Origin of the sequence: Methylomicrobium agile (assembly GCF_000733855.1) — a bacterium.
Lineage (GTDB): Bacteria > Pseudomonadota > Gammaproteobacteria > Methylococcales > Methylomonadaceae > Methylomicrobium > Methylomicrobium agile.
Genome location: NZ_JPOJ01000001.1, coordinates 2,550,002 through 2,663,988, shown reverse-complemented (window position 1 = coordinate 2,663,988; position 113,987 = coordinate 2,550,002). Strand labels below are relative to the sequence as shown.

The window sequence follows — 113,987 nt, the reverse complement described above, 5'->3', positions numbered from 1 at the left end:
CGGCAGGGCGGTCGGGGTGATTCCGGAAGCCTTGATGCACAAGGAAGTCGCGCATTATCGATTAACGGAACTACATGTCACCCACTCGATGCACGAACGCAAGATGCGAATGGCGGAACTGGCCGACGGCTTTATCGCCCTACCCGGCGGCCTCGGCACCCTGGAGGAACTTTTCGAGATCTGGACCTGGGCCCAGCTCGGCTTTCACGGCAAACCGTGCGGCCTGCTCAATGCGGAAGGCTATTACGATCCGCTGATCGAATTTCTGGACCATGCCGTGACGGAACAATTCGTCCGTCCGTCGCACCGTTCGATGCTGATCGTGGAAAGCGAGCCCGAAAAGCTGCTGGACCGCTTTGCGGATTACCGGGTCCCGGCCGTAAAAATCTGGGTAGAGAAGGATGAAACATGAGGCAGCCTGGATACCCTTCTCATCTGCGCAAAAAAAACTCAGAGGATAAAATCCAAAGATAAGAGCTTTCATTTCGAGTAAACGGCCTTTTTAAAGAAAAACGCGTCATTCCGGCAGGGATTGCCGGAATCCCGAAGCCAGGGATGGCAAGCTCCAATACATTCCTGAACTCTGGATCTCGCCAATCCCTGCCGAGGCATCGATCCGACTGACCGCCGCCGACATGGCGGCCAATGAAGCCAGCAGCATCATCGGCCGATGCACTTCCGGCCGCCGCCGCTGCCATACGCCAATGCCCACGAAACCGGCGAAGATCAGAATGCTGACGATCGGGACGGCCATGAATTGTTTGGGAGACAATCCCCATATTCTCAATTCGGACGGACTGATCAGCGTCGCCTCGATCCCGAGCCGAAAGCCGAGGATCGCAATACAGGCCGCCAGCCCTGCCCCGATGCGCCCCAGCATCCGGTGAATACGGCGGTTGCCCGTCATGATCAACAGCGGCTGGACCAGGAACAACAGTATCCACGCCGACATACCGATGCCGTGCAGAATGAGTAAGGTACGTATCGGCGGCGCGAGTTCGCGGCCCGGATAAGCCTTACCTTGCAGATAAAAGTGCTGGAAACCGAGGAGCATCAGCACCAGCGGCAATGCTGCTGCGATGAAATAGAATAGGCGAGCGGGATTGCGCGAAACGGATTTTCCGAACGGCCAGCGGAAAACGAAATTTGACGGGAATTCATACCGGAACGGTTCCTTATTTAAATTTCGACGAGAGGCAATTGTGAAGCTTATGGCGCTTAACGTAAAGCTAATTCAGAGACTTGGAATAAAAACGATGTCATAAATGTAGGGCGGATGCCGGCAGGCGATCCGCCAGTTGGCAGTTGCCTATGGCGGAACCGCTATCGCGTTCCGCCTTACACGGATTAGCGTCAGCGCAATCGGAGGGGATGGGGAACGCTGCGGGCCGGCTGCAACGGCTGCTTTTTCTTATGCTCCCAATACAAATTAATAAAGTTACCCGCCAATATTAATCCCGAACCCAAAACCAAAAACTCATCGACACGCTCACTGTAAAGCGCATAGCCAACCAGCGCTATGAGCGGTAAGCGCAGGAAATCTAAGGGTACCACTACCGAAGCATCCGCCAGGGAAAATGCTCGCACCATGCAGTAGTGCGCGCTGAGCCCGGCAATGCCGACCACGATGAGCCAAGGCCAATGCGCCGCTGCCGGGGTAGCCCAATTAAACACCGCCGGCACCAAACCTAAAGGGAGCTGAACCAACATCATGTAAAAGAGAATGCACAGCGGCGTGTCCAACCCCGCCAGCCTCTTGGTCAATGTATGAGACAGTCCATACGCAAAGGCACCGGCCAACATTACAAGCGCTGCCGGATGCATGACCGACCAGCCGGGGCGAAGGATGACCAAAACACCCGAGATGCCTAGAACAACCGCCAGCCCCCGAGTCGCGGAGATACGCTCACCCAGCAGGAATGCCGCGAATACTACCGTCCAAAGCGGCACTGTGAACTCAATAGCAAACACAGCCCCCAGCGGAATAAGCGCAATGGCATAGAACCAACCGAACTGCCCGCAAAAGTGAACAAAGTTCCGCCCGAAATGCAGTCTAACGTTCCGAAACGAGACTTGCGCCCAACCCGCCCTTGTGAGTATGGCCGAGATAACAAGCAAGCCGATGAGACTGCGGATGGCAAGAAGCTGGAACGTGCCAAAGTTCGCGGAAAGTTCGCGCACCGCAACCGCCATTGCGGAAAAGGAGAGTAAAGCGCCCGTCATCCAGGCGGCAGCGACAACTAAGGGGTGACGCATAGGCGTAACGCCTCCTTTCCGGTTCTACCCACAATTGGCCATCCCAAATGACGCAAAACATTTCATCACAGGCATACTTCGCATTTTTGAAAAATAAGAAGAACAACTCGTAGGATGTGCCGACGAAGGAGGCGCATCAATCGCGAACGATGCGCTTCACTTTGTTCAGCACATCCTACGGCCCTATCGCGTTCCGCCTTACACGGGTTTATTACGTCTTGAATAATGACTCCCATGCATCCTCAGGCGGCTTATCCTATCACACCCCCATCCATTTACGGATCACGTCAACCTTCACCCGAATCTACGCTTTCTTCAATCATTTCCGGCTGAATCGCATGGATTTTTATTAGAGGCTCAGGGTTCCAGTTCCGAACGGCCCACTCCAGCATTTCCGAACAAGAAGCATCCCTCAGCCCAACCGGCGGCTCTTGCTTCAATAACTCCAGCAACCGAAACATCACGGCAGACGTATTCCGCATCGTCACCGCCTCGGCCAGCGTCTGCTTGCTGAGTTTGCAGCCGTGGCTGTCGATGATGATCGGCACGTGCAGGTAGGAAGGCCTCGGCAGGCCGAGCAATTGCTGCAGGTAAATCTGTTTCGGGGTCGAATCGACGAGGTCGAAGCCTCTGACGACATGGGTGACGCCTTGCAGGTGATCGTCAATCACGCAGGCGAACTGATAGGACATGATGCCTTCCTTGCGTTTCAGAATGAAGTCGCCATGCTCCTCGGCAAGGTTTTGGCGAATGCTTCCCTGCAAACGGTCATCGAAGCCGATGTCGCGGCCGTCGCTTTTGACGCGCAAAGCGTAAGGCCGATCGGTGGGAAAAACGGTCCGGTTTCGGCAAATACCGGGATAGATATCGTGCCTGCCGGGGCGTTCGGCGAGCGTTTTGCGGCTGCAGGTACAGGGATAGAGAAGGCCTGGCCGTTGCAGTTCTGAAAGCGCCTGTTCGTAGTCGGCCGGATGTTCGCTTTCGTAATAGACGGGACCGTCCCAATATAGGCCGTAGGCTTCCAGAGTGGTCAATATACTGTCGACCGAACCGGGCACATTGCGCGGAGTATCGATGTCGTCGATACGCAGCAGCCATCGGCCGCGATGGGCGCGCGCATCGAGATAGCTCGCAAGCGCCGTGTAGAGAGAACCGAGATGCAACGGGCCGGTCGGCGACGGCGCAAACCGGCCGACGTAGGGCTTACCGCCCGCCACGGCGCGGCGAAGGTTCAGCCCATTTGTTTTTCGCGGATCTCATCCAGAGTCTTGCAATCGATGCACAAGGTCGCGGTAGGACGCGCTTCCAAGCGACGGATGCCGATTTCGATGCCGCAGGATTCGCAGTAGCCGTAGCCGCCGGATTCGATTTCCTTCAACGCTTCGTCGATTTTCTTGATCAATCGGCGTTCGCGGTCGCGAGTCCTGAGTTCGAGGCTGAATTCGGATTCCTGTGTCGCCCGGTCGTTCGGATCGGGAAAATTGGCCGCGTCGTCCTGCATGTGGTGCACGGTGCGGTCCACTTCCCTCATCAATTCGGCTTTCCAGTTTCTCAGAATGGTCTCAAAATGCTTTAATTGAGCGTCACTCATGTATTCTTCGCCTTCTTTCTCGACATAGGGCGTAAAACTGAACGGTGATGCGCCAACTTTAGAACTTTCGATCATCCACTAACTCCCCAGGGATAGGCTAAATAAATCCTACATTTTTAGCAGAATCATTACGGATTGGCAAGATTTATTGGTATCATGCCGGATTTTGGAACGAGCGGCGACAGCATGAGCTTAAGGGTAGCGGAGCGGATTTCGGGCATACAACCTTTTTATGTGATGGAACTTTTGCGGCGGGCCAAGGAACTGGAAGCCGACGGCAAGGATATTATCCATATGGAGATCGGCGAGCCGGATTTTGCCACACCGCAAACGATTCTGAAGGCGGCGCTTGCGCATACCGCGACCGGCGACGTGAAATATACGCCGGCGGCCGGCCTGACCGAACTCCGGCAAAAGATCGCCGCGTTTTACCGGCGCCGTTACGGCGTGAACATTCCCGAACAGCGCGTCTTCGTGACGCCGGGCGCGACCGGCGCCTTCCTGCTGGCTTTGGGAGCCAGTTTGAATCCGGGCGAGGAAGTCCTGATGGCCGACCCATGCTATCCCTGCAACAGCAATTTCGTGCAGCTTTACGACGGCAAAACGCGCACCATCCCGGTCGATGCGGACAGCCATTACCAGTTGACCACCAAACTGATCGAACGCCACTGGTCGGCCGAAACGAAAGGCGTCCTGATCGCCTCGCCTTCCAACCCGACCGGCACGCTGATCCCGCGCGCCGAATTGCAAAAAACGATCGAGGCGACCCGCCGCCTCGGCGGCTGTTTTTATTCGGACGAGATTTACCACGGCCTGGTCTATGGCGAAAAGGCCGCGACCGCGCTCGAATTCAGCGACGACGTTTTCGTGATCAACAGCTTTTCGAAATATTTCGGAATGACCGGCTGGCGGATCGGCTGGCTGATCGTACCGGAGCTGTTTATCGAAGCGGCCGAAAAATTGTCGCAGAACATCTTCATTTCGACTTCGAGCGACGCCCAGCATGCCGCATTGGCCGCCTTCGACGAATCCACGCTCGCCGAGCTTGAAGACCGGCGCCGGGAATTCGAAAAACGGCGCGACTTCCTGTACGATGCGCTGGTGCGGCTCGGCTTCGACATCCCGATCAAACCGGCAGGCGCTTTTTATATCTACGCGCGCTGTGCGAAGTTTACCGACGACAGCTTCCAATTCGCGCTCGACCTGCTCGAAAACGAAGGCGTCGCGGTCACGCCCGGCAAGGATTTCGGGCTGCACGAAGCCCATCACGCCCTGCGCTTCGCCTACACGACCTCGCTGGACAGGCTGGCGGAAGCGGTGCGGCGCCTCGAACGATTTCTCGACGCAAGGTAATTTATGGCAATCACGACACTCTCGGCATCCGAACTGCACGAACGCCTGGTGCAAGGCGAAGACCTTTTTCTGCTCGATGTCAGGGAACCCCAGGAATACCGCTACGCCAACATCGCCGGCAGCACGCTGATTCCGCTGCGGCAGATTCCCGCCCGGATCGGCGAACTCGATCCGGAGCGGCATATCGTGGTGATCTGTCATCACGGCATGCGCAGTATGCAGGCCGCGACTTATCTGGCCCATCAAGGCTTTCAGAATATCGCGAATCTGACCGGCGGGATCGACGCCTGGTCGCTCCAATGCGACAGTGCGGTTCTCCGGTATTGAGATCAAGGCTCGGGGCGCCGTGCGCCGCTCCAAGCCTTCAAACAGCAGGATTGCAAGCCGCACCTCCTCAACCGGCTGCCGATAACCCGGTCCGTTCCTAGCCAAAGGCGGTGGCTCTTTGCGCATTTCCCAAACGATTGAAATCAAAGCTTTTCCTAAAGTTAAAAACCTAATATAATGGCCCGTTTTACCGGGGCTTTGCCTCATCCTTGCTTTACTGTCCCGCCCAAGCGGGGCGGAAGGCTTCAACCGTAAGGAAAAATCATGCGACATTATGAAATCGTCTTTTTAGTCCATCCTGACCAAAGCGCTCAGGTGCCGGCGATGATCGACCGCTACAAAGCGATCATCGAGGGCGCTTCCGGCGCGATTCACCGTCTGGAAGACTGGGGCCGCAGACACCTGGCCTACCCGATCAACAAAATTCACAAAGCGCATTACGTGCTGATGAACATCGAGTGCGACCAGCCGACGCTGGCGGAACTGGAAAGCAGCTTCCGTTTCAACGACGCGATCCTGCGCAGCATGACCCTGGTGCAAAAACAGGCGGTCACCACGCCTTCCCCGATCGCAACCCAGGCGGCTGAAGAGAGCAAGAACGCCGAAGCCAAAGCCAAAGAAGCCGCCGCACGCGCCGCTGCAGTTGAAGGAGCCGATACCGACGAGATCGAATCCGACTTCGAAGGCGACGAACCGGCTTCCGAATAACCCATCAACCTGACAGGATACGAGAATACCCATGGCACGTAACGCAAGACGTAAAGCAAAAGGCTTGGGCGCCGGCAACGGCGTTGAAATCGATTACAAAGACCTGAATCTGCTGGGCGACTATGTCACCGAAACCGGCAAAATCGTCCCCAGCCGCATCACCGGCGTCAGCGCCAAATACCAAAGACAGTTGTGCACCGCGATCAAGCGCGCGCGCTACATCGCGCTGCTGCCCTATTGCGACGCGCATAAATAATCGAGTCTGGGCGAGACAGTGAAAATTTTGGCGGATTACATCATGCGCGGACGGACGCAGGCCATTATCGTGGCCTCGACGCTGGCGCTGCTGTCGCTGAAGTTTCCACCGGTCAGCGTTCTCAGCTCGGCCTCCGTGGCCCTGGTCACATTGCGGCACGGCGCTCTCGAAGGGGTGTATATTCTGTTCGGCGCCGGCATCGCCGCCGCGCTGCTCGGCTTTTTCGCGATCGACAACTACCAGTTTGCCTTGTTCTATGCATTGCTGCTGTGGCTGCCGGTCTGGATGATCTCGATCATCCTCAGGGAAGGCCGCCGGTTGTCCCTCGCGGTCGAAATTGCGGTCTTTATCGGCATCCTGGGCGTTGCGGGTTTTTATCTGTACGAACCCGACCCCGCCGCCATGTGGGCCGGTCTGCTCGAACAGATGATCCAGCAAACCCAGGCGCCGATCAAGGACACCAAGATCTGGATCGACAACTTTGCCCATTACATGACCGGCCTGTTTGCCGCCGGCACCGTGTTCAGCCTGCTGTTCGGGCTGTTCCTGGGCCGCTGGTGGCAGTCGCTGCTGTTCAATCCGGGCGGGTTCAAACAGGAATATCTGGCGCTCGGCACCGGCCCGAAACTGGCAATCAGCAGCCTAGCCATACTGGCAGCCGCCTTCTTTACCACGGGAACGCTGTCGGAAATCGCCTGGAACATGACCATTTTACTGTTTACGCTCTATACCGTGATCGGCGCTTCGGTGCTGCATGTGGTATTTTCGCAAACCAAAATGAGCCGTTTTGCGGTGCCGCTGTTTTATGTAACGCTGATCCTGGTCCCCCAAGTCCTACCGCCGGTCGCGATCGTCGGACTGATCGACGCGTGGCTTGACATACGTAAAAAAAATTCGAATCAATCAGGCGCCTGAAGGCGCCATTTATCGGCTAAACGTCCGAATAAGAGGATTAAAAGATGGAAGTTATTTTGCTTGAAAAAATAGCGAACTTGGGCGGTCTGGGTGACAAAGTCACGATCAAGGCCGGCTACGGCAGAAATTACCTGATACCGACCGGCAAGGCGGTAGCGGCGACCCCGCAGAAAATTGCCGAGTTTGAAGCGCGCCGCGCCGAACTCGAAAAAACCGCCGCCGAAAAACTGGCTGCCGCAAAGGCCCGCGCCGAGGCGCTCGGCAAACTGCAAATCGTAATCGCCCATAAAGCGGGCGATGAAGGCAGATTGTTCGGTTCGGTCGGCACCCACAACATTGCGGAAGCGATCACTGCCGCAGGCGTCGCGGTCGAGAAATCCGAAGTTCGCCTGCCGCACGGCGCGATCCGCCACGTCGGCGAAGTTTCGATCGACATCAACCTGCATTCCGATGTCGTGGTGACGCTGCCGATCACAATCGCCGCGGAATAAAAAACGGTTTTACCGATTCTTTCCGGGCGCCGTTCGGCGCCCGGCTCCTGCCCAACCCTCCCTGGCAGGCTAGAGCATTTTCATATCGCTTATAGGGAGATAATGCCGTTAAGTCAAACCGTCATCTCGGCAGGGATTCATGCCAGGCTTTCCTGCCTGGCCCCCTTCGGGTCAATGCAAATCTGTTCCAGACAGATTTGTGCCGAGATCCAGACTGCAGGGATGCATTAAAGCTTGCCATCCCTGGCTTCTGGATTCGGCAACCGCTCCCTGCGTTGCCCTCGATCGCGTGTTCCCGACGCGATCTACCTCGCCCTTCCTTGGGCTCGTATCTCCTGCCTCCCTGCAGTCGTCCGGCAAATCCCTGCCGGAATGACGCGTTTCCCCTCACTTTGCGGCATAGCTTATGACCGTACACCCAAAACGAAAATGCTCTAGCGTCGATGTGCTTGCCTTTTCTTCGAGCGCAGATTCCGTCCGCGCCCGCTTTCCCTCTCCAGCCTTACGGGATGATGTTTAAACAAATTCCCGCGCTTTGGCAAATGCGTCCCTGAAGTCCAGATACCACGGCTGCTCGGCATCCAGCAATAATCTCAAGAGTTTGTTTTGCAGTTTGTATTTGACGTCGCCCACCGCCAGCGCGCCAATACCGACCGCGCCTTGCGCCCGCTCCGCATATACCAGCGGCTCACCCCTATGGCTACGCTTGATTCCCTCGATGCCGAGCGGCGGCACCGCATTGACATCGGCGGCGACTTTCAGGTTTTTCGCCGTTTTCAACACGCCGGCATTCAATACCTGCACGCCGGCTTTCGCCGTGCAGAAAATCACGTCGACATCGGCGATCAATTCGGCTTTTTCCGCATCGGAACTCGCAAACGCGCCTTTGATATGGCAGCCGAAGCGGCGGTTATAAGCCGCAGCGATTTCGTTCGCGGTATCGAGGGACAAATGATCGACGATCGCAACATCGAGCCCCGCCTGGGAAGCGATCACTGCGGTCGTAATGCCGATCGCGCCGGTGCCGCCGAAAACCAGCGCCTTGCACTCCTTGAACGATTTGCCGTGCTTAACGGCCAATTCTTTTTCGACGCAGGCAACCAGCGCGGCCGCGGTCGTAAAAGCGCCGCTCGGATCGGCCAGCACCGAAATTTCGAACGGCGGCACCATTGCGCGCCTGCAGGCGGCCAGCATGTCGATCGCCAATCCGATGTCGCGCCCGCCGATAAAGATTGCGGTGCGCTTGACGCCGGACGGCCCCCGCGAAAAAATCGCATCCTGAGCCAACCCATTGACATTGTCCAGCTTCACGTTGCTGTACGGTATCAGCACATCGAAACCGGCATCCACAGCCATGTTGATGTCGAACGGACTATTGTTAGGCATCGGGTCGAGCATGTGAAGTACGCTGCGTTTTTCCATCGGGTGATCCTTGTCTTGTTGCGGATAAGCTTAATATAGAGGGGAACGGTTAAAATATAAAGAGAGCATCTCGATCGGCAGGAAAAGCCGATGCAACAAGTTGCCCAGGCATGCGGCAATGCTGCGCCGGATCTCGCAGATCAATCCGGCCCGAACGCGCTGGAAACCGGACATTCTCCGAAACGGCCGGTTTCCAGCAAGAAAATCAAGGATTGGCCTTGATATATTCCCTCGCCACTTCGAAAGCATGTTCGAAATGCAGATAGACCGGCTTTTCGGAGTTGAGCATTTTTTTCAGCAGCAAATTCTGTGCCTGATATTTCACATTCCCGATCGCCAGCGCGCCGATACCGACCGCACCACTGATCGAACCGGCAATCGGCGTGCCGTTATGGAACGCATCGACGCCGGCAATACCGGCCGGAGGCACCGCATTCACGTCAGCCGCGACTTTCAGCTGCGGCGCCGAGGCGATCAATTGCGCGCTCAGCAGTTCGATGCCCGCCGCCCCGGTCGCGAACACCACATCGGCGGTCTTGATGTATTCGGCTTTATCCGCATCGGCGCCCGCGAAGATGGTGATTTTACCTTCGCCGAATTCATTGCTGCACAAATCGGCCACGCTTTGCGCTCTTTCGAGCTGGCGGCCGATAATTCTGACATGGGCGCCTGTGCGGGCCGCAATTACCGCTGCCGCCTGCCCGACCGGCCCGGTCCCGCCGAGCGCCAGAATGTTTTTACCTTCCAGCGTGGTATTGAATTTGGCGATCAATTCGCGCTCGACCGCTGCCACCATGCCCGCGGCAGTCGTGAAAGCGCCGCTCGGGTCAGCAAATACGGAGACTTCGAAAGGCGGAACCATCGACCGTTTGGCGATCTTGAGCATGTCCATCGCCTGTTTGGTGTCCCGTCCACCGATAAAAATTCCGGTGCGCTTCAGATTTTTCGCGCTTCGCGAGAAAATCGCGTCCTGAACCAGCCCCTGCACTTCGCTCGGCTCGACGTTGATATAAGGAACAGCCGAAACCCAGCCCGCATCCATCGCCATATTGACGTCGAACGGGCTCAAATTTTTGGCGGTCGTTAACATGTGTAGAATAAACGGTTTTTCCATGATATCCCCTTGGCTAAAATAACCGGAGAGTATAAAAGAATTTTGCCGGTAAAAACAGCGGAGGCCGCGATACGGTTCAAAATAGCCCCGAATTTGTGTATGATCGCCGGTTTTCGCAACGAAATGGTAGCTCATGCCTACCCGTAAAGCCCAACAGCGCCGCGCCGCCCATCAGGCCCGCGACCGGCAGACCGACAAGGATACGCTCAGCATCGAAATCTGCGCCCGCCTGATCGCTCGGCCCGAGTATCGGGCCGCTTCCACCGCGATGTGGTATATCGGCTGCAAATCCGAGGTCGGAACGCTGGCGGCCCTGCGTAGCGAACTGGCCGGCCGCAAACGCATCGTGACTCCCTATTGCACCGTGGACGAACACGGACGGCGCAAGCTCGGCCTATGGCATCTTGAAGACCTTTCCGAACTGACGCCCGGCACCTGGAACATTCCGGAGCCACCTCAGACACGCAGGGGTGAAACGGGAAAAGAAATGCCGCCTTCCGAACTCGATGTCATCGTCGTTCCGGGCGTCGCGTTCGACCGTAACGGCAGACGCCTCGGCAACGGAGCCGGTTATTACGACCGCCTACTGGCCGAGATCCGGGAAGATGCGGTTTCATTCGGCGTTTGCTTCGAGTCGCAGCTTCTGGACCGGATCGAAACGGAATCGCATGATGTCCCGATGGATTTCGTGGTTACCGAGAAAAACCTTTACACCGGCAAAAGCCGGAGAGCGGCGCGATGAACTTGAGCGCAATCAAAGCCGCACTGCCCTCCTCGCCCGCGTTCGTGATCGACAGGGACGCGCTGCTTGCAAATCTGCGAGCGCTGGAGGCGCTAAAAAAACACAGCGACGTCCGGGTGCTCTATTCGATCAAATCGCTGCCCCTGTCGCGGGTATTGCAGGAGGCAAAACCCTACGTCGACGGCTTTTCGGTCAGCTCGCTGTTCGAAGCCCGGCTCGCGCAGGAAGCGCTGTCGAAACCGGGCAGCGTACATTTGACGACGCCCGGTCTCCGGCCCGACCAGATAGACGCTCTCAGCACGCAGTGCAGCCATATCAGCTTCAATTCACTGGGTCAGTTTCGGCGTTTCGCGCCGGCGCTGGGAGACAAGGTTTCTTCCGGCCTGCGGATCAACCCGAAATTATCCGGGCTGAACGACGTCCGCTTCGATCCCTGCCGGCCGCATTCGAAACTCGGCGTTCCGATCGAGGATCTCGCCAGCCTCGAATCCTGGCAAGGTATTGCCGGCCTGCATCTGCATAACAGCTTTGCGGCGACCGGCTATACGACGCTGACCGAAACCCTGCAAAAAGTCGAGGACTGCCTGAGCGATAGACTGAAGCAGTTGGAGTGGATCAATCTCGGCGGCGGCTATTTATACGGCGGCATCGCCGACCAGCGGCCGTTCATCGATGCCGTCCGAAGGCTCCGCAGCCGCTACGGCGTACAGGCTTATATCGAACCGGGCAAAGCGGTGGTCGGAAATGCGGGCCACCTGATTTCGACGGTGCTGGATGTTTTCGAAAGCGACGGCAAAACCGTCGCGGTCCTGGACACCAGCGTCAACCATCATCCGGAAGTATTCGAATACCAGCGCCGGCCCGACCTGGCCGAAGCAGCGCCGGACGGAAGCTACCCGGCGATTTTGGCGGGCTGCACCTGCCTGGCCGGCGATCTTTTCGGCGAATACCGGTTCGCCGCACCGCTCGCGATCGGCGACAAAGTCGTCTTCAAGCATGTCGGCGCCTACAGCCTGATCAAGGCAAACCGCTTCAACGGCTGCAATCTGCCCGATATCTATATCGCCGCCGGCGGCGGACTGGAATGCGTGAAGCAATTCAGCTATGAAGAATTCCGCAATCAATGGAGCTGCGACCGGGATTTGCCCGAAAACGCGAAAGAAAACGCCGCCATCACGGTCTAACATCATTCACTTATCCGGAGGAACAGCCATGAAAGCCATCCTGATGACCGCCGTCGGCGGCCCCGAAGTTTTGTCCCTGCAAGAAATCGACGAACCGCAGATCACCTCGCCGACCGAAATCAAGGTCAAACTGCATGCGGCCGGCGTCAATCCGATCGACACCAAAGTCCGCCGCCGGGGCGTATTCTTTCCGAACCCGCTGCCGGCGGTGTTGGGCTGCGACGGTGCCGGCAAAGTGGTCGCGGTCGGTTCGGCGGCGGACCGTTTCAAACCCGGCGACAAGGTCTGGTTCTGCCACGGCGGACTCGGCCGCGAGCAAGGCAATTACGCCGAATATACGGTGCTGGACCAACGCTGGGCCGCCCCGATGCCGGTTTCCCTGTCGTATGCCGAAGCGGCCGCCGCCCCGCTGGTGTTGATCACCGCCTGGGGCGCGCTCTTTGACCGCGGCGGCCTCGAAGCGGGCCAGACCGTGCTGGTCCATGCCGGCGCGGGCGGCGTAGGCCATGTCGCGATTCAATTGGCGAAACTGAAAGGCGCGCGCGTAATCACCACGGTCAGTTCGGCGCAAAAAGCCGAGTTTGTCAAAGCGCTGGGAGCGGACCATACGGTCGATTACAAAACCGAAGGCGGCTTTGCCGAAGCGGTCAACCGCCTGACCGACGGCAAAGGCTGCGACCTGGTCTTCGATACGGTAGGCCCGTCCGTTTTTGAAGAAAGCATCCCGGTCACCGCGCATTTCGGGCGTCTCGTCACGATTCTCGAACCCGGCGCACTCAATTGGGGCGAAGCCAGAATCCGAAATCTGCTGATCGGTTTCGAACTGATGCTGACGCCGATGCTGCGGGATTTGGATGCGGCCCGGGACAAACAGATCGCCATGCTGAATCAATGCGCCGAATGGATCGATCAAGGGCGGTTAAAGATCCATCTCAGCAACCGAATGGCGCTCGAAGACGCCGCCGAGGCGCATGAACTCATCGAAGCAGGCCACACGCAAGGGAAAATCGTATTGACAATGTGACGTAAACCGGCAGCCGGTCCCGATAAAAAAAGGCGCTTAACCTGGTCGATTAAGCGCCCATATCCATAACAACATTGGAGAGAGGAGGAGAAAATAATCACGCTGTCCATAGAGTACGTAGTCTATCAAGCATTTTTAATGCCAATCCCTTTACTATCTCCCTTAACCGCCCAAAAATCAGCGTCCGGAAGACGAACCCCTCGCCTGCCATAGCGGTACAGAGCGGACAACGTCAACCCGATCGGGGCTTCGGCTTAAACCCATGACGGCATCGAGCTTGAATCCACATACCGAATCATTGACGAAAAGCCCCCAAACCCACCGGTTTCCGCGATTTACCTGTCGATTTTGCCCAATTGTAGTGCGTATGTCACATCTTTGAGGCAAATTTAACATACGGCCCGCCCAGATCCCTGCAAAGAATTACCGGCCAGTCCGCCCGCTCCTGGGCTACCGGATGCCGCAGAATTTTTGAACTGTTGTAAAACTCGGTTGTTTATTTAAAATGAAAGAGCCTTTACGAAATCGTAATCGGTTGAATCAGGAGCGAGAATATGAAAACGAAAATGATCCGTTTTTTCCAGGTCGTGGCGCTGTTACCGATATTCGCAATAGGCTTGCCCCGGACCGAAGCGGCGGCCGTTCTCCCTTTGGCGAATAATCCCTTGCCTGAGATGCTCAAAAAAGTCGTTCCCGGCGTGGTGAACATCTCGACCCGGACGCGCATCCGCTTCGAAGAAAATCCGCTGTTCAGAGATCCGTTTTTCCGCCAGTTTTTCGACATTCCGAACATGCCCCTGGAACGGGAGCAGCAAAGCCTGGGCTCGGGAGTGATTATCGACGCCGGCAAAGGTTATATCCTTACCAACAACCACGTGATCGACAAAGCCGACAAGATCACCGTCACCCTGCAGGACGGCCAGAACGTGGACGCGAAGCTGGTCGGCAGCGACCCGACGACCGACATTGCTCTGATCCAGATCAAAAACGGCCATCTGGTCGAATTGCCCAAAGGCAATTCCGACCAGTTGCGGGTAGGCGATTTCGTGGTCGCCATCGGCAGCCCTTTCGGGCTGGGTCAGACCGTCACGTCCGGCATCGTCAGTGCGCTGGGCCGTACCAGCCTGGGTATCGAGGGCTACGAAGACTTCATTCAAACCGACGCCTCGATCAATCCCGGCAACTCAGGAGGCGCTCTGGTCAACCTGAACGGCGAACTGGTCGGAATCAATACCGCGATCGTCGGCCCCAGCGGCGGCAACGTCGGCATCGGCTTCGCGATTCCGATCAATCTGGCCAATCAGGTGGCCAATCAGATCATCCATTTCGGCAAGATTCAACGCGGACAACTGGGCGTCCAGATCCAGGACCTGACGCCGGCCCTGGCCAACGCATTCGGGATCCGCCAGCAGCACGGCGCGGTGATCGCCGGCATCGTTTCCGGCTCGGCGGCCGAGAAAGCGGGACTGGAGCGCGGCGACGTAGTCATCGCCGTCAACGGCCAGCCGGTGGAATCGGCCACCAAGCTGCACAATCAAATCGCCTTGATGCAGGTCGGCGACCAGGTCAATATGGATATCCTGCGCAACGGCGAGGAACTGAACATCAAGGCGCGAATCGGCAAGACGGTCGAGGCGAAGCGGTTACAACCTTATTGATTCCAGCCGGAGCCCGCTGCCGGAAGATTCACTGCTGCCTTGTTACATCGGGCTCCCCTTACCCATTGGATAATCGACGGAGTAAAGCCATGACTGAACACCTTATTTCCTGCGACCTTCACGACTATATCGAAGTGGCCTGCATGCACAACTACCGGGTCGAACTCGTCTTGAAGGGAGGCGAAGTGATCGAAGGCAAGGCGCTCGATGTGCTGACCTCTCCCGAAAAACGGGAGTTTTTGGTGATCGACAACGGCGGGCAAAAGCAGCAGGTTGAACTGACCCAGTTGCACAAAATGATCGCATTGACGCCGAATGCATCTTTCAACGAAGTCGAGTTCAAAACCCGTGCGTAAGACGGTTGATGCAGTTGAAGAGAAAATACCCGGTATCGCGTGGCTGAAAATGCATGATTGAACGATTTGTTACTCGAAGCAAAGCCCGTGTTTCGATAGGGCTAAATCGACGGGGCTGCGCATTCGCGCCTAAGCTTTGGTAAAATATTGCCGTTTTTTCATACCGTTTTTAAACCATTCATGTCTAACACTATTCGCATCGAAAGATTTAGCGGCAAAGCCATCGAGCCTTACATCAAGGAGCTAGCCCGCTTGAGAATCCAGGTATTCCGCGAATTTCCGTATTTGTACGACGGCACCTACGAATACGAAGAGAAATACCTGCAAACCTATCTGAACTGCCCGCAAAGCGTGATCGTGATTGCGTTCGACGGCGACAAGATCGTCGGCGCCTCGACTGCGATCCCGATGCAGTACGAAACTGAAGAAATGCAGCGACCGTTCATCGAAAACGGCTACGACCTAAGCGAAATCTTTTATTGCAGCGAATCGGTGCTGGACAAGCATTATCGCGGCCTCGGCATCGGTGTGCGCTTTTTCGAGGAGCGCGAGGCGCATGCGCAGGAACTGGGCGGTTTCAAGTACATCACCTTCTGCTGCGTCGAACGCCCGGCCGACCACCCGCGCCGGCCGGCCGATTACGTGCCGCTCGACAAATTCTGGAACAAGCGCGGCTACGTAAAACATCCCGAACTGAAGACGACCTATCTCTGGAAAGACTTGGACGACGCGGTCGAAACCCCGAAACCGATGACCTTCTGGCTGAAGCATGAAAGTTAAGATCGCCGCCGCCCAATACGACATCGGCTTCCTGGAAAACTGGGACGCCTACCGGCAAAAAATCGAGCGCTGGGTTAACGAAGCCGCCGCCGAGGGCGCGAAGATCCTGCTGTTTCCCGAATACGGCAGCATGGAGCTCGCCTCGCTGTTCGGCCGGGACATCTATGCGTCGCTGAGCAAACAGCTCACGGCGATGCAGTCGCTGCTGGACGGTTACATCGAGCTGCACCGCGGACTCGCTCATCAACATGGCTGCTATATCCAGTCCGGCACCTTTCCGGTCCGGATCGAAGGCGAGATTTACCGCAACCGCGCCTACCTGTTCATGCCGAACGGCGAGTTCGACTATCAGGACAAGATGATGATGACCCGCTTCGAGAACGAGCAGTGGCTGATCAATCGCGGCCTCGAACTGAAGTGTTTCGATACCGAATACGGCCGGATCGCGATCAATATCTGTTACGACAGCGAATTCCCGATGCTGGCGCGGAAACAAGTCGAGGCGGGTGCGAATCTGATCCTGGTGCCGAGCTGCACCGACACGCTGGCCGGCTATCATCGGGTCCGGATCGGCTGCCAGGCGCGCGCGCTCGAAAACCAGTGCTATGTGGTGCAGTCGCCGACGGTGGGACTGGCGCCCTGGTCCGAAGCGGTGGACGTGAATATCGGCGCGGCGGCAATCTATACACCGGTCGACCGCGGCTTTCCGGATAACGGCATTCTGGCGATCGGCGAACTGAACGCGGCGCAGTGGGTATTCGCGGAAATCGATCCGGACGAAATCGCGAAAGTGCGCGAAAACGGCCAGGTGTTCAATTATCGGGACTGGCCGCTGCAGCAGGCGGCAAGCCTTTAGTTGCGGCGCATCCGCAACCGGGAAATTCGCGGCCTAAGACCTGCCAGGTTTTTAAAACCTGGCAGGTCTCTCCGAGCCGCTGCCTTCACCTTTTTCATGCCCTAACCCAGATAATCCGCGGGGTTGAGAAAAAACATCAGCTTCCAGTCCTCCGCCTGGCCGGAATAGCGGCCGAAGCGGGGAATCAAGCTGATGAGCGAGTAATGCAGATGCGGCGGCCTGGCGCGGGCATTGCCGGTATTCCCGACCTTGCCGACGACGCTTCCCTGAGATACCCATTCCCCGGCTCTGACCGCGGCCGAATCCAGATGCGCATAATAGTGCAGCCGCCATTTCGGATCGAGTACCGCCAGCGCCTTACCCCCCAGTTTCAATTCGCCCTGGAACACGACCAGCCCGGAAACCGCCGCCAGCGCGTCCGTTCCGCGCGGGGTGAAAATATCGATCCCTTTATGGACGCCGGACGCACCCCAGACGGGGCTCCAGAAAGACGCCGGATTCCAATCCCTGGGAGCGGGGCCTTTGACCGGAATGATGATACCTTGCTCGAAAAAAAGGCCGATGCCGAACAAAAAGAAAATCGGGACCAGGACAGCGAGTCCGAACCCAAGTTTGCTTTTCTTGAAGCTGGCAGTCATTGGCGTATAGTCCTAACCGAATATAAGTGCACATTGAAGCAGTCGCCGACCGGAGTCAGCATGCGCCCTCCGGGCTTCAGCTGCTTGATCAGAGGCGGCGGAATATGGCTGGCGGCCGCGGTGACCAGCACCGCGTCGAACGGCGCCGCTTCGGGCCAGCCGTAGTAGCCGTCGCCGGTACGGGTATGGATGTTCGCAAGCCCGAGTCTGGCGATCCGCTCGCGGGCGGCCGCCAGAGGTTCGACAATTTCGATGGTGTACACTTCGGCGCCGACCGCGCCGAGCACCACCGCCTGGTAGGCCGAACCGGTGCCGATTTCGAGCACCTTGTCGCCGGGCTTCGCATCAAGCAACTCGGTCATCACCGCGACGATGTAAGGCTGCGAAATGGTCTGGCCGTGGCCGATCGGCAGGGGACGGTTCTGATAGGCATACGGCCGCATCTCCTCGCCGACGAACTGGTGCCTGGGTACTTTGCCCAATGCCGCCCTGACCTCGGAAGACAGCCCTTTCCGCCCCAAAAGCCCCGCCGTCTACGCCATATTCGCTTCGATCTCGGCCACCATCGCCGCGCGCTGCGGTACGTAGGCATCGGTTTCGGCGCGGGCGAAACCCGCGAAAAAGAGCAGCAATACCGCAGTCCGCATACAGGTTGGATAGATCATGGCGAAGTTCCTTCCTCCGAATTTAGCTATGCGACCTTTGCGCTTGCGATTAGTGCCATTTTTTCAAATGATCCTTATCCACCAAAGGCACAAAGGCAACATCGAGGATCTTGCCGAGCTTGTTGTCACCGTGCTCCTGTTTTTCCAGCACGATCAACTCCTGGTGCTCGAAAGGCCGGCCGACCGGAATCACCAGCCGGCCGCCCGCTTTCAGTTGCGCGATCAACGGCTCGGGAATATAAGGCGCGGCGGCGGTGACGATCACGCCGTCGTACGGGGCCTGTTCCGGCCAGCCTTCATAGCCGTTGCCGGTCTTCACGTGAATATTCCGATAGCCGAGCTTTTCGAAACGGGCTGCGGCTTCGACGCTCAAGTCCTCTATCACCTCGACCGTATAAACCTGCCCCGCCAGGAGCGACAGAATCGCGGACTGGTAACCCGAACCGGTGCCGATCTCCAGGATCCTGTCGGTCAGTTTGGCGCCGAGCAGATCGGTCATCAGCGCGACGATGAACGGCTGAGAGATGGTCTGCCCGTAACCGATCGGCAAGGGGCCGTTGTCGAACGCCATCGGTTCCATGCCGGGCGCGACAAACTGCTCGCGCGGCACCTTCCTCATCGCCGCCATCACCTCCGGCGAAAGCGCTTTGCGGCCGGTCAGAAAGGCGGTGGACTGCGTTTCCTGTTTGATGTCTTCCAGCATGCGATGAATATTTTTCATAGGACGTTGACCCGAAAAATCGACATAAATTTGGACTCCCGCGCCCCACAATATACTCGCTTCAGGATTACGGCCAATGAAATCTTCGCGCCGGGCTGCCGGCGGATTCCCGGCCGCGGTTTTGCAGGGGAGCGGATGCCGCAGCGCCGGCGTTTTCCCAGGCTTGGTAGAGAAAGCACGCATTTAGATGGTATGATGGGCAAAAAACGAACGTCTGGCGCAGGCTTGCGCAGCTTAAAGATTTTGTAAATGATCAGGAGAGGACGAGATGAGTGATTTGCCGAACAGTCTGAAATATGCCGCGACCCACGAATGGGCCAAACTGGAAAACGGCAACGTGGTGCGCGTCGGCATTACCGATTTCGCGCAGCAGGAGCTGGGCGATCTAGTATACGTCGAGCTGCCCGAGGTGGGCCGCCGGGTGAAGGCCAAGGAACAATGCGCGGTGGTCGAATCGGTCAAAACCGCCTCCGACTTGTACAGCCCGGTCTCGGGAGAAGTTGTCGAGGTCAACGAGTCCTTGTCCGACAGTCCCGAGCAAATCAATGACGCGCCCTACGATACCTGGATTTTTTGCGTAAAAACCGCAGAGGCTTCCGAACTGAGCAACTTAATGGACGCCGATGCCTATCAAGCGATGATCGAGGCCGAATAGGCGCCCGGACGCATCAATCCGTTTCAAAACAATTTTGTAGTAATGCATGGCATATCAAACTGAAAAAGGGTTTAAACGCATCCTCAATGCGTGCAGCTTTTCGGCGGCCGGCTTCAAAGCCGTCTGGACACATGAAGAAGCCTTCAGACAGGAAGTATTGATATTCCTGGTCACCACGCCGTTGGCGATCTGGCTGGGCCGGACGCCGATCGAAAAACTGCTGCTGATCGGCAGCGTGGTGCTGGTCTTGCTGGTCGAGCTGTTGAATTCGGCGATCGAGGCGACCGTCGACCGGGTCGGGCTGGAACGCCACGAGTTGTCGGGCCGGGCCAAAGACATCGGTTCCGCCGCCGTGATGCTGTCGCTGGTCTGGGCCGCCATCACTTGGACTTATATTTTAATAGGAGTTAAATCATGAGCGCATTGATCTGCGGTTCGATGGCCTACGACACGATCATGGTCTTCCATGACCGCTTCAAGAACCACATCCTGCCGGACAAGGTGCACATCCTGAACGTGTCGTTCCTGGTGCCGGTGATGCGCCGCGAGTTCGGCGGCTGCGCGGGCAACATCGCCTACAACCTGGGCCTGCTCGACGAAGATCCCTTGATCATGGCGACCGTCGGCCACGATTTTGAACCCTACATGCAATGGCTCTGCCAGAACGGCCTGTCGCGGGAATTCATCCGGATTCTCGACAACCATTACACCGGACAGGCTTATATCACCACCGACGAAGACGACAACCAGATCACCGCGTTCCATCCGGGCGCGATGAGCGAATCGCACCTGAATTCGGTACCGACCAACCGGGACGACATTACGATCGGCATCGTATCGCCGGACGGCAGGGACGGCATGCTGCTGCATGCGGCGCAGTTCAAGGAACTCGACATTCCGTTCATCTTCGATCCGGGCCAGGGCATTCCGATGTTCGACGGCGAAGAGCTCCTGACCTTCCTCGGCCAGGCTACCTGGGCGGTGGTCAACGATTACGAGTCCGAACTGCTGCAGCAGCGCACCGGCCTGTCGCTTCCGGAACTGGCCGGGCGCGTCGAGGCGTTGATCGTGACGCTCGGCGCACAAGGCTCGAAAATTTATACCCACGGCCGCTGCATCGAAATTCCTTCCGCCCAGCCGAAACAACTGCTCGACCCGACCGGCTGCGGCGATGCCTACCGCGCGGGCCTGCTGTACGGCCTGATGAACGAATTCGACTGGGAAGTGACCGGCCGGATCGCCTCCCTGATGGGCACGATCAAGATCGAGCATAACGGCACGCAGAACCACAGCTTCGACACGGAGGCTTTCAAACAGCGCTACCGTGAAAGCTTCGACGCCGAGTTCTGACCGACATGCTGAAAAATACCCAACACCTGCTGGACATCATGGCGCGCCTGCGCGATCCCGAACAAGGCTGCCCCTGGGACCTCAAGCAGGATTTCGCGACGCTGATCCCTTACCTGATCGAAGAGGCATACGAAGTCGTCGACGCGATCGAGCGCAACGACATGGACGATCTGCGCGCCGAACTCGGCGATCTGCTGCTGCAGGTGGTCTTTCATGCGCAGCTTGCGAAGGAGCACGGCCTGTTCGATTTCGAGCAGGTTTCCCAAAGCCTCTGCGACAAGCTGATCCGCCGGCATCCGCATGTGTTTGCGGACGCGGTCTTCGAAACCGACGCGGAGCGGCAGGCAGCCTGGGAACAGGCCAAGGACGAGGAACGCCAGGCGAAAGCGAAGCCGGAGGAGCCGGCCAGCGTGCTGGCGGGCGTCGCGGCCAGCCTCCCCGCCCTGCTCGAATGCGAAAAGATCCAGGACCGTGCCGCCCGGCACGGCTTCGACTGGCCCGATACGCCGCCGGTGTTCGACAAGGTGATGGAGGAACTCGAAGAAGTCAGGGAAGCCTGGAAGTCGGGCGATCCCCATCACATTCGCGAGGAAATCGGTGATCTGCTGCTGGTGGTCGTGAACCTGGCAAGGCATCTCGACGTGAATCCCGAACTGGCGCTGAAGGAAAGCACCAGAAAGTTCACGCGCCGCTTTCATTATATCGAACGGCAGGTCGCTTCCTCGGGGCGCAGTTTGACCGATTGCGACCTGTACGAACTCGACGCCTTCTGGCATCAGGCGAAACAGGCGCTCAAACGCAAGGCCGATTGACGGGCGATAGATCGGCAATATCCCTGCCGGACGGGACATACTTCCCCCGATGCCGTTAAGTTAAAAGGGAAGTACCCTGTAGGGTGGATAAGCGAAGCGCATCCGCCACACGGACGCCGGATACCCATAGAGCACAAAAGGGCGCTTCGCTTATCCGGTCTACCGAGTTCCTTAACTTAACGGCATTGTGCCGCTCCGTCCGCACCGTTTTCGCCGTTTCCGCATCTTCATAGGTTTTCATGAGACAAATCTTCTTCCTTTTAGCGCTGTCATTGCTGCTGATGACCTTCCGGCCCGCCGCGGCGCGCGAAAATCCGGGAGCACCCCAGACGCCGCCCCAATCGGAAGCGCTCCAGTGCGTCGCCTTCAGCCCCTACGTGAAAGGACTGAATCCCGATTACGGCCCGCATCCGTCGAAAGCCCGGATCGAGCAACTGCTCGACGTACTGGTCGAAAAGACGCCTTTCCGCTGCATCATGACCTACGGCGTCCTGAACGGCCTCGATGCGACCTTCGCGGCGGCCGAGGCCCGCGGAATCAAGGTGATCGCAATCCTCTGGCTCGACGACGATGTTGCCGTCAACTCGGCATCGATCTCGCACGGCATCGCGCTCGCCCGGACTTATCCGAACACGATCATCAAGCTCAGCTGCGGATCGGAAGTCCGGACCCGCCACGGTACTGCGCTGGACAGCGAGATCATCCGCTGCCTCGACGCGATGCGCGAAGCGAAGATTGCCCAGCCTATTACCACGATCGACACCTGGTGGGAATGGTGCAACCGCGCCACCCCGTGCCAGCAAACCGTTTTCGCCAACCGGGTCGACTGGATAGGGACCAATATCTTTCCCTGGTGGGAAAACAAGCACGCGGGCGTGCATTCGTGTACCCCCGCCGAAAAAGCCGCCGACTTCCATGTCCAGCGCCTGAATGAGATCAGGCGCACTTACCCCGACGTCGAGGTAATCCTGACCGAATTCGGCTGGCCTTATGCGCCCGAAGGCGGGACCGAAGTGAACGCACGCACCGGCGAGCATTGCGGTATCGCCGGGCGCCGGAACCAGGCGTTGGTGATCCGCTCCACGCTGGAAAAAATGGCCGAAAACCGATGGTCTTCGGTGATTTTCGAAGCCTTCTCGGAACCCTGGAAATCCCAAAAGGAGGGCTTATTCGGAGACTCCTGGGGAATCTGTGCGGGAGAGCCCCCCTACGAATGTCTGGACAATCTGGTTCCGCCGCCCGACCACGGCAAGCGGGATTGATTTCTATGGTTAACAAGTATCCTGAGTGGGATGTCAAAGCCGTTACAAATACATTTCTCCCCTTTTCAGTCTTTGCTAAAATAATAAAGACGGGTTTCTGCTTAAGTCGGATTTAGGGATCGAGCTGCCAGGATGAAAAACTTTTGTCTCCTTGCCGCGGAGTTTATGCGGCATACCGCTTAAATCGCCCTGATTTCTTCGGAGATCATTGCGGTCGACCTGCTTTACTCCAATCAGTCAGCCCCTCCTTGCACCCCGGCCTGTTTTGGATCGGTCAGAGTTTTCGAGATTTTTTCAATGCGTAAAGTAAAGTCGTTTGTTATTGTCCTGCTGACGTTCGGCGCGCTGCTGGCGGCCGGCGCCGCCCACGCGCGTCATGCCGCGATCCTGATCGATGCCGAAAACGGCAATGTCCTGCATGAAATCGACGCGACGCATCCCTGGTATCCCGCTTCGCTGACCAAGGTGATGACGCTGTACATGGCCTTTGAGGCGCTGGCCCAGGGGCGTATCGGACTGCATGACGGCATGACCGCTTCCTACCATGCTTCCCGGCAGCCGCAAAGCAAGCTGGGACTCCGCGCAGGCGAAATCCTGACCGTCGAAGAAGCCATCCTGGCGGTGATTACCCGCTCGGCGAACGATGCGGCGGTCGTGCTCGGCGAGCATTTGGGCGGCACCGAAGAGGCTTTCGCGGGGCAAATGACCGCCAAAGCGCGCCAACTGGGCATGTACAATACCCGCTTCATGAACGCGACCGGCCTGCCGAACGATCTGCAGGTCACCACATCCCGCGATCTGGCCGTCCTGGCCTGGAAAATCATGAAGCATTTTCCGAACTATTATCCCTATTTCGCCAGCCACGGCTTTTTCTTCAAAGGCCGTGAACTGCACGGCATCAACAAATTCACGGCCCGCTATCCCGGCGCGGAAGGGATGAAAACCGGCTTTACCTGCGGCTCGGGCTTCAACCTGATGAGTTCCGCATTGCAAAACGGCAAACGCTTGATCGGAATCATCCTGGGCGGCTCGACCAGCGCCGAACGTTACCAGTTGATGATGAACATGATGGATGCGGGCTTCTCCAACCGTTACGGCGACGGTTCCTACCGCAACATCGGCATGATGACCGCCAGCGCATCGGGCGAACCGCCCTATCAGCTCGACTGCGGCAAGCATCCTGGCATCCAGGCCGCTTCCGCGGCCGGCGACGGCAACTATCACCGCGTCGTAGACAGACAGCCCGCCGCCAAGCATTACCGCGCGCACAAGCCGCTTCGGACCGCTTCAGGCTATCATCGCCTTGCCGCCGGAAAGCAGGCCGCCCAAAAAGCCGCCGCCAAACGCAACGCTCCGGCCGTCCGAGCCAAGACCGCCCCAGGCAAACGCAGCGGCGTAACGCGGACCGCCCAGAAAACCGCCGTCACAAAGAAAAAGACCGTAAAGCCGGCCGCCAGCCAAAAAACGGTCAAGAAAACCAAAAAATCCAAGTAAATCATTTTTCGCAAAGCGCTCATCGCGATACACCCTTTCCAAGGGGCAAGTCGCTATAGAGTGCGCTGTGCGTACCTTTTCACCGCTGCTTGCAGGCAATGCGGCAGCGGGGGGCATCCTCATCGAGGCGATCATCCCGCAGAACGAACCCAGCAGCGACCTGTGTCTGGCGGCCGAAATAAGATTCATCATTCCAGCTCGACCTCGACGCGCCGGAAAAGGCCCAGCCGTAGCGACTCCGCCGCCCGGCCTTCCAGTTCCCGGCCCTCGATCGTCCGCTCGCTGCCGTCCCGGCCGTACAAACGGTAACGGCGCGGCATCGCCGCAGCGGAGCCGAAGGTATCCCTGCACTGGGGATTGCGATAAACCAGCAGAGTCGATCCGAATAAGGCGCAGGCCGCGCTGCCGGCCGGCAATTTCTCTTCCGTACCGAAAGGGTGAACGCATTGCGCATCCGCCATGAAAAACGACTTCGACAGCAGCGGCGCGGGACGGAAGCGCAGTTTTCCCCGCTCGGCGACGAAAGGCTCCGGCCCGAGGAAAAGGTAAAGCCACAGGTGCAAAAGCTCGACCGTCGAGCCCGACAGGCGCGCGACGCAGCCGCGCCCGTGCTGGCGCGGATCGACGGTGAAACCGCTGCTGACCAGAAAGCTGGAGCTTTCGGCCGGGTTGCGCCCGTATTCGGCGGGATCGTGAAAGGCCACCAGCAGTTGGTCGATCCGGCGGTAGAATTCATTGACCAGACCGGCCCGCACCATTTCCAGCACGAATTTGTAATGCAGGTGCAGGAAGATCGAGCCGTTCTCCAGCCAGCCGTAGTTGAAAATGCCGATCCTGCCCAGGTCCAGGGCATTTTCCCCGAGCGGAGCGTTCAGCAGGTACATGCCCAGCTTGTCATCGAACAATGCCGACTGATTTACCGCCTCATACAAGGCGCGGGCCTCTTGCGGTTCCGCGATGCGCAGCGCATGCACGAAACCCTCCAGAAACAGCGGCAGCGGTTTTTGGCGAAAGCGTATCACTTCCGCCCGGCCCGGCCCGATTTTCCGGTACTGCGCCGCTTCATAGGCAAAATAGGTAATGATCCCTTCCGGCCTGCGCGCTTTGACGATCGCCGCGTCCAGATGAGACGAAACCGTCTTCAAAAAGGCCCGCAAGCCGGCAATCGAACCCGGCCGTTCGGCGCCCGCAAAGCCCATGAAGGTCTTGTCCCGATAGGCTTCCTTCAAAGCCCCGCCGTCCCGCCAGAAGGAGTCATCCGTCAGGTTCGGGCGCTGCAGCAGCGCTTCCAGCCCGGCCATGAAATCGGCCAGTTCCGCCGGCAAGGAAAATTCGCCTTGCAGATCGGCCAGCGCTTGCGCAGTGAAGTCGACCAGGCGCTTGAGCTCGATCGTCTCGTTTACGGACGAACCGAACAGGCCGGGCAGGCCGTTCAACGCGTCGCACCAGCCCGGCCGGTCGGCCTCCATTTCGATCCCCACGCCGCCCGGGTCCAGGGAAGCCAGTTTATTCACCACGAGCGTCAGAATCTTGCCGAGCAGCGTGGTATAGACGATCTCGCCCTGCCCACCTTGGGCGCGGACCTGGTAGCGGCGCCGGGTTCGGGATTTGATCAAGGCCATCTTGTCGGAACGCGCCCGCACCGCGCCGAACTGGCGCACGCCTCGGGCGGTCATCACGTATTTTTCGGCGCGAGGCAAGACCGCATGGGTGGGATCGAAAAAGGTATAGGTTTTTTCCAGAAACAAACCCTGCAGGCGGTCCGGATAAACGGCCTGGTAATTGATCAGCAAATCCACCAGATAGGTCCAGTGATCGCTCCAATAGCCCCGGTCGAATTCCGCATCCTCGACTTCCTGCGCCTGCGCCAGAATGTCCTGCAAGATCGCCGGCCGCTCGGACGCGGCTTGTTCGAGCGCCGTCCAGAGCTCCGCGTATTTAAACTCGCGGTCGAACAACTTTTCCAGCGCCGGAAACCGGCCGGAATAAGACGCAAAGTTCTGAGGCGACTCGACAGCGAAACTTGAATTCCTGAGCGAACAAGGATTGTAGCCGTCCGGCTGGATCAGGTTGAAGAAATAGCGGATGTTTTTGGCATCCAGGGCCGGATCGAAAAAGAGGTCCAGTCGGCGGTTTTGCAGCACGTCGCGAAAATCGCCGTTGCCTTCCGAAAACGGCGTATCCCGGAGCAGAAAATCGTTGTAATCCCGCTCCAGATCGCCATGCTTGCGGCCGAACAGATACAGGCGCGCGCCGCCCGGCACGGCGGTCGGAAAACCGCCGCGCAGGCCGTTGTCCAGATAACACTGACGGACGTGCGCATCGAACAGCGGGCGGGCGGTTGCGGTAAAGGCAGGCCGAGTGATGCCCTCCGGCAAGCGGCGGTTGACCGCCCGTTTCGCCTCGAAAAAGCTCTCCGCATCGATCCCGGCCAGAAATGAGTCCAGGTCCGGCAGCGAAGGCGCATGGCCGTATAGGCCGTAAAATACCCGGCGCTCTCCCGGCCGGAGTTCGAGGGTCATTGCCTGGAAAGCCGAGGGCGTCCGGTTGGACGTCACTTGAGTGGAAAAATCCGGCCGATCTTCGGAGAAAAAGCGTTCCGGCCTGGATAAATCGCCCGCCAGGCCGAAAACCCGCTCGGCATCCACCACCGCACGGTTACGCTCGCCGTTCAAAAAACCCACGAAAAAATGGCCCGGTATCACCGGTTCGACCTCCGGGGTGTCGGACGGCCAAACCTTCAGTCGATAAAAAGGCCGGTTTTGCTCTACCCCTTCGACCCGCATGAAGGCTTCCGAGGTCCGGCTCATGAACTTGACGCCCCATTGATTGAGTCCGTAAGGCAAAACTTGCGGCAAACCGTCGACGATCTCGATGATGCGGGACTGCGCGGAGAGATTCACGATTTCGACCCGTCTGACCAGGCCCGCCACGAACGCTTCTTCCGGCAAGGTGAACATATCGGCCCGGATGCGGATCCCCACGCAGGGATTGATCTCATCGACCCCGACTTCGTGGGCTGTCACGTAGAGGCGCTGAATGACATCCGGCCCTGCCCGGCGCTGGAAAGGTTCGTGGGCGATCATCCGATCGCGATCGGCAAGCTTCAGAAAGGTCCGGAAGCCGCGGGATGGAGTGAGTTGATACGCCTTGTCGGCCGGATAAAACTCCAAAAAAGCCCCGTCCTTGTTGCGGATGCCGAAACTCGCGACGGCTTGGCCGCGATTGACGTAAAAAGCCCAGGCGGGGCGCCCCCGGATACCGGCAATCCCCGGCAAAAAACCGGCGAAAGGCGGCCGTTCGTTGTACTGCTCGATCACGAAACAGCGGTAATCGTCTCTGAAAGCGTAGGTCTGATTCATGATGCAGTTTCAGAATGTTTTGATTTCAGCGCAACCGGCGAAATCGTTCAAGGCGGGGATCCCGGCAAAGCGTTCCGGCGAGTTCATCGTCGATCGTCGAAAAGATAAGTCTTGATTCCGCGGGCGGGAATGGCGGTCTTGGCCTGTAATCCCGGAATCTTCAGATCAAAGTCGATCGCTTGGCTGGAGCGGTTCAACACCACGGCGGCCACCGTGCCGTCGGCGTTCAAAAACGCGGTCGATTCGAGCGCATCCGAGGTACTGGCGCAAACGACCCGGCGGGCGCCGGGACGAATGAAGCGCGAGAAATGCCCGATGTAATAGTAGGAACTTTGATAGCGAACCGCCCCGGCTTGCGTGTCGGCAATGATCGGCGCGCTGCAGAAATTATTCACGTGGTTCGGCCCGCCGTTCTCGTCCAGAACCAGGTTCCAGTCCACCCAGGCTGCCGTCCAACGGTTAAGGTCCTGGATGATCGAACGGGCATAGCGCTCGCCGGGCTCCCAGGCGCCGAGATGCGGCCAGCCTTCCTGGCAGCCCTCGGTAAAAATCAGGTGTTTGTCCGGGTAGGCATCGTGCGTCAATTGGACATTGTCGAAATGATCGCCGCAATACCAATGGAAGCCGATCCCCCAGACATAGCGCGCGGCGTCCGGATCGTCCAGGACGATTTTGGCCCGTTCAACCATCCGGTCGCGGTTGTGGTCCCAGATGATCAGTCTGACATCGGCGAGCCCGACGCGATGCAGGGCCGGGCCGAGATAATCCCTAACGAAATCGCGCTCTTCCTCGCCGGTATAGAGGCAGGAATCCCAGGTTTGCGAGGCTTCCGGCTCGTTCTGCACGGTCACTCCCCAGATCGGGATGCCCGCTTTCCCGTATTCCCGAACGTAGCGGACGTAATAATCGGCCCAGGCCTGACGGTACTCGGGTTTCAGCCGGCCGCCGCCGTTCATCCGCCGGTTCGTCTTCATCCAGGCCGGCGGGCTCCACGGCGAAGCGAACAGGCTGAGCTGCCCGCCGGCCAGTTCGATCGCGTCGCGTATCATCGGTATCAGGGTTCGCCTGTCCCGGTCGATGCTGAAGTGTTTCAGCTCGACATCGTCCTCGACCTCTGCGTAGGCATAGTTGCCGAGCGAGAAATCGCAGCTGTTGATAGGGGTCCGGCATACGGTGTAACCGTGGCCTTGCTGCGGCGAAAAATAGGCCGCCAGAATTTCCTGGCGCAACGAGGCGGGCATTCTGTCCAGCGTCGTTGCCCCCGCTTCGGTGAAAGCGCCGCCGAATCCCAGAAACGCCTGAAACTTGACCTGGGTGTCGATGAAAACCGCGGGGCCTCCAGGCTCAGAGGCCGGCACGAATTCGATCGGCGCCCGTTCCGCAAGCCGGTCGGCCGTGTCGCGGGCGGTACAGAATTGCCTTACAAGCCGCTGCGCTGTCATCCGGTTTTCTCCGAAGTCGTTTGATAATAAGCCGGCACCGGTGCTTTCAGCCCGGCAAAAATTCGGCTCGACGAAAGCCGAAAGGCGGCCCCGGAGCCCATTTCATTTGGAAAATGATAGCGAATCTTTGGCGCGGCTCATGAATTTTTTCAGCCATTATTTTTCAGGCGGGCGGCAGCCGTGACGGCAAAATACTGATAAAATTCCCGCGGTATTGCATTTGGCATGCATTCGCTATCTTAGCAATCCGTCCGATCCGGGCGGCGCCTGTTGAGCGTTGCGCATCCGGAAGGAAAATCACCGCCCCTGACTGCCCGCAGAAGCGGGCTATACGGCCCGGGCATGAACAAATACAACCCCCGTATCTCAAAGAGCACAATCCGTCATGACAACCCTCACGCCTTACGAGGCCATCGGAGGCGAACAGGCCATCCGCAGCCTGGTCGACCGGTTTTACTTCTATATGGACATCCTGCCCGAAGCGCAAGGCATTCGCGCAATGCATCAGCCCAGCCTGGCCTCCGCCAGGGACAAGCTGTTCAAGTTCATGTCCGGCTGGCTGGGAGGCCCCAATCTGTACATGGAAGAATTCGGCCACCCGATGCTGCGCGCCCGCCATTTTCCGTTCGCGATCGGCGAAGCGGAGCGCGACCAGTGGATGCTGTGCATGAATAAAGCCCTGGCGGAAATGATCATGGATCCGCAACTGAGAACCCATATGCAGGCAGCGCTGCAGCACCTTGCCACGCACATGATCAATCAGGAGACGGAGCGGCTGCCGTAACCCGCACGTCCCGGCAAGCCGATGATCTAAAAAACCTGAGTCGGGATAAGCCATGATGTCTGAGCGAGGCTGGGCGCTTACGGTCAGGCACGAAACAGCGTGTGCCCGACCTACCGGGCTAAATACCCTATTCATTAATTGATTTTTATCCCTGAATAGTTATGAGAAAATATCCGTTCATATAATTAATAAAAAGCTGGCGGGGTGTGCTTGTCGAAACGCGATAGTGAAGCGCCGAAGCGGAAACAGCGGCTCGTTGCAAAATACACTACATCACAATGAAAATCGCAACATTCACGTCTTCATCATGCCGCGTCATGGCCCTCTTACCAGTGCCGGCAAAATCCTCCGCAGGACGCATCGGAAATCTTCCCCTCCCCCGCGCCTAAACCGCTCATGCTTTAGTCATGTTCGATTATAGCGCTGCCTCCTTCATTATCTGCGCGTATATCCTGAGCGCGGGCATTCTGTTTTGGAATGGCGTACAATCGATCATGCTGGCCCGTACTGCCGGGAGCGATCGGCGCATATCCCTGAGCTTTGCGTGCTGCTGTTTGTGCGCGGCGGGGTATCAGATTTTTACCGCGCAATACAGTATCGCGCCGACACTGCGCGAGGCTGCCAATGCCTTGCGTTGGCAAACCGCCTGTGCTTTTGCTTTTTTCCCTGCCTTTATCGCTTATGTCGCAGCGCTTGCCGGACAGCCTTGCGGCAAGCGCTGCCTGATTGTCGCCGTCTCGGTTTTCGGGATGCTGCTGATTGCCAATCAGGCGTCCGAATACGGTTTGCGATACGATACGCCGGCGCGCTTCACGCCATCGATGAGTGTCTGGAACGCCGTCGGCTATCTGGCGATTGCCGGTACCCTGCTCTGGGCTTTGGCCCGCTCCCGGCGGATATACCGCCTCGGCGAACGGCGCATGGCTTTATCTCTGGCGTTTTCCGCAGGCTTGCTGATCGCAGCCGGAGGCTGGGATTTGCTGAGCGATTGGAGAGTGACCGCGCCTTATTATCTGACCGGATTCGGTTTTTTCGGTTTCGTGATATGGCACGGTACGCTGATGACGCTCGAGGTACGAAACCGCATCGACAGTCTGAAATCGGCCGACAGCCGATTGCGAACCGAAATCGAGCGCCGGATGCGGATTGAACGTATTCTGTCGGATCTGCGTAGCGGGATTTCGCGTCAATTCGGAACCGCCTTTCTCGAAGGGTTGGTACAACGCCTCACCCAGCATTTCGATGTCGATTATGCGCTGATCGGCCTGCTCGATGAACCCGGCAGGAACAGTATTACCACGCTGGCGGCCTGCGAGCGGGGCGCGTTGACTTCGAATCTGAGCTATCCTCTTACCGGTAGCCCGTGCGCCCAGGTTATCGGTCGTCACTGTACGCAGATATACGAAACCGACGTCCGCGCCAAATTTCCGGACGATGCGTTGATTCAGGCGTGGAATGTGGACAGTTATATCGGAACATCTTTTTTCGATTCCACGGGGCAGCCTCTCGGCATCGTCGTGATGGCGGGAACCCATCCGTTGAAAGATACCGAAATGATCATCGAGGCGCTCGACGTGTTCGCGGCCCGGATCGGCGCGGAAGTCGGCCGGTTAAAGGCGGAGATGGCGCTGCGGCATTCGCACGCGATATTGCAGACGCTTTCCGATGTGCAGCGCGATTTTCTGCTTAACCGGGATGTGGCCATCACCTTCGAACATATGCTGAATCCACTGCTGAATCTGAGCGAAAGCCAGTATGGCTTCATCGGCGAAGTGCTGATCGACGAGGCGGGCCGGCTCTACCTCAAGACGCATGTCTACAGCAATGTCGTCTGGGATGCGGACACGCGCCACCTCTATGAAAATACGCTGCAAAACGGTCTTGAGTTTCACAACCTGAATTCGCTGATCGGCGCGGTGCTAACCAGCGGCAAAGCCGTTTTGAGCAACGATGCGCCTCATGATCATCGGCGCGCCGGCCTTCCCTCTGGGCATCCGGCCATCGATTCGTTCCTGGGTTTGCCGATTTATCAGGGCGACGACATGATCGGCATGATCGGACTCGCCAATCGGCCGGGCGGTTATAATCTGGAGATCGCGGCTTCGCTCGATCCTTTTTTGAGCACCTGTGCGGCTCTGCTGACCGGTTACCACGCCGAACGCAAACGGCAGGCAATGAAAGCGAAAATGCTGGAGAGCGAGGAGCGCTTTCATGTGTTGGCCGACAGTCTGCCGATCAAAATCTGGATGGCGGATCTCGAAGGGCGTTGTTTATGGTTCAATCGAGCCTGGCTGGATTTTACGGGCCGTCCGATGGAAGAAGAACTGGGTTACGGCTGGCTGAATGATGTGCATCCCAGGGATCGGGACGTGTGCCTGAACGGCTATCAAAACGCGATGGCCGCCAAGGAGCCGGTGGTGCTGGAATACCGCCTGCGCCGGCATGACGGCCAATTTCGCACCGTTCTGGACACCATGGCGCCGAGATTGCTGCCCGATGGGGCGGTCGTGGGTTTCGTGGGCGCCTGCATCGACCTGACGGAACATCGGGCTCTGCAAGCCCGAGTCGAGCATCTGGCCTATCACGACGCATTGACCGGTCTTCCGAACCGGGCGCTGTTGTCGACCCGCATCGAACAAACGTTGAGCTTCGCCCGGATCAGCGGCCATCAGGCGGCGGTATTGTTCGTCGACCTCGATCGTTTCAAAACGATCAACGACTCGCTGGGGCACGCGCTCGGCGACCTGCTGTTGCGGGAAACCGGGCTGAGGCTCGGCCAGGTGCTCCGCAAAGGCGATACGGTGGCGCGCATGGGCGGCGACGAATTCGTCATTTTACTGCCCCGGATTTTCAGCGCGCGGGAAACGGCGTTGGTCGCGGAAAAAATACTGGCGGTTCTGGCGCTTCCGTTCGATCTGTCCGGCTATACGCTGCATGTCACGACCAGCATCGGCATCAGTCTGTTTCCGCAGGACGGCCAGGACGGCGACACCCTGATCAAACATGCCGATGTCGCGCTTTATCAGGCCAAGGCACGCGGCCGCAACAATTTTCAGTTTTTCGACCCGGTGATGACCGAAGCCGGCGAACAGCGGCTGATGCTCGAAAACGACCTGCGCAAGGCGCTGCTTCGCGATGAATTCATACTCTACTATCAGCCGCGCATCGATCTATCGACAGGCAGCGTCACCAGCGTGGAAGCCTTGATCCGTTGGCAGCATCCGCAACGGGGATTGTTGGCACCGAACGCATTCATCCATCTGGCCGAAGAGATCGGACTGATCGGCGAAATCGGCCACTGGGTGCTGAACACAGCCTGCCGGCAATTGCGTGATTGGCGAAGCGAAGGGCTGACCGATCTGCGCATGGCGGTCAATGTGTCGGCCCGGCAACTTCACGATTCCGCATTCCACTGCCTGGTCGAGAAGACCCTGCTCGATGCGATGCTGCCGGCCGCCTGCCTCGAATTGGAACTCACCGAATCCTGTGTCATGGACAATCCCGAAAAAGCCATCGTTGTGCTGAACACAATAAGCCGCCTCGGCGTTCGTATCGCCATCGACGATTTCGGCACCGGCTATTCCAGCCTGGCCTATCTCAAGCGGCTGCCGGTCACTTGCCTGAAAATCGATCGCGCCTTCGTCCAGGGGATTCCCGAGGATGCGGAGGATGTGGCGATCGCCGAAACCATTCTGAGCATGGCCAAACATTTGGGTCTGGTCGTTGTGGCGGAGGGTATCGAAACCGAAGCCCAATGCGATTTTCTGGCGCGTCGCCACTGCAAGGAAGGTCAGGGCTATTGGTTCAGCCGACCTTTGCCGGCCGGCGACCTGATCAACTTCATCAACTCAACCGTACCGACATGACAATCGGGATGATCGTTGAGCCCGTGCACCCGAGTTACAGCGTTGATGACTCAAAATGAAACAACATCATAATAATGAGCCGATTTACCGCGCGTTGGTCGAAGCGGCTCCGATCGCAATGGTCATGGTGGATAACCGGGGCCACATCGTTCTTGTCAACAACCAGGCCGAGCGCATGTTCGGCGCCGTCCGCACCGATCTGGCCGGGCAGCCGGTCGAAGTGCTGCTGCCGGAACGCTTTCGGGCCGGCCACCCCGCTTCGCGCCACGATTTTTTCGCCCATCCCAAGGCGCGCGCGATGGGCGCCGGCCGGGACCTATACGCCAGGCGGCGCGACGGCAGCGAGTTTCCGGTCGAAATCGGCCTCAATCCGATCGAAACCGCCGAAGGGCCGATGGTGCTCGCCGCGATCGTCGATATCAGCGAACGCAAACGTCTTGAAAACCGTTTTCAGCAGGTGGTCGAATCCGTGCCCAACGGCATCGTGATGGTCAATCGCAGCGGTTTGATCGAGCTGGTCAACCCCCAGGCCGAGCGCATGTTCGGCGCTGTCCGCACCGATCTGGTCGGGCAGCCGGTCGAAATGCTGCTGCCGGAACGCTTTCGGGCTGAGCATCCCGCTTCGCGCCACGAGTTTTTCGCCCATCCCAAGGCGCGCGCGATGGGCGCCGGCCGGGACCTGTACGCTAGGCGGCGCGACGGCAGCGAATTTCCGGTCGAAATCGGCCTCAATCCGATCGAAACCGCCGAAGGACCGATGGTGCTCGCCGCCATCGTCGATATCAGCGAACGCAAACGCCTTGAAAACCGTTTTCAACAGGTGGTCGAATCCGTGCCCAACGGCATCGTGATGGTCAATCGCAACGGTTTGATCGAACTGGTCAACGCGCAAGCCGAGCGCATGTTCGGCATCTTGCGCGCCGAGCTGATCGGACAGCCGGTCGAAGTGCTGCTGCCGGAACGCTTTCGGGCCGACCATCCCGTTTCGCGCCACGATTTTTTCGCCCACCCCAAGGCTCGTGCGATGGGGGCGGGCCGGGATCTGTATGCCAGGCGGCGCGACGGCAGCGAATTTCCGGTCGAAATCGGCCTCAATCCGATCGAAACCGCCGAAGGGCCGATGGTGCTGGCCGCTATCGTCGATATCACCGAACGTAAACACGCCGAACAGGCACTTCGCGAAAGCGAGGAAAGCTTTCGCCTTCTGGTCGATGGCGTCAAGGAATATGCGATTTACATGCTCGATGTGGATGGCCATGTCATGAGCTGGAACGTCGGCGCCCAAAACATCAAGGGTTACAGTGCCGATGAAGTCCTGGGCCGTTCACCGGACATCTTCTATACCGAAGACGAAGTACGGTCGGGCTTGCCCGGGAAACATCTGCGTCTGGCTCGTGACCAGGGCTATTTTGAAGGTGACGTCCTTCAGGTACGCAAGGACGGTTCGACTTTCTGGGCCAACATCCTGCTGACCGCGTTGTACGATGAAACGGGGCTACATCAAGGGTATTCCAAGGTGACCCGCGACATCACCGAACACAAACGAACCCAGGAAACGATCAGCCGCGCGCTCGATGAAAAAACCACGTTGCTGAACGAAGTGCATCATCGGGTCAAGAACAATCTGCAAGTCATTTCCAGCCTGTTCAATTTGCAGGCTTTGCATACCTCGGACCCCGACGTGAAACAGGTCCTCGCCGAAAGCCAGGGGCGGGTACGGGCCATGGCGCTCATTCATCAGCTTCTCTACGAATGCAACGATTTTACCCGCATTCATCTCGACGACTATCTGGAGCGGCTCGGGCAATTGCTGATCACGTTGAACGCGCCGGCATCCAGCCGCGCCTCGGTACGAACCGAATCGGAAGGCTTCCCGGTCTACCTGGATCTGCACCGCGCCATACCGTGCGGCCTGCTGGTCACCGAATTGATCACCAATGCCTTTAAGCATGCGTTTCCCGACGGACGCAGCGGCGAAGTCCGCATTACGCTGAGTTGGGACGGCCAAGGCGACGCGTGTTTGTCGATCCGCGACAACGGCGTCGGCTTGCCCGAAGGCTTCTGTTTCGAACAGACTCGATCCTTGGGACTCAAACTCGTGCAGCGGCTGGCGGGACAAATCGAAGGCCAGCTGGAAAGAGGGCGGAGCAAAGACACGTGTTTTATGCTGTATTTCACGCCGATGATGGAGGATAACAAAACATGAAGCCGACCCGGATTTTATTGGTAGAGGACGAAAGCGTCATCGCCTTCGATCTCGAAATGCAATTGACCCACCTGAATTATGAAGTGGTGGCGATCGTCGCGAGCGGCGAACTGGCGATTGAGCGGGCCGGCGAACTGAATCCGGACATCGTGCTGATGGATATCAATCTGGCGGGCGACATGGACGGTATCGAAGCGGCGCGCAAAGTACGCGAACACTTCAAGATCCCGGTGGTGTTTTTAACCGCTTATGCCGAGGACGACATCCTGCAACGGGCGGAGGCGAGCCGGCCTTACGGCTATCTGGTCAAGCCCTGCGAGGGCCGGGAATTGCACGCCACTTTACAAATGGCCTTGGTGCGCCGAATGGCCGAGGCCCAGGTCGAAGCCAGCGAAGAGCGTCTTCGCCTGGCGCTGGATGCCGCGGGCCTGGGTATTTGGGAGTTTGATGTCGGCAGCCGGCGCGTCATTACCGGAGGCCATTTTTATTGCGTGATGGAAACGCCCGAGCAAATCGGGGAACCACCGTTGGAAACGTTACTGAAAGGGGTACAGGCAAGCGACCGGCCGGATGTCGAAGCCGCCCTAACCGAGGCGCTGAGCCAGGAAAAGCAATTGCACCGGTTTTTTCGGCATGATCACGACGACGGCCGCATCGCCTGGGTCGAGATGCACGCGAAATCCTATCCGGGCACGCGCGGCAAGATCACCCGCATCATCGGCGTCGTTCGCGACATTACCGAACAGCACGACTCCGAGGATCGGCTGAGAGCCGCCGCGGCCGTGTTCGACACCACGACCGAGGGTATTTTCATCGCCGACGACAGCCTTCGGATCATTACGGTGAATCCGGCTTTTCTACTGATTACCGGCTTCGAAAAACAAGAAGCCATCGGTGCCGATGTCAACCAACTATTGCTCGAAGCGCCGTTGCTCCCGGATTTTTTCGGTCGCATCGGCTCGATTCCCGGCGGGTACTGGCAGGGCGAACTGCGCTGTCGACATTCCGATGGGCATGGCTTTCCGGCCTGGGCCAGCATCAGCGTGGTGCGCGACATGACCGGCGCGGTTCAGCGCTATGTCGGCGCGCTGTCCGATATGTCCTTATTGCGCCATGCCGAAAACAACCTGACGCAGTTGGCCTTTTACGACTCGTTGACGAAACTGCCGTCCCGCCAGCTTTTCAACGACCGCCTGGAACGGGCGCTGGCCGGAACCGACAGCGAACCGATAGCGGGGGGATTGCTGCTTATCGATCTGGATCGTTTCAAAGAACTCAATGCGCGCCTGGGCCGGGTATGCTGCGATGCGCTTTTGCAAGACATCGCCAAGCGTATCGGGAGCGTACTGCAAAAAGCCGATACCGTTGCCCGCTTCGATGGCGACGAGTTTTTCGTGCTGTTGCCGCGTATTCGTCACAGCGACGATGCCGAGCGGACCGCGGCGAACCTGCTCGCTGCGATCGCAAGCCCGCCGCTGGCAGCGGCCCCGGAAACCGCCGTTTCGGCAAGCATCGGCATCGCCATGTACCCCAAAGATGGCGACGATCCTCAATCGCTGATGCAAGCGGCCGATCGAGCGCTATGCCGGGCCAAGGAGCAAGGCCGTAACCGTTACTGTTTATATGCGGCGTAAGGAATATGGAAAATTTGCGGCGCCGCCCCTCCCCCTCGCTTTTGAAACGGTACGCCTCATCGAGCGGCCTGAAATTCTGCATTTTTCGAAAGGCAACCCTTTCACTTTTTTCAAGGTAACGGAAAAAATAAGTCCAGTAACCTGTAGGGCGTTTTCGCGGCAGCAAAACGCCAGCATGCCTCAAAGCTATGGCGGATTGCCTAGCGGCGAATCCGCCCTACGGCCCTACGTGGGCTTTTGGAAACCCTTTCACTTTTTTCAACGTAACGAAAAGAATAAGTCCAGTAACCTGTAGGGCGTTTTCGCGGCAGCAAAACGCCAGCATGCCTCAAAGTTATGGCGGATTGCCTAGCGGCGAATCCGCCCTACGGCCCTGATAAACCCGAGTTTGAGCCAATAGCCGGAGGCTTGGCGCAACGTGACGGATTGGGGCGGCCTCTCGGGCAAATCAGACGAATTCATCAGTCACTTTTCCGGCACTGAAATGGATAAAAAACAGCACGGGATTATAACCAAACTCCACTGTCAGGAAGCGCAGTTCGCACCGTTTTTTTTTATCAAAACTTTCAGGCAGCCTTAGCCTTATAAACGGAAGAGAGCGAGACGCGGATCATTTCGTGTCTAATGAGAGCAGTCTGGCGTATACGGCCAGATCGTCCGCCGAGAAACAGCAGAAAATGACTTCTTCTATCGAAATCGGGCGGACCACCGTAGCGGAGACGGTCCGATAAGCGACTTCAGCCGCCAGTTCGACCGGATAGCCGTAAATACCGGTAGCGATGCACGGAAACGCCAGAGTCCGGATACCATGCTCGGCCGCAATTTCCAGCGAGCGCCGGTAGCACGATGCCAGCCGCTCAGGTTCGTTTCGTACCCCGCCGCGCCAGACGGGACCGACCGTATGGATCACATATCGGGCCGGCAACCGATAACCCCCGGTCAGCTTCGCATCGCCGATCTCGCAGCCGCCCAGCGTCCGGCATTCCCGCAGCAATTCGGGCCCGGCCGCGCGATGGATCGCGCCGTCCACGCCGCCTCCGCCCAGGAGGCTGCCATTAGCGGCATTGACGATCGCATCGACCGCCAAAGCGGTGATATCGGCCTGTATCGCAGTCAGTTTTACGGCCATGTCTCAGCTCCTAAGATAAAAAGTTCCGCCCGACGCGCGCTCCCGCCAAGGGCGAGAAAGCCGGCTACCAGCCGCCGCCCAGGTCGTAGATCGCATCCATCACAATGCCGGTGCCGATCGCAACCAACAGAATATCCGAAGCCACGCGCACGAACCGGTAACCCGGCGGCGGATAGCCCAACCCCAAGACGACGGGCTGCGGCACGTCGTAAAAAATCACATTGCGCGGCAAGGGACGGCCGATCGCCCACCTTCTTGCCAAGCCGGGCGGCACGCAGCCGTTGCCTTTCTTCACTAATCCCGGCGGGCAGCGGCCGCCGCGGTATTGATCGTAATAATAATTGTGCACGATGGTGCGGTGATTATCGACGAAATACCGGCCGCCGCTGTAACGGGGACGATCCGCGTTCTTATAGCGCGACCCGTCATTCCGGTCCGCCTGTCTCCCGCGCCGGTAATCCCGGCCGCCATCCCCACCGTGGAATTCCCTTCCCGAATAACCGCCCTGGCCTTGCCAGCGTTCGGCTTGGCGACTCTGTCCTCCGCGGGGGCCGCCGGTCCAGCCCGGCTTGTCCGCAAACGCCGGGCCTGCCGTAAACAGCGACGCGACAGCCGCCAAAATAAGGCATTTAGCCCGAAAACCCGATCGAATCATGACTTGTCTCCTCACAATGAATTTGCAACACTGAACCGGCAAGCCGTCCGCAAAGCCCTGGACTCCTCTGCATCGACGGCCTTTTCTCTGGGTATCAGCATACACATCGCCGATGAACATCGGCTTAATGAAGACTTGCGTTTATTTTTGGTCGCCAAGCGGCGCGTTCAATCGTCCTCGTCGGGGATTTGCGCGCGAAACTCCTGCGACAGCAGCATTTGGCCGCCGACCGACACGATGTCTTCGCCCGCCTTCAACGCGTCCCGAACGAAATAGCCTTCGGGCGAAGGCCGATAATTTCCGATCAAGCGCCGGCTAAAGGCTTCCGGACCGGTTCTGACATACACGAACGGCTGATCCATCGACCAGACCAGCGCCGATCCGGGAATGGTAACGCCGTCTTCCTGCGCGTTGCCATCCGGCAGCCACACGCTGACCGTCATGCCGGGCCTGACCCTGCTGCCGGAGGTCCGGAAAAAATAACTGGTTCCCTGCACGGCCTGATCGATCTGGGGTGTGGGCGAGATATAGACGGCCGCCTCGGCATTGGCGCGATTGCCTTCGGGATCGGCGAACGCCGCCGCATTCGGCAGCGGCAACGCCTTGCCGGCCGGCAGGGTGACCAGCAGCAGAGTCTCTTTGCCGTTCACGAAATCGCTCAATCGGTCCTTGCCGGCCTGAAATGCCCAATCGGCCAGTTCCGAGCCCCACGTCACCCGCGCCTCTTCGAGCACTGCATCGCTCTGGGCGCGCCGGGCATCGAACTGCGCCTTGTCGGTCTGCCAGAACGACTGCCGCTCCTGCATGACCCGCTTGGCCGCGACCCCATGCCGGTATAATTCTTCGGTGCGGCGAATGCTCTGGCCGGACTGGGCGAGCCGCGCGCCGGCGCTTTTCTGCTCGGACAGCGCGACCCGGTATTGGCTCCTCAGCGCCAAGAGCGGCTGGACATTGACCGCTCTGCCGTAGGCGGTGAATTCCGGCCGATATGGACTCGGCCGGACTTTCACGATCTCCAGGCCGGCCAGTTGTTGTTTCCGCCGGTCGAGACTGACGACCGGCATGCCTCCCGAATCTTCCGCCAGGGCCGGTTCCGCACCGCCTTCCTCCCCGGCATCGGCAGCGGCCGTCAGCGGCCCGCCAAGCGCAAACAACGCGGCCATGAGAAGTAACGAACGGAAACGCATCGCGAACATCGAGTAAAATTTAAGATCAAGACGAAAAATCGATAGCATAGCCGGTATGTCACCGTCCGTAAACCTGCCTAAGCCTCCGGCAAACCGCTCGACGCTTGAACGGGCGCCGCGAATTCGGGTTACAATGCCCGGCAGATTTTACTTTACCGAAAATGGAGCGTTTCCCGTGTTTTATAACCCCGAACTCGTCGACGAACTGAATGTGCTGGTCCGTTATAACCTGACCACCACGCAGGAAGGCATCAAGGTACATAAAAATGCCGATCCCCAAGTGATCGAAGCGACCCGGCGCCTGTTTCGCAAAGGCCTGGTCACGCACGAAGACGGCGGCTACCTGACCGCGCTCGGCCGCGAGACCGCCGAGCAGGTCCAGACCGTACTGGACATCCTGACCGCGGAGTGAAAAAAGCCCGGAGCCATTCCTTCCCACAGCGCCAGGAGAACGCCGCCGATGACCGACCATACATCCCCCACACCGCCCAATCGAACCTCGATCGTTCCGGTCGATCCGGCGATCGAAAACTATCTGCGCGGCTTGCTCGGCCGCACCGATACCCCTGTATTGCAGGATATGGAGTCCTTGGCCGTACAGAGAAGTTTTCCGATCGTCGGGCGCCTGGTCGGGGTGTTTCTGGAATCGCTGGCCCGATCGATCGGTGCTGAGAGCGTGTTCGAGTTCGGCAGCGGCTACGGTTATTCGGCCTACTGGTTTGCCCGCGCAGTGGGCTCCGAAGGCCGGATCGTCTGCACCGACGGCGATCCGCTGAACCGGTTCCAGGCCGAGCATTTTCTGAAAGTGGCCGGTTTATGGGAAAGGATCGATTTCCATACCGGATTCGCACAGGATATTTTCACCGGCACCCACGAACCGTTCGATATTTGCTATAACGACGTCGATAAAGGCGATTATCCGGAAGTCTGGCGCCTCGCCAAAGACCGGATCCGCCCCGGCGGACTCTATATCGCCGACAACGTGCTCTGGCACGGGCGTGTCGCAATGGACGAATATACCGACGTCGTGCCCGGCTGGACCGAAGCGATACTCGAACACAACGCGCTGATTTTCGGCGATCCCGACTTCGACGCGTACATCAACCCGATCCGGGACGGGGTGCTCGTCGCGCGCAAAAAAACCGGCTGACTTCGCCATGACCAAACCCGTCACCCCGCTGCTTGCCGCCGACACGATCATCGAACTGATCGACCTGCCCGAACGGCCTTTTATCCTGATCGAGCGCGCGTTTCCGCCCTACGGCTGGGCGATACCGGGCGGCTTTGTGGATGTGGGCGAAACGGTCGAACGGGCGGCGATCCGCGAAGCGAAAGAAGAGGTCGGGCTCGACGTGCGCCTGACCGCGCTGCTCGGCATTTATTCGGACCCGAAGCGCGATGCCCGCGGCCATACGGCGACCGCCTGCTATGTGGCCGAGGCGCACGGCATGCCCGTCGCCGCCGACGATGCGAAGAACTGCGGCATTTTCACATTTGCGACACTGCCCGAATTGCTGGCGTTCGATCATGCCCAGGTACTGGCCGACTACCGGAATTTTTTGGCGACGGGCCAAGTCACACCATTACGTTTTTAGCTAGACACGGGTAGGAGCATCCGTTTAACACCTACCTGCATAATCAATAGGCGCAAGAACGCCGCAGACTATGGAATTCGGCCATTTGTCCGCTTATGGCTACAGGGGGAAAACCAGCATGACAACACAATACATCTTTTCTTTCCAACAAGGCGACGGCAAAAACAAGGCGCTGCTCGGCGGCAAGGGCGCCAATTTGTGCGAAATGACTCAGATTGGCCTGAACGTGCCGCCGGGCTTCGTGATCTCGACCGAGGCCTGCCTGGATTATCTGCAACATCACCGGCTGCCGGGCGGACTGATGGACAATGTCAGGCGCCACATGCAGGAAATCGAACGGACGACCGGCAAGGCTTTCGGCGGCAAAAGCCAACCCTTGCTGGTTTCGGTGCGTTCGGGCTCGGCCATTTCAATGCCGGGCATGATGGACACGATCCTGAACCTCGGACTGAACCGGGAAACCTTGCAGGGCCTGATCGAAGCGACCGGCGATCCCCGCTTCGGCTTCGACGCCTACCGCCGCTTCATTCAACTGTTCGGCAAGGTCGCGCTCGGCATTCCGGACGAAAAATTCGACGCGCATTTCGAAGAGGTCAAAAGACAGGCGGGCATCAAGGCCGATGTCGCGCTCGACGTGGATCATCTAAAGGAGATCAGCGAGTCGTTCCTGCAGGTAGTCAGGGAAGAAACCGGCCGTCCTTTTCCCGAAGACGTCTACGAACAACTGGAGCTGGCGATCAAGGCGGTGTTCGATTCCTGGATGGGCCGGCGCGCGGTGGACTACCGGCGCGAGTTTCGCGTAACCGAAAAGATGGCCAACGGCACCGCGGCGAACATCGTCACGATGGTGTTCGGCAACATGGGCAACGACTGCGCGACCGGGGTCGGTTTTACCCGAAACCCCGGCACCGGCGCAAACGAAATGTACGGCGAATATCTGGTCAATGCGCAGGGCGAGGACGTGGTCGCGGGCATCCGCACGCCGAAACCGGTGCAGGAACTGGCCAAGGAAATGCCCGACCTGTACCGCCAGCTGTCCGAACTGCGCGACAAGCTCGAACAGCATTACCGCGAGGCACAGGATTTCGAATACACGATCGAACGCGGGGTGCTGTACTGCCTGCAAACGCGCAACGCGAAAATGAACGCGGCCGCGATGGTCCGGACCTCGGTCGAGATGGTCAAAGAAGGCCTGATCAGCAAGGAACGGGCGCTGCTCAGGATCAATCCGGAACTGCTCGAACAACTGCTGCATCCCCAGCTCGACCCGAACAACAAGATTCCGCCGCTCGCCCAGGGCCTGCCGGCTTCCCCCGGCGCGGCCTGCGGCAAATGCGTTTTCGACGCGGATACCGCGGCGATGATGGGCAAGGCCGGCGAAGCGGTGATCCTGCTCCGCGAGGAAACCAAGCCGGAAGACATCCACGGCTTTTTCGCCGCGCAGGGCATCCTGACCAGCCGCGGCGGCAAGACATCGCACGCGGCGGTCGTGGCGCGCGGGATGGGCAAGGCCTGCGTCGCGGGCGCCGAGGACATCCGGGTCGACGTCAGATCACGGCGCGCGCAGGTCGGCGAGGTGCTGATCCACGAAGGCGACATCATTACGATCGACGGCGGCACCGGACTGATCTATCTGGGCGAAATTCCGACCGTGGCGCCGACCGTTTCGGAAGAATTGCAGACGCTGCTGGGATGGGCCGACGAATACGCGGAGCTGAAGGTGCATGCGAATGCGGATACGCCGGAAGGCGCGAAGAAGGCGCTCGCCTACGGGGCGGCCGGCATCGGCCTGTGCCGCACCGAACGGATGTTCAACGCAAAAGAGCGTCTGCCGCTGGTAATCGACATGATCCTGGCCGAAGACCCGGAAAGCCGTGCCGCGGCGCTCGAAAAACTGTTCCCGATCCAGCGCGAAGACTTCGTGAAATTGTTTACCGCGATGGCGCCTTTTCCTGTAACCGTCCGCCTGCTCGATCCGCCGATGCACGAATTTCTGCCCAGCGAACATCAGTTGGAAGACGAAATCCAGGCATTGAAAAAGTACGAAACGGTGATCAAGGGCCAGCGCGTCACGCTGGAAACGCTGGCCGGGCATCTGACGACGCTGCCCGCCCCGTTCGATCTGTTGAACGAGGAGGTGATCAGCAAGGCAATCGCGAAAAAAGAACTGATGCTGAAAAAAGTCCGCGACCTGTACGAGGTGAATCCGATGCTGGGGCACCGTGGCGTCCGCCTGGGCATGTCGTATCCGGAAATCTACAAGATGCAGATCCGCTCGGTGCTGGAAGCCGCCGCGCTCTGCGCGCAGCAGGGCCTGAAGATTGCGCCCGAAATCATGGTGCCGCAGGTAATCACCGCCGAGGAGCTCAAGCGGGTCAAGGAATATGTCGCCGAAGTCCGGCAGGAGACCGAAACCCGCTACGGTCTGACGCTGGACTTCAAATTCGGCACGATGATCGAAACGGTCCGCGCCTGTACCCGCGCCGACCAGTTGGCCGAACTGGCCGAGTTTTTCTCGTTCGGCACCAACGATCTGACACAGGCAACTTTCTCGTTCTCGCGCGAAGACGCGGAAAACAAGTTTCTGCCATTGTATAACGAGGTCGGCCTGCTCGAAGACAATCCGTTCGAAGTGCTCGACGTCAAGGGCGTCGGGCAACTGATGAAGATGACCGCAGAATTCGGCCGCCACACCCGCCCCGGCCTGAAGATCGGCATCTGCGGCGAACAGGGCGGCCATCCGCAATCGATCCGCTTCTGCCACCATATCAAGCTGGATTATGTGTCGTGCTCGGCGCCGCGCATTCCAATCGCGCGTCTGGCCGCGGCGCATGCGAAACTCCTGGAACATGAGTTTTTCAATCACTCATAAACTCGATGCAGCCGGGCGGAAGCCGGGACTTTACTGTGTAAAAATCTGAGCTTGACCTTACAAGTCATCGAAAAGAACTCGATGGCATCTTACATTGACCGCCTCGCTTCGACCCTTTTCTACCCATATGCAATAATTTGCAAGGACAAGATAAGGACAAATAAGCTGTCATTTGAAAATATAAGTGCGATTATCTTGTGTAATCGCACATTTTGAGGTCAACATGCCTCCGAGTACGCTATCGCCAATGACTCGAACGCCGTTGATACAGCACGCCGGAAAAAATCAGGTGCCAATTACCGAGCCAAGCCAAGCAGTTCGATTGCCTAACGTACATCAAAATATAGAGAACCTAACCCCATGGCCCATGCCCGTATCACCCGCGTCGTATTACGAAACTACAAAAGTATTGGTTATTGCAACGTAAAATTGGACCAACTGACCTATTTAGTAGGGGCAAACGGTTCCGGTAAAAGCAATTTCCTCGATGCCTTGCACTTGGTACGAGATGCCTTGACAAGTTCGTTGGACAACGCATTAAACGAACGCGGGGGCCTGTCGGAAGTACGCAGATATTCCAGCGGCCATCCAAACCATTTCGGCATCCGTCTGGAATTCTCACTCGCTAATGGGCAAAAAGGACATTACGCATTCAATGTGGGAGCGCTCTCCGGCCAAGGTTACGAAGTGCAAACCGAGGAATGCGTATTGGTGGGTATTGGTAAAGGCCCATTTTTCCAGATCGATAAAGGCAAACTGCGCAACAGTAGCGAATCGACGTTCCCCTACGTGACTTCCGACCGCTTAGCATTGGTAGCCGCTTCCGGCTTGACCGAATTTCGTCCGGTTTTCGACCTGTTCTCAACAATGGGATTTTACAATTTGAATCCCAAATTAATGCGTGAACTGCAGAAACCGCAAGAGGGTAAGTTGCTAAAGCCGGTTGGCGAAAACATCGCTAGTGTCATTGGGCACTTAGAAAGAGTATCTCCGGAACGTATAGCCATCATCCAGGAATATTTGCAGACTGTCGTACCTATGGTTCATGGTGTGAAACGTAAGTCCATTGGCCCGATGGAAACCCTTGAATTTCGTCAGGACATGGCCGGCGCCAAGTATCCCTGGCGTTTTCTAGCGCAAAACATGTCTGACGGCACCTTAAGGGCATTGGGAGTATTGGCTGCACTGTTTCAAGGTAACCGGGATTACGCCCCCACCTTGATAGGTATCGAAGAGCCGGAGACGGCATTACATCCGGCGGCAAGTTCAGCTTTGCGCGAAGCGTTGAATAGGGCTTCGCAAGAAACTCAAATCATCGTCACCAGCCACAGTCCGGATCTGCTCGACGATCGGCAATTGAATGCCGATTCTTTATTGTCGGTGGTTTCCGAAAAAGGCGAAACCCGGATCGGCCCCATCGACGAAGCGTCTCGGCAAGCGATGCGAGACTCACTGTTCTCCGCAGGCGAGTTGCTGCGTCTAAATCAACTGGCTCCCGACCGCAAACAACTGGAAGCGCAAGAACAAAAACAAACCGATTTATTTGGAGACAGCCAGCCGTGATCAATGTGACTGCGATTGTGGAGGGCGATGGTGAAGTCATCGCTTTACCTGTCCTATTACGGCGACTCAACGAGTGGTTAACCCCGGAAGTCTATGTCGATGTAGGCTATCCGATTCGTGTCCGCCGAGACCGTTTCCTAAACAAGGATGACGAATTTCGCCGCCATCTCACTCTTGCCGCCAACAAATGCGGCGACGAAGGCTGGATATTAATCCTATTCGATGCGGACGATGACTGCCCCGCCGAACTGAGTCAAGAGATTTTGTGTCGCGCCCAAAGTATCGTCCCTCACCGTAAAATTTCCGTTGTGTTGGCAAACAGAGAGTACGAAGCCTGGTTTATCGCAGCCGCCGAATCGCTGCAGGGAAATCGAGGCTTCAATTGTGACCCGGCAAAGGCCATCGATCCCGAACGACCGCGCGATGCCAAGGGCTGGATCGAGGCTTGCATGGCCAACCGCTCGTATGGCGAAACGACCGATCAACCGGCATTTTCCGCGCAAATAGACTTGCAGCTAGCGTTTGACCGTAGTCGCTCGTTTAGAAAGCTGTGTAGCGAATGGAACAAACGGTCACAGGCTCCTAACCCGTAAGATGTGCCAAGTGTAGGATGTGCCGAGGCACGAGGCCCATCGATCGAGAAATTATTCTCACGCGAACGATGCGCTTCACTTCGTTCAGCACATCCTACGGCCCTTGATGCGGCAGGGCGGTAAGCAAGGATTTTAATGCGAATTAAGCGCTGCATCGGCGTTGCCTCATCAACTATTTGTAGAGAAAATCCCCTGCCCCCTTTTTCAAAGGGGGATGTCGCCAGCATACTTGCTCTCTTTTCAAAAAGGGGACGTCGTTTTGGCCATTGTTGAAGCGACTCTTGCTCTCGCCCCTTCGACAATGCCACTTTCCCCTCCCCTTTTGAAAAAGGGGCAGGGGGATTTTATTAGACTGCCTTCACAGCGCAACAGTCTTCAGCTCTTAATCCGTATTTAAACTGAATGTCACAAAGTACACTAAAACCAGCCACTTATTCTCACCTGGAGCAGTCAGAATAAGCTTTAAAAGACAGCAACAATGACGAAACTACTTAATCTCGCTGGCCTTTGCCTTAGTTTTAGTCATTAGATTTGGCGGGGGCCGATAGGATCGAAATTTTTTAGTAACGGTACATCGTCTTTGTTGACCCACAGCACATCCATGTTGTACGAACCTTGCGGCCCCCAGCCACCGAAAAACCTCTTGCCGTCCGGCGAGAACGACCAACACATGTCTTCGCCGGCGGTATTCACTGTGTCGCCAAGGTTCAGCGGTTCCTGCCATTCGCCCTTGGGATTCCGGTGCGAAATCCATTCGTCGTGGCCGCCGCGCGAACCCATGTCGGTGCGCGTGCTGGTAATCACCAGACTTTTGCCGTCTTTCGACAATCCGGTCCAGTGCAAATGATCCCGGTACGGCGAGTTGATCCGCATTCCCAAGCTTTGCGGTTTTTGCCAAGCGCCGTTTTTCTTTTCGACCTTCCAGATGTCGCTGTCCTGGGTGACGCCCGGTTGCTGATAGCTGAAATAAATCAGACTGTCCGATGCAATGATCGGGCAATGTTCCTCGCCGGTCGGTGTGTTGAGATGCGGCAGTTCCGGGACGTCATTCCAGCTCTTGGCTTGTTGCCAGATGCCATCGATTTTCTGCACTACGTACAAATCGCCGGTCGAAAGATTACCTGGCTGGTAGCGAGTGAAATAAATCGCGTTGCCATCGTCCGATAGGCTGGGCTCAAGTTCCCAGGCTTCGGTATTGATGTTTGGGCCCACCTTGGGATCGATGCCAGGCCCAAGATGAATCGGTGCCTGCCAAGCGCCATTGGCGCTGTGAGCCATCCAGATATCAAAGCTGTAAGGGGTGCCTTTGGACTCGATACTGCCCGGCCGAGTAGAAACAAACAAAACGGTTTTGCCATCGGCGCTGTAGGTCATTTCGAACTCCGCAGCATCGGAATTGATCGGCGCGCCGATGCTTTTGGCCAATGACGGTGCTTGGGCGCTCGCGCCGGAAGGCATGTCCATGCCCGGCATCGCATAAGACGGGCTCTGCATCAACAGCACTGCCAACCCGCCGATGGCGCAATTGAAGATAGAGAATCTTGATTTCATAGTAGATACCGAATAACAAAGGATGGGGCGAACGGAAACGAAGCCTTTCCCAGGCGTTTAAGCCTTGGGCTTTTCCGTCTCGAATAAAATGGCTTGCATCGGATAACGCGTCGGGCCAGAGCCGAACTCTTTTTTGAAGGCTTCGGCTAGCTGCTTGACAATATCCTCGGGATCGACGCCGCCTCGATCCCTGATTTCGAAAATCACCGGCGTGTATACCAAAGCCCGCGCAAACGCCGTCACATCGAGAATATCGTAGACGTGACGCTGCACGGAAATAACCACCGGATCAAACCCGATCTGAATCAACTGTTCCTTGAGCGGATCGATTTGATGGCAGGACACAGGATCGAATAAAAACTGCGGTGTATCCGACGGAAAATAGTGTTTAAAGACTTCGAAGCTCAAACTGGCAAACGGGTTATAGCGTTCCGAATCCCAGACACGGAACAAATAGCGACCGCCGGGCCTCAAGGTTCTGTAAACCTCGCGCAACCCCTTGTCGCGGTCGAAAAACATGATGCCGAATTGGCAGACCACGGCATCGAAGGATTCGTCATCGAACGGCAACGCAGTGGCGTCGGCATTCATGAACGTGACTTGTTCGCCGGGCTGAAACTTCTGCCGGGCCACGTCCATCATCGTATCGCTGATATCGATCGCGGTCAGGCGGGCTTCCTTCGCCAACAAATTGCGCATGTGGCGGGTGACGATACCGGTACCGGCAGCGATTTCCAGGACGTCCAGTGGCGCTTGTCCGGCAACGCGCCGAGCGGTATCGGCGCCGTAATGCTCGAATAGCACCGGTCCAAGATCACGATCGTACGGAATGACAACCTCATCAACGTAGCCCGGCATAATATTTTCCTTTGCCAACAATAAAGGGGGAATTTTTGAAAAAACAGGCAATAACTCTGCGTCCTTTCGCCTTCGTTTTATTGCAGCGAGTCTCCGCTTAACACGGAGCGAGATCCGCATTATGCTCGATTACATACATGAACCGAACCAGTGTACCGCGCTCGGCATGATCCTTGAACCAGCCGTTCTCCGCCATGCGCGCCTCGCACAAAAAGGCATTGCCTTCGTCGGCAAACTCGGGCTGAAGCATGCGAGAGAATTGGTAATTTTTTATCCAGTGATTGCGGATATTCGGAGTAAAGTCGTGCTGAACATAGCGGAATGACAGAGCCTGTAGCGCCTGATCCATGCGCGTATGGCCGGGCAACAAAATTGCATCGGAATCATGCTCCTCCTTGACCTGAAACGCCGCGATGATCATACGGCCGCCGGGCCGCAGTCTGGCATTGAGCTTGACCAGGATCTTATTGTAATCGCCCATGAAATAGATCGAATCGATGGCGAGAATAACATCATAATCGTCGCCGGGCAGTTCGTCATGAATCAGGTCTACGCACTGAAAATTCAACGTGCCGGCTTTATCGCGGTTTCTGTCTTGCGCCTGGGCAATGGCAGCATCCGCATAATCAAGGCCCAGGATATGACTGCCTGTTTTTTCGTGGAGGTATTCGGTGATGTAACCGTTTGAGCAGCCGACTTCCAGCACCTTCTCGCCAACGCTGAGCAATGAAGCCAAAAAACCCATTTCCTCAATATCCATCATGCCGTGTTGGCACAGGTCTATACCATAAACGGCCTTGCAGAAGCGTGAATGCGCCGGGCTTTCGGCCGCACGCCGAAAATATTCGTTGTACCAGGCCCTGGAAAACATTTCCATCTGACCCATCTCGGCCGTGTGGTTCATCAGTTCATTCATGCTCTGTTCCACGCTTACCTTACCCCATGAGCCGTTACAGCTCTTCTTGATCGAAATAACTATTATAAGCGACTGGCAAATGATTAAAATGCATGCCTAATATTGAATTTAGCATAAGGCCATTGCAAATATGCATAATCTAAATTGGGACGACTTGCGTTATTTCATTGAAGTAGTTCGTTCGGGTAATGTCACGGAGGCGGGGTTACGGCTCGGAGTGAATCAATCCACCGTGAGCCGGCGGGTTGCGCAACTGGAAAATCAACTAGGCAAAGCCTTGTTCGACCGTACTGCAAAAGGCTGGGTCATCACGCCGGTTGGGGAAAAGATCGTCGCGCTGGCGGAAGTGATGGCGAACCAAGCCAATGCCATTTATCGCAAGGTCGAAAGCGACTCCGAGGATATTTCGGGATTGATTAAAGTGACGGTTTCCGATGTATGCGCGAAGCGTTTTGTGTTGCCGGTTATCCGCGATTTCAAGCGAGATTATCCCGACGTCGATTTCGAACTCATCGCTGCCGAGGAAGTTTTGAATCTGGCTGGCCGCGAGGCCGACATTGCGATTCACGCCCTTATCGAGCCGCCGCCGAATGTGGTCGGCAAACGTATTTGCAGGCTTGCCTATTATGTTTACGGCCACCCGACGCTATGGCTAAACCTGTCGCCGGAAACACCGCCCTGTATCACCTGGATAGGCGATGGCGTCAGTTTGCCGTATTGGATCAAGAAAAATTTTCCCAAACTCAAGCGAGCTTACCGGACCAACTCCAGTGTAGCCATGTTCGAAATGTGCCGGGAAGGCCTAGGGCTGGCTTTACTCCCTTGTTCTTTAGCCGACGAGGCGGATGAACTGATACGCATCCCTGTTGAGTACACCGAATCGGGATCTGATATTTGGGTACTCAGCCATGTCGATTTGCGCACAACTGCAAGAGTTCGAGTCTTTCGAGATCGTATGGTCGCATTCCTGACCAACGAGATTGACTTATTGGAAGGACGTAAACCCAAAACCCGTAAAATGCGCCAAATGTAGGATGCGCCGAGGCACGAGGCGCATCGATCGAGGGAACTATTCTCACGCGAACGATGCGCTTCACTTCGTTCAGCACATCCTACGGCCCTTAATCCTAAAAACGTCAGACCCCATTTAGATGTCTATATTTTTGTTTCAAAACCTCCCGATTCCGCCCCCAGCGCCGCCCGCAAGGCGCCTTCCAGATCCGGATGGCGAAACAGGAAGCCGTGCATCAGCAACCGTTCGGGCAGCACCCGCTGGCTGCCCAATACCAGCTCAGACATTTCGCCGAGCAGCGTTTTCAACACGAAGGCGGGCAGCGGAAACAGCGCCGGACGGTGCAGGCAGCGCGCCAGTGTAGCGGTAAACTGCCGGTTCATGACCGGATTCGGCGCGGTCGCATTGTAGGGGCCCTGCATCGTTTCATCGGCGATCATCGTCTGCGCGATCCGGATCCAGTCTTCCCGATGTATCCAGGACATCCACTGCCGGCCGCTGCCGAGCCGGCCGCCGATGCCGAGGCGGAACGGCAACAGCATCCGCTGCAATAAGCCGCCGTCACCGGCAATCACCAGCCCGCTCCGCATCAGGCAGACCCGGACGCCGAACTCGGCCGCCCGGCTCGCCGCCTGTTCCCAGTCCGCGCATAACCGGTGCGAAAAATCGGGCCGAACGGACGATGCTTCGGTGAGAATCTGATCGCCCTGATCGCCGTAATAACCGACCGCCGAACCGTTGATCAGCAGCTTCGGCCTGACAGTCATCCGCTCGATGCAGGAGACCAGTTGTTCGGTCAAGCCGATCCGGCTTTCCCGGATCAGCCGTTTGCGCGCTTCGCTCCAGCGCGCGTCGAAAATCGGCGCGCCGGCCAGATTCACGATCACATCGAACGACGCGTCAGGCTGCAAAAAGCTCAAATGGCCGAGCCCTATCACTTCCGGACCGAAAACCCGTTCGACGTTCTCGGGGCTGCGGCTCAACACGGTCACCCAATGGCCTTCTCCGATCAGGGCTTTGACCAGGGCCTTGCCGATAAATCCGGTACCGCCGGTAACGAGAATTTTCATTTAAAGCCCTCCTAAAGTAATTGACTGCGCCGAATCCAAGCCCGAACCATTTACCGGGACAATATACCAGCTCGTAGGATGGATAAGCGAAGCGCATCCACCACGCAATTGCCGGATGCGCTTCGCTTATCCGGCCTACGCAATATCTTAACTTAACGGCATTGACCATATACTGGGACAATATACCAGCGAGGCTCGGGATGCCAACTCTCGCACAGCCAGATCGAGTCATCGAAACAGGCTTTGCCGAAGCTCGCCGCTCCGTTAAAATTCCGTTTATTTCGATCAGGACATTTTGATGTTTGAGTTATATCTCGATACCGCCGACCTTGGACAAATCTCGCGCTTCGCTGCCTGCCTGCCGGTGCACGGCATTACGACCAATCCTTCCATTCTGGCCGGTTCGGGCATCGGGCTGGCCGAATTGCTGCCGAAAGTCGCCGAAATCCTGGGAGACAAGGCGGTGATTCATGTGCAGGTCGTCGGCGAAGACGCGGACGCGATGGTCCGGGAAGCCTTACACCTCCAGGAACTGCCTTATCGGATCGTCGTAAAGGTGCCGGCGACCGAGATCGGGCTCATCGCGATCAAACGGATGAAAACGCGCAACATCCCGGTCCTGGCGACCGCGATCTACAGCGTCCAGCAGGGATTTCTGGCCGCCTTGTGCGGCGCCGATTATCTGGCGCCTTATGTGAACCGGATCGATGCGATGGGTGCGAACGGCACGGGCGTCGTCGCCGATTTGCAGTCGCTGCTCGACCGGCACCGGCTCGTCGGCAAGCTGCTGCCGGCCAGCTTCAAGAATACGCAGCAGGTGCTGGAAGTGTTGAAGGCCGGCGTCGGCGCGATCACGCTGCCGCCCGGCATCGCGGCCGAACTGTTTGCGCATCCGGCCGTGCAACCGGCGGTGAATCGCTTTACTCAAGACTGGCAAGCGGTCTTTGGACGGAAACTCTCGTTTGAAAGTTAGAATTTCGTCAAAAGATTCATTCCTCCCCAAACTGCCGTCTTTGACGCCGCTATCGTTAAAACAGCATCTTACGCGAAAAAGGAGGCGCTCTCCCGGCTTTTCGTTATCACGGGCTCAGGTTAATTAAAATGCAAAACATTCACCTCGCTCCAGGATTTCTCGACAAAATCGTCATCGATGAACGGCATTCCCTCCCATATCCAGCGTACCAGAATTTTAGCGACGTTCGGGTAAGTGACCCGGATCCGGTGCGGATTTTCCAGCCAGCGCGCGAGCGCCTTCGAATCGAGTTCGTTCATGATCCGTCCGTAGCCGAGCTGTTTCAGCGCCGCGGCATTTGAAATCTGCTCCATCTGCGAATGCAGCGGCTTGACCATGATTTTCTTGCCGAGCTGCAGCGCCTCGCTGACCAGTTCGAAACCGGCATTGCTGAGGATGCCGGCGCAGTCTGCCAGATCGTTTTGAAAACCTTCGCGCGATAAGGGCCGGATTTTGATATGCTCGGCAGGGGAAACCAGGCGTACGGGCATGTAGACGAAAAAATCATGCTCCCTGAACGGCCTCAGCATCCTGATCACGTCCTGCGGGTCCTCGAACGGCAGGTATACGACGATTTTGTTCGGTATGGATCGCTCGGGCGGCTCATGTACTGCAATGATCGGCGGCAGGATCGGCTGGCCGAAATGATGCCAGTGCAGGCCGATATGCTGTCGCGTCGGCGCAAAATATTTCATCACCTTTTCGGCGATGAAATCCCCGCCTTCCCGCGGTATAGGATAATTGAACGCATATTGATGCCCGATGCCGAGGACTTTTTTGTTGCTGAACCGGCCGGCCCAGGCAGTGACCGGCTCGAAATCGGAGAGCACCAGATCGTAATCGCTGAAATCGAGCGTCTTGATGTCTCTGACGAAATGGATCGGATGCGTTTCGAACGCGGTCTTCAGATAGCTGACATCGCCGTTCCGGGTGTGAAAAGTCAGCCCTTTCCTGACTTGGTAAGCGTTGAAGATCTCCATGTCGAAATAGCGGGACGCCTCCCGGCCGCTGAACAAATAAGTCACCTCGACGCCCGCTTCCGCGAAGGCTTTGGCCATTTCGCGAGCCCGCGTAATGTGGCCGTTGCCTGTGCCCTGCACACCGTAAAATATTTTCATCCGAAGTTATTTTTCCTTTTGCGGCCGAACAGGCCGGCCGTTCCGATACAGACATCGGGCTTGCTCGACTTGTCCGAAAAATCATGCCTTTCTTCTGGCTCGTTCCCGACAGATACAACGGATAAAATAGCAAGCGTTTGTGACAAAACGTTAACGGTTCCGTGACGGTTCGATGAAACCCGGAGGCGGTTTAAAAACTGGCAATTGGGCCGTCTATGTGCTGAAATACCAGCCAAAGCAAAGGATCGACGGTGCGCAGTCGAGATCAATCAGGGAACGCGGCTTCATGCAGATGCCGGGAACCCGTAAAAAAGCTTGGTCTGCCTTCGTTTCAAATTTTGGAACATTGACGATTTTTTGACCGAGATCAATTTTTTGCCGCATGTTTGTTTCTATTCTCTACAGCATTGCCGGAACGAGGCTACGCGTTAAAAAAGCGTCGCCGTCCTCTACATTGAACGTCAGGACCGGCGCACCGTCTAATGACCGATGGAACTCAATCGGAAGCTCGAATATTTCGAACCATGATGCATGCCTCCGAAATAACGCATTTAATCGCGCGTCTCCCCGACTCAACCCGTATATCCTGAAAATGCCCCCCATGATTGCTTTGTGCCTGCTGGTGAACTGCGCGTTGGCAGACAGCACCACCGAAATGATGTGGCGCAGTCAAGCCACGGCGCCTCTTTCGATAGAACTGACCGCAAAAGAAAAAGCGTGGCTCGCGCGCCATAAAAAAATCCGGGTCGCTTTCGACGACTCCCTGCCGCCTTACAGTTTTGCCGATTCGGACGGGCGCTTCAACGGCATCGCGGTCGACATTTTCGATGAGCTGAGCCGGAAACTGGACATCCGCTTCGAACCGTTTCCCCGGAAATCATGGAACCAGCTTTACAGGGCCGCCGCAGAACATCGCGCGGACGTCGTCGCGACGATGGTCGACCGCCCCGAACGCAGGCTCTGGTTTAATTTCACCCATCCCTATCTGACCAAATCATTGGCGCTCATTACCAGGGAATCGGATGCCGAAATCAAAACGCCCGATGACCTTGCCGGCAGAACCGTCGCCTATACCAAAGGCTATCAATTTTCGGAGGGCATCAGAAAAAAACATCCCTCGATCAAACCCCATCCCGTCGGATCGATGCTGGAATGCCTGCAATCGGTCGGCGCGCAAAAAGCGGATGCCTGCATCACTTTCGTGGCTACCGCCAATTATCTTCAAGCCAAGCACCAATTGACCGGCATCAAATTCGCCGGCTTTTACGAGCGCCATACTGCCGATGAAAGCATTGCCGTGCGCGGAGACTGGCCGATATTGGCCGGCATTTTGCAAAAAGGGCTGGACGTGCTGAGCGAAGCGGAAATGAATGCGATCTATTTCAAGTGGGTGCCTCCGCCTCCCGAGGTCTCCGTTGTCGTCGAGAAAAACGCCGTGCCCGCCCTATCGGAAGAATCGCCACTGGCCGAAAACGGCCTGCAGGAAACGATATCGCCGTTCTTGTTTTTATTCGTTATCGGCTATGTCTGGATATGGAGCCTGCGCGTCCGGCGCCATCTTCGCCGTGCCTCGCCGCCGCCCCGTCAGGACGAACCGGCACGCATCCCCCCACCGAATCCGCAGTTGCCGGGCGATTTTGAACGGATGCTGCTGAAACGCGCGACCGATCTGCAAAACTACGATATCCGCTTTCGCAATTTGATCGAAAATCAGAGTAAAAACTATTTTTTCTTTCAATGCGACAAAAAGGGCAAAATCACCTACGTCAGCCCTTCCGTCACCCAGATGCTGGGCCACCGGCCCGACGAATTCATTGCCGGATTTCAACATTACATTACCGACAATCCCGAAAACCTCAGCGTCAACAACCTGTTCGAACTGAACCGCCAAGGCATACCCTGCGCTCCCTTCGCGCTTGAAGTCTACGATAGCGGCGACGAACGGCATTGGCTGGAAATCACCAGCGAGCCGGTTTATGACGAATTCGGCAACTGTATCGGCGTCGACTGCCTGGTTTTCGAAATCACCAAACGCAGGCAGGAAGACGAACGCCTGATCTGGCTATCCTTTCATGACGAATTGACCGGCCTCGCCAACCGGCGGCTGTTCATCGAACGCCTGCAACAGTCGCTCGCGATGGCAAATCGCAACCGGATGCCTTTTGCAGTGCATTATCTGGATCTGGACGGCTTTAAATCGTTGAACGACAGATTGGGACATGCCGCGGGCGACCATGCGTTAAAGGAAGTCGCGAAAAAGCTGATGGCCACCCTGCGCGATACCGATACCGCCGCACGCTTCGGCGGCGACGAATTCGCGCTGCTGCTGCCGGACTGCGACGAGCAAGCCTGCGCATCCGTCGCGAAAAAGATCGTCGAAATCATGCACGAACCGATCTCCTACAATGGAGAAGCGGTCCGCCTCGGCGTCAGCATCGGCATCGCCCTTTATCCCCGCAACGCAGACAACTGTGATGCTTTGCTGCGCTACGCCGATGCCAGCATGTACCATGCCAAACAAAAAAGGCTTGGCTATTCGTTTGAGGCATAGGCGGAAAATTTCTTCCGCATCGCTATTTCAAAAGAACATACAAGGGAAGACACATTCAGCAGGAGCTTTTTGAGATTAAAATGGTCTCCAGGAAGTGGCAAAAAATAACTTCCCGGAATGCCGCCCGATCGTTCCTATGCTTTACGTCACTGCCATTAAGTTAAGCCGTCATCCCCGGCAGGGATCCAGAGTACAGGGATGTATTAAAGCTTGCCATCCTTGGCAACTGGATTCCGGCAATCCCTGCCGGAATGACGAGCTTTCCCTTAACTTAATGGCAGTGACGCTTTGCGTAGGAACCAGGAAGGAAGTTATTATCGACCCAATCCCGAGTTTGTAGCATCCTCGGCAATGCATACCGATTTCTGGACCTATTTTCCGCCGGCTTATGGCGCCAACCAATGGAAGAAGTTGATTATGGACGAACTTGCAGCTCGGCATGGCGTTTTCTACCTATTCCTCGCTAAAGCATCCGATTTCCCATATGCTTGCCGGACCTCATCATGAAAAACATCCTGAACATGCCATTGCTGACGGTCTTGCTGTTTGCTGCCGGCTCGGCCGATGTTTACGCCGACCCATACCATTCCAAGTCGTGCCGCGCCTTTCAGGGCAAATTGACCGACTTGAAACTACACGAGTCGCCTAAGCGGGTACTGCTGATTCCCTTGCTGAGCAGGGATCCGGACGCCAAAGAATCTCCCCGCTGGCCCGAACAACCCGCGCGCGTTTTGAAAACTTTCTACAAGAACCGCTTCAACTCGGAAGTGCAAATACTGCACGATATCTGGAACTGGTCCGATTATTACCCGCAGGTCGAACGATTGGCTCTGGAATCGCCGCCTTTCGACCGGATCATCTTCATCAGCCACGGCGGTTTCGACGGGCCGGTGATGAAAAATGCGGTATTCCGGCAAAAACATCGGATCAACGGAGACAAAGGCGAACTGGTTCAGCTTTCCGAAGCGCAGCCGGGCCTGTTGAACAGAATGGAGGTCACTTACGGACTCACAAAAAACCGCGTATTCAGCGACTACATCGCTTCCAACCTGGATCATTTCAAGTCGATGAAGTCGAGCGACATCTTTCAGCAATTGAAAAATCTGGAAATGCGGCTGCAGCCTCTGGACCAAAGCTGCTTCGAGCGCTACTGCGGACCGGACAAGCTGGCCAACAGCCCGGCAAGGCTCAAACCCTACCGGCTCGATATTTGCGAACGCACCTGCCGGGAGCCGTTATTCCAGCAAAAGAATTCCGCCGACATTTCTTCCGAAAGATTCTTTGCTTTTACCAAATCGCTGGATTCGCTGCTGACAAAAAATGGCCTGATTTTTTTCGGAACCTGTAACCCGGGCAGCACGGCGCCCCAAAAAGAGGACGAACCGGACACCACCGAACTGCTGATCAATTCCCGTCTGGCGGGTGGTCCGCACAAAACTTATGTACATCTGGTCAGCGCGGCAACCGGCCGAGTCGCGGCGGGTCCGATCGGAAAAAGCAGCGCCGAGGACATCATCCATCGGGTAACGCTTTTCGAAAACAACCGCGCCCAGCGACGCCTTTGCATCGCCTTGCCTCCCCAGGCGCCGTAGTCCCCGCAAAAAATCGGCGCGCTGAACCGGTCCCGGCGCGCGAAAATGGGCGAGATGACATGGATGTATTAAAGCATCTTCATATCGCGCGTAGGGAAGTCCTCACCTTCTGAAGGGTACCCTGCCGTTAAGTCCAGCCCCGTAGGGTACGCTGTGCGTACCATCCATGTCGAAAGGTACGCACAGCGCACCCTACGAGGGCAGTCATCTCAATCCCTGACCGGGGCAGGCTCTGCCGGAATGACGAGTTTCCCTTAACTTAGCGGCATGGCTTATGAACATAAACCCAAAACGAAAATGCTCTAAAGGTACGCACGGCGTACCCCACCCTCACATCTGCTGATTGATAAGAATTTTATACTCGCTCCGTCCGGGCATCGCCGCATTTTCGACCGTTCCGATCAAATCCCCCGGCTGCGCGACGGCCTGCCCGGATTTGGAGATGCGCGCCAGCAGTTTCACTTCGCCGAAATTCGATAATTTCATTGCCGGCATCATCGCCGTCGAATCGTCGAGCGTAACCTTCAGAGGCAGGTCGGAGACCTGCTTGCGTACGATCGCGAGCGGCATTTTGGGGCCGGACGGAGCCTGGGCGTAGATGAAGACCGTATCGTCCGGACTCGCGGACGACCGGAGCTCGGGAGCCAGGCCGACCTCGACCGTAATCGATTTGGCCGGGACGGTGGCCGGCGGCGTCTTCGGCTCGCCGGCCGCGGCTTGCGCCTGGCCGGGCAGGCCGGCGATGATGTTCTGCATTTCCTTGCGCGGTTCGGAACCTTCCGGCAGCAAGGATTCGAGCTTGCGCCACAGCACAGCCGCGGCCTTGGGGTCGCCCTGCTGAACTTTGGAGAGACCCGCCAGCCAAAGGCCGTTCGGGTTTTCGGGTTCGAGCTCCAGCGCCTTGAAGATCAGTTCGGACGGCTTACCAGCCAGATTTTTGTCCGCCGCGAAGGCGAGCGCGTCGGCGTACAGCAGCATCACCTCGGGCTTGTCGCCGAGCAGCCGGTAGGCATTCGCGAACGCATCGGCGGCTTTCGGATATTGCTCCAGGTATTTGTAAGACTTGCCGAGCATCAGCCAGCCTTCGGCATTGTCGGGATTCGCCTTCATCTTTTCGGCAAGACCGGCGACCATTTTTTCGATGTCGGCGGCTGTCGGCATCCCGTCCGGCGCGGCCTTGGCTAGTTCCTCGCCATGTCCGACCGCATCGAAGCGCCCGAGCGAAAAATACAGCGACCCGGCCAGCAACGGAACGGCCAGGGCAACCACGTACGCCATCCAGCGGCCACGGCCATGCGCCGCTTTGACCCGGCTTTCGATCGAAAGATCGTCGCTCAGCGCAAGCTCCAGCTCGGCGGCCTGCTCGTCGAATTGCGCCCGAGTGATTCCACCGGCGCGCAGATTGCTTTTCAATTCGGCCAGGCGGCTGCGGGCGATTTCGATGTTGCGGTGATCGAGATCGGACGGCTGCAACTCCCGCGCACGCCATAACGGCGGCAGCACAAACGCAAAAGCGGCCAGCATAAAAACGCCCGCAATCAGAAAAAATACCAGGTTCAAGAGCGGTCTCCTTCATCGAGCAGACGGCGAATCTTTTGCCGCTCGTCGTCGCTGAGCGCCTTGGAGGGACGGGTCCGTTTGCGGCGGATCAGCAGGATCACGAAGACCACGCCGATCAGAAAAAACAGCACCGGCCCGAACCAGAGCAGCACGGTCTTGCTCTTGAACGGCGGATTGTACAGCACGAAATCGCCGTAGCGTTCGGTCATGAAGCGCAGGATTTCGTCTTTGGATTGGCCTTTTTGCAGCATTTCGTAGACCTGCCGGCGCAGGTCCGCGGCCAGGTCCGCGTTCGAATCGGCGATCGTCTGATTCTGGCAGACCAGGCAGCGCAGCTCCGAAGTCAGCGACTCGTAGGCTTCCTGCTGCTCGGGGGTCGTAAACTCCCGGTATTCGACGCCGGCGAAACCTGCGCCGGCCAACAACAAAAGAAAAATCAGCGTAATCGGTTTCATTCGGCTTGCAGTTTGGCGATCAGGGGAAGCAGGGTTTGTTGAACGGTTTCGGGCGTCACCGGCCCCGTGAGTTTATGGCGGATCACGCCCTTCTTGTCGATCACGAAGGTTTCCGGGACGCCGTAGACGCCGTAATCGATGCCGATCCGGCCTTCCGGATCGACCACGCTCATTTCATAAGGGTTGCCAAGCCGGTTCAGCCAGCTCAGCGCATCTTCCCGCGCATCCTTGTAGTTCAGTCCGATGATCGGTGCCGCCTGCTGCTTGGCCAGCTCGTTCAGCACCGGATGCTCGGCCCGGCAGGAGGTGCACCAGGACGCCCAGACGTTGAACAGCCAGACCTTGCCTTGCAAATCCGCAGGCGCCAGTTGTTGCTCCGGACTGTCGAGTCGGGGTGCGCTGAACGCCGGCGCCGGTTTTCCGATGAACGGCGACGGAATCTCGGTCGGGTTCAGCTTCAGCCCAATCGCGAGAAACACGCCCAGTACGATGAAGATGGCTAAAGGAATCAGGTATTTTAACATTACAGAAGGTTGACTAGAGTAAATGTAAGCATCACCAGATGACTTTCACATCATAAAGCGACATGGCCCGGTCTCTGCTGACCAGAGACATATTTTGATTCATCGCTTGGGCCGCCAGCAATCTATCGAATGGGTCTCTATGATGAAAAGGTAGCTGGCTCACAAGTAAGGTATCCTCGATGGCAATAGGCAACACCTCCAGACCATTCTCCCAAACCAATCGTTTTAACTGAGAAATCGAGATTTTCATAACAAGCTTATTCAAACTTAGTTTTATCGCGATTTCCCAAAAAGTGGCAATACTTATGAAGTTGGTATTGTCCGGATTTTCAATCTGCTTCCTGGCTGAAACACTCAGATTCTCATCCCCCTCCAACAACCAGATCAGCGTATGGGTATCCAGCAATAAATTCATTGCATATAGCCATTGAGATCTTCAAGGGGTTCGTCAAAATCGTCAGCCATCTTGAACGATCCTTTAGCGCAGCCAAATTTGGGCAGCCTTTTATTCATTTTTTGCTCGGAAAACTGTTTGGCAAGCAAATAATCCAAGAAAAATAACAGCTCGTGTTTCAAGTTTTCCGATTCGATTTGCTGAATTTTTGAAGCTATTATCTGTTCCTGGTTCATACCTGTATCTGCACCTTAGGAAATTTACACATAGTTAGCTCCGCTCGACTTTTTGGCAATCCGGTAGCGCCGGTCGAGCGCAGCCAAAAATCCTCCAGCCGCCATGAAGATCGCGCCGAGCCAGATCCAGCGGATGAACGATTTGTAATAAATCCGAAGGCTCCAGGCGCCCTGGTTGCCGAGCGGCTCGCCGATCGCGACGAACAAGTCGCGGAACAGGCCCGCGTCGATCGCGGCTTCGGTCATCGGCATTTTCTGCACCCGATAAATCCGTTTTTGCGGCTCCATTTCGGCGACCCGTTCGCCCTTGTAGTCAACCGTCACGAACGCCTGATCGGCGATATAATTGGGGCCCTGCGTCTCTTTGATTCCGTGAAAGCGGAAGCTGTAGCCGGACAGGTCGAGCGCCTCGCCCGGCGCCATCCTGACGTCTTTTTCGACGCTGTAGGCCGAGGTCAGCGTAATCCCGACCACGAAGACCGCAATCCCGGCATGCGCGAGCGTCATCCCGTAAAACCCTGAAGGAATGCCTTTGAGCCGCTCCCAGGAAAAACCTTTCGCGCCCATCCGGTCGTAAAAGGACAGACCGGTACTCGCCAGCGTCCAGAACGCGAGGCTGAGCCCCAACGCGGCTGCCCACGAATAAAACGGCATCGCCAGCGGCAACGACAAACCCAGCGCGAGGCAGGCCAGCGCAATCCAGCGCACCCGCACGGCCAGTTCGCCGAAGAGGTCGCGCTTCCAGCGCAACAGCATGCCGAGGCCGACCGCGATCGCGAGCGGCGCGGTCAACGGGATGAACACCGCGTTGAAATACGGCGGCCCGACCGAAATCTTGCCGAGGCCCAACGCGTCGATCACCAGCGGATAGAGCGTGCCGAGCAGAATACTGGCCGCGGTCACGACCAAAAGGATGTTGTTCAACAGAATCACCGACTCGCGCGAAACCCATTCGAAGGTCGCGCTGCTTCTGACGGCCGGCGCCCGGACCGCATAAAGCAATAAGGAGCCGCCGACTACGATCCCGAGGAACACCAGAATGAACAGTCCGCGCGCCGGGTCGCTCGCGAACGCATGCACCGAGGTCAATACGCCCGAGCGGACCAGGAAAGTACCGAGCAGGCTCAGCGAAAAGGAGAAGATCGCCAATAGCACGGTCCAGGTCTTGAACACGCCGCGTTTTTCGGTCGCGGCCAATGAGTGGATCAGCGCCGTGCCGACCAGCCAGGGCATGAACGAAGCGTTTTCGACCGGGTCCCAGAACCACCAGCCGCCCCAGCCCAGCTCGTAATAGGCCCACCAACTGCCGAGCGCGATCCCGATGGTCAGAAACATCCAGGCGATGCTGGTCCAGGGCCGGGACCAGCGCGCCCAGGCCGCATCGAGCCGGCCTTCGAGCAGGGCCGCGATCGCGAATGCGAACGCAACCGAAAAGCCGACATAGCCCATGTATAACATCGGCGGATGGATCGCGAGGCCGGGGTCCTGTAACAGTGGATTCAGATCGCGGCCTTCGGCCGGCGCGGGAAACAGGCGTTCGAACGGATTGGAGGTCAACAGCAGAAACAGCAAAAAGCCGATCGACACCAGCCCCATCACGCCGAGCACGCGCGCCACGGTCGCCTCGGGAATGCTCCTGCTGAAGCCCGCGACCAGCCCGGTCCAGCACGCCAGCACCAGCGCCCACAGCAACAGCGAACCTTCATGCGCGCCCCAGACGCCCGAGATCAGATACAGCGTCGGCAGTGCCGTATTCGAATTGGTCGCGACATAGGCGACCGAAAAATCGTGGCTGATGAAGCTCGCCGTCAGGCAGCCGAACGCAATCGCCATGAACAGAAGCTGCGCATAAGCGGCCGGCCTGGCGACGCCGATCCAGCCGGCGATCGCGCGAGCGGAGCCGAAGATCGGCAAAGTGGCCAGCACGATCGCCATGCACAGGGCCATGATCAGCGCGAGGTGTCCTATTTCGGGTATCATGAGAGTCGACCTTTTTTTGGTTGATTATTTAACCGGCCAGTTTACGCATTTGCATCAACTTGGCTTGAGTGCTCTCAAGAATAAAGTCTCTTAAAAATACGCTAGCTTTCAGGATTTCGATACCGATCAGTTCGCCCTCGGCATTTAGTTCGGCCGTGATATGAGGGCTTAACTCCATGCTTCCGGCCTCTTCTTCATCGGTCATTGCCAAATGGATTACGTCCTGCTCTGGAAAATAGGTCATTTTGGGATTATTCATAAGTCAGCCTACCCGTTGTCAATCTGAATTTTATCTGCTGCCGCGTCGTTGCATGGATCGTAATAGGGATGATTTCAGCTTCATTTTCTTCATAAGGAATCATGACCAGCTTGTCACCCTGTTCACCTACCACAATCGGGCGTTGTGTTTCGGTATCGAAATACCGTTCGGACGAATAACGAAGGATATGCTCAATCCGAGTTAAATCGAAGCCGCGCAGCTCCGCCCTATACTGCAGATAATCGGTAAAAACACACGTTTTCATCGGAATTTTTCCGATATGTTTTATTTATTTTCACTAGGTATTTCCTGATTTTTCAGGCTCGCTTTCACTTCCGGCGGCATGTAATTCTCATCATGCTTGGCCAGCACTTCCTCAGCCACAAAAACACCCTGCCCGTTCAACTTGCCGTGCGCAACGATGCCCTGCCCTTCCCGGAACAGGTCGGGCAGAATGCCGGTATATTCGACCGGCACTTCCTTGCTGAAATCGGTCAGCGTGAATCGAACCGTCATGCCGTCGCCGGGCCGCGACACCGAGCCTTTGACCACCATCCCGCCCAGGCGGAACAAGGCGTCTTTGGGCGCCTTGCCGGCTACCACGTCGGTCGTCGAGAAAAAATACATCAGATTGTCGTTGAATGATTTCAGCGCGAAAAATGTCGCCGCGCCGATGCCGACGACCATCAGGCCGATCAGCAGCAATCGCTGTTTTCTGGCGGGGTTCATCCTTCCTTCCGTTTGTGCTTTGACAGTTGCCGGCGCAGCCATTGTTTGCGCTGCATCACCGGGATCAGGATATTGGCGGCGAGCACCGCCAGAGTAATCCCGTAAGCGGCCCAGACATAAAAGGCATAGCCTCCCATCGCGAAAAATTCTTGCAAACTCATGACGCCGTTCCAAAAAATTTGTTCCGTACCCACTGCGCGGACCTTTCGCGCTGCAAGACTTCAACGCGCGCCCGCTGCAGCATCGCGATCAGGTAATACGCCTTGAACGCCAGCGCCATCAACAGCAGCGGGATCAACATGCTGACATGGATCGACGGCTTGTCCAGCTTGGTGACCGTCGGTCCCTGATGCAGCGTATTCCACCATTCGACCGAATAATGGATGATCGGAATATTGACCACGCCGACCAGCGCCAGAATCGCAACGGCCTTGGAAGCGACGCGCTTGTCGTCGATCGCCCCATACAGCCCGATCACGCCGAGATACAGGAACAGCAGGATCAGTTCGGAAGTCAGCCGCGCGTCCCAGACCCACCAGGTCCCCCACATCGGCTTGCCCCACAACGAGCCGGTCACCAGGGCGATAAAGGTAAAACCGGCACCGACCGGCGCGCTGCTGATAGCGACCACCTCGGCCAGCTTGATCCGCCAGACCAGGCCGATCGCGCCGGCCGCGGCCATTACGGTATAAATGAACAAAGACATCCACGCGCTCGGCACATGGATATAGATGATCCGGTAACTGTCGCCCTGCTGGTAATCCGGCGGCGCGAGATACAAACCGCCGTACAGGCCGGATGCGGCCAGCAGAACGAAAAGGGCCGTCAGCCAGGGCATCAGGCGCTCGGTCAGCGCATAGAAATGCGGCGGTGAGGCCATGCGGTGAAAAAATCGGACGAATGAATCGGGAATCAGAAACATACAGGAAAAAGACTCAAGGCAAAGAGATCACAGCCAAAGCACAAACCGGATTCTCGGCTTGCGCTTCGTGATTCGTGCCCGGTTTCATAGTTTACAATACGAAGGCACCCAACTGCGCTCGATCAGGTGAGCGGATATGCCATTATAATCGAAAGACTCGCCGTCTTTAATCATCTGAGAGACATCAAACAACCGGCCTATTTCGGGAATATCTCTAAAAAACATCGTATAGAACGGCCTGACCAAGCGCTTCGATATTTTCACGCCTATCGGACCGATAAAATTCCTGCGCTGCCCGACATGCGCGATTTCGTCTATGGTAATCTCATCCAGCAGATCCTTTAAACGATCGCGGACTTCAGGCTCGTCGGCCAATACGTCGTCGAATAGGCGATTCAAATGGCAATAAAAAGTCACGCCCATCAATTCGGTGACAAACGCGGGCGTGTCCATTAAGAAACCGGGGAGTTTCGGAAACAGCTCGTAAACCCTTTCTTTAAAAGGGCTCAAAGGCACCCATTCCACCCGGTCCAGCCCGCAAGTACGCAGCATTTCGTCAAAAAGACGGACATGGCAAAATTCTTCGGCCAGATGCACGCGGCTGATTTTATCCTCGACCGTATGGGAATTGGCCATATCGGGCACTACATCCCACGCCCCCTTGATGCCGACCCATTCATGCCGGGCGAATTTATAAATACCGGTCAGCATCAAAGTCCTGCGATCCAGCGACCAGGGGTCGTCCCGCATATCGACATAATTGCGGTAAAACGCATCCGGATCGGCCAGCGGCTTGCGCAATTTGACGGGATTGTCCTGAAAATGTTCAAGCCGGGCCCGTTTTCTGGCCAAATCTCTATCCTGCTCGAACAATTCACCGCCGTGATGCTGGCTAAACTGCCAATAATCATCGAAATTTTCTTTTCTTTCCTGCCGAGTTGCGGGTGAAAAAACGGAACGGTACTTCACTGAACCCATATCCTTGTGCTCTAGATTGATGGTAGGAATTTCATTTTACGGGATACTGCTAATTAATACTCATCTTTAATGCCGCCGCGGCCGGCCAGGGCGCCAGCACCAGCGCCAGCAGCAGCATCGAGGTCAATATGCCGATCTGCGCATCGACGGGCAAGCCGCCGGCGGCCATCTGCACCGCATTGCCGGCGAAGATCAACACCGGCACATAGAGCGGCAACACCAGCAGCGACAGAATCATCCCTCCGCGCCGAAGTCCTACCGTCAACGCGACCCCGATCGCACCGATCAGGCTCAGCACCGGCGTGCCGAGCAGCAAAGTCAGCAGCAGCACGCCGAGCGCTTGGGTCGGCAGGCCCAAAAACACCGCCAGCAGCGGCGCGACCAATAATAGCGGCAGCCCCGTCACCAACCAGTGCGCGATCACTTTCGCCAGCACCAGCAACGAGGCCGGGTACGGGCTGAGCAGCATCTGTTCGAGCGAGCCGTCGTCGAAATCGGAGCGGAACAAACTGTCCAGCGACAGCATCGCCGCGAGCAATGCCGCGACCCAGATCACGCCCGGCGCGATCGCCTGCAGCAGGTTCGGCTGCGCGCCGATGCCGAGCGGGAACAGCGTAATCACCAGGATGAAAAACAGCAGCGGATTGATCATCTCCGCGCGCCGTCGGAACGCCAGCACCAGGTCGCGGCGGATGATCGCCAGAAAAGCTCGGGATAGAGTCATCAGGATAAATGAATGCGCTGCACGAGCGCATCGTGCAGGTCGATGTCATGGTGCGAAGTCAAAACGATCATCCCGCCGGCGGCGCAATGCTCGCGCATCAACGATTCGATCAGCGCGATGCCGGCCTTGTCGAGTGAAGTGAACGGTTCGTCCAGAATCCACAACGGATTGTGGGTGATCAACAGGCGCGCCAGCGACAGCCGCCGTTTCTGTCCGGCGGACAGACTTTGCGCCGGCACATCGTCATAGCCCGCCAGACGCACCTTCTCCAGCGCCTCGCCGATCGAAAAATACCCCGGACGTCCCAGCGCCAGCGACACGGCCAGATTTTCGAGCACGGTCAGTTCCTTCTTGATCCCGTCCAGATGGCCGACATAGGCCATGTCCGCATAATAACGACTGTCGTCGATTTCTTCGCCGCACCACAGCACGCGGCCCGCATCGGCCTCGCGAAAACCGCACAAAATCCTGAGCAGCGAGGTCTTGCCGCTGCCGTTCTTGCCTTCGAGCAATAAAACTTGCCCTTCAGTCAAGGTAAAACTGAGCGCTTCGAACAGCACGCGGTCGTCGCGGATACAGCTCAGCCGTTCGCCCGTCAGCGTGACCGGTTTTGCCGTCATCCCTGCATCCGCTGACGCAGCACTTCGTACAACAGCACCCCGGTCGCGACCGACAGATTCAGGCTTTCGACGCTGCCCCGCATCGGCAGCGCGACCAGCAGGTCGCAGGCTTCCTGGGTCAAGCGCCGGAGCCCCTTGCCTTCCGCGCCGACCACCAGCGCCATCGGTACGGTGAAATCGGATCGATAGGCGCTCTGCGCGGTATCGCCGGCCGCGCCGAACACCCAGATGCCCTGTTCCTTCAGCCAGCGCAGCGTGCGGGCCAGATTGGTCACCTGATAGACCGGCACCGTTTCGGCCGCGCCGCTCGCCACCTTGCAGACGGTCGGGGTAATCCCGGCCGCATTGTCCTTGGCGACGATCACGCCGTGCACGCCGGCGGCGTCGGCGGTGCGCAGGCAGGCGCCGAGATTGTGCGGGTCCTGCACCTGGTCGAGAACCAGGAACAGCGCCGGCGCACCGAGATTCTGCACCGCATTCTTCAATTCATGCTCCGGCAGTTCGCCCGGCAATTCGACTTCGACCACGATACCCTGATGCTGCCCGCCTTCGGCGAAGCGGTCGAGCCGCTTGCGGTCGGTTTTCTCGGGCCGGATGCCGAGCGCTTCCAGTTCGCCGAGCGCCCGCGCCAGTCGCTGGTCCTGCCGTTGCCCGTCGATCCAGGCCTGGGTGATTTTGTCCGGCGAATACTGTAAAGCCGACTGCACGGCATGCAGGCCGAAGATTTTGCTTAATTTCATCAAGTCGCGTAGGGTACGCTGTGCGTACCTTTTCAATGATTAAAGGGTCAAAGGCTGGAAAGGTACGCACTCGGCAATTGCTTCCCTGCATTACTCTCGATCGCGTGTTCCCAACGCGATCTACCTCCCGCATCCCTGCAGTCGTCGGCAATTGCTCCTGCATTGCCCTACCTCCTGCATCCCTGCAGTCGAGCATACTCTACCCGAAAATCGTGTAATTATACCAGTATGGCTTCGATTCGGGCGACTGTTCTACGCTTTCGGCCCGATCGACGGTAAAATAAGCCTTTTTGAAAACACGCGGATGCGCATTCATTTACTCCCAACCCAACTCGTCAACCAGATCGCGGCGGGCGAAGTGGTCGAAAGGCCCTCCTCGGTGGTCAAGGAACTGGTCGAAAACAGTTTCGACGCGGGCGCGCGGCAAATCCGAATCGACATCGAACAGGGCGGCGCGCGGCTGATCCGGGTTCGCGACGACGGCGGCGGGATCGACAAAGAGGACCTGCCGCTCGCCCTGTCCCGCCATGCGACCAGCAAAATCGCGACGCTCGCAGACCTCGAACACGTCGCCAGCATGGGCTTTCGCGGCGAAGCGCTGCCGAGCATCAGTTCGGTCGCGCGCCTGACGCTGATTTCCCGCACCGAAGGCAGCGATTGCGCTTGGCGGGTCGCCGCCGACGGCACCGAGCGCGACTTCGATCCGCAGCCCGACCCGCACCCTCGGGGCACCACGGTCGAGGTGCGCGATTTGTTTTACAACACACCGGCGCGCCGCAAATTCCTGAAATCCGAGAAAACCGAATTCGAGCACATCCAGACGCTGGTCGAACGGATGGCGCTGAGCCGTTTCGACATCGGCTTCCGGCTCACGCACAACCAGAAAGAAATCCTGAACCTGAAACCGGCCGAAACGCCGGCCGAACAGGAAAAGCGGATCGCCGGCATCTGCGGTTCGGCCTTCATCGACAATTGCGTAAAGATCGATTTCGCTTCTTCCGGGCTGGAACTGACCGGCTGGGTGGGGCTTCCGACCTTTTCGCGCAGCCAGCCGGACATGCAGTTTTTCTATGTGAACGGCCGCCTGATCAAGGACAAGCTGGTCGCGCACGCGGTCAAACAGGCTTATCAGGATGTGCTCTACCACGGCCGCCAGCCGGTGTTCGTGCTGTACCTGGCGCTCGATCCGGCGCTGGTCGACGTGAACGCGCACCCGGCCAAACTCGAAGTGCGTTTCCGGGAAGGCCGGCTGGTGCACGACTTCCTGTTCAGCGCGCTGCACCGCTCGCTGGCCGAAGTCCGTCCGGGCCAGCAGCAAAACGTGGTTACCCTCTCTGCCGTTGACTCGCCGCCCGCAGCGCCCGCCCAAACCCAACCAATGCCCGAACGCCGGCCGCCGGCATTTCAGCCGCGTCCACCGGAGCAGGCGATGCTGCCGCTGTCGGTGCAGGAAGAAATCCAGGCTTACGGGGCGCTGCACCCTGCCCCGACATTACAATCCCCTCCGGCCACACCATTGCCGCCGAGAACCGGACCGGAAAAAACCGGCATTCCGCCGCTGGGCTACGCGGTCGCGCATCTGCACAACATCTATATCCTGTCCGAAACTCCGAACGGGGTGATCTTGGTCGATGCGCACGCCGCGCACGAACGGGTCAGTTACGAACGGTTGAAAAAGCAATATGAACAAGGGGCGGTCGCGCAACAGCCGCTGCTGTTGCCGATCAAGATCGTGGTTACCTCGCGCGAGGCGGACATCGCCGAACAAGCGCACGAGTATTTCGCCGAATTGGGGCTGGAAGTAAACCGTTCAGGCCCCGAAACGCTGGTGTTGCGCTCGGTACCCGCCCTGTTGGCCGGATGCGATGCCGAAACGCTGCTGCGCGACGTGCTGGCCGATCTCTCCGAGCATGGAACAAGCCAACGGGTACAGCAGCGCACGAACGCGCTCCTGGCGACCATGGCCTGCCACGGTTCGGTCAGGGCGCACCGGCGGCTGACCGTGGGCGAGATGAATGCGTTGCTCAGGGATATGGAAGAAACCGAACGCAGCGGCCAGTGCAATCACGGCCGTCCGACCTGGATCGAATTGTCGACCCAGGAACTGGACAAGTTTTTCATGCGCGGTCAATAGCTAGGTAGGTTGGGTTGGAGCGGTAGCGGAAACCCGGCATTCAAGGTAAAAATGCGCTGGGTTTCCGCTACCGCTCCAACCCAGCCTACAACATCAACTTCTGAGCGCCTTCAGCACCGCCTGCAGCCTGTCGTTCGCATCGCCGAACAGCATCCGCGTATTCTCCATCACGAACAGCGGATTGCCGACGCCGGCATAGCCGGACGCCATGCTGCGCTTCATCGCGATCGTCATCCCTCCCTTCCAGCATTCCAGCACCGGCATCCCGGCGATCGGGCTGTTCGGATCGTCGAGCGCGGACGGATTGACGATGTCGTTCGCGCCGATCACCATCGTGATGTCGACGTTCGGAAAGTCCTCGTTGATTTCGTCCATTTCGTAGACGATGTCGTACGGCACCTTCGCTTCGGCCAGCAGTACGTTCATATGGCCGGGCATCCGCCCCGCAACCGGGTGAATTCCGAAGCGGACCTTCTTGCCTTTTTCGCGCAGCAGCTTGGTGATTTCGTTGACCGTATGCTGGGCCTGCGCGACCGCCATTCCGTAGCCCGGAATGATCATGATGTTTTTCGCGGCCAGGAGTTGCTGCGCGGTTTCTTCGGCGTCGATCGGCTGCACGTCGCCTTCGATGACCGCCGCCGGCCCGCCCGTACCGGTGCCGAAGCCGCCCGCGATCACGCTGACGAAGTTGCGGTTCATCGCCCGGCACATGATATAGCTCAGGATCGCGCCGCTGCTGCCGACCAGCGCCCCGGTCACGATCAACAGATCATTGCTCAGCATGAAACCGGTTGCGGCAGCGGCCCATCCGGAATAGCTGTTCAACATCGACACCACGACCGGCATGTCCGCGCCGCCGATCGCCATCACCATATGCACGCCGAACGCGAGCGAGATCGCGGTCATCACCGCCAGCGGCATCGTACCGCCGCCAGTTTCGGCTTGCTGCAGGAACAGGTAGCCGAAATAGGTCACCACGACCAACAGCCCCAGGTTCAGCCAGTGGCGGGCCGGCAACAGCATCGGCTTGCCGTCGATCCGGCCGCTCAGTTTGCCGAACGCGATCACCGACCCCGAAAAAGTTACCGCGCCGATCAGAATGCCGATATAGATTTCCACTTCATGGATGGTCTTTTCGATGCCGGTCAAGGTGCCGCTTTCGTCCATGAAATTCGCATAACCGACCAGCACCGCGGCCATCCCGACCAAGCTGTGCATGATCGCGACCAGCTCGGGCATTTGCGTCATCTCGACCTCTTTCGCGGCTTTATAGCCGATCGCGCCGCCGAACAGCAGGGCGGCGATCAGGATCGTATAAGCCGTGACCGAACCGCTCAGCACGGTCGCGACGATCGCGATCGCCATCCCGAGCATGCCGTAATAGTTGCCGCGCCGCGCGGTTTCCTGATTACTGAGGCCGCTCAAGCTCAAAATGAACAGTACCGTCGCGGCAATGTAAGACATTGTGACTAAACTTTGGGACATGGTTTTTCCTTTCTTCTTATTTTCTGAACATTTCGAGCATGCGTCGGGTGACCAAAAAGCCGCCCGCGATATTGATCGAGGCGATCAGGATCGCAAGGCCGGCCAGCACGCCGATCGTGATCGCCGGCGCGGAAACCTGCACCAGCGCACCGATCACGATGATGCCGCTGATCGCATTGGTCACGCTCATCAGCGGCGTATGCAGGGCCGGCGTCACGTTCCAGATCACCTGGTAGCCGATGAAGCAGGCCAGCACGAACACGGTGAAATGCGACATGAACGAGACCGGCGCGACGCTGCCGAGTCCGTAAAGCGCCAGCCCGCCCAGCACCAGCGGAATGAACGGCCTGACCGCCGCCGGAATCAGGCGGTGATTGGTCTTGGCTTTTTCCGTAACGCCCGGATTGGCAGGCGCTTCGGTCTGCGGCGCGGGCGCGGCCGACAGTTTCGGTGCCGGCGGCGGCCAAGTAATCTTGCCTTCCTTGATTACGGTCGCGCCGCGGATCACTTCGTCGTCCATGTTCACGTCGATTTCGCCGTTCTTTTCCGGGCTCAGTTCGGTCAGCAAATGCCGGAGATTCGTCGCATACAGCTGGCTGGACTGGTTCGCCAGCCGGCTCGGCAGATTGGTGTAACCGATGATCGTAACACCATGCTTGACCACCACTTCGTCCTTTTCGGTCAGCGCGCAGTTACCGCCCTGCTCGGCGGCCAGGTCGACGATCACGCTGCCCGGCTTCATCGATTCGACCATGCCCCGGGTAATCAACTCCGGCGCGGGTTTGCCCGGAATCAACGCGGTCGTGATGATAATGTCGACTTCCATCGCCTGGCGGGCGAACAAGGCCATTTCGGCCTCGATGAATTCCTTCGACATCGTTTTCGCATAGCCTCCGACGCCGCTGCCTTCTTCCTTGAAATCGAGCATCAGGAACTCGGCATCCATGCTCTCGATCTGCTCTTTCACTTCAGGACGCGTATCGAAGGCGCGGACAATGGCGCCCATGCTCTTCGCCGCACCGATCGCGGCCAGGCCGGCGACACCGGCGCCGATCACCAGCACTTTCGCGGGCGGAATCTTGCCGGCCGCGGTAATCTGGCCGGTGAAGAAGCGGCCGAAATGCTGCGCGGCCTCGATCACGGCCCGATAGCCCGCGATATTCGCCATCGAACTCAACGCATCGAGCTTTTGCGCGCGGGAAATTCGCGGCACACTGTCCATCGCCAGCACGGTCACGCCTCTGGCCGCCAGCTTCTGCATCAGCGCCTCGTTTTGCGCCGGCCAGATAAAGCTGATCAGGCGGCCGCCTTCCGGCAGCAAATCGGTTTCGTCTATCGCCAATTCAGGGTGGCGCTCCGGCGCCCTGACCTTCATCACAATGTCGGACTGCTTCCACAACGATTTCGCGTCGTCGACGATTTCGACCCCGGCTTCCTTGTAAGCCTCGTCCGAAATATTCGCCCCTTGTCCCGCCCCTTTTTCGATACAGACCGAAAAACCCAGCTTCATGATTTGTTCGGCGGTTTCGGGCGTCAGCGCGACGCGCTTCTCGCCTTGATGAATTTCTTTCGGTACACCAATCTTCATAGAGTCTCCTGTATCTGGAACGGGCATAAACAATCGAGTTTCATGGAACGGCTTCAACTCGAAGCCGGGTCAGCATAGAAGATTAGCTTATCCATTTCAATAAAAAACCGAAATTCCTCTCAACGGACCACAACGCCTGCTTGCAGCCTTTCCGCAATCAAGGCGGTCAACCGGTCGGCCAAGCGTTTTTTTCCGGTCATCGCCAGCGCTTCGCGGCCGCCTTTCCAGAAGACCTCCAGCGCGTTCCGGTCGCTGTCGAAGCCGCCTTCTGCCTGCCCGACCCAATTCGCCGCGATCATGTCGAGATTTTTGCGCGCCAGTTTGTCCAGCGCGTAAGCTTCCAGATCGACCGTTTCGGCCGCAAAGCCGACCGTAAAGGGGCGTTTCTCCAGGGCGGCCACTTCGGCCAGGATGTCCCGGGTTTTGCGCAGCACCAGGGTGGCCGTGTCGCCCCGTTTCTTGATCTTTTCGGACTGCGTTTCGGCAGGAGTGTAATCGGCGACCGCCGCAGCGCCGATATAAATATCCGAGGCTTCGGCGCGGGCGATGACCGCCTCGTACATCTCGGCGGCCGTTTCGACGCGCACCAGGTCGACCTGTGCCGGCGGCGGCAACTGCGTCGGCCCGGAAACGAGTATGACGCTTGCGCCCATGTCTCTCGCCGCCTCGGCCAGCGCATAGCCCATCTTGCCCGAACTGCGGTTGGTGAGGTAGCGCACCGGATCCAGGGGTTCGCGCGTCGGTCCGGCGCTGATCAGAACTTTCATGCCTTGCAGGGGCCGTTCGGCCGGCTCGCCCAACAGCGCAGCGCAGATAGCCTGCGGTTCCGACATCCGTCCGAAACCGGTTTCGCCGCAGGCCTGCTCGCCCTGGACGGGACCGATCAGGCGCACGCCGTGCCGCTGCAACGCCGCAACATTCTCCCGAGTCGCAGACTTGCCCCACATCGCCTGATTCATCGCCGGAGCGACATACACGGGGCAAGTCGCGGCCAGATACAGCGTCGTCAGCAGGTCGTCGGCCAGGCCGTGGCTCAGCTTCGCGATCAGGTTGGCCGTCGCCGGCGCGATGACGATGAGGTCAGCCCAGCGCGCCAAGCTGATATGGTCCATCGCATTTTCACTTTCGGCATCCAGCAGCTCGGTATGTACCGGATTGCCGGACAAGGCCTGAAACGTCAGCGGCGTGACGAACCGGGAAGCCGCCCGCGTCATCGCAACCCGCACTTCCGCCCCTTCTTTGCGCAGCAATCGCACCAGTTCCGCCGCTTTGTAGACGGCAATGCCGCCGCTGACGCCCAATAAAATTCGTTTCGCTTCGCTCATACCGCACAGAGTTGAAAAAAGCCGCATTATGGCAAGGATGAATGAATTCTTCTATGCTTAACATCCAAGCTTAATCGCTTTTTACCGAAAAGAGGAATACGCCATGGGAATCAAAGACTGGGCGGCGGAAGACCGGCCGCGGGAAAAATTGCTGCAGCGCGGCGCCGGCGCGCTGACCGATGCCGAACTGCTGGCGATTTTCCTGCGCACCGGCACGCCCGGCAAATCGGCGGTGGATCTGGCTCGCGAACTGCTGGCCGATTTCGGCTCGCTGAAAGCCCTGCTCGATGCGGACCAACAACGCTTTTGCCGGGCGAACGGGCTCGGCGACGCCAAATATGCACAAATGCAGGCGGTCATGGAAATGGCGCGGCGGCATTTCCGGGAAGTGCTGCAGCGCGGCAGCGCCCTGACCAGTCCGGAAGCGACCCGCGCTTATCTGAGCGCGCAACTGCGCGGCTACAGTTACGAAGTCTTCGCCTGCCTGTTTCTGGACAACCAGCACCGGGTAATTCAATTGGAAGAACTGTTCAAGGGCACGATCGACGGCGCGGCGGTGTATCCGCGCGAAGTCGCGAAAAAAGCGCTGTACCATAACGCGGCAGCGGTGATTTTCGCGCACAATCATCCCTCGGGCATCACCGAACCCAGCCACGCCGACCGGCAAATCACCGAAAAATTGAAGCAGTCCCTGTCGCTGTTCGATATCCGGGTGCTGGATCATTTCATCATCGGCGACGGAATGCCTTATTCGTTTGCGGAGCATGGATTGATTTGAGACGGCCCACAAAAGGCACGCGCAGCGTAACTCTACGGTTTTACAGTACTTCTACAGCCCGGTAGGGTACGCTGCGCGTGCCTTTCAAACTTCATCTTAAAGCTTCTGGAAAAGGTACGCACAGCGTACCCTACGGATTTACAGTCGCCGGCGGTGTTTTAGACGATACATCGCCGAGATGTCCTCATCGCCGTGCCCTTCGGCCATCAACCGTTCGTAATCCCTGACCGCCATCTCGCCGACCGGTATCTCGACGCCGGCTTCGGCCGCCATCGTTTGGCAGATTTTCAGATCCTTGTGGTGCAGCGCGAGCCGGAAGCCCGGCTTGAAAACGCCTTGCGTCATCGTCAGGCCGCGCTTTTCGAGAAACCAGTTGCCGGCCGCGCCGCCGGCGATCACTTCGATCACTTTGTCCATCGGCAGCTGCTGCGCTTCGGCGAAGGCCAGCGCTTCGGTGACCGCCTCGTTGATGCCCGCGCACATGATTTGGTTGACCGCCTTGGTGGCTTGTCCCGCGCCGGTCTGCCCCATGTATAAAATCCGTGTCGCCATCGCCGAAAGCACCGGCGCTGCACGCTCGAATACCGCCTCGCCGCCGCCGACCATCATCGCCAGTGTGCCGTTTTTTGCGCCTTCGACGCCGCCCGATACCGGCGCATCGAGAAAGAATGCGCGCTTTCCGGCCAATCGGCGGGCGGCTTCTTGTGCGGTCGCGCGGCTGACGGTGGACATGTCGACCACGATGGTGCCGGGCCTGGCCGTTGCCAGTATCGAGTCCACGACGGCCAGTACGTCCCGGTCGGCCGAGACGCAGATCAGCACGATATCGACCGCTTCGGCCAGGTCTTCGATGCGTTTGAAGGCGGTGACACGAAGATCTTCCGCGAGCGCTTCGGCGGTTGCGGCGGTACGGTTGTAGACGCCTTCCAACACATTCGCTTTTGCGAGATTCCGCGCCATCCCGGCGCCCATGCCGCCGAGCCCGATCATGCCCGCCTTCATGCTTTCTCCAGGTAAGTGTAAGAAGTCAAGCCGGCGCCGAGTTCCTGTTCGTACGCGTGCCGTTCCCGTTCGCTAAGGCCGCTCGCGGCCAGTTTTTCCCGGTAGGCGGCTTTCAGTTCTTCGGCGCGGATGTGTACATAATCGAGCAAGTCGGACACATGTTCGCCCTCCTGAAAGTCGTAGAAATGATAGCCGTGCTCGTCCAGTTCGATATTGATCGCATGGGTGTCGCCGAACAGGTTGTGCATGTCGCCGAGGATTTCCTGGTAGGCGCCGACCATGAAGAAGCCGATCAGGTACGGCTCGCGGCTGTCGATCGGATGCACCGGCAGCGTTTTTTCGATGTTCTGGCCGTCGATGTACTGATCGATCCGTCCGTCCGAATCGCAGGTCAAATCCTGCAGTACCGCGCGCCGGCCGGGGTATTCGTCCAGGCGGTGGATCGGCATGATCGGGAAGATTTGGTCGATGCCCCAGATGTCCGGCATCGACTGGAACAGCGAAAAATTGCAGAACACCTTATCGGCCAGTTTTTCGTTCAGCTCCTGCAGAATTGCCGCCTCGCTTTGGTAAGCCGGATTCAGCCGGCGCTGCAGCTGCCGGCACAGCAGCGCATAGGCGTTTTCGGCCCGTGCCAGCCCTTCGATATCGAGCGTGTCCTGCGCAAATTGGGCGCGCGCTTCCGCGAGCGCAAACTGGGCGTCATGGTACAGTTCGACCGGATTACAGCGCTCCGGCAAAGCGGGCGGCTCGCCGTCCTGGCAGGGCGATTCGATGTCGGTCACATTGGTGATCAAGACCGCATGGTGCGCGGTGATCGCCCGGCCCGATTCGGTAATGATGTCCGGTTCGGGCGCTTCCTTTTCGGCGCAGATTTCGGCAAAGCTGCGCACGATGTTCTGCGCGTATTCGTCGACGCTGTAATTCATCGACGATTCGCGCCGCGAACGGCTGCCGTCGTAATCGACGCCGAGGCCGCCGCCTGCGTCGACGATCCTGATCGGCGCGCCGAGCCGGCGCAGTTCGACGTAGAACTGGCCGGCTTCCTTCAGCGCGACCTTGATGTCGTGAATGTTGGCGATCTGCGAGCCCATGTGGAAATGCATCAGTTTCAGCGCGTCGAGCAGGTGTGTGTCTTTGAGGCGTTTGACCAGTTGCAGCAGTTCGTTGGCGTGTAGGCCGAATTTGGACTTTTCGCCGCCGCTGTTTTGCCATTTCCCGGCGCTGATGCTGGACAGGCGCACGCGCACGCCGATGTTCGGCCGGATGCCCAGTTTGCGGGATTCTTCGATGATCAGCTCCAGTTCGACCGGCTTTTCGATCACCAGATACAGGTCGAGTCCCATTTTCTGGCCGATCAGCGCGAGCCGGATGTAGGCCCGGTCCTTGTAGCCGTTGCAGATGACCACCTGTTGATCGGACAGGGCCATGATCGCCAGCAGTTCCGGCTTGCTGCCGGCTTCAAGCCCGATCGGGTTCGCTTTCAGAATGCCTTCGACGACCTGGCGCTGCTGGTTGACCTTGATCGGATACACCGGCGTGTAGCGGCCCGTATAACCGTATTTCGCGCAGGCGTTCCCGAATGCCCGGTTCAGCCGGTTGACCTTGTCCTTCAATATGTCGGTGAATCGCACCAGCACCGGCAGCGACAGGTTTCTTTCGTGCAGCGACCGGGCAATTTCGTAAAGATCCAGTTCGGCCGTTTGCTCCGAACGGGGCTTGACCGAGACATGGCCGGCCGCATTGATCCCGAAATAACCGTCTCCCCAGCTTTCGATCGCATAGGTTTCCGCGGCGTCTCGGAGGCTCCAATCGGGGTATTCAGTCGCATTCAAAGTTGATCTCCATGGTGTCGTATGTCCGGAATTCTAATATATAATGCGCCCTATTTTACCCGTTTATTCTTACAGGAACGCAAATGATGAATCCTTCCGAATGGTTTACCGAAGAAGCGCCCGGCGTCGCTTCGGCCTTTTCGCTGAAAGTCACGAAAAAGCTGCACGAAGAGCAGTCGCCGTTTCAGCATTTGGAAATTTACGAAACGGAGAGTTTCGGCAATCTGATGGTGATCGACGGCTGCACGATGGTGTCGACGCGCGATAATTTCTTCTATCACGAGATGATCAGCCATCCGGCGCTCTATACCCATCCCGACCCGAAGCGGGTCTGGATCATCGGCGGCGGCGATTGCGGGACATTGAAGGAAGTGCTGAAGCATCCGACGGTCGAAAAGGCGGTGCAGATCGACATCGACGAACGGGTTACGCGGCTGGCCGAAATTTATTTTCCGGAACTGTGCGAATCGAACGGCGATCCGCGCGCGGACCTGAAATTCATCGATGGGATCAAATGGGTCAAGGATGCGGAGCCGAATTCGGTCGATATCATCCTCGTCGACAGCACCGATCCGGCGGGTCCTGCCGAAGGCCTGTTCAGCGAGGCGTTTTACCGCGACTGCTTCAATTGCCTGTCCGAAAACGGCATGGTCGTGCAGCAAAGCGAATCGGCGCTGTTCTACATGAAGCTGATCGGCGAGATGCGCGGCGCGATGCAGGCGGCAGGCTTTCCGCATCTGCAGACGCTGTTCTTCCCGCAGTGCATTTACCCGTCCGGCTGGTGGAGCGCGACGATCGCGGGCAAACAGAGCCTGAAACAGTTCCGTGAACGGGACGCGGCGAATAAACCGTTCGACACGAATTTTTATAACGTCGACATCCACAAGGCGGCGCTGGCGCAGCCGGAATTCTTTAAAAAAGCGTTCGGCGGCTGACGGCCGGACTTAATCGCCTGCAACGGCGTCTATACTTGACACGACAGTCCGGAGCGGCTTGAGCCGCTCCATTCACCCCGGACGCCTTATGCCGTCCGCTTTCGCTACGGCGATATTCCTACGGAGCTTACCGATGTTTTTTGATGCCAAATCGATCGACGAAATCGCCAGCAAGCTGGCCAATACCATCCCGCCGGGCCTGAACCATTTGAAGGAAGACCTCGAAAAAAATTTTCACGCGGTGCTGCAAGGCGCCTTGAGCCGGCTGGATCTGGTCACCCGCGAAGAATTCGAAGTGCAGAAGCTGGTGCTGGCGAAAACCCGCGCGAACCTGGAAGCGCTGGAAAAACGCGTCGCCGCGCTCGAACGGCAGGCGCTGAGCAAGGAAGAGCTGTAGGCGCGGGCTTGGCTTGACGATGGCGCTGGCGATTGTTTACAGCCGGGGGCGCACCGGGATCGATGCGCCGCTGGTGACGGTCGAGGTCGATGTCGCCAACGGGCTGCCTTCGCTGAATATCGTCGGCTTGCCGGAGGCGGCGGTCAAGGAAAGCAAGGACCGGGTGCGCGGCGCGATTCAGAACTCGCGTTTCGAATTCCCGGCACAGCGGATTACGGTCAATCTGGCGCCGGCCGATCTGCCGAAGGAAGGCGGCCGCTTCGACCTTGCGATCGCGCTCGGGATTCTGGCCGGCTCGGGACAAATCCCGTTGTCGCTGCTTTCCGAAGTCGAATGCATCGGCGAGCTTTCGTTGGGCGGCGACCTGCGTTCGGTCGACGGCGTGCTGCCGGTCGCGATCCAGGCGCGCAACAACCGGCGAAAGTTGATTCTGCCCAAGGACAATACTGCCGAAGCGGCATTGATCAAAGGCATCGAAATCATTCCGGCGGTTCATCTGCTGGATGTCTGCGCGTTTCTTTCCGGGCAGAAATCGTTGGCGGCCGAATGCGCATACCACCCGCCGGACCGGCAGGCCGACGAGCTGGATTTTGCCGACGTGCACGGCCAATACCATGTGAAGCGGGCCTTCGAAATCGCCGCGGCCGGGGCGCACAATATTCTGATGCTGGGGCCGCCGGGCACCGGCAAATCGATGCTGGCCTCACGGCTGCCCACCATTTTGCCGCTGTTGACCGAACGGCAGGCCCAGGAAACCGCCGCCATCGCCTCGGTCAGCGACCAGGGGCTCGATGTGGCGAACTGGCTTCGGCCGCCTTTTCGGGCCCCGCATCATAGCGCGTCGGCTGCGGCGTTGGTTGGCGGCGGCAGCAATCCCCGTCCCGGCGAAATCTCGCTCGCGCATAACGGCACGCTATTTTTAGACGAATTGCCGGAGTTCGACCGGAAAGTGCTCGAAGTGCTGCGCGAGCCGCTCGAAACCGGCCACATCACCATTTCGCGCGCGAACCGCCAGGCCGATTTTCCGGCTCGCTTCCAACTGGTCGCGGCGATGAATCCATGCCCCTGCGGCTATCTGGGCGACGCCTCGGGCCGCTGCCATTGCACCTCGGAGCAGGTGATGCGTTACCGGGCACGCATTTCGGGGCCGCTGCTGGATAGGATCGACATGCATCTGGAAGTGCCGCGGGTGCCGCACGAAGTGTTGCGCAAGGGTTCGCCCGAAGGGGAAGAGAGCAGCGCCGCCATCAGGGCGCGAGTCGAGGCGGCCCGCCAACGGGCGGTTGCGCGTACCGGCAAGGCCAATTCGGCGATGACGGCGAAGGAAGTCAAACAGTTCTGCGCCTTGTCCGAGCCCGGCCACCGCTTGCTGGAGCAGGCGATGGACAAATTCGGCCTGTCGAATCGCGCGTATCACCGGATATTGAAGCTGGCGCGCACGATCGCGGATTTGGGGGAGTCCGAAACGATAGAGATAGCGCACTTGAGCGAGGCCATCGGCTACCGCAAGCTGGATCGGCGGTCCTGAGAGCGCCGCCGATCGAGCACAGACAGAGAGATTATTTAATCTTGACCAATTCCTTGCCGTCGCTGGAGAAATGGCAGATGCCCGCCGCAAAATGGCCGCAGTCGGTCGATTGTTCGATTTTCGCACCGTTCGGGCTCAATTTGATTTTGAGTTCGCAATAATCGGCCTGCCCTTCGATATGCTTTCTCATCAGCAATTCGTTCTCGCCGGTGACCTTGGCTTCGCCCGAAACGCCGGCCGAACAGGCATGCGCGTCCTTTTCATCGGCATTCGGTTCGAAATCGACGTCGGTGCTGACTTTGATTTCGTCGTTCAGTTTGGTGATTTTCAAATGGTGGACGTGGTTGCCTTCGCGCAGCAAATAATGATCGGTGGCCGCGAACGCAGAGCCGGAAGCCAGCAAGGCTGCCGCCAGAAACACATTTTTTTTCATCGGGTTATCTCGTATTGAGTGGTTGAAATCGGGGGTTGAAGGCCGGCAGGAATGCGATCTTGCCGGCCTTGCCGCTGTTGTAGCTCATTCGACCGAAGCGTGCAGCCTTACATTTTACCTCATCCCGCGGATTTGCCCAAAGCCGGGGCGGCCGCCGTTTTATCGGAAACCGTTTCACCGGGGTCCGTAGGGGGGGCAGCAGCCATATTCGGTCGGCGTATCGGTGTAAAATTCGACATGGCCCGTTTCGACATCGTACATGCCGCCGACGATGTCGATTTGTCCCGCCTTTTCCATTGCCTCCAGCAGCGGGCTTTGCTTCCGGATTTGCTCGACGGTCAACTGCACGTTGCGTTCGGCAACCCTTTGCACGAGCAGGATCTTATCCGCCGCCGTCTCTTCGCCCAGCTCCTCGCGCGCGGCGTGCACTGCCGGTTTGATCTTTTGCAGCAGGCCGGTCAAATGGTCCAGTTCCACATCGGCGCAGGCGCCCTTGATCGCGCCGCAAAGGCTGTGGCCGAGCACGACGATCAATTTCGAACCGGCCAGCTTGCAGGCGAATTCCATGCTGCCGAGAATGTCGTCATTGACGATGTTGCCGGCGACCCTGGCGCTGAATACGTCGCCCAGCCCCAGGTCGAAGATCAGTTCGACCGAGGTTCTGGAATCGATGCAGCTTAAAATGATCGCGATCGGGAACTGGCCTTTCCGGGTGTCGTTGACCTGTTCGAGCAGGTTGCGGTTCGATTTCAGATTGTTGACGAAGCGCTCGTTGCCTTCTTTCAGGATTGTCAACACCTCGGCCGGGGTCAGCGACTGCTGGGAGTCGTAGGTTTGTGCGCGAACCGTTTCGGGCGGCGGCAACGTGCCGAATCCGCGCAGGTTTTCGATGGTCAGCTTGATGTTCTTGATTTGGGCTTCCGAGCGGAAGTTCTGGATGATTTCGTAAATATCGTAGTCGATGAATTTCGAGCGCGTCGCATCGATCACGATTTCCGAGCCCGGCGGCAATTGTTTCAGAGTCCGCTGCACATTGGCCTTGTTCAAAAACGAAACCTGTTCGGAAAGGCGCAGCACGGTCTTGTTGCCGAGGTGCGTTTCGCGCATATAGAACGAGCCGCGGTAATTTTCGATCAGAATCGCCAACAACGCGATCGTCATGCCGATCGCGATGCCGGTCAGCAGGTCGGTCAATACGAGACCGAGCACCGTCGCGCAGAACGGGATGAAATGGTAGCGGCCGGCCAAGTACATGTTTTCGAATTTTTGAGGCCGCGCCAGCCGGTAGCCGGCCAGCAGCAGGACGCTGGCCAAGCTCGCCAGCGGCACGAGATTGAACACGGCCGGGATGAAAAGCACGGTAAACAGCAATAACAGCCCGTGAATGAAGGACGAGGCCCGGGTTTTTGCTCCGGACTCGATGTTGACCGAACTGCGGATGATCAGTTGCGTCATCGGCAAACCGCCGATAAAACCGGCGCAGATATTGCCGATGCCCTGCACGATCAGTTCGCGGCTGGTCGGGGTAATCCGTTTGTACGGGTCGAGCTTGTCTACGGCTTCCACCGCCAGCAGGGTTTCCAGGCTCGCAACCAGCGCGATCGTCAGCGCAAACCAGTAGATTTTCGGGTCGAGTAATCGGCTGTAGTCGGGAAAATAAATCTGGCGGAGGATGTCCGCCGGATGTTCGAAGATCGGAATCGTCACCAGGTGGGAACCGCTCAGTGCCCAGTCCGGATAAAATTTTCCGAGCAGAAAATTGCTCAGCACGCCGACCAGCAGGGCGACCAGGCCGCCCTGCATCAAGCGCAGCCCCGGATATTTTTTCTTGATCCAGAACTCCCAGGCCAGCAGGCTTGCCAGCGAGAGCGAAGAAATCAGCACCGCACCCGGCGAAATGCTGCCGAACAGGTGGAACAGTTCAGAAAACGAGGAATATTGGTCGTTCTGAAAAAAAGTCTCGTCGCCTTCGTAGTCCCGGTCGTAGCCGACCGCATGCGGAAGCTGTTTCAGGAACAGGATGATGCCGATACCGAACAGCATGCCGTTGACCACCGAGGAGGGAAAATAATAGGCGATCACCCCGGCTCTCAAAATGCCCATTGCGACCTGGATCATGCCGGCCAGCACCACGGTCAAAAGAAAGGCATTGAACCCCAGTTGTTGAATCGCCGCGAGAATGATCACGGTCAGCCCCGCCGCCGTGCCGCTGATTCCCAGGGTCGAACCGCTGATCTGCGAGATGAGCAGGCCGCCGATGATGCCGGTGATCAGGCCGGACAAGGGAGGCGCCCCGGAGGCCATCGCAATGCCCAGTGAAAGCGGAACGGTGACCAGAAAAACGGCAATGCCGGCGGAAATATCGTCTTTTAAATTTTTGGATAACGAGCTGAACATTGTTTTTCGTCCCGATGATCGGTTGAAAGCAGATGGATGTCGAGTAAAAAGGCGTTAAGATAGTTTTGAATCGAAACTATATTGCCCGATATCTTGGTTTTGTCAACACGAGCTTAAGATAAAACGCTCAAGGTCGAGCGTTGCCCGGCATGGGCGCCGGAATTAGAGGTTCGCGGCCCGGAGGTTTGGCGATGGATCCTGTCCGGGCGGCTTGAATGTGTTCCGAAATGGCTAGAGCATTTTCGCTTGGGTATATGGCCTTCGTAAGGAAAGCACGTCATTCCGGCAGAGCCCGCCCCGGCCAGGACTGCCAGACGACTGCCCCCGTAGGGTACGCTGTGCGTACCTTTCGACATTGAGGGTACGCACAGCGTACCCTACGGGGCTTGAATGTGTTCTGAAACGGCTAGCGGTTGCCGGGCATGCCTTTTATCAGCCAGGACAGAAAGGTTTCGCGGTTGCGCGAGCAGATGACGACCTTGCCTTCGCCGGAAAATCTGAGCACTATCCCTTCGCCGCTGGCGACGCTGTTGACCAGTTGACCCAGCAGGCCGCCGCTCCGCTGGGTGGCGACCGAAATCTCGTGACGCAGACGGCTGTCCCAGGCGACTACGTGCGCATTGTCGATCACGACATCCTTGCCGGGCTCGACGTCGAGTATGAAACTGGAACCGAAGCCCGATACGGCCACTTTGCCGCGGCCCGACGCCTCGCAGATGAAAAAACCGCCGGTCTGCCCGAACAGCGCCGATCCGACGCCCTGGGTGCGCACGTTCAGGTTCACGTTGTAATCGGCCGCGACGAAGGCGCCGTCGCTGATCAGGTAATTGGCCTCGCCGACGTCCAGTATCTGAATCGCGCCCGGCAGGGTCGGCGAGAGCAGGCAATCGCCGGCGCCGCGGACCGCTTCGATATGCTGCTGGAAAAACGACTCGTCATTGGCCAGCCGCCGCATGAGCGCGCCTCCGAGCCCGCCGGTCATCTTGCCCTTCAGCTCCAGCGTATCTTCCATCATCACCATCGCGTTCGATTCGCAATAGATCTTTTCGCCGCCGGCCAGGCTGACATGCAGGAAGGGATCGACATCCCCGGTGACGGTGAATTGAGCCATACGGTCCTATCTCATCTCAGATCATTTTTTCGCGATCGCATTCCATGCGGCCAGCCAGGTTTGCGACTGGTAGGCGTCGGCTTTCCGGTCGAGCGCCCCGAGCAATACCATCCGCAAGGTATGATTGACGATCCCGAAAAAATAGGCAAAGCATAATGGCGGCGCCAGATTCCGGATTTCCCCGCTTTTTACGCCGGCCTGGAAAATTTTGAGGATTTTTGCGAACGGTGCGGTGTCGAGCAGCGGTTTCTCGTCCGGCAATATCTCGTTCATGTTCAGCACCAACAGCAACTGCATCACATCCGGCGCATCGTCGGCCAGCCTGAACAACAGATCGACGATGCTGCGCAACTGTTCGGAAGGCTTCGGGTTCTTACGGCGAATATCGTCGATCGACACGTTCAAACTGTCGAAGATGCTCGCATAAAGCGCCGCGGCGATCATCTGCTTGTTTTTGAAATGGTGGTAAATGCCGCTGGTGCCCTTGACGCCGGCCGCCTCGGCGATGTCGGTCAGCGAGGTGTTGAAATAGCCCTTTTCGGCGAACAGTTTCAGCGCTGCGAGCAGAATCTCGTCCTGCGTGTCGGCTTTGGTCTGGGTATCTTCTTTTTCCTGGTCCATTGTTATTCTTTCACAGCCGATTCAATGGGCTGTATCTTAGGTTGATTGGCGTCCCGGAACGAAAAGGCGTTCGGAACTTAAACATTCAGCTTTCCCTGATCGCGGTAATCGCCGCGGCCAGATAGTTGATCATCGACCACAACGTCAATACCGCGGCAATGTACAGCAAGACATAGCCGATCGCATTGACCGGAATGCCGAACAGATCCTCGCGGTAAAGCAGCATCCCGATCGCCACCATCTGCGCCGTCGTTTTCCATTTGCCGAGCAGGGAAACCTTGACTTTCGCGCGCTGGCCGATTTCGGCCATCCATTCCCGGAGCGAGGCGATGGTAATCTCGCGGCCGATGATGATCGCGGCCGGTACCGCCAGATAGGGGTTGGCTTGTTGCTGTACGATCAACACCAGTACGAAGGCCACCATCAATTTGTCGGCGACCGGGTCCAGAAACGCGCCGAACGGCGTCTCCAACTGCATTTTTCTGGCCAGATAGCCGTCCAGCCAGTCGGTAATGCCCGCCGCGATGAAGATGGCGGTGCAGGCGATATTCGTATAAGGCCAGGGCAGATAAAATACGACCATCAACAAGGGAATCAGCGCGATCCGCAGCAAGGTCAGGTTCGTCGGTATGTTGAATTCAATGGTCATCTGGTTGATGAAAGCTGTCGTATATTCGTTGCGCCAATTGACGGCTGATGCCGTCTATGCTGGAAAGCGCGTCCACACCCGCCTGGGTTACGCCTTGCAGCCCCCGAATTGTTTTAGTAATGATTGCCGCCGTTTGGGTCCCAGTCCCTCGATCGATTCCAATACCGAGCGTTTTTTGACCTTGCCCAGCCTTTGCCGATGCCCAGTGATCGCAAAACGGTGCGCCTCGTCGCGAATATGCTGGATCAGCAGCAGGCCACCTGCGCCCGGATTGACCGCAAGCGGTTGATTCTGGTCGGCAAGGATCAGTTTTTCCATGCCGGGCTTCCGGTCCGGGCCTTTTGAAACGCCGACTATCATAACACTGTTTATGTCCAATTCCGCCAGTGCCTTTTGCGCTTCGCGCACCTGCCCTTTGCCGCCGTCGATGAAGAGAATGTCCGGCGCTTCGTGTTCGCCCTGCTTCAGACGCTTGAAACGCCGCATGACGGCCTGATGGATCGCCGCATAATCGTCGCCCGGCGTGACGCCCTCGATATTGAAACGCCGGTAGGCCGATTTGACCGGGCCGTCCCGGTCGAACACCACGCAGGAGGCGACCGTTTGCTCGCCCTGGTGGTGGCTGATGTCGAAACATTCGAGCCGTTTCGGCAATTCCACGAGGCTAAGTTCGTCCTGAAGGCTCAGGAAACGCGCGTACAGGCCCTGTTTGTCGGCCAGCTTGTTCCGCAGCGAGGTTTCCGCATTCTCCACGGCCATTTGCAGCCATTTCAGCCGTTCGCCGCGGACGTTCGCGCTGATCGCGACCTGATGCTTGGCCTGATTGGCCAACACCTCGGCGATCAGCTCGCTCTCTTCGAGCGCATGGCTGACGATCAATTCGTGCGGCGGCGGCCGCTCCAGATAATATTGCGCAATGAACGCCTGCAGGATCGCGGCCGGATCGTGTTCGTCCGACATCTTCGGAAAGAATGGCTTGTTGCCCAGATGCTGGCCGCCCCGGATGAAAAACACCTGAATGCAGGCCATGTTCGCTTTTGCCGCGCAGGCGATGATGTCGACATCGCCGCGTTCCCCGTGCACGAAATTCCTTTCGAGAATCGCGCGCAATTTGACGATCTGGTCGCGGTATTGCGCCGCCCGTTCGAATTCCAGCGCGGACGCCGCCTGTTCCATTTTCGCGATCAATCGCTCGATCAGCAATTCGCCCTTGCCTTCGAGAAACAGGATCGTGCCTTCGACATCCTGCGCATAGCCGGGTTTGTCGATCAGGCCGACGCAAGGCGCGGTGCAGCGTTCGATCTGATGCTGCAGGCAGGGCCGGGCGCGGTTTTGAAAGACCGAATCCTCGCATTGCCGCACCGGAAAGATTTTCTGCAGCAGTTTCAGGCACTCCCGGACCGCGCCGACGCTCGGATACGGCCCGAAATATTTGCCCGGCCGCTTTTTGGCCCCGCGGTGAAAAGTCAACTGCGGAAAAGCGTGTTCGCTGGAGAGATAAATATAAGGATAGGACTTGTCGTCGCGCAGGCAAATGTTGTAACGCGGCTTGTAGCGTTTGATCAGTTGCGATTCGAGCAGCAAGGCCTCGCCTTCGGTATGGGTGACGGTCACTTCGACCGCGGCGACTTTCGCCACCATCGTCTGCTGCTTGATGGAGGCCGTTTTGTTGTTGAAATAAGTCGAGACGCGGTTTTTGAGATTCTTGGCCTTGCCGATATAGAGGATTTCGCCGTCGGCGTCGAGCATGCAATAAACGCCGGGACGCGTGGTCAGGTTTTTAACGAAGAATTTGGCGTCGAAAGCCGTTTCAGTCGGTTTGAGATTCATAAAGTAAACGAGTGCCGGCCCGTTATTTTAAGAAAGGTGCCGGACAAGGCCGGTTGAAATACTCCGACAGGCTTTCGACTTCGGCATTGCAGATATTGCGGTTCTGTTTGAAAAAACCGTCTCGTACGAATGAAGGCTGCGGCCGCCAAAGTCGAAGCCGGTATTGGGGCGCTCGATCACGCGGACATTGGGTTGCGAAGGAAATTCGACCGAGCGTTCTGCCTTGCCGTAAATTGCCCGTTTAATTTGCACGAGATTACCTTTTTATAGAGATGGTTTTTTGATAAGGAAAGCGTTTTGTCCGCCGGTGGAATGTTCCGGAAATGGCGCGTGCGATTGCCTGAGTATGAGCTCGCCATTATAATCGCGGAGTCTTTCAACTTTACCCCTAATCCAGTTTTATTTTATGCCAACCGCAAACGTAAAAGTATTGTTTATCGGTAAAACATGGGATGTTCCTTACGACGTCAAGGCATGCAAGCAGTTAAATAATCTCTTTTCGATCATCGCGATCTTTCAGCCCCAGGTGATCGTGACCAGCGAGTTTATTCCGGCGTCGCTCAATGTCGCGCCTTTCGAAATTCGCAAAAAGTGGATTCACGTCGATCCTCTCGTTTCGAAGGAAGACCTGATTGCGGCGATCGAAAATTGCTATTCCAGCAACCTTTGGGGGCATGTTCTGCAAGACAGGCACCCTTTGGTCAGCGTGTATACGAGCGTTTACAATACCGGCGATTTTTTGAGGGATACTTACCAGTCGCTTCGCGAGCAAACTTACAACAATTGGGAATGGGTCGTCGTCGATGACGAAAGCACCGACGAGACCTGGGAGCGGCTGCAGGCGATCGCGCGGGAAGACATTCGGGTCAGGCCGGTCCGCATCAAGCATAGCGGCAGCATCGGCACAGTCAAAGACATTGCCACCCGGCTTGCCTACGGTCCGTATCTGGTCGAACTGGACCATGACGACAGGCTGACCGATTTCGCATTGGAAGAGATAAAAAACGCGTTCGAGGCCGACCCCGAAGTCGGCATGGTGTATTCCAATTTCGCCGAATTTTATGCGGACGGCAGTCCGCACCGCTACGAAGACGCCTTTTGGAAGGACCGCTACCGCGAGACGGTCTATCACAACAGAACCTACCTCGAATGCCGGGCGCCGAATGTCTATGACGCTTTCGGCCCCGCCTTTACGGATCAGTTCGCGTGGTATCTGACGGTCGGCCCCAATCACGTGCGGGCCTATCGGGCCAGTGAGTTGCGGCGATTGGGCGGCTACTCGCACAATTTGCCGGTAGCGGACGATTGGGACTTGTTTGCCCGCTTCTATTTGTACTCCAAGATTCGGCACCTCGATAAACTGCTGTATCTGTACCGTTTACTGGACAGAAGCGGAAATACGACTTTTGTCCGCAATAAATCGATTCAGGACCATCTGGAACTGGCCCGGGCGCATTATTCCGCGGCTTTTATCGAGGCGAATGAAAAGCGTCTGCGGCGGGAGCACGCGGAGGAAGTGCTGGAGTAAAATCCCCCTGCCCCTCTTTAATTTAAAGGAGGAGAGGAAAACCGAGTAGGTCGGGCACGCTTTTTGTGCCCGACATTACGGGGATTTCTCGTTCCTACGTTGGAGCGTGAGAAGCAAGATTGCCCCCGAATGTCGGGCAACGATGAAGCTGTTGCCCGACCTACCTGGCTTTTTTAAAGAGGGGAAGGAAAACCGAGTAGGTCGGGCACGCTTTTTGTGCCCAACATTGCGGGGATTTCTCGTTCCTACGTTGGAACATGGGAAGCAAGATTGCCCCCGAATGTCGGGCAACGATGAAGCGGTTGCCCGACCTACCCGGCTTTTTTAAAGAGGGGAAGGAAAACCGAGTAAGTCGGGCACGCTTTTTGTGCCCGACATTGCGGGGATTTCTCGTTCCTACGTTGGAACATGGGAAGCAAGATTGCCCCCGAATGCCGGGCAACGATGAAGCGGTTGCCCGACCTACCCGGCTTTTTTAAAGAGGGGAAGGAAAACCGAGTAGGTCGGGCACGCTTTTTGTGCCCGACATTGCGGGGACTTCTCGTTCCTACGTTGGAGCGTGGGAAGCAAGATTGCCCCCGAATGCCGGGCAACGATGAAGCGGTTGCCCGACCTACCCGGCTCGATAAAGCCGTTCTACCGATTAAGAGTCCGCCGGTTGGCCGCAGAGCGCGTAGACAGTATATGGCTGGGTGGGGGCGGCCGTTGGTAGTGGCAACAGGCTATTCACAATGCCGGCGACTTGTCCGGTGATTGCTGTATTTTCGAGCGACCCGGTAAGGCCGCCAAGTATTGCGCCGAGAATATCTACAACTCCACTAACCAAGTTACCGGTAACATTAGTATTCAACAAGCCGAACGCTCCCGACCAGCCGGTCGCCTGCCCGCTGCCGTTTAGTAGGGGGGCGTTGATCAGCGGCAACACGTTTGCCAGCACGGGAGTCAATAGGCCACCGCCAACCAGAATTTGCCCCGGATCGCAAGTCGCGTTTATAAGTTGTCCGGCTACCGGGTTCAAGATTTCAGTTGTTTTCACGACAGTGCCAAGCAACTGACCGATGGGGCCTTGCGGACCGATCAGACCTTGCACGCCTTGCGGGCCGATTACGCCTTGCAAACCTTGCGGACCGACCAAACCTTGCAGCCCTTGCGGACCGACCAAACCTTGCAGCCCTTGCGGACCGATCGCGCCGGCCGGACCTTGCGGACCCACTGCGCCTTGCGGACCTTGCGGACCTACCGAGCCTGCGCCGCCGCCGGCCGGACCTTGCGGACCCACTGCGCCTTGCGGACCTTGCGGACCTACCGAGCCTGCGCCGCCGCCGGCCGGACCTTGCGGGCCCACTGCGCCTTGCGGACCAGCGGCGCCTTGCGGACCGATGGTTCCCGGCGCTCCCGCCGTTCCTACCGTGGAATAAACGATATTCAAGGTGGCCGCATGTCCGGACGCTTTGCTTTCCTTGCTTTCGAGGCTGAGGCTAAGCGTATCGGTACTGATCAGCGCGAAGGCGATTAATTTGTCGGGCGTATCTTTTTCTATGGCGAGTTTGAGCGCGTCGGTCACGTCAAATTCCAGCCATTGGTTGACCTTGGCGGTATTGACCCCCGGAATTTCGGTGACGATATCGCCGAGAGCGAGATTGGAGCCGGCGTTCAGATTTGTTTCCGAAATATCGTTGAGCGCGTTCTGATCGAGATTGATCGCCTGGATTTGCAACTTGCCGGCCGACTTTCCTTTGACCTTGGTAACGAAGACTCTCAGCGTGGCCCTGGAAACGGAAGCGGTGGCCGGCGTGGATTTTTCCAGATCGAATTCGAGCACGCCTTTGGTGCTGCCGGCCACGATCAGGAGTTGATTCTTTTTGCCGAAATTTTTGGAGACACCGGTTTTGATGTAGGTGTCGCCCACTAGCGTCGGCTCGCCGAGCGCGGTTGGCGAAGCCGCCATCGCGGCGAGCGAAACCATCAGCGCTAACGGTTTAGAGGCGTTATTTTTTAAAGTATATCGGGGGGGGGGAGTGTCATGGCAATTCTCCAGTTATACAAGATATTACGGTAAACTCTAGCCGTTATCGGTATCGAGCGACATTTTCAATACATCGTTTTCAGTTAAACAAAAAATGGAATTCTTTGTTTTCTTGAGAAAATAAATTTAACGAGAGTGTTTTCTGGGGGCTTTGAAATTAATCCTTTTTGATGAAAAATCTATTTAGATTCCGGTGCTCCCGGATTGTGAAATATATTGTATATCCTAATGATTTTAAAATATAAATCATACAAATTGCATTGTTGTCTAACTGAAATGGCATCATGGAAAAAGTTTGATATTCATTACTAAGGAAGCTCTGAATAAGTGGTTTTTATAAGCGACACCGTGCGACATCCGTGGCACCTCGCCGAAAATGGGCAAATCCTTCCCGGCAGCGCCCGCTATCGGGGTGATTTCACTCAGTGTTCTCGGTTTTCCAGGGCGAAGGACAAAGGTCTCCCTAGGTCGGCTGCAGCGCCTGCCGAACGTGATAAAGATTGCCCAGGGCAAACAGCAAGTAGAGTTGTTGGGCATTCTTGAACAGCCCCCGGTAACGCACTTTGGTATAGCCGAACTGGCGCTTGACGATCCGGAACGGATGTTCGACCATGGCGCGTAACGGCGCCAGCATGTGGTTGTGAAGGGCTTGCTCTACCGGCAACTCCTCACCCTTCCCCCGCTTGAACGGAAAGGCCCAAACCGGCTCACCTTCCAGGCGATCCGCCGCCAGATTCCGGTCCTTGCGGGTATAGGCCCGATCGCCCAGCACGACCCGTTCCTCGCCGTGCAGCAACGCCTCCGTCATGACCCCATCCGCCACCTTGGCGGTGGTCATCTCCACAGTATGCACTAACCCCGACTCGGCATCGACCCCAATGTGCGCCTTCATCCCAAAGTGGTAATTGTTCCCTTTCTTGGTCGAACTCATCTCGGCATCCCGTTTGCGCGCCCGGTTCTTGGTGGACGGCGGGGCAGCGATTAATGTCGCATCGACGATCGTGCCTTGCCGTAGCAACAGGCCTTTTTCGGCCAACAGCGCCGCCGTTTCATCAAATAGGGTTTGTGCCAACTGATGGCGTTCCAGCAGATGCCGGAACTTGAGGATCGTGGTTTCATCCGGCAGGGCGTCCTCGCCCGCATCGAGCCCGGCAAACTCGCGCAGCAGCGGCATGTCGTGCAATACTTCCTCCATCGCCGGATCGGAATAGCCGAACCACTGCTGCATCAGGTGAATGCGCAACATCGTCGCCAAGGGAAAGGGGCGGCGGCCTCGGCCCGCTGTCGGGTAGTGCGGCGCTATCCGGCTCGTCCACAAACTCCAAGGCACTACCTGCTCCATCTCTTGGAGAAATTGCTGCCGCCGAGTCTGTTTCGGTTTCTTCACAAACAGTGGGGCACTGAGTCCGAGTTGCTTCATGGCGGGCACCTATCGAAAATGGCAAGCTGCGGATATTTTATCCCAGGCGTAGGACTTATTCAGAGTTTCCCTAAATACACGATAGCCACGGCATTGAACCGGTAACGGATATGGCACGGTTAATTTGGGCTAAATAATAACGCAATAATAACTTAATACATTAAATTAATCTTAAATATATTAATCGTTTCGCTAAATTTGTCTTAAGCGACCATGACATTTTTATTGACAATGAATGAGAAATGTTCTCATTGCTGTTGGATATGAATACTGTTGTATTCGTCATCGAGGCCATATTCTTATACTTATGCAGACCTACACATAAATTCGTCATTCCGGCATACTTCTTAAGTAGCCGCAGAGTCAATGCCGTTAAGCCGGGCAACAGCTTCATCGTTGCCCGACATTCGGGGGCAATCTTGCTTACCAAACTTCAGCATGAGCATGAGAAATCCCCGCAATGTCGGGCACAAAAAGCGTGCCCGACCTACCCGGCTCCAGCGTGGGAAGCATACGGACGACCTATCAATGCCGGGCCGTTTGTTTGTTCACCGGCCTTTCCGGCGCGCTTCTCGCGCTGAATTAATGGTAAAATGCGGCGCTTTGAATTTCTTTAGCGAGGCGCCATGAACGCTCCGGCAGCACTTTACCAATCGGCCTTAACCTCTCTCCCCCTTCGCGCCCGCGGCAAGGTGCGCGATATTTACGACATCGACGACCGGCACATGCTGATCGTGGCGACCGACCGGCTGTCCGCCTTCGATGTGATCCTGCCCGATCCGATTCCGGGCAAAGGGCGCGTGCTGACGCATATCTCGAATTTCTGGTTTGCGAAAATGCGGCACGTGATTCCGAATCATCTGGTCGATATCCCGCTCGAACGGGTCATTCCCGATTCGGACGAACGCGCCCAAGTCGAGGGCCGCTCGATTGTGGCGAGGAAGCTCAAGCCGCTGCCGGTCGAAGCGATCGTGCGCGGTTATCTGATCGGCTCGGGCTGGAAGGACTATCTGAAAACCGGCGCCGTCTGCGGCATCCTTCTGCCCGAAGGGCTGCGGCAGGCCGAGCGGTTGCCGGAGCCGATCTATACGCCTTCGACCAAGGCCGAGGCCGGCGCGCACGACGAAAACGTGACCTTCGCCAGAACGGTCGAACTGATCGGCGAAGATCTGGCCCATCAGGTGCGCGAAACCAGCCTCAAGCTCTATAAGGAAGCCGCCGCCTATGCGCAGGAACGCGGGATCATCATCGCCGACACCAAGTTCGAATTCGGCGCCGACGAACAGGGCGCGCTGTTTTTGATCGACGAGATTCTAACCCCGGATTCCTCCCGCTTCTGGCCGGTCGACCAATACCGGGTCGGCATCAGCCCGCCGAGCTTCGACAAGCAATACGTGCGCGATTACCTGGAAACGCTCGATTGGGACAAGACCGCGCCGGGTCCGTCCCTGCCTGCCGAGGTGGCGGAATACTGCGCGGCCAAGTACCGGGAGGCGGAAATCCGGCTGACGCAATGAAAATCGTTTCTTGGAATGTAAACGGCATCCGCGCGGTGCAGGGCAAGGGGTTCGCCGAGACGCTGGCGCGGCTCGACGCGGACTGCCTGCTGCTGCAGGAAACCAAGGCGCAGGTCGATCAGATCGAGAAAGTAACGGCGGACATCGACGGCTATCACATTTATTCGAACTGCGCCGAGCGCAAGGGTTATTCTGGGGTGTCGCTGATGTCGCGCGCCGAGCCGCTGGCGGTGGTCAAGGATATCGGCATCGCCGAGCACGACCGCGAAGGCCGGGTCATTGCGGCCGAATTCGAGCATTTCCATTTGGTGAACGTGTATGTGCCCAATTCGGGCCAGGAGCTGGTCCGGCTCGATTACCGGAGAACCTGGGACGCCGAATTTCTGACTTATCTGTTGAAGCTGGAGAGCCGGAAGCCGGTCATCGTGTGCGGCGATTTCAACGTCGCGCACCGCGAAATCGATATCGCGCGGCCGAAGGCGAATTACAACAAATCGGCGGGCTATACGCAGGCCGAAATCGACGGATTCAGCCGTTTCCTCGACGCCGGATTCGTCGATACGTTCCGCCATCATCATCCGGATACGGTCGCTTACAGTTGGTGGAGTTTCCGGGCGAATGCCCGCGCCAACAACATCGGGTGGCGGATCGATTACGCGCTGGCCAGCCGGGCGCTGGCCGACAAGGTCAAGCAGGCGTTCATCCTTCCCGAGGTTACCGGCTCGGACCATTGCCCGGTCGGCATCGAGATTGATTTATAACCGATGCCGATGCAGGAAGAACAGATGCGGGCGCACCGGGTTGCGCTCGCGGCGTGCAAAAAATGCCCACTGATGATCGGTCCGGTGGTCAGCGGCAGTCCGGTCTTTTCGCCGATCCTGCTGATCGGCCAGGCGCCCGGCGACAAGGAAGGCGGCTTCGGCAAGCCGTTCGCCTGGACGGCCGGCAAGACGCTATTCAAATGGTTCGAGCGAATCGGACTGGATGAAGAATCCTTCAGAAGCCGCGTCTACATGGCGGCCGTGTGCCGCTGTTTTCCGGGTAAAAATCCGAAAGGCGGCGACCGCGTGCCGAGCACGGAGGAAATCGGCAATTGCGCGGGCTGGCTCCAGGCTGAAATCGAACTGCTCAAGCCGGCGCTGATCCTGCCGGTCGGCAAGCTTGCGATCAGCCAGTTGATGGCGGTCAACAAGCTGAACGAGGTGATCGGCAAACTGCACAAGGTCACTTTTCACGGCCATCCAGCCGAAGCAATCCCGTTGCCGCATCCGTCCGGCGCTTCGACCTGGCACCGGACGGAGCCGGGCATCGGCTTGCTGGAGTCGGCCCTGTCGCTCTTGGAGGCGCATCCGGCCTGGCGGCAGATTCGTGACGCAGAGCGTCAAGGGCCGCATTCCCACGCCGGAGCGTCACCGCCATTAAGTTAAGGGAAAGCTCGTCATTCCGGCAGGATTGCCGGAATCCAGTTGCCAAGGATGGCAAGCTTTAACACATCCCTGTACTCTGGATCCCGGCAATCCCTGCCGGGATGACGGCTTAACTTAAATGGCGATGACGCCGGAGCGTGGGAACGATGAAACCCATGATTTCCATACTCCGGTGAGGGGTGGGTCGTAGGGTACGCTGCGCGTACCTTTCAAATTTTCATCCCAAGACTCTCGTAAAAGGTACGCGCAGCGTACCCTACCGGACCGTAGAAGTGCTACCCTACAGGCCGCTCAAGCATCCGTTTCGGTTTGGCCCCGCTCCGTCTCGGGCGAGGTTTCGGCAGCGTCTTCTTCCGAAGCTTTTGCGGCGGCTTCCTGCTTTTTGTTCCGCGACTCCAGCAATTCGATAAACCAGGCTTGATCCTGCACGCCCGCCATGTCCGGATCGTTCAGAATATCCTGGGTGTCGGGCAGGCTGCCTTTGTCGCGCGCGTTTTCGAGCGCCTTCAGGCAATCCTCGTTCTCGCCGCGCAACGCATGAATGCAGGCGAGATTGTAGGAGGCCGCGCCGGCCTGAATCGAATTGGCGCGTTCGAACTCCCGCTGGGCTTTCTCGTACAGTTCGGAATTTTTCGCCGCACCTTCCAGCCGGGCCATGTCCATGTAGCACACGCCGCCGTCGATCGCGGCCGCCAGATAATTCGGCTCCAGGGTCAGGCAAAAGGCGAATTTCAGGATCGCATCGCGGTAAAGAGCCAACGCTTCGTCACCGGTTTTGGTCTTGGCCTGGTGCAATAGCGCATGGCCCCAGAAATACAGCGCTTCCGCGCGCAGAGGATCGTCGTGCACGATGTCGGCATAGTCTTCGTAGACTTTCTTGAACAGATAATCCGCTTTATTGCCTTCGCTCTTGCGCGCTTCCTTGGTTTGCTTGATCGCGGAATTCAGGCGCGAGCGCTTGGTTAACGAATTCAAAATCGACATCGAATGCCTCCTCGGTAATAGTTGTCAAATTCCGATAGGATAACAACAGGCTTTCGGAAAGATCAAGATAAAATCCCTTCTCTCGTGGGGATTTTACGGCGCAAGCAAGCCTTACCGGCTACCGCCGCGCCGCGGCTTTGGGGCCGCCGGTTTGCCGCCGCGCTTCGGCGTTTTCTTGTGGTGCCGGTAATCCTTTTTGCCGGACGGATTTTTCGGCGCCTTGGAATTCGGACTGTCCGTCACTTTCAAGGATACCGGCGCGTAACCGGTATCGGCGACTCGGGGAATTTCGCGGCCGAGCAGCTTTTCGATCTGGGCGAGCTGATAGGCTTCTTCGGGACAGACCAGCGACACCGCCTCCCCGTTCGCGCCGGCGCGGCCGGTCCTGCCGATCCGGTGGATGTAGTCTTCCGGCACCTGCGGCAGGTCGAAATTGATCACGTGCGGCAGCTCGTCGATGTCGAGCCCGCGCGCGGCAATGTCGGTCGCGACCAGCGCGGCGACCTGCCCGGTCTTGAAATAGTCCAGCGCCCTCGTCCGCGCCCCCTGCGATTTGTCGCCGTGCAGCGCGGCGGTCCGGATGCCGTCCTTGACCAACTGCTTTTCGAGCCGGTCCGCGCCGTGCTTGGTGCGCACGAAAACCAGCACCTGCTTCCAGTTGTTGCTGCCGATCAGGTACGACAACAGCCCGCGCTTGCGCTCCTTGGCAATTCCGTAGCACAGCTCCTTGATGTTGTCCGCGGTGGTATTGTGCGGCGCCACCGAGACTTCGGCCGGCTCGTGCAGCAGCTGTTTGGCGAGTCCCCGGATTTCCTCGGGAAAAGTCGCCGAAAACAGCAGGCTCTGCTTCTGTCTGGGCAAATGTCCGATGATTTTGCGGATGTCGGGCAGGAATCCCATGTCGAGCATCCGGTCGGCCTCGTCGAGCACCAGTATTTCGAGATGCGACAGTTCGATATTTTTTTGCAGCAGATGGTCGAGCAAACGCCCCGGCGTCGCGACGACGATGTCGCAGCCCCGTTGCAGGCTGCGGATCTGGCCGTTGATGCTGACGCCGCCGACCACGACTTCGGCGAACAAAGGCAGATGCTTGCCGTAGGCCCTGACGCTGTCATGCACCTGGGCGGCCAGCTCGCGGGTCGGCGCCAAAATCAGCGCGCGGATCTTGCGCGGTTTTTGCGGCTTGTCGTTCGATTCGGCCAAACGCTGCAGCAGCGGCAGCGTGAAGCTGGCGGTTTTGCCGGTGCCGGTCTGGGCGCCGGCCAGTACGTCCCGGCCGTCGAGAATCAGGGGGATCGTTTGTTGCTGGATCGGGGTCGGAGTGACATAGCCCTGCTCCGCGACCGCTTTCAGGAGCGGCGCGGCAAGGCCCAGTTGTGCGAAAGACATCAAAAAGGCTCGATTGAAATAAAGAAAAGGGAGGCGAACGGCTAACCGCCGGTCATGTTCATGTAGCGCAGGATCACCGGCCGCTCCTGCATGTTGAATTCGTGCCGAAGCGGCTTGATCCGCATCGCATCGATCAGGGCCCGCTTCAGCGCGTCGATATCGCCCGGCTGCGTACGGACCACTTTTTTCAGGTCGACCGAATGCTCGTTGCCGAGGCAGAGCAGCAGGCGGCCCTCGGCGGTCAGGCGGACCCGGTTGCAGGCGCCGCAGAAATTATGGCTGTGCGGCGAAATGAAACCGACGCGGGTATCGGTCCCGGCTATCCGGAAATAGTGCGAAGGACCGCCGGTTTTTTCGGGTGTGGCGAGCAGCATAAAACGCGTTTCCAAATCCTTTTTGATCCGATCGCTCGAATAATAAACCAGCGCACGATCGTGGTGATCGACGACGCCGAGCGGCATTTCCTCGATGAAGCTGATGTCGATTTCGCTGTCGACCGCAAATTGCGCCAGCTCGCAGACTTCCTCGTGATTGCTGCCTTTCAGCACGACCGTGTTGAGCTTGATGCGTTCGAAGCCTTGGGCTTTCGCGGCCGCGATCCCGTTCAACACGGCCCGAAGATTGCCGACGCGGGTAATCGCCTTGAATTTGGCGGGATCGAGCGAATCGAGGCTGATGTTGATGCGCTTGACGCCGGCTTGTTTCAAAGCCGGCGCCATCGATTCGAGCTGCGCGCCGTTGGTGGTGATGACCAGCTCCTTCAGCCCCTGAAGCTTGCCGAGATTTTCCAGCAGATCCAGCGCACCTTTGCGGACCAGCGGCTCGCCGCCGGTAATCCTAATCTTTTTGACGCCGAGTTCGGTAAAGGCCCGGGCGATCGTTTCGATCTCTTCGAGCGTCAGAATCTGCGCTCGCGGCAGGAACGTCATATCCTCGGCCATGCAATAGACGCAGCGAAAGTCGCAGCGGTCGGTAATCGAGATCCGCAAATAATCGATCTTTCTACCGAAACGGTCTATCAGTTGGCCGGCTTGGGGAAGGTTTGACATCGCGTCGCGTAGCTCAAAATGGCCGGGGCCGCGCGCAGCAGCGCCGGCTCGTCGTAATAATCGTCATCGAACCGTACAATTCTACCATAAATCCAACAGGCGGTTTCGCCGCGCCCCGGCAGTTCTCCATTTTCCGGATAAGGGCAAAAGTCCGCCGTCGCCTTGCCGGCACGACAAAGTTTTTCATTCGATTCCCCGCCCATAAGACCGGGGGCCAGAGCCCACGTTCAATGCGCAGCGCCCGCGCATGACCGATCGAAACGGCAAGGATTCAAAACGGCATCAACGCGGATAAGCGACATGGCGCATTTGCCCGAGAATCCATTGCTGCCGCGCGCGGACGTAGGCGGACGGAGAAGCCGCCTTGAAACGGAGCGGATTCGGCAGCGTCGCCGCCAGCAGGGCGGCCTGGGCGCGGCTCAATCTGGCGGACGGAATCCCGAAATAACGCCGGCTGGCCGCCTCGACCCCGAACAGATGGTCGCCGAATTCGGCGATGTTCAGATACACGGTCAGAATGCGCTCTTTGCTCCAGCACGCTTCCAGAAGAAGCGTGAACCAGATTTCAAAGGCTTTGCGGATAAAACTTTTGGACGGACTCAAAAACAGATTCTTCGCGACCTGCTGCGAAATGGTGCTGGCGCCCCGGAGGCGGCGGCCGTCGAAATAATTGTCGACCGCCATTTCAATCTCGCGGAAATCGAAACCCGCATGCTCGAAAAAACGCTGGTCTTCGGATGCGATCACCGCCTGATAAGCCGCAGGCGAGATTTTTTTGGCGCCCACCCAACGGTAATCGATCGGTTTGAACGTCGTCTCGTAGCGGAAGTCCTCGACGTACCGGCTCAGCATGAAAGCCGTCGTCGGCAGCGGCAGCCAGCGGAACAGCAGGCAAAACCCGACCGACGAGGCAATGAAAATGCCGGCGGCCTGCCAGGCGAACCGGTAAAGGATTGGGCGAAGCGGCAGCGGCCGGCGGGCCGTTTTCAAACGGCGTTTTTTTCGGATCAAGGGGAGTAGAGAAAAGGAGACAGACAAAATGAGAGACGGAAATTTCAGACGCATATGATAAATCCTTTGGCCTCGCTTGAATACCTGCGCATTTCCTTAAACCGATATCCGGGTTAGGTAATCGTACCAATAGCCAATGGCGGAGCTTTTTGCTCACAATAGCTTCATCGCTTCCATCAACACCGTAAATCATCGAGGATTGAACTATGACGAACACATGGGTAATTGCCGCAGACCATACACGGGCGCGCGTTTTTCAGACCGAATCGTCTTCCGCGCCGCTGGAGGAGATCGATACGCTGATCCACGAGGCAGGCCGGATGCATGACCGGGACATCACTTCGGACCTGCCCGGCAAGGTCAAAAATCCGGGCGGACTGGGCGGCGGGCATGCCTTCGAGCAGGAAACCGACCCGAAAAAACACGAAGCCGACGTGTTTGCGGCGGGCATCGTGCACTACCTCGAACAGGCGCGTAACGCCAACCGCTTCGACCGGCTGATCGTGGTCGCCGACCCGTCGGTGCTGGGCCTGATCAGGCGGCACATGCCGGGCCCGTTAAATAGCCTCGTCAGCCTGGAACTGGACAAAAACCTGGCGGGCATGACGGCGGCCGAAATCAGAAGCCATCTGCCGGAATATCTGCCGCGGTAAGCGCATCGGTCCGCCGCTCGGACACTGGACAAACGCACCCCGCACCTTAAGCCGCACGGGCATTGAAACGGCCGTGCACCCCTTCCGATCACTGCGGCTCCGCGTACCCTCCTGAGGCGCGGAGCGGCTTCCCGCCTTACTCGGGCTCGGGCAACGCGAGCGGCGCCAGCTCGCTTTCGATACCCAGCACTTCCACGCCGCGCAGCTTCCTCTCCATCGCCGCTGTCCTCGTCGTTTTCAGCCGCTCCAGCGAGTTGGAGGCCGTGGTGATCTGCTTGTACACCGTATCGAGCAGTTCGGAATATTTGCCGAATTCGGTCTTCACCTCGGCCAGCACTTTCCAGACTTCGCTGCTGCGCTGCTGCACCGCCAGGGTCCGGAAACCCATGTGCAGGCTGTTCAGCAACGCCGACAAGGTGGTCGGCCCGGTGATCGTGACCCGGTAAGTGCGCTGCAGCTTCTCGAACAGTTCGGGGGAACGCAGGACTTCCGCGTACAGGCTTTCGACCGGCAGAAACATGATCGCGAAATCGGTCGTATGCGGCGGGTCCAGGTATTTGCCGGCGATGTCCTTCGCGAAGCTTTCGATCGCTTTCAGCAGTTGTTTTTGCGCCTGATCCACCAAGGCCGGATTGCCTTCGTCGAGCGCGCCGAGCAGCGATTGGTAGCTTTCGAGCGGAAATTTCGAGTCGATCGGCAGCCAGACAACCTTGTCGTCGGCTTTGCCCGGCAGTTTGACCGCATATTCGACGTTCGCCTGGCTGCCCTTCCGGGTCGCCACATTCACGCCGTATTGATCGGGCGACAGGATCTGCTCCAGGATGTTGCCGAGCTGGTATTCGCCGAGAATGCCGCGGGTTTTGACGTTGGACAGCACCCTCTTCAAATCGCCGACCCCGACCGCCAGATTCTGCATCTCGCCGAGTCCCTTGTGCACCTGATCCAGCCGGTCGCTGACCAGCTTGAACGACTCGCCGAGGCGCTGCTCCAGCGTATTGTGCAGTTTCTCGTCGACGGTCCGGCGCATCTCGTTCAACTGCCGGGTGTTGTCTTCCCGTATCAAATGCAGATGTTTTTCGATCGATTCGCGAATTTCGTTGATGCCGGCCTTCGCCAGTTGATTCGCCTCCTGCTGCTGCCGGTTCAAATCGCCGAAGCGGAGCCGGAGCTGTTCGTTGAACTCCCTGATGCCTTCAGCGAATTTGCCTTCGAACGAACCGAGGCCGGCGGCCAGTTCCTGGCGGTTTTCCTTCGCATCGGCCTCGATGCCTTCCTGAAACTGCTTCAGCGTCTCGGCGGTTTTGTCCCGGAAATCGTCCTGTTTCCGGTTCAGCGACTCGCCGGTCGCCTGAAACGACCGGTTCACGCTCTCCTTGAGTTCGCTGGCGTTATGGATCAGTTTTTCGGACATGCCGGCCAATCCGCTCTTGAACGCTTCCATCTGCGCATTGTGGAGATGGTGGTTTTCGGCGACCCGATTGAGCAGCGTATCCTGCAGGCTTTTGAAAGCCTCCTGCAACTCACGCCGATTTTCCGCGCTAACCTCGCGAAGCTCCCTCCGGGACTCGGTAAAACCTTGCTGCACAGCGGCTTCCTGAACCTTCAACGTCAGCAGCAGCTCCTGCAGGCTGCCGTCCGGCGCAGCAGCCTTCAATAAAACCTGTAAGCGCCTGAGCGCGATCCATTGCAAAACCGCAATCGATACCAGCAACAGCCCGGCGACGATGACCGCCGGCATCCAATCAAACCCCATACGCTTCCTCTTTCGTTGATTGCGCCCGATCCTTCGGATCCCGGCTCAGCACCCGTTCAGGGATTTTTCACCCGAGGCGCCAACTATAACTCGACGCGAATGCCGAGCTCAATGACCCGGTCGACCGGAATTTTGAAAAACTCGATCGGGCTCGAAGCGTTACGAAACAAAAACAGAAACAAGCCCCGCCGCCATTTCGGCATCGGGCTGCGGGCCCGAAACGAAACGCGCTCGCTGCCGATGAAAAACGAAGTCTTCTTGGGATCGAAAACCAGTCCTTCGCGCATCAACAAATCCAGCGCCCGGCGCACATCCGCGTTCTGCTTGAATCCGTAATAGAGCTTGACGCGATAGAATTCGCGCTCCTGACCGAACTTGCGGATTTTGACCCGGTGTGCTTCATCCACAAACGGTTCATCCTTCGTGGCGATCGTCAGTACGATAATCTGCTCGTGCAGCACATGGTTATGTTCGAGGTTGTGCAGCAGTACGGGAGGTACCCCATGCAGCGTTCTGGCCAGATAGATCGCGGTCCCCTCGACCGTCGCCAGATTCTCCCTGATGTCCTGTTCCAGCTCTTCAAACAATACGTGCCGTTCTTCCATGTGCTCGTGCAGCAGCGCGCGTCCCTTGATCCAGGTCGTGATGATCAGAAACAGCACGGTGGCGACCGCGAGCGGCAGCCAGCCGCCGGTCGGGATTTTCAGGGTGTTGGATGAGAAGAACAGGAAATCGATGATCAGAAATGCCGACAAAAATACGATGCTGGTCGCCCGGTTCCATTTCCAGAGCGCCTGGATCACGATATAGGCCAATACCGTATCGACGATCATCGTGCCGGTCACCGCGATACCGTAAGCCGAAGCCAGCGCCGACGACGACTGAAAGCTCAGCACCAGAATGAATACCGAAATCATCAATATCCAGTTCACGGCCGGCACATAGACCTGACCCTTTTCGTCGTCCGAGGTGTGGCGAATGGCCATGCGCGGGCAATAGCCCAACTGGATTGCCTGCCGGGTGACCGAAAAGGCGCCTGAAATGACCGCCTGCGAAGCGATCACGGTCGCCATCGTCGACAAGACCAGCAAGGGATACATCGCCCAGCCCGGCGCGAGCAGATAGAAGGGATTGCGTATCGCATCGGGTTGGGCGAGCAGCAAGGCGCCCTGTCCGAAATAATTCAGCAGCAGCGCCGGAAACACGAAACCGAACCAGGCATAACGGATCGGCTTCAGGCCGAAATGCCCCATGTCCGCATAGAGCGCTTCGGCGCCGGTGATCGCCAGGACGACCGCCCCCATGATCAAAAACCCTTCCCAGCCGGTTTCGATCAGCAAACTCACGGCATAATAAGGATTGACCGCCCGCAACACGCCCGGCTGATGGACCATATTGGCCAGCCCCATCACCGCCAGAGAGCCGAACCAGAAACACATGATCGGCGCGAACATCCTGCCGACCCTGCCGGTCCCTTTGGCTTGAATGACAAACAGCCCGGCGAGCACCGTGATGGCGATCGGCAACACATAGCCGGCCAAGGGAGGCGCCACGACCTGCAGGCCCTCCACGGCGCTGAGCACCGAAATGGCCGGCGTAATGATGCTGTCGCCGTAAAACAACGAAGCGCCGAGCAGCCCGAGCGTGAGAATAAAAGCCATCCTGCGCGGATAATCCCGAGCCCCGTGCAGAGCCAGGGTCATCAGCGCCATAATCCCGCCTTCGCCTTTGTTGTCGGCGCGCATGATGAAGATCGCGTATTTGATCGTAACCACCAGCGTCAAGGACCAGAAGATCAGCGACAGGACGCCAAGCACATGAAATTCGTCGATCGGCATGCCGCTATGAAAAACCTCTTTAAGCGCGTACAAGGGGCTGGTGCCGATATCGCCAAAGACCACGCCGACCGCGCCGAGCGCTAGCCCTGCCAGTTGTGTGTGAGTTTGGTTTTGTGAATTTGCAGACATGACCATTACCTTAAGGGAATGAGTAATGCGGAAGGAAAGGAAGCGAAGCCGATCCGGAATGGAATCGCGAAAAACGACAGGTTGCCGGAAAGGCCGGCAGCCTCATTTTCGGCCGGTCGCCCGGAGCGAGGGGATGGCTCCGGGCGACCGGCCCGGGATTTACATATGATCGAGAATCGCCCGTTTGACCGAGTCGAGTTCCGCTTCGATCGTCAAGGTGCGCGCGGAAGCGCATTGTTTGATCGCGGTATCGGGATCTTTCAGGCCGGTTCCGGTCAGCGTACAGACGATTTTGCTGCCTTCCGGAATCTTGCCGCTGCGGATATCGCGCCAGGCGCCGGCGACCGAGGTTGCGGAAGCCGGCTCACAGAAAATGCCTTCGTATTGCGACAGCATTTTCTGCGCTTCGAGAATTTCCTCGTCGGTGAATTTGTCGAACCAGCCGCCGGATTCCTTCTGCGCGGCCCAGGCATAGTCCCAGGACTGCGGATTGCCGATCCGGATTGCGGTCGCAATCGTCTCCGGATGCTCGATCGGATGGCCGGCTAGGAACGGGGCGGCGCCGGCCGCCTGATAACCGCACATGACCGGGCGCTTCGAAGTCACCGCCTTGTGCGTGTCGCTGTCGGCCGAATATTCCTTGTAGCCTTTCCAGTAGGCGGTGATATTGCCCGCGTTGCCGACCGGCAGGCAGTGGTAGTCCGGCGCCTCGCCAAGCGCGTCGATGATCTCGAACGAAGCGGTCTTCTGGCCGTCGATCCGGTACGGATTGATCGAATTGACGATCGTAACCGGCGCCAGCTCTGCCACTTCCTTGACCAGATTCATGCCCTGGTCGAAATTGCCCCGAATCTGGATGATCGTCGCATCGTACATCAAGGTTTGCGCGAGCTTGCCGAGCGCGATTTTGCCTTCCGGAATGATCACGAACGCCTTGATCCCGGCGCGGGCGGCATAGGCGGCCGCCGAAGCCGAAGTGTTGCCGGTCGAGGCGCAGATGATCGCGCGGCTGTCCTCTTCGACCGCCTTGGTGACCGCCATCGTCATGCCGCGGTCCTTGAACGAACCGGTCGGGTTCAGGCCTTCGAACTTGACGTAAATGTCGACCTCCTTGCCCGCCAGGCGCGGAATGTTTTGCAATTGGATCAAGGGAGTGTTGCCTTCGTTCAGGCTGATCACGCGCGTCGAGGCGCTGACCGGCAAACGGTCGCGGTAACGGTCGATCAGACCGGTGTAATGTTTTGCTGTAGACATGGGGTGGTTATCCTAAGGTTTCCAGGCGAATCCGGCAGACCTGGCCGGTCACGGTCGGCAAGGCCTCGATCTTGGCGATCGCGTCGTTCATTTCTTTTTCGAGCGTGACCTGCGTCAGCAGAATGATCGGCACCGCTTTTTCGTTTGCCGGCGGCTCTTTCTGAATGATCGCCTCGATGCTGATCCGGTGGTCGGCCAGGATTTTGGTCACATCGGCCAATACGCCGGGTTTGTCTTCGGCGTTCAGGCGCAGGTAATAGGCGGACTTGAAGCGGTCCGGGGCCAAAATCGGGATGTCCTTGATCGCCTCGGGCTGGAAGGCCAGATGCGGCACCCGGTTTTCCGGATCGCTGGTCAGGGCCCGCGTCACGTCGACCACGTCCGCGACCACCGCCGAGGCGGTCGGATCGGCCCCCGCGCCGGCGCCGTAATACAAAGTCGGGCCGACCGCGTCGCCCTTGACCAGCACCGCGTTCATCACCCCGTTCACGTTCGCGATCAGCCGGCGCTCCGGGATCAGGGTCGGATGCACGCGCAGTTCGATGCCTTCGCCGGTCTTGCGCGCGATGCCCAAATGCTTGATCCGGTAGCCCAGTTTTTCCGCATAATCGACATCGAGCCGGGTAATCTTGGTGATGCCTTCGGTGTAAACTTTTTCGAATTGCAGCGGAATCCCGAATGCGATGGATGCCAGGATCGTCAGCTTGTGCGCCGCATCGATCCCTTCGACATCGAAGGTCGGATCGGCTTCGGCATAGCCCAAAGCCTGCGCTTCGGCCAATACGTCCGCAAAATCGCGGCCTTTCTCGCGCATTTCGGTCAGGATGAAATTGCCGGTGCCGTTGATGATGCCGGCCAGCCATTGAATTTGGTTGCCGCTAAGCCCTTCGCGGATCGCCTTGATGATCGGAATCCCGCCGGCGACCGCCGCTTCGAAGGCGACGATCACACCCTTCTCGCTGGCCTTCGCGAAAATCTCGTTACCGTGCAGCGCGATCAGCGACTTGTTCGCGGTGACCACATGCTTGCCGTTCGCGATCGCGGCCAGCACCATATCCTTGACAGGGCCGGCGCCGCCGATCAATTCGAGCACGATGTCGATTTCGGGATCGTTGATCACATCGTAAGGATCGGCCGTGACCGCGATGCCTTCGGTACTGCAAATGCGCGGCTTGCCGAGATCTCGGCTCGACGCGCGGGTTACGATGATTTCGCGCCCGGCCCGGCGGGCAATCTCGGCCGCATTGCGTTTGAGCACATTGACCGTACCGCCGCCGACCGTCCCTAGTCCCAATATTCCGACTTTTACCGGTTTCAAAACACACTCCCGTAGGGTACGCTGCGCGTACCGTTTTATCTGAATTAATTCGCAAAGGTACGCACAGCGTACCCTACAACGCCTCAAAAAGCCGGCTATTATACAACCTTGTCTTTCTTCATCATATGGCGAATGCCGCGCACCGCCTGCCGGGTCCGGTGCTCGTTCTCGATCAGCCCGAAGCGGACATGGTCGTCGCCGTACTGGCCGAAGCCGATGCCGGGCGCGACCGCGACTTTCGCCTCGATCAGCAGTTTTTTCGAGAACTCCAGCGAACCCATTTCCCGGTAAGGTTCGGGAATCGGCGCCCACACGAACATCGTCGCCTTCGGCTTTTCGACCGGCCAGCCGGCCGCGTTCAAGCCCTCGCAAAGCACGTCGCGCCGCCGTTGGTACATCGCGGCGATTTCATGCACACAGTCCTGCGGCCCTTCGAGCGCGGTAATCGCGGCAATCTGGATCGGCGTGAAGGTGCCGTAGTCGAGGTAGGACTTGATTCTTGCCAGCGCGCCGACCAGCTTCTTGTTTCCGCACATGAAGCCGACGCGCCAGCCCGGCATGTTGTAGCTTTTCGACAGCGAGAAAAATTCGACCGCGATGTCTTTCGCGCCCTCGACCTGCAGGATCGAAGGAGCCTTGTAACCGTCGAACACGATATCGATATAGGCGATGTCGTGCACGACCCAGATCTTGTGCTCTTTCGCGAGCGCGATGATCTTTTCGAAAAAATCCAGCTCGACGCACTGGCTGGTCGGATTGCCCGGAAAATTCAAGATCAGCATTTTCGGCTTCGGCCACGACTCGACGATCGCGCGCTGCAGTTCCTCGATGAAGTCGACACCCGGAATCAACGGCACGTGGCGAAGGTCGGCACCCGCAATCACGACCCCGTAGGGATGGATCGGATAGGCCGGATTCGGCACCAGCACCACGTCGCCCGGCCCGAGCGTGGCCAGCGCCAGATGCGCAAGCCCTTCCTTGGAGCCGATCGTGACGATCGCCTCGGATTCCGGATCCAGATCGACGTCGAAACGGTTCTCGTACCAGGTGCAGATGGCCTTGCGCAGCCGGGGGATGCCTTTCGACATCGAATAACGGTGCGTATCCGGCCGCTTCGTCGCTTCGAGCATCTTGTTCACGATATGCTCCGGCGTCGGCTGATCCGGATTGCCCATCCCGAAATCGATGATGTCCTCGCCCGCCGCTCGCGCTTTGGCCTTCAGTTCGTTCACGATATTGAAAACATAGGGGGGCAAGCGGCTGATGCGTGGAAATTGGTCCATTTACGTTCTTTCAGATAAACAATTGAGACAAATAAATTTTTCATCCCGCTTCGCGGGTAAATACGGACGTAGGGCGGATGCCGTCAGGCGATCCGCCAGGTTGCGGCGGAACCGAAGGTCGGCGGAACCGCTGGCGCGTTCCGCCCTACATAGCAATTCTCAAAAACGCTTCGACACGTTGCAAATCTTCGAACGTATCGACGCCGGCGGGCGGCACCTTGTCGACCACCTTGACCGCGATCGCTTCGCCCTGCCATAAAATGCGGAGCTGTTCGAGCGACTCGGTTTTCTCCAAATCGGAAGCCTCCCAACCGCAGTACCGGCGCAAAAAGTCGACCGTATAGGCATACATGCCGATATGCCGGTAATAAGGCATTCTGCCGGACAAGAGCTTCCGGCCTTCGGCGAATCCGTCCCGATCCCACGGGATCGGCGCACGGCTGAAATACAGCGCATAGCCGTGCCGGTTCAACACGACCTTGACCGCGTTCGGATTGAAGATCTCCTCGCCGTCGTGGATTTCGGCCGCCAGCGTCGCGATGCCCGCCTGCCGCTGGCCGGCCAATACCGCCGCCGCTTCGCGCAAATACGCGGGATCGATCAACGGCTCGTCGCCCTGCAGGTTCACGATGATCTCGCCGCCTGCCCAGCCCCGCTGCTCGACGACTTCCGCAATCCTCTCGGTGCCGCTTTGATGATCGGCGCGCGTCATTACCGCCTCGATGCCCAATGCACGGACTGCTTGGCATATACGATCGTCGTCGGTCGCGACGACGATCTCGTCCGCCCCGGCCTCGCGGGCGCGTTCGCAGACATGCGCGATCATCGGCCTGCCGGCGATCGGCAGCAAGGGTTTGCCGGGCAGCCGGGTCGAACCATAGCGGGCCGGAATCACGACTTTAAAGCGGACGCTCATTGGAATGCCTCTGCCGGCAGGCCAAAACCCGCTTTTATAGGGGCGCAGCCATAGACCTGCCAAGTTTTAAAAACCTGGCAGGTCTTCGGTTTGGAAATCGCCGTTAAAACGGAGGTCATTTTTTCAGCGCGTCGACTTCTTCGAGGCTAAGCGCGCGCGCTTCGTCTTCGAGCATGACCGGAATGTCGTCGCGGATCGGAAACGCCAGCCGGTCGGGCTTGCAGATCAGTTCCTGCCTGTCCTTGTCGTAAATCAGCGAACTTTTGCAGATCGGACAAGCCAGGATGTCGAGCAGTTTTTTATCTATCATGCTTCTCACTCAATAATTCGATTAACCGCGCCGCGAAAGCGGAATCCATGTTCGCTTCCACCGGAACGGCCCAAAGCCTTTCGTCGGCAAACGCCCCGCATTTTACCGCATCCTTCTCGGTCATTAGAACCGGAAACGTATCGCCGAAGTCGAGATCCTCCGGCCGGAACGCGAAATGGTCAGGAAAATCGTGCGGAATACACCCCAGCCCCGCCATTTCCAGGTGCCTGAAAAACCGCTCGGGATGCCCGATGCCGGCCACCGCATGGCAGGGCGCCGCTTTAAACGCGGCCAAGGGTTTACGCATTCCGGTCAGCAAATTGACCGCCTCCGCCCCCGCCAATTGCATCGAAAATTCGTTCGGCCGCGCCAAGCCGCCGTTCACCACGATCAAGTCCACGTCCTTCAGTCTGGCCTCAGGTTCCCTGAGCGGTCCGGCCGGCAGGCACCAGCCGTTGCCGAAGCGGCGCTCGCCGTCGATCACCGCGATTTCGAGCGTTCTGCCGAGTGCATAATGCTGCAGGCCGTCGTCGGACAGCAGCACGTCGCAATCGGCCCTGTCCAGCAGCAGCCGGCAAGCATCTGTCCGAACCGGAGATACCGCCATCGGGCAGCCGGTGCGGGCCGCGATCAAGAGCGCCTCGTCGCCGACCTCGCCCGCCCGGCTGTCGGCATCGACCCACTGCGGATACAGGGCGGCGCGTCCGCCGTAGCCCCGGCTGACGATGCCCGGCCGGAAGCCTTTTTCCTTCAAAAACCGGGCCAGCCAGATGATCAGCGGCGTTTTGCCGGCGCCGCCGACCGTAAGATTGCCGACCACGATCACCGGAACCGGGAAAACCGTGGTTTTCAGCCATCCGCAACGATAACAGGCCCTGCGCAGCCTGGCGATGCCTTCGAACAGTTTGCCGAAAGGCCACAGCAACAGGCCGGCGCCGGTTTTCCGATACCAGATGCGCGCCGCCAGCCGCGGCAGCTTTGTCTCGATCATTCGGTTTTCGGCTGTTGCGCTTCGAAGGTGATATGCGTGAACCCTGCCCTGCCGGCGGCATCGAGCGCGCTGATCACCGCCTGATGCGGCGTCTTGCCGTCCGCGCTGATGATGAACGGGACATCGGTGCCGCGCGCGGCCATTTTCCGCAACTCCCTGAGCAGGGTTTCGGGCTTTTGATCGACCAACTGGCGCAGCATCTCATCCCCGCCTTTCACATAATACAGGCCGTCGGCGTCGATCACCAAGGTAATCGATGCCGGCGGGGCTTCCGCTTCGGAGCCTGCCGCTTCGGGCAACTTTATCCTGACTTGCGTCTGCCGGTTGAACGTTGTCGAGACCATAAAAAAAAGCAAAAGCACGAACAGCACATCGATCATCGATATCAGCGTAATATCGATTTTTCGCCTCTTTTTACGATGGAAGTTCATAAACTCGCCTCGCGCTCGCCGTGCATCATCTCGATCAGCCGCAATGCCTCGGCTTCCATGTTGATCACGTATTCGTCGACTCGTCTCAGAAAATAGCGGTGGAAAATCAGGCTCGGAATCGCCACGGACAAACCGGTCGCGGTCGTGATCAGCGCAACCGAAATACCGCCCGCCAGCACGGTCGGGTCGCCCGCCCCGTGCTGCATCAGTTGGGAGAAAATCTCGATCATCCCGAATACCGTGCCCAACAAGCCCAGCAAGGGCGATACCTCGGCGATCAGCCCCAGCGCATCCAGGAAGCGCTCCAGGTCGTGCATGACCTGGCGTCCGACATCCTCGATCGACTCTTTCATGATTTCCCGCCCGTGCGCGCTATTGCCGACCCCGGCCGCAATGATCCGTCCCAGCGGCGAACTGGCTTTTAGGCGGCGCAACATCGCGTCGTCCAGTTTGTTGTCTTTGTGTAACCTCCAGACCTGCACGACCAGATCTTCGGGGATGATCCTGCTCTTGCGCAGGGTCCAGAAACGCTCCGCAATAATCGCCATCGCCCCGATCGAACAAATCATCAGCGGCCACATCATCCAGCCGCCGCTCTTAATTATTTCAAACACATTACACCTTGTGGTTCAAAGCCAAAGAATTATTTTTCTCAGCCGGCTATTTTAGACGCGCCGCCGCTTTTTCGCCATGATCCCGCGCCAATCCGAAACAGGCGATCAGGTAAGCGAGAAAGCACGCCAACGCCGCGGCGCCGAATATCGTCCGCGGCCCCAGCACATCCCAGTAATAGCCGCTGAACAAGCTTCCTCCCATGCCGCCGAGCCCGAAACTGAAGCTGCTGTAGAGCGCCTGGCCTTTGCTCTGGTGTCGTTCGCCGAAATGGCGCTGCACCAGATGGATCGCGGCAATGTGCGCCGCGCCGAAACTCGCCGCATGCAGCAGTTGGGCCAAGACCAGAAACGCCGTTTGGGCAAGCCAGCCGATCAACAGCCAGCGTACCGCGGCCAGCAGCAGACTCCAAAGCAGAATGCTCCGTAGGCTCAAAAGGCCGAGCAAGCTCCGCATGAAAATAAAAAGAACGATCTCGGCGCATACCCCCGCCGCCCACAGACTGCCGGTGGCGGCGGCCGAATAACCCAGTTGCTGGAGATAAATCGAATAAAAAACGTAATAAGGCCCGTGCGCCGCCTGCAGCAGCATCGATACCACCAGAAAAGCCAGCACTTCCGGGCGTTTCAAGACCGACAGCACGCGGGAAGGCTCTCTATGCGGCCGGCGCGGCGCCGGATTCGGCAGCATCAGCGTCACGATCCAGTTCAACAGCAACAGCGTCACGACGAACAACCGCAACTGCTCGATCGGCTGGCGGTCGAACCACCACCCGAGCCCT

General features: G+C 57.9%; 109 protein-coding genes and 1 pseudogene (2 of these 110 running past the window's edge). 45 read left to right on the top strand and 65 right to left on the bottom strand.

What is annotated here, in order from left to right:
* Nucleotides 1-412, top strand: partial view of an LOG family protein gene (locus CC94_RS0112685; protein WP_005370339.1) — the 3' portion only. 179 nt of this gene lie to the left of the window's left edge; only the last 412 of its 591 coding nucleotides appear in the window; its start codon lies off the left edge, out of view; it ends in the stop codon at nt 410-412.
* A 105-nt stretch (nt 413-517) separates the two neighbouring features.
* Here CC94_RS0112685 and CC94_RS0112680 read toward each other — a convergent pair whose 3' ends face one another.
* The 4 genes from CC94_RS0112680 to dksA all read right to left on the bottom strand — a co-directional run bounded on the left by CC94_RS0112680 (nt 518) and on the right by dksA (nt 3,922).
* Nucleotides 518-1,060, bottom strand: coding sequence for a hypothetical protein (locus CC94_RS0112680; RefSeq protein WP_157203432.1), 543 nt, complete (start codon nt 1,058-1,060; stop codon nt 518-520).
* A 293-nt stretch (nt 1,061-1,353) separates the two neighbouring features.
* Nucleotides 1,354-2,256, bottom strand: coding sequence for a DMT family transporter (locus tag CC94_RS0112675; protein WP_031431124.1), 903 nt, complete (start codon nt 2,254-2,256; stop codon nt 1,354-1,356).
* Nucleotides 2,257-2,543: 287 nt separating this feature from the next.
* Nucleotides 2,544-3,473 (bottom strand): tRNA glutamyl-Q(34) synthetase GluQRS, encoded by a 930-nt coding sequence (gluQRS, locus tag CC94_RS0112670; RefSeq protein WP_005370333.1) that lies wholly within the window; start codon nt 3,471-3,473, stop codon nt 2,544-2,546.
* A 14-nt stretch (nt 3,474-3,487) separates the two neighbouring features.
* A complete protein-coding gene (dksA, locus tag CC94_RS0112665; RefSeq protein ID WP_005370331.1) occupies nt 3,488-3,922 on the bottom strand; it encodes an RNA polymerase-binding protein DksA in 435 nt (144 codons plus the stop codon).
* Nucleotides 3,923-4,033: 111 nt separating this feature from the next.
* Between dksA and CC94_RS0112660 the strand changes: the two genes are divergently transcribed.
* The 6 genes from CC94_RS0112660 to rplI all read left to right on the top strand — a co-directional run bounded on the left by CC94_RS0112660 (nt 4,034) and on the right by rplI (nt 7,897).
* Entirely contained in the window at nt 4,034-5,200 is a 1,167-nt protein-coding gene (locus CC94_RS0112660; RefSeq protein ID WP_031431121.1) for a pyridoxal phosphate-dependent aminotransferase, read from the top strand.
* A 3-nt stretch (nt 5,201-5,203) separates the two neighbouring features.
* Nucleotides 5,204-5,527 carry a rhodanese-like domain-containing protein gene (locus CC94_RS0112655; RefSeq protein ID WP_005370323.1) on the top strand — a complete coding sequence of 108 codons (324 nt, stop codon included), beginning with the start codon at nt 5,204-5,206 and terminating at the stop codon, nt 5,525-5,527.
* Nucleotides 5,528-5,791: 264 nt separating this feature from the next.
* Nucleotides 5,792-6,235 carry a 30S ribosomal protein S6 gene (gene rpsF, locus CC94_RS0112650; protein ID WP_005370321.1) on the top strand — a complete coding sequence of 148 codons (444 nt, stop codon included), beginning with the start codon at nt 5,792-5,794 and terminating at the stop codon, nt 6,233-6,235.
* 31 nt (nt 6,236-6,266) lie between these two features.
* Nucleotides 6,267-6,491 (top strand): 30S ribosomal protein S18, encoded by a 225-nt coding sequence (gene rpsR / locus CC94_RS0112645; protein WP_005370319.1) that lies wholly within the window; start codon nt 6,267-6,269, stop codon nt 6,489-6,491.
* 18 nt (nt 6,492-6,509) lie between these two features.
* Nucleotides 6,510-7,406, top strand: a complete 897-nt coding sequence (locus CC94_RS0112640) for a DUF2232 domain-containing protein (RefSeq protein ID WP_245549470.1) — start codon at nt 6,510-6,512, stop codon at nt 7,404-7,406.
* A gap of 44 nt (nt 7,407-7,450) precedes the next feature.
* On the top strand, nt 7,451-7,897 hold the full coding sequence (rplI, locus tag CC94_RS0112635; protein WP_005370315.1) for a 50S ribosomal protein L9: 447 nt from the start codon (nt 7,451-7,453) through the stop codon (nt 7,895-7,897).
* A gap of 516 nt (nt 7,898-8,413) precedes the next feature.
* Here rplI and CC94_RS0112630 read toward each other — a convergent pair.
* Complete coding sequence (locus CC94_RS0112630) at nt 8,414-9,319, bottom strand: NAD(P)-dependent methylenetetrahydromethanopterin dehydrogenase (RefSeq protein WP_005370305.1); 906 nt, start codon at nt 9,317-9,319, stop codon at nt 8,414-8,416.
* A 90-nt stretch (nt 9,320-9,409) separates the two neighbouring features.
* On the opposite strand from CC94_RS0112630, the gene CC94_RS25065 reads away from it, so the two are divergent.
* On the top strand, nt 9,410-9,541 hold the full coding sequence (locus tag CC94_RS25065) for a hypothetical protein (RefSeq protein ID WP_281023978.1): 132 nt from the start codon (nt 9,410-9,412) through the stop codon (nt 9,539-9,541).
* Here the strand turns inward: CC94_RS25065 and CC94_RS0112620 are convergent.
* Nucleotides 9,525-10,433: an NADP-dependent methylenetetrahydromethanopterin/methylenetetrahydrofolate dehydrogenase gene (locus CC94_RS0112620; RefSeq protein WP_005370304.1), complete on the bottom strand. Its 909-nt coding sequence runs from the start codon at nt 10,431-10,433 to the stop codon at nt 9,525-9,527. The two genes, CC94_RS25065 and CC94_RS0112620, sit on opposite strands and share 17 nt — an antisense overlap.
* Before the next feature lie 133 nt (nt 10,434-10,566).
* Between CC94_RS0112620 and CC94_RS0112615 the strand changes: the two genes are divergently transcribed.
* The 7 genes from CC94_RS0112615 to CC94_RS0112585 all read left to right on the top strand — a co-directional run bounded on the left by CC94_RS0112615 (nt 10,567) and on the right by CC94_RS0112585 (nt 17,033).
* A complete protein-coding gene (locus CC94_RS0112615; RefSeq protein WP_005370303.1) occupies nt 10,567-11,175 on the top strand; it encodes a 5-formyltetrahydrofolate cyclo-ligase in 609 nt (202 codons plus the stop codon).
* Nucleotides 11,172-12,359: a type III PLP-dependent enzyme domain-containing protein gene (locus CC94_RS0112610; RefSeq protein ID WP_005370302.1), complete on the top strand. Its 1,188-nt coding sequence runs from the start codon at nt 11,172-11,174 to the stop codon at nt 12,357-12,359. The genes CC94_RS0112615 and CC94_RS0112610 overlap by 4 nt, the downstream gene beginning before the upstream one ends.
* 28 nt (nt 12,360-12,387) lie before the next feature.
* Nucleotides 12,388-13,383, top strand: coding sequence for a zinc-dependent alcohol dehydrogenase family protein (locus CC94_RS0112605; protein WP_005370301.1), 996 nt, complete (start codon nt 12,388-12,390; stop codon nt 13,381-13,383).
* A 554-nt stretch (nt 13,384-13,937) separates the two neighbouring features.
* Complete coding sequence (locus CC94_RS0112600) at nt 13,938-15,041, top strand: Do family serine endopeptidase (protein ID WP_031431114.1); 1,104 nt, start codon at nt 13,938-13,940, stop codon at nt 15,039-15,041.
* An 89-nt stretch (nt 15,042-15,130) separates the two neighbouring features.
* Nucleotides 15,131-15,397: a Rho-binding antiterminator gene (locus tag CC94_RS0112595; protein WP_005370298.1), complete on the top strand. Its 267-nt coding sequence runs from the start codon at nt 15,131-15,133 to the stop codon at nt 15,395-15,397.
* 180 nt (nt 15,398-15,577) lie between these two features.
* Nucleotides 15,578-16,177, top strand: coding sequence for a GNAT family N-acetyltransferase (locus tag CC94_RS0112590; RefSeq protein ID WP_005370293.1), 600 nt, complete (start codon nt 15,578-15,580; stop codon nt 16,175-16,177).
* On the top strand, nt 16,167-17,033 hold the full coding sequence (locus tag CC94_RS0112585; protein WP_005370291.1) for a carbon-nitrogen hydrolase family protein: 867 nt from the start codon (nt 16,167-16,169) through the stop codon (nt 17,031-17,033). The genes CC94_RS0112590 and CC94_RS0112585 overlap by 11 nt, the downstream gene beginning before the upstream one ends.
* A gap of 101 nt (nt 17,034-17,134) precedes the next feature.
* On the opposite strand, the gene CC94_RS0112580 is transcribed toward CC94_RS0112585, so the two are convergent.
* Genes CC94_RS0112580 through CC94_RS0112570 form a run of 4 tightly spaced genes read right to left on the bottom strand, consistent with a single transcriptional unit; the run spans nt 17,135 to nt 19,057 of the window.
* Nucleotides 17,135-17,671 (bottom strand): M23 family metallopeptidase, encoded by a 537-nt coding sequence (locus CC94_RS0112580; protein ID WP_005370290.1) that lies wholly within the window; start codon nt 17,669-17,671, stop codon nt 17,135-17,137.
* Nucleotides 17,668-18,192: a protein-L-isoaspartate(D-aspartate) O-methyltransferase gene (locus tag CC94_RS21550; protein WP_051911495.1), complete on the bottom strand. Its 525-nt coding sequence runs from the start codon at nt 18,190-18,192 to the stop codon at nt 17,668-17,670. Before CC94_RS21550 ends, CC94_RS0112580 begins: the two co-directional genes overlap by 4 nt.
* A gap of 12 nt (nt 18,193-18,204) precedes the next feature.
* Nucleotides 18,205-18,336 (bottom strand): hypothetical protein, encoded by a 132-nt coding sequence (locus CC94_RS25270; RefSeq protein WP_342633130.1) that lies wholly within the window; start codon nt 18,334-18,336, stop codon nt 18,205-18,207.
* A 49-nt stretch (nt 18,337-18,385) separates the two neighbouring features.
* Nucleotides 18,386-19,057 carry a protein-L-isoaspartate(D-aspartate) O-methyltransferase gene (locus CC94_RS0112570; RefSeq protein WP_005370288.1) on the bottom strand — a complete coding sequence of 224 codons (672 nt, stop codon included), beginning with the start codon at nt 19,055-19,057 and terminating at the stop codon, nt 18,386-18,388.
* Between the two features lie 268 nt (nt 19,058-19,325).
* Between CC94_RS0112570 and gcvH the strand changes: the two genes are divergently transcribed.
* From gcvH to CC94_RS0112540, 6 genes are all read left to right on the top strand, one after another.
* On the top strand, nt 19,326-19,712 hold the full coding sequence (gcvH, locus tag CC94_RS0112565) for a glycine cleavage system protein GcvH (protein WP_005370286.1): 387 nt from the start codon (nt 19,326-19,328) through the stop codon (nt 19,710-19,712).
* Between the two features lie 46 nt (nt 19,713-19,758).
* Nucleotides 19,759-20,130 (top strand): diacylglycerol kinase, encoded by a 372-nt coding sequence (locus CC94_RS0112560; protein WP_005370284.1) that lies wholly within the window; start codon nt 19,759-19,761, stop codon nt 20,128-20,130.
* The gene (locus CC94_RS0112555; RefSeq protein WP_005370283.1) at nt 20,127-21,062 is read left to right on the top strand and encodes a carbohydrate kinase family protein; all 936 of its coding nucleotides are present in this window, start codon (nt 20,127-20,129) and stop codon (nt 21,060-21,062) included. The genes CC94_RS0112560 and CC94_RS0112555 overlap by 4 nt, the downstream gene beginning before the upstream one ends.
* A gap of 5 nt (nt 21,063-21,067) precedes the next feature.
* Nucleotides 21,068-21,874 carry a nucleoside triphosphate pyrophosphohydrolase gene (gene mazG, locus CC94_RS0112550; RefSeq protein ID WP_005370282.1) on the top strand — a complete coding sequence of 269 codons (807 nt, stop codon included), beginning with the start codon at nt 21,068-21,070 and terminating at the stop codon, nt 21,872-21,874.
* A 239-nt stretch (nt 21,875-22,113) separates the two neighbouring features.
* Complete coding sequence (locus CC94_RS0112545; protein WP_005370281.1) at nt 22,114-23,136, top strand: glycoside hydrolase family 17 protein; 1,023 nt, start codon at nt 22,114-22,116, stop codon at nt 23,134-23,136.
* A 297-nt stretch (nt 23,137-23,433) separates the two neighbouring features.
* Nucleotides 23,434-24,630: a D-alanyl-D-alanine carboxypeptidase family protein gene (locus tag CC94_RS0112540; RefSeq protein ID WP_005370280.1), complete on the top strand. Its 1,197-nt coding sequence runs from the start codon at nt 23,434-23,436 to the stop codon at nt 24,628-24,630.
* A 188-nt stretch (nt 24,631-24,818) separates the two neighbouring features.
* Here the strand turns inward: CC94_RS0112540 and CC94_RS0112535 are convergent, their stop codons facing one another.
* Together CC94_RS0112535 and CC94_RS0112530 are read right to left on the bottom strand one after the other, a co-directional pair.
* Complete coding sequence (locus CC94_RS0112535) at nt 24,819-27,992, bottom strand: hypothetical protein (protein ID WP_005370277.1); 3,174 nt, start codon at nt 27,990-27,992, stop codon at nt 24,819-24,821.
* Between the two features lie 83 nt (nt 27,993-28,075).
* On the bottom strand, nt 28,076-29,434 hold the full coding sequence (locus tag CC94_RS0112530; protein WP_031431106.1) for a glycoside hydrolase family 30 protein: 1,359 nt from the start codon (nt 29,432-29,434) through the stop codon (nt 28,076-28,078).
* Between the two features lie 385 nt (nt 29,435-29,819).
* On the opposite strand from CC94_RS0112530, the gene CC94_RS0112520 reads away from it, so the two are divergent.
* From CC94_RS0112520 to CC94_RS0112500, 4 genes are all read left to right on the top strand, one after another.
* Nucleotides 29,820-30,218, top strand: a complete 399-nt coding sequence (locus CC94_RS0112520; protein WP_031431104.1) for a group II truncated hemoglobin — start codon at nt 29,820-29,822, stop codon at nt 30,216-30,218.
* Between the two features lie 407 nt (nt 30,219-30,625).
* Entirely contained in the window at nt 30,626-34,084 is a 3,459-nt protein-coding gene (locus CC94_RS22385) for an EAL domain-containing protein (protein WP_005370273.1), read from the top strand.
* A 55-nt stretch (nt 34,085-34,139) separates the two neighbouring features.
* The gene (locus CC94_RS21545; RefSeq protein WP_005370272.1) at nt 34,140-36,290 is read left to right on the top strand and encodes a PAS domain S-box protein; all 2,151 of its coding nucleotides are present in this window, start codon (nt 34,140-34,142) and stop codon (nt 36,288-36,290) included.
* Nucleotides 36,287-37,924, top strand: a complete 1,638-nt coding sequence (locus CC94_RS0112500; RefSeq protein ID WP_005370271.1) for a diguanylate cyclase domain-containing protein — start codon at nt 36,287-36,289, stop codon at nt 37,922-37,924. Before CC94_RS21545 ends, CC94_RS0112500 begins: the two co-directional genes overlap by 4 nt.
* A 610-nt stretch (nt 37,925-38,534) precedes the next feature.
* Here the strand turns inward: CC94_RS0112500 and CC94_RS0112485 are convergent.
* The 3 genes from CC94_RS0112485 to CC94_RS0112475 all read right to left on the bottom strand — a co-directional run bounded on the left by CC94_RS0112485 (nt 38,535) and on the right by CC94_RS0112475 (nt 40,871).
* Nucleotides 38,535-39,053, bottom strand: a complete 519-nt coding sequence (locus tag CC94_RS0112485; protein ID WP_031431094.1) for an O-acetyl-ADP-ribose deacetylase — start codon at nt 39,051-39,053, stop codon at nt 38,535-38,537.
* Between the two features lie 64 nt (nt 39,054-39,117).
* Nucleotides 39,118-39,708, bottom strand: a complete 591-nt coding sequence (locus CC94_RS0112480) for an RcnB family protein (RefSeq protein ID WP_051911492.1) — start codon at nt 39,706-39,708, stop codon at nt 39,118-39,120.
* Between the two features lie 167 nt (nt 39,709-39,875).
* Nucleotides 39,876-40,871 carry an efflux RND transporter periplasmic adaptor subunit gene (locus CC94_RS0112475; RefSeq protein ID WP_157203431.1) on the bottom strand — a complete coding sequence of 332 codons (996 nt, stop codon included), beginning with the start codon at nt 40,869-40,871 and terminating at the stop codon, nt 39,876-39,878.
* 199 nt (nt 40,872-41,070) lie between these two features.
* On the opposite strand from CC94_RS0112475, the gene CC94_RS0112470 reads away from it, so the two are divergent.
* The 6 genes from CC94_RS0112470 (at nt 41,071) to CC94_RS0112445 (ending at nt 47,518) form a co-directional block, all read left to right on the top strand.
* Nucleotides 41,071-41,307: a TIGR02647 family protein gene (locus CC94_RS0112470; protein WP_005370266.1), complete on the top strand. Its 237-nt coding sequence runs from the start codon at nt 41,071-41,073 to the stop codon at nt 41,305-41,307.
* Nucleotides 41,308-41,355: 48 nt separating this feature from the next.
* Nucleotides 41,356-42,045 (top strand): O-methyltransferase, encoded by a 690-nt coding sequence (locus tag CC94_RS0112465; protein ID WP_031431088.1) that lies wholly within the window; start codon nt 41,356-41,358, stop codon nt 42,043-42,045.
* A 7-nt stretch (nt 42,046-42,052) separates the two neighbouring features.
* Nucleotides 42,053-42,490 carry an NUDIX domain-containing protein gene (locus CC94_RS0112460; RefSeq protein WP_005370264.1) on the top strand — a complete coding sequence of 146 codons (438 nt, stop codon included), beginning with the start codon at nt 42,053-42,055 and terminating at the stop codon, nt 42,488-42,490.
* A 118-nt stretch (nt 42,491-42,608) separates the two neighbouring features.
* Nucleotides 42,609-45,362: a pyruvate, phosphate dikinase gene (gene ppdK, locus CC94_RS0112455; protein ID WP_031431086.1), complete on the top strand. Its 2,754-nt coding sequence runs from the start codon at nt 42,609-42,611 to the stop codon at nt 45,360-45,362.
* A 360-nt stretch (nt 45,363-45,722) separates the two neighbouring features.
* Nucleotides 45,723-46,925, top strand: a complete 1,203-nt coding sequence (locus CC94_RS0112450; protein WP_031431084.1) for an AAA family ATPase — start codon at nt 45,723-45,725, stop codon at nt 46,923-46,925.
* Entirely contained in the window at nt 46,922-47,518 is a 597-nt protein-coding gene (locus tag CC94_RS0112445) for a DUF4276 family protein (protein WP_031431082.1), read from the top strand. The genes CC94_RS0112450 and CC94_RS0112445 overlap by 4 nt, the downstream gene beginning before the upstream one ends.
* Before the next feature lie 525 nt (nt 47,519-48,043).
* Here CC94_RS0112445 and CC94_RS21540 read toward each other — a convergent pair.
* The 3 genes from CC94_RS21540 to CC94_RS0112430 form a co-directional block, all read right to left on the bottom strand.
* Nucleotides 48,044-49,069 (bottom strand): hypothetical protein, encoded by a 1,026-nt coding sequence (locus CC94_RS21540; RefSeq protein WP_245619748.1) that lies wholly within the window; start codon nt 49,067-49,069, stop codon nt 48,044-48,046.
* Nucleotides 49,070-49,126: 57 nt separating this feature from the next.
* On the bottom strand, nt 49,127-49,927 hold the full coding sequence (locus CC94_RS0112435; protein WP_005370256.1) for a class I SAM-dependent methyltransferase: 801 nt from the start codon (nt 49,925-49,927) through the stop codon (nt 49,127-49,129).
* 97 nt (nt 49,928-50,024) lie between these two features.
* Nucleotides 50,025-50,843, bottom strand: coding sequence for a class I SAM-dependent methyltransferase (locus tag CC94_RS0112430; protein WP_005370254.1), 819 nt, complete (start codon nt 50,841-50,843; stop codon nt 50,025-50,027).
* Between the two features lie 130 nt (nt 50,844-50,973).
* Between CC94_RS0112430 and CC94_RS0112425 the strand changes: the two genes are divergently transcribed.
* Entirely contained in the window at nt 50,974-51,876 is a 903-nt protein-coding gene (locus tag CC94_RS0112425; protein WP_005370253.1) for a LysR family transcriptional regulator, read from the top strand.
* Nucleotides 51,877-51,998: 122 nt separating this feature from the next.
* Here the strand turns inward: CC94_RS0112425 and CC94_RS0112420 are convergent, their stop codons facing one another.
* On the bottom strand, nt 51,999-52,925 hold the full coding sequence (locus tag CC94_RS0112420) for a TIGR01777 family oxidoreductase (protein ID WP_005370251.1): 927 nt from the start codon (nt 52,923-52,925) through the stop codon (nt 51,999-52,001).
* A 298-nt stretch (nt 52,926-53,223) separates the two neighbouring features.
* Here CC94_RS0112420 and CC94_RS0112415 point away from each other — a divergent pair, with 298 nt between their 5' ends.
* Nucleotides 53,224-53,898, top strand: coding sequence for a transaldolase family protein (locus CC94_RS0112415; RefSeq protein WP_031431079.1), 675 nt, complete (start codon nt 53,224-53,226; stop codon nt 53,896-53,898).
* A gap of 119 nt (nt 53,899-54,017) precedes the next feature.
* Here the strand turns inward: CC94_RS0112415 and CC94_RS0112410 are convergent, their stop codons facing one another.
* Both CC94_RS0112410 and CC94_RS23770 read right to left on the bottom strand, forming a co-directional pair.
* On the bottom strand, nt 54,018-55,055 hold the full coding sequence (locus CC94_RS0112410; protein ID WP_005370248.1) for an MJ1255/VC2487 family glycosyltransferase: 1,038 nt from the start codon (nt 55,053-55,055) through the stop codon (nt 54,018-54,020).
* A 213-nt stretch (nt 55,056-55,268) separates the two neighbouring features.
* Nucleotides 55,269-55,439, bottom strand: a complete 171-nt coding sequence (locus CC94_RS23770; protein ID WP_157203429.1) for a hypothetical protein — start codon at nt 55,437-55,439, stop codon at nt 55,269-55,271.
* A 208-nt stretch (nt 55,440-55,647) separates the two neighbouring features.
* On the opposite strand from CC94_RS23770, the gene CC94_RS0112395 reads away from it, so the two are divergent.
* Complete coding sequence (locus CC94_RS0112395; RefSeq protein ID WP_169740958.1) at nt 55,648-57,606, top strand: diguanylate cyclase domain-containing protein; 1,959 nt, start codon at nt 55,648-55,650, stop codon at nt 57,604-57,606.
* Between the two features lie 503 nt (nt 57,607-58,109).
* Nucleotides 58,110-59,198, top strand: coding sequence for a hypothetical protein (locus CC94_RS0112390; RefSeq protein WP_005370243.1), 1,089 nt, complete (start codon nt 58,110-58,112; stop codon nt 59,196-59,198).
* A 330-nt stretch (nt 59,199-59,528) separates the two neighbouring features.
* Here CC94_RS0112390 and ccmI read toward each other — a convergent pair whose 3' ends face one another.
* The 15 genes from ccmI to rlmB all read right to left on the bottom strand — a co-directional run bounded on the left by ccmI (nt 59,529) and on the right by rlmB (nt 69,319).
* Nucleotides 59,529-60,758 carry a c-type cytochrome biogenesis protein CcmI gene (ccmI, locus tag CC94_RS0112385; RefSeq protein ID WP_031431072.1) on the bottom strand — a complete coding sequence of 410 codons (1,230 nt, stop codon included), beginning with the start codon at nt 60,756-60,758 and terminating at the stop codon, nt 59,529-59,531.
* On the bottom strand, nt 60,755-61,213 hold the full coding sequence (locus CC94_RS0112380; protein ID WP_005370237.1) for a cytochrome c-type biogenesis protein: 459 nt from the start codon (nt 61,211-61,213) through the stop codon (nt 60,755-60,757). Before CC94_RS0112380 ends, ccmI begins: the two co-directional genes overlap by 4 nt.
* Entirely contained in the window at nt 61,210-61,737 is a 528-nt protein-coding gene (locus tag CC94_RS0112375) for a DsbE family thiol:disulfide interchange protein (protein ID WP_005370236.1), read from the bottom strand. Before CC94_RS0112375 ends, CC94_RS0112380 begins: the two co-directional genes overlap by 4 nt.
* A gap of 31 nt (nt 61,738-61,768) precedes the next feature.
* Complete coding sequence (locus tag CC94_RS0112370) at nt 61,769-62,152, bottom strand: type II toxin-antitoxin system VapC family toxin (RefSeq protein WP_031431071.1); 384 nt, start codon at nt 62,150-62,152, stop codon at nt 61,769-61,771.
* Nucleotides 62,149-62,367 (bottom strand): type II toxin-antitoxin system VapB family antitoxin, encoded by a 219-nt coding sequence (gene vapB / locus CC94_RS0112365; protein ID WP_005370234.1) that lies wholly within the window; start codon nt 62,365-62,367, stop codon nt 62,149-62,151. Before vapB ends, CC94_RS0112370 begins: the two co-directional genes overlap by 4 nt.
* Nucleotides 62,368-62,391: 24 nt before the next feature.
* Nucleotides 62,392-64,347 carry a heme lyase CcmF/NrfE family subunit gene (locus CC94_RS0112360; RefSeq protein WP_005370229.1) on the bottom strand — a complete coding sequence of 652 codons (1,956 nt, stop codon included), beginning with the start codon at nt 64,345-64,347 and terminating at the stop codon, nt 62,392-62,394.
* Nucleotides 64,348-64,375: 28 nt separating this feature from the next.
* The gene (locus tag CC94_RS0112355; protein WP_005370227.1) at nt 64,376-64,606 is read right to left on the bottom strand and encodes a DUF2283 domain-containing protein; all 231 of its coding nucleotides are present in this window, start codon (nt 64,604-64,606) and stop codon (nt 64,376-64,378) included.
* Nucleotides 64,599-64,871, bottom strand: a complete 273-nt coding sequence (locus CC94_RS0112350) for a hypothetical protein (RefSeq protein WP_005370225.1) — start codon at nt 64,869-64,871, stop codon at nt 64,599-64,601. The genes CC94_RS0112355 and CC94_RS0112350 overlap by 8 nt, the downstream gene beginning before the upstream one ends.
* A gap of 20 nt (nt 64,872-64,891) precedes the next feature.
* Complete coding sequence (ccmE, locus tag CC94_RS0112345) at nt 64,892-65,335, bottom strand: cytochrome c maturation protein CcmE (protein WP_005370224.1); 444 nt, start codon at nt 65,333-65,335, stop codon at nt 64,892-64,894.
* Entirely contained in the window at nt 65,332-65,496 is a 165-nt protein-coding gene (ccmD, locus tag CC94_RS0112340; RefSeq protein ID WP_005370222.1) for a heme exporter protein CcmD, read from the bottom strand. The genes ccmE and ccmD overlap by 4 nt, the downstream gene beginning before the upstream one ends.
* Entirely contained in the window at nt 65,493-66,257 is a 765-nt protein-coding gene (locus tag CC94_RS0112335; protein ID WP_005370220.1) for a heme ABC transporter permease, read from the bottom strand. Before CC94_RS0112335 ends, ccmD begins: the two co-directional genes overlap by 4 nt.
* An 84-nt stretch (nt 66,258-66,341) precedes the next feature.
* The gene (locus tag CC94_RS0112330) at nt 66,342-67,235 is read right to left on the bottom strand and encodes a hypothetical protein (RefSeq protein ID WP_005370219.1); all 894 of its coding nucleotides are present in this window, start codon (nt 67,233-67,235) and stop codon (nt 66,342-66,344) included.
* A 49-nt stretch (nt 67,236-67,284) separates the two neighbouring features.
* The gene (gene ccmB / locus CC94_RS0112325; RefSeq protein WP_005370218.1) at nt 67,285-67,959 is read right to left on the bottom strand and encodes a heme exporter protein CcmB; all 675 of its coding nucleotides are present in this window, start codon (nt 67,957-67,959) and stop codon (nt 67,285-67,287) included.
* Nucleotides 67,959-68,579 (bottom strand): cytochrome c biogenesis heme-transporting ATPase CcmA, encoded by a 621-nt coding sequence (gene ccmA, locus CC94_RS0112320; RefSeq protein ID WP_005370217.1) that lies wholly within the window; start codon nt 68,577-68,579, stop codon nt 67,959-67,961. Before ccmA ends, ccmB begins: the two co-directional genes overlap by 1 nt.
* On the bottom strand, nt 68,576-69,319 hold the full coding sequence (rlmB, locus tag CC94_RS0112315) for a 23S rRNA (guanosine(2251)-2'-O)-methyltransferase RlmB (protein ID WP_005370216.1): 744 nt from the start codon (nt 69,317-69,319) through the stop codon (nt 68,576-68,578). Before rlmB ends, ccmA begins: the two co-directional genes overlap by 4 nt.
* A gap of 304 nt (nt 69,320-69,623) precedes the next feature.
* Between rlmB and mutL the strand changes: the two genes are divergently transcribed.
* Complete coding sequence (gene mutL, locus CC94_RS0112310) at nt 69,624-71,453, top strand: DNA mismatch repair endonuclease MutL (protein ID WP_005370214.1); 1,830 nt, start codon at nt 69,624-69,626, stop codon at nt 71,451-71,453.
* Between the two features lie 93 nt (nt 71,454-71,546).
* Here the strand turns inward: mutL and pntB are convergent, their stop codons facing one another.
* The 3 genes from pntB to coaBC all read right to left on the bottom strand — a co-directional run bounded on the left by pntB (nt 71,547) and on the right by coaBC (nt 75,851).
* A complete protein-coding gene (gene pntB / locus CC94_RS0112305) occupies nt 71,547-72,938 on the bottom strand; it encodes a Re/Si-specific NAD(P)(+) transhydrogenase subunit beta (RefSeq protein ID WP_005370212.1) in 1,392 nt (463 codons plus the stop codon).
* A gap of 16 nt (nt 72,939-72,954) precedes the next feature.
* Complete coding sequence (locus CC94_RS0112300; RefSeq protein ID WP_005370210.1) at nt 72,955-74,526, bottom strand: Re/Si-specific NAD(P)(+) transhydrogenase subunit alpha; 1,572 nt, start codon at nt 74,524-74,526, stop codon at nt 72,955-72,957.
* A 119-nt stretch (nt 74,527-74,645) separates the two neighbouring features.
* Entirely contained in the window at nt 74,646-75,851 is a 1,206-nt protein-coding gene (gene coaBC, locus CC94_RS0112295) for a bifunctional phosphopantothenoylcysteine decarboxylase/phosphopantothenate--cysteine ligase CoaBC (protein ID WP_031431066.1), read from the bottom strand.
* A gap of 103 nt (nt 75,852-75,954) precedes the next feature.
* Here coaBC and radC point away from each other — a divergent pair, with 103 nt between their 5' ends.
* Nucleotides 75,955-76,629: a RadC family protein gene (radC, locus tag CC94_RS0112290; RefSeq protein WP_005370206.1), complete on the top strand. Its 675-nt coding sequence runs from the start codon at nt 75,955-75,957 to the stop codon at nt 76,627-76,629.
* 138 nt (nt 76,630-76,767) lie between these two features.
* Here radC and CC94_RS0112285 read toward each other — a convergent pair whose 3' ends face one another.
* Entirely contained in the window at nt 76,768-77,631 is an 864-nt protein-coding gene (locus CC94_RS0112285; RefSeq protein WP_005370204.1) for an NAD(P)-dependent oxidoreductase, read from the bottom strand.
* A complete protein-coding gene (gene speA / locus CC94_RS0112280) occupies nt 77,628-79,466 on the bottom strand; it encodes a biosynthetic arginine decarboxylase (protein WP_005370202.1) in 1,839 nt (612 codons plus the stop codon). Before speA ends, CC94_RS0112285 begins: the two co-directional genes overlap by 4 nt.
* Nucleotides 79,467-79,549: 83 nt before the next feature.
* Here speA and speE point away from each other — a divergent pair, with 83 nt between their 5' ends.
* The 3 genes from speE to CC94_RS0112265 all read left to right on the top strand — a co-directional run bounded on the left by speE (nt 79,550) and on the right by CC94_RS0112265 (nt 82,326).
* Nucleotides 79,550-80,401, top strand: a complete 852-nt coding sequence (gene speE, locus CC94_RS0112275; RefSeq protein ID WP_005370200.1) for a polyamine aminopropyltransferase — start codon at nt 79,550-79,552, stop codon at nt 80,399-80,401.
* A 133-nt stretch (nt 80,402-80,534) separates the two neighbouring features.
* Complete coding sequence (locus CC94_RS0112270; protein ID WP_005370198.1) at nt 80,535-80,798, top strand: accessory factor UbiK family protein; 264 nt, start codon at nt 80,535-80,537, stop codon at nt 80,796-80,798.
* 19 nt (nt 80,799-80,817) lie between these two features.
* On the top strand, nt 80,818-82,326 hold the full coding sequence (locus CC94_RS0112265) for a YifB family Mg chelatase-like AAA ATPase (protein ID WP_005370196.1): 1,509 nt from the start codon (nt 80,818-80,820) through the stop codon (nt 82,324-82,326).
* A 31-nt stretch (nt 82,327-82,357) separates the two neighbouring features.
* On the opposite strand, the gene CC94_RS0112260 is transcribed toward CC94_RS0112265, so the two are convergent.
* The 7 genes and pseudogenes from CC94_RS0112260 to CC94_RS23765 all read right to left on the bottom strand — a co-directional run bounded on the left by CC94_RS0112260 (nt 82,358) and on the right by CC94_RS23765 (nt 89,619).
* The gene (locus CC94_RS0112260; RefSeq protein ID WP_005370194.1) at nt 82,358-82,759 is read right to left on the bottom strand and encodes a hypothetical protein; all 402 of its coding nucleotides are present in this window, start codon (nt 82,757-82,759) and stop codon (nt 82,358-82,360) included.
* 174 nt (nt 82,760-82,933) lie between these two features.
* Nucleotides 82,934-85,156: a bifunctional SulP family inorganic anion transporter/carbonic anhydrase gene (locus CC94_RS0112255; protein WP_005370192.1), complete on the bottom strand. Its 2,223-nt coding sequence runs from the start codon at nt 85,154-85,156 to the stop codon at nt 82,934-82,936.
* Between the two features lie 406 nt (nt 85,157-85,562).
* Nucleotides 85,563-86,267 (bottom strand): TIGR00266 family protein, encoded by a 705-nt coding sequence (locus CC94_RS0112250; protein ID WP_005370190.1) that lies wholly within the window; start codon nt 86,265-86,267, stop codon nt 85,563-85,565.
* Nucleotides 86,268-86,288: 21 nt separating this feature from the next.
* Nucleotides 86,289-86,888 carry a TetR/AcrR family transcriptional regulator gene (locus tag CC94_RS0112245; RefSeq protein WP_005370188.1) on the bottom strand — a complete coding sequence of 200 codons (600 nt, stop codon included), beginning with the start codon at nt 86,886-86,888 and terminating at the stop codon, nt 86,289-86,291.
* A gap of 85 nt (nt 86,889-86,973) precedes the next feature.
* A complete protein-coding gene (gene pgsA / locus CC94_RS0112240) occupies nt 86,974-87,537 on the bottom strand; it encodes a CDP-diacylglycerol--glycerol-3-phosphate 3-phosphatidyltransferase (RefSeq protein ID WP_005370186.1) in 564 nt (187 codons plus the stop codon).
* A pseudogene (gene uvrC / locus CC94_RS21535) lies at nt 87,527-89,367 on the bottom strand (excinuclease ABC subunit UvrC). Before uvrC ends, pgsA begins: the two are co-directional and overlap by 11 nt.
* Before the next feature lie 27 nt (nt 89,368-89,394).
* Nucleotides 89,395-89,619, bottom strand: a complete 225-nt coding sequence (locus CC94_RS23765; protein WP_157203428.1) for a hypothetical protein — start codon at nt 89,617-89,619, stop codon at nt 89,395-89,397.
* A 154-nt stretch (nt 89,620-89,773) separates the two neighbouring features.
* Here CC94_RS23765 and CC94_RS0112225 point away from each other — a divergent pair, with 154 nt between their 5' ends.
* On the top strand, nt 89,774-90,895 hold the full coding sequence (locus CC94_RS0112225; protein WP_005370182.1) for a glycosyltransferase: 1,122 nt from the start codon (nt 89,774-89,776) through the stop codon (nt 90,893-90,895).
* Between the two features lie 643 nt (nt 90,896-91,538).
* On the opposite strand, the gene CC94_RS25060 is transcribed toward CC94_RS0112225, so the two are convergent.
* Complete coding sequence (locus tag CC94_RS25060) at nt 91,539-92,861, bottom strand: CBM96 family carbohydrate-binding protein (RefSeq protein ID WP_051911485.1); 1,323 nt, start codon at nt 92,859-92,861, stop codon at nt 91,539-91,541.
* A 523-nt stretch (nt 92,862-93,384) separates the two neighbouring features.
* Complete coding sequence (locus CC94_RS0112215) at nt 93,385-94,341, bottom strand: IS5 family transposase (RefSeq protein ID WP_005369238.1); 957 nt, start codon at nt 94,339-94,341, stop codon at nt 93,385-93,387.
* Between the two features lie 626 nt (nt 94,342-94,967).
* On the opposite strand from CC94_RS0112215, the gene CC94_RS0112210 reads away from it, so the two are divergent.
* The 3 genes from CC94_RS0112210 to CC94_RS0112200 are packed head-to-tail and all read left to right on the top strand — an operon-like array spanning nt 94,968 to nt 97,285.
* Nucleotides 94,968-95,858 (top strand): phosphoribosylaminoimidazolesuccinocarboxamide synthase, encoded by an 891-nt coding sequence (locus tag CC94_RS0112210; RefSeq protein WP_005370178.1) that lies wholly within the window; start codon nt 94,968-94,970, stop codon nt 95,856-95,858.
* Nucleotides 95,855-96,619: an exodeoxyribonuclease III gene (locus CC94_RS0112205; RefSeq protein WP_005370176.1), complete on the top strand. Its 765-nt coding sequence runs from the start codon at nt 95,855-95,857 to the stop codon at nt 96,617-96,619. The genes CC94_RS0112210 and CC94_RS0112205 overlap by 4 nt, the downstream gene beginning before the upstream one ends.
* Before the next feature lie 24 nt (nt 96,620-96,643).
* Nucleotides 96,644-97,285, top strand: coding sequence for a uracil-DNA glycosylase family protein (locus CC94_RS0112200; protein ID WP_005370173.1), 642 nt, complete (start codon nt 96,644-96,646; stop codon nt 97,283-97,285).
* 291 nt (nt 97,286-97,576) lie between these two features.
* Here the strand turns inward: CC94_RS0112200 and CC94_RS0112195 are convergent, their stop codons facing one another.
* The 4 genes from CC94_RS0112195 to mtgA form a co-directional block, all read right to left on the bottom strand.
* Nucleotides 97,577-98,269 (bottom strand): TPR end-of-group domain-containing protein, encoded by a 693-nt coding sequence (locus CC94_RS0112195; RefSeq protein WP_005370170.1) that lies wholly within the window; start codon nt 98,267-98,269, stop codon nt 97,577-97,579.
* A 111-nt stretch (nt 98,270-98,380) separates the two neighbouring features.
* Nucleotides 98,381-99,658 carry a DEAD/DEAH box helicase gene (locus CC94_RS0112190; RefSeq protein ID WP_005370169.1) on the bottom strand — a complete coding sequence of 426 codons (1,278 nt, stop codon included), beginning with the start codon at nt 99,656-99,658 and terminating at the stop codon, nt 98,381-98,383.
* 41 nt (nt 99,659-99,699) lie between these two features.
* Nucleotides 99,700-100,707 (bottom strand): GTP 3',8-cyclase MoaA, encoded by a 1,008-nt coding sequence (gene moaA / locus CC94_RS0112185; RefSeq protein WP_005370167.1) that lies wholly within the window; start codon nt 100,705-100,707, stop codon nt 99,700-99,702.
* A gap of 282 nt (nt 100,708-100,989) precedes the next feature.
* Nucleotides 100,990-101,718 carry a monofunctional biosynthetic peptidoglycan transglycosylase gene (mtgA, locus tag CC94_RS0112175; RefSeq protein ID WP_245619747.1) on the bottom strand — a complete coding sequence of 243 codons (729 nt, stop codon included), beginning with the start codon at nt 101,716-101,718 and terminating at the stop codon, nt 100,990-100,992.
* A 206-nt stretch (nt 101,719-101,924) separates the two neighbouring features.
* Here mtgA and CC94_RS0112170 point away from each other — a divergent pair, with 206 nt between their 5' ends.
* A complete protein-coding gene (locus tag CC94_RS0112170) occupies nt 101,925-102,371 on the top strand; it encodes a host attachment protein (RefSeq protein WP_031431051.1) in 447 nt (148 codons plus the stop codon).
* Nucleotides 102,372-102,507: 136 nt separating this feature from the next.
* On the opposite strand, the gene CC94_RS0112165 is transcribed toward CC94_RS0112170, so the two are convergent.
* The 11 genes from CC94_RS0112165 to CC94_RS0112115 all read right to left on the bottom strand — a co-directional run.
* The gene (locus tag CC94_RS0112165; RefSeq protein WP_031431049.1) at nt 102,508-104,124 is read right to left on the bottom strand and encodes a DNA recombination protein RmuC; all 1,617 of its coding nucleotides are present in this window, start codon (nt 104,122-104,124) and stop codon (nt 102,508-102,510) included.
* Between the two features lie 83 nt (nt 104,125-104,207).
* Entirely contained in the window at nt 104,208-106,091 is a 1,884-nt protein-coding gene (locus CC94_RS0112160; RefSeq protein ID WP_005370158.1) for a potassium transporter Kup, read from the bottom strand.
* Nucleotides 106,092-106,250: 159 nt separating this feature from the next.
* Nucleotides 106,251-107,345 (bottom strand): threonine synthase, encoded by a 1,095-nt coding sequence (gene thrC / locus CC94_RS0112155; protein WP_031431047.1) that lies wholly within the window; start codon nt 107,343-107,345, stop codon nt 106,251-106,253.
* A 7-nt stretch (nt 107,346-107,352) separates the two neighbouring features.
* Entirely contained in the window at nt 107,353-108,663 is a 1,311-nt protein-coding gene (locus tag CC94_RS0112150) for a homoserine dehydrogenase (RefSeq protein WP_005370156.1), read from the bottom strand.
* A gap of 98 nt (nt 108,664-108,761) precedes the next feature.
* Nucleotides 108,762-109,946, bottom strand: coding sequence for an alanine transaminase (gene alaC / locus CC94_RS0112145; protein ID WP_031431045.1), 1,185 nt, complete (start codon nt 109,944-109,946; stop codon nt 108,762-108,764).
* A gap of 145 nt (nt 109,947-110,091) precedes the next feature.
* Entirely contained in the window at nt 110,092-110,862 is a 771-nt protein-coding gene (gene kdsB, locus CC94_RS0112140) for a 3-deoxy-manno-octulosonate cytidylyltransferase (protein ID WP_031431042.1), read from the bottom strand.
* 115 nt (nt 110,863-110,977) lie between these two features.
* Complete coding sequence (locus tag CC94_RS0112135; RefSeq protein WP_005370153.1) at nt 110,978-111,172, bottom strand: Trm112 family protein; 195 nt, start codon at nt 111,170-111,172, stop codon at nt 110,978-110,980.
* Nucleotides 111,162-112,163, bottom strand: a complete 1,002-nt coding sequence (gene lpxK / locus CC94_RS0112130; RefSeq protein WP_005370145.1) for a tetraacyldisaccharide 4'-kinase — start codon at nt 112,161-112,163, stop codon at nt 111,162-111,164. The genes CC94_RS0112135 and lpxK overlap by 11 nt, the downstream gene beginning before the upstream one ends.
* A complete protein-coding gene (locus CC94_RS0112125; RefSeq protein ID WP_005370144.1) occupies nt 112,160-112,594 on the bottom strand; it encodes an ExbD/TolR family protein in 435 nt (144 codons plus the stop codon). The genes lpxK and CC94_RS0112125 overlap by 4 nt, the downstream gene beginning before the upstream one ends.
* On the bottom strand, nt 112,591-113,208 hold the full coding sequence (locus tag CC94_RS0112120; RefSeq protein WP_005370143.1) for a MotA/TolQ/ExbB proton channel family protein: 618 nt from the start codon (nt 113,206-113,208) through the stop codon (nt 112,591-112,593). Before CC94_RS0112120 ends, CC94_RS0112125 begins: the two co-directional genes overlap by 4 nt.
* Nucleotides 113,209-113,254: 46 nt before the next feature.
* Nucleotides 113,255-113,987, bottom strand: the 3' portion of a protein-coding gene (locus CC94_RS0112115; protein WP_005370142.1) for an MFS transporter. The gene runs 431 nt beyond the window's last position; 733 of the gene's 1,164 nt are visible here — the last part of the coding sequence; its start codon lies off the right edge, out of view; the stop codon is at nt 113,255-113,257.

Excerpts from the sequence above, each read along its gene's own strand:
- CC94_RS0112545 (WP_005370281.1), top strand. The coding sequence starts at position 22,114 with ATGAGACAAATCTTCTTCCTTTTAGCGCTGTCATTGCTGCTGATGACC.
- CC94_RS0112430 (WP_005370254.1), bottom strand. The coding sequence starts at position 50,843 with ATGAATGAACTGATGAACCACACGGCCGAGATGGGTCAGATGGAAATG.
- CC94_RS0112605 (WP_005370301.1), top strand. The coding sequence starts at position 12,388 with ATGAAAGCCATCCTGATGACCGCCGTCGGCGGCCCCGAAGTTTTGTCC.
- ccmD (WP_005370222.1), bottom strand. The coding sequence starts at position 65,496 with ATGAGTTTGCAAGAATTTTTCGCGATGGGAGGCTATGCCTTTTATGTC.
- rplI (WP_005370315.1), top strand. The coding sequence starts at position 7,451 with ATGGAAGTTATTTTGCTTGAAAAAATAGCGAACTTGGGCGGTCTGGGT.
- mutL (WP_005370214.1), top strand. The coding sequence starts at position 69,624 with ATGCGCATTCATTTACTCCCAACCCAACTCGTCAACCAGATCGCGGCG.
- CC94_RS0112660 (WP_031431121.1), top strand. The coding sequence starts at position 4,034 with ATGAGCTTAAGGGTAGCGGAGCGGATTTCGGGCATACAACCTTTTTAT.
- vapB (WP_005370234.1), bottom strand. The coding sequence starts at position 62,367 with ATGAACCAGGAACAGATAATAGCTTCAAAAATTCAGCAAATCGAATCG.
- CC94_RS0112620 (WP_005370304.1), bottom strand. The coding sequence starts at position 10,433 with ATGGAAAAACCGTTTATTCTACACATGTTAACGACCGCCAAAAATTTG.
- CC94_RS0112535 (WP_005370277.1), bottom strand. The coding sequence starts at position 27,992 with ATGAATCAGACCTACGCTTTCAGAGACGATTACCGCTGTTTCGTGATC.
- CC94_RS0112460 (WP_005370264.1), top strand. The coding sequence starts at position 42,053 with ATGACCAAACCCGTCACCCCGCTGCTTGCCGCCGACACGATCATCGAA.
- radC (WP_005370206.1), top strand. The coding sequence starts at position 75,955 with ATGGGAATCAAAGACTGGGCGGCGGAAGACCGGCCGCGGGAAAAATTG.
- CC94_RS0112225 (WP_005370182.1), top strand. The coding sequence starts at position 89,774 with ATGCCAACCGCAAACGTAAAAGTATTGTTTATCGGTAAAACATGGGAT.
- CC94_RS0112215 (WP_005369238.1), bottom strand. The coding sequence starts at position 94,341 with ATGAAGCAACTCGGACTCAGTGCCCCACTGTTTGTGAAGAAACCGAAA.
- CC94_RS0112600 (WP_031431114.1), top strand. The coding sequence starts at position 13,938 with ATGAAAACGAAAATGATCCGTTTTTTCCAGGTCGTGGCGCTGTTACCG.
- CC94_RS0112370 (WP_031431071.1), bottom strand. The coding sequence starts at position 62,152 with ATGAATTTATTGCTGGATACCCATACGCTGATCTGGTTGTTGGAGGGG.
- CC94_RS0112380 (WP_005370237.1), bottom strand. The coding sequence starts at position 61,213 with ATGAAACCGATTACGCTGATTTTTCTTTTGTTGTTGGCCGGCGCAGGT.
- CC94_RS0112630 (WP_005370305.1), bottom strand. The coding sequence starts at position 9,319 with ATGGAAAAACGCAGCGTACTTCACATGCTCGACCCGATGCCTAACAAT.
- pgsA (WP_005370186.1), bottom strand. The coding sequence starts at position 87,537 with ATGACCATTGAATTCAACATACCGACGAACCTGACCTTGCTGCGGATC.
- CC94_RS0112555 (WP_005370283.1), top strand. The coding sequence starts at position 20,127 with ATGAGCGCATTGATCTGCGGTTCGATGGCCTACGACACGATCATGGTC.
- rlmB (WP_005370216.1), bottom strand. The coding sequence starts at position 69,319 with ATGAAATTAAGCAAAATCTTCGGCCTGCATGCCGTGCAGTCGGCTTTA.
- CC94_RS0112255 (WP_005370192.1), bottom strand. The coding sequence starts at position 85,156 with ATGTTCAGCTCGTTATCCAAAAATTTAAAAGACGATATTTCCGCCGGC.
- CC94_RS0112530 (WP_031431106.1), bottom strand. The coding sequence starts at position 29,434 with ATGACAGCGCAGCGGCTTGTAAGGCAATTCTGTACCGCCCGCGACACG.
- CC94_RS0112425 (WP_005370253.1), top strand. The coding sequence starts at position 50,974 with ATGCATAATCTAAATTGGGACGACTTGCGTTATTTCATTGAAGTAGTT.
- CC94_RS0112170 (WP_031431051.1), top strand. The coding sequence starts at position 101,925 with ATGACGAACACATGGGTAATTGCCGCAGACCATACACGGGCGCGCGTT.
- CC94_RS0112610 (WP_005370302.1), top strand. The coding sequence starts at position 11,172 with ATGAACTTGAGCGCAATCAAAGCCGCACTGCCCTCCTCGCCCGCGTTC.
- CC94_RS0112585 (WP_005370291.1), top strand. The coding sequence starts at position 16,167 with ATGAAAGTTAAGATCGCCGCCGCCCAATACGACATCGGCTTCCTGGAA.
- CC94_RS21540 (WP_245619748.1), bottom strand. The coding sequence starts at position 49,069 with ATGAAATCAAGATTCTCTATCTTCAATTGCGCCATCGGCGGGTTGGCA.
- CC94_RS0112245 (WP_005370188.1), bottom strand. The coding sequence starts at position 86,888 with ATGGACCAGGAAAAAGAAGATACCCAGACCAAAGCCGACACGCAGGAC.
- speE (WP_005370200.1), top strand. The coding sequence starts at position 79,550 with ATGATGAATCCTTCCGAATGGTTTACCGAAGAAGCGCCCGGCGTCGCT.
- ccmA (WP_005370217.1), bottom strand. The coding sequence starts at position 68,579 with ATGACGGCAAAACCGGTCACGCTGACGGGCGAACGGCTGAGCTGTATC.
- CC94_RS0112265 (WP_005370196.1), top strand. The coding sequence starts at position 80,818 with ATGGCGCTGGCGATTGTTTACAGCCGGGGGCGCACCGGGATCGATGCG.
- CC94_RS0112335 (WP_005370220.1), bottom strand. The coding sequence starts at position 66,257 with ATGTTTCTGATTCCCGATTCATTCGTCCGATTTTTTCACCGCATGGCC.
- CC94_RS0112520 (WP_031431104.1), top strand. The coding sequence starts at position 29,820 with ATGACAACCCTCACGCCTTACGAGGCCATCGGAGGCGAACAGGCCATC.
- CC94_RS0112595 (WP_005370298.1), top strand. The coding sequence starts at position 15,131 with ATGACTGAACACCTTATTTCCTGCGACCTTCACGACTATATCGAAGTG.
- CC94_RS0112395 (WP_169740958.1), top strand. The coding sequence starts at position 55,648 with ATGCCCCCCATGATTGCTTTGTGCCTGCTGGTGAACTGCGCGTTGGCA.
- CC94_RS0112205 (WP_005370176.1), top strand. The coding sequence starts at position 95,855 with ATGAAAATCGTTTCTTGGAATGTAAACGGCATCCGCGCGGTGCAGGGC.
- CC94_RS0112580 (WP_005370290.1), bottom strand. The coding sequence starts at position 17,671 with ATGACTGCCAGCTTCAAGAAAAGCAAACTTGGGTTCGGACTCGCTGTC.
- CC94_RS0112480 (WP_051911492.1), bottom strand. The coding sequence starts at position 39,708 with ATGATTCGATCGGGTTTTCGGGCTAAATGCCTTATTTTGGCGGCTGTC.
- CC94_RS0112135 (WP_005370153.1), bottom strand. The coding sequence starts at position 111,172 with ATGATAGATAAAAAACTGCTCGACATCCTGGCTTGTCCGATCTGCAAA.
- kdsB (WP_031431042.1), bottom strand. The coding sequence starts at position 110,862 with ATGAGCGTCCGCTTTAAAGTCGTGATTCCGGCCCGCTATGGTTCGACC.
- dksA (WP_005370331.1), bottom strand. The coding sequence starts at position 3,922 with ATGATCGAAAGTTCTAAAGTTGGCGCATCACCGTTCAGTTTTACGCCC.
- alaC (WP_031431045.1), bottom strand. The coding sequence starts at position 109,946 with ATGGACCAATTTCCACGCATCAGCCGCTTGCCCCCCTATGTTTTCAAT.
- CC94_RS0112250 (WP_005370190.1), bottom strand. The coding sequence starts at position 86,267 with ATGGCTCAATTCACCGTCACCGGGGATGTCGATCCCTTCCTGCATGTC.
- CC94_RS0112465 (WP_031431088.1), top strand. The coding sequence starts at position 41,356 with ATGACCGACCATACATCCCCCACACCGCCCAATCGAACCTCGATCGTT.
- CC94_RS0112570 (WP_005370288.1), bottom strand. The coding sequence starts at position 19,057 with ATGAAAAATATTCATCGCATGCTGGAAGACATCAAACAGGAAACGCAG.
- CC94_RS0112415 (WP_031431079.1), top strand. The coding sequence starts at position 53,224 with ATGTTTGAGTTATATCTCGATACCGCCGACCTTGGACAAATCTCGCGC.
- CC94_RS0112420 (WP_005370251.1), bottom strand. The coding sequence starts at position 52,925 with ATGAAAATTCTCGTTACCGGCGGTACCGGATTTATCGGCAAGGCCCTG.
- CC94_RS25270 (WP_342633130.1), bottom strand. The coding sequence starts at position 18,336 with ATGATCTATCCAACCTGTATGCGGACTGCGGTATTGCTGCTCTTTTTC.
- CC94_RS21545 (WP_005370272.1), top strand. The coding sequence starts at position 34,140 with ATGAAACAACATCATAATAATGAGCCGATTTACCGCGCGTTGGTCGAA.
- rpsR (WP_005370319.1), top strand. The coding sequence starts at position 6,267 with ATGGCACGTAACGCAAGACGTAAAGCAAAAGGCTTGGGCGCCGGCAAC.
- CC94_RS0112355 (WP_005370227.1), bottom strand. The coding sequence starts at position 64,606 with ATGAATAATCCCAAAATGACCTATTTTCCAGAGCAGGACGTAATCCAT.
- ccmB (WP_005370218.1), bottom strand. The coding sequence starts at position 67,959 with ATGACTCTATCCCGAGCTTTTCTGGCGATCATCCGCCGCGACCTGGTG.
- CC94_RS0112330 (WP_005370219.1), bottom strand. The coding sequence starts at position 67,235 with ATGGGTTCAGTGAAGTACCGTTCCGTTTTTTCACCCGCAACTCGGCAG.
- CC94_RS0112500 (WP_005370271.1), top strand. The coding sequence starts at position 36,287 with ATGAAGCCGACCCGGATTTTATTGGTAGAGGACGAAAGCGTCATCGCC.
- pntB (WP_005370212.1), bottom strand. The coding sequence starts at position 72,938 with ATGTCCCAAAGTTTAGTCACAATGTCTTACATTGCCGCGACGGTACTG.
- gcvH (WP_005370286.1), top strand. The coding sequence starts at position 19,326 with ATGAGTGATTTGCCGAACAGTCTGAAATATGCCGCGACCCACGAATGG.
- CC94_RS0112410 (WP_005370248.1), bottom strand. The coding sequence starts at position 55,055 with ATGAAAATATTTTACGGTGTGCAGGGCACAGGCAACGGCCACATTACG.
- CC94_RS0112160 (WP_005370158.1), bottom strand. The coding sequence starts at position 106,091 with ATGTCTGCAAATTCACAAAACCAAACTCACACACAACTGGCAGGGCTA.
- ccmE (WP_005370224.1), bottom strand. The coding sequence starts at position 65,335 with ATGAACCCCGCCAGAAAACAGCGATTGCTGCTGATCGGCCTGATGGTC.
- CC94_RS0112260 (WP_005370194.1), bottom strand. The coding sequence starts at position 82,759 with ATGAAAAAAAATGTGTTTCTGGCGGCAGCCTTGCTGGCTTCCGGCTCT.
- CC94_RS0112195 (WP_005370170.1), bottom strand. The coding sequence starts at position 98,269 with ATGTCGATTTTGAATTCGTTAACCAAGCGCTCGCGCCTGAATTCCGCG.
- CC94_RS0112375 (WP_005370236.1), bottom strand. The coding sequence starts at position 61,737 with ATGTTAAAATACCTGATTCCTTTAGCCATCTTCATCGTACTGGGCGTG.
- CC94_RS25065 (WP_281023978.1), top strand. The coding sequence starts at position 9,410 with ATGCAACAAGTTGCCCAGGCATGCGGCAATGCTGCGCCGGATCTCGCA.
- CC94_RS0112675 (WP_031431124.1), bottom strand. The coding sequence starts at position 2,256 with ATGCGTCACCCCTTAGTTGTCGCTGCCGCCTGGATGACGGGCGCTTTA.
- CC94_RS0112390 (WP_005370243.1), top strand. The coding sequence starts at position 58,110 with ATGAAAAACATCCTGAACATGCCATTGCTGACGGTCTTGCTGTTTGCT.
- CC94_RS0112210 (WP_005370178.1), top strand. The coding sequence starts at position 94,968 with ATGAACGCTCCGGCAGCACTTTACCAATCGGCCTTAACCTCTCTCCCC.
- CC94_RS0112285 (WP_005370204.1), bottom strand. The coding sequence starts at position 77,631 with ATGAAGGCGGGCATGATCGGGCTCGGCGGCATGGGCGCCGGGATGGCG.
- CC94_RS0112590 (WP_005370293.1), top strand. The coding sequence starts at position 15,578 with ATGTCTAACACTATTCGCATCGAAAGATTTAGCGGCAAAGCCATCGAG.
- CC94_RS0112350 (WP_005370225.1), bottom strand. The coding sequence starts at position 64,871 with ATGAAAACGTGTGTTTTTACCGATTATCTGCAGTATAGGGCGGAGCTG.
- moaA (WP_005370167.1), bottom strand. The coding sequence starts at position 100,707 with ATGTCAAACCTTCCCCAAGCCGGCCAACTGATAGACCGTTTCGGTAGA.
- CC94_RS0112360 (WP_005370229.1), bottom strand. The coding sequence starts at position 64,347 with ATGATACCCGAAATAGGACACCTCGCGCTGATCATGGCCCTGTGCATG.
- thrC (WP_031431047.1), bottom strand. The coding sequence starts at position 107,345 with ATGTCTACAGCAAAACATTACACCGGTCTGATCGACCGTTACCGCGAC.
- CC94_RS0112475 (WP_157203431.1), bottom strand. The coding sequence starts at position 40,871 with ATGGCCGCGTTGTTTGCGCTTGGCGGGCCGCTGACGGCCGCTGCCGAT.
- CC94_RS0112200 (WP_005370173.1), top strand. The coding sequence starts at position 96,644 with ATGCGGGCGCACCGGGTTGCGCTCGCGGCGTGCAAAAAATGCCCACTG.
- CC94_RS23770 (WP_157203429.1), bottom strand. The coding sequence starts at position 55,439 with ATGCGGCAAAAAATTGATCTCGGTCAAAAAATCGTCAATGTTCCAAAA.
- CC94_RS0112435 (WP_005370256.1), bottom strand. The coding sequence starts at position 49,927 with ATGCCGGGCTACGTTGATGAGGTTGTCATTCCGTACGATCGTGATCTT.
- CC94_RS0112125 (WP_005370144.1), bottom strand. The coding sequence starts at position 112,594 with ATGAACTTCCATCGTAAAAAGAGGCGAAAAATCGATATTACGCTGATA.
- CC94_RS0112540 (WP_005370280.1), top strand. The coding sequence starts at position 23,434 with ATGCGTAAAGTAAAGTCGTTTGTTATTGTCCTGCTGACGTTCGGCGCG.
- CC94_RS0112615 (WP_005370303.1), top strand. The coding sequence starts at position 10,567 with ATGCCTACCCGTAAAGCCCAACAGCGCCGCGCCGCCCATCAGGCCCGC.
- mazG (WP_005370282.1), top strand. The coding sequence starts at position 21,068 with ATGCTGAAAAATACCCAACACCTGCTGGACATCATGGCGCGCCTGCGC.
- CC94_RS0112165 (WP_031431049.1), bottom strand. The coding sequence starts at position 104,124 with ATGGGGTTTGATTGGATGCCGGCGGTCATCGTCGCCGGGCTGTTGCTG.
- coaBC (WP_031431066.1), bottom strand. The coding sequence starts at position 75,851 with ATGAGCGAAGCGAAACGAATTTTATTGGGCGTCAGCGGCGGCATTGCC.
- CC94_RS25060 (WP_051911485.1), bottom strand. The coding sequence starts at position 92,861 with ATGGTTTCGCTCGCCGCGATGGCGGCTTCGCCAACCGCGCTCGGCGAG.
- CC94_RS0112270 (WP_005370198.1), top strand. The coding sequence starts at position 80,535 with ATGTTTTTTGATGCCAAATCGATCGACGAAATCGCCAGCAAGCTGGCC.
- CC94_RS0112300 (WP_005370210.1), bottom strand. The coding sequence starts at position 74,526 with ATGAAGATTGGTGTACCGAAAGAAATTCATCAAGGCGAGAAGCGCGTC.
- CC94_RS22385 (WP_005370273.1), top strand. The coding sequence starts at position 30,626 with ATGTTCGATTATAGCGCTGCCTCCTTCATTATCTGCGCGTATATCCTG.
- CC94_RS0112190 (WP_005370169.1), bottom strand. The coding sequence starts at position 99,658 with ATGTCTTTCGCACAACTGGGCCTTGCCGCGCCGCTCCTGAAAGCGGTC.
- lpxK (WP_005370145.1), bottom strand. The coding sequence starts at position 112,163 with ATGATCGAGACAAAGCTGCCGCGGCTGGCGGCGCGCATCTGGTATCGG.
- ppdK (WP_031431086.1), top strand. The coding sequence starts at position 42,609 with ATGACAACACAATACATCTTTTCTTTCCAACAAGGCGACGGCAAAAAC.
- CC94_RS0112560 (WP_005370284.1), top strand. The coding sequence starts at position 19,759 with ATGGCATATCAAACTGAAAAAGGGTTTAAACGCATCCTCAATGCGTGC.
- CC94_RS0112655 (WP_005370323.1), top strand. The coding sequence starts at position 5,204 with ATGGCAATCACGACACTCTCGGCATCCGAACTGCACGAACGCCTGGTG.
- CC94_RS0112485 (WP_031431094.1), bottom strand. The coding sequence starts at position 39,053 with ATGGCCGTAAAACTGACTGCGATACAGGCCGATATCACCGCTTTGGCG.
- rpsF (WP_005370321.1), top strand. The coding sequence starts at position 5,792 with ATGCGACATTATGAAATCGTCTTTTTAGTCCATCCTGACCAAAGCGCT.
- CC94_RS0112450 (WP_031431084.1), top strand. The coding sequence starts at position 45,723 with ATGGCCCATGCCCGTATCACCCGCGTCGTATTACGAAACTACAAAAGT.